We start from the raw sequence: 115,343 nt of genomic DNA, 5'->3' as shown, positions 1-115,343 counted from the left end.
GCCATCGCCTTGCAACAATTACTCCCCACTCACCTGAATACAGCCGATTTTACGCCGAAACACCCCAAAAAAGAACAGGAATGGCTGGCGAGCCGGGTGCTGGTGTATACTTTGCTACAGCAGTTTACCCCTGACGCGCTTACCCTGCAGCGCAACGAGCATGGCAAGCCCTACTTCCCGCAAGCCTCTCTGCATGTCTCCATCTCACATTCGCCGCAGCTGGCCGCAGCTATTATTTCTGATAAGTATGAGGTTGGCATAGATATTGAAATGGTAAGCCCAAAGGCGCTGCGCGTGGCAGACAAGTTCTTATCGGCGGCTGAAAAGGAACATACCGCCAACGACCAGAAACAAACCTGCCTCTACTGGAGCGCCAAAGAAACGTTGTATAAGTTGTATAGCCGTAAGCAACTCATTTTCAAAGAAAACCTGCTTATCGCCCCCACTGCTGAGCAACATGTTTTGCAGGGACAGATAAAGACCGGTTTTTTTGATAAATTGTACAGGATCCATCACGATACCATCGCGAATCACGTACTAACTTACGGCCTGGACGATACAGCGCTTTAAAACGAACAAACTATAACTGATATGAAAAACTTCGCACTATTTGCCGCAGCCTGCCTGTTAACAGCTGGCGCTTTTGTTACGGTTGGGGCTTTCGCCCAGACTGGTGGTTATCAGTTAGGTGATAGAATAGCTAACTTCTCGTTGAAGGGCAGCAAGAACGAGTCTGTTTCGTTAAACGATTTCGCGAACGCGAAAACAGTGGTACTGGTGTTTACCAATAATCAGTGCCCCTATGCCAAACTGTATGAAAACCGCCTGGTAACGCTATCGAGCAACTACGCCAGCAAGGGCGTGCAGTTCGTTTTTATTAACCCGGGCTTGGGCGATGGCTCCGAGGCCTTGCAGGATATAACCGCCAAAAACTACAGCTTCCCATACCTGGCCGACACCGGGCAGAAGATCAGTTCACAGTTTGGCGCCACCAAGACCCCGGAGGTGTTTGTGCTGCACAATACCAACGATGGCTTTGTGTTAAAGTATAAAGGCGCCATAGACGATAACCCACAGGTAGAAACCGGCGTCAAAAATTACTACCTGCGCAATGTTATTGATGAGGTATTGGCCAACAGGGCTGTTTCAGCTCAGGATAAACGCGCCACGGGCTGTTTGATTAAAAAGTACTAACCTTTAGAAACACTTCCTTAAACAAGAAGAGGCCACCTGCTAGCAGGTGGCCTCTTCTTGTTTAAGGAAGTGTTTCTTTTTAAACCGGTGGCTCTTCGTCCGTGACAAGGGCCAATAGTTTGGTAACCTCTGTTGCCTTGTCCGGGTCGTTCATCTTCTCGAAAGAGAAAGCCAGGTTGCGGAGGGCGCGCTTTACAATTTCCAGGTTAGAGCAGGGCTCGTAAAATATATCGATCGGGTTCAGGTTCAGCTGCAGGATGTAATTATCAATATCAGCTTTAGACAGGATCAACCCTTTGTTGTACACATTTATATAGAACTGCAGGCCATTCAGCTTGTAGGTTAAGATAAAAAGATTAGGCAGGTTTACGCCAAAAACGGGCATCCCGAGGCGTTGCGCCAGTGTCATGTAGATAACACACAGTGTAAGCGGGTTGCCCCGTTTGGTCTCCAGCACCAGGTGCAGCATGGAGTTAGCCGGCGAGTGAAAGTTTTTGGTGTTCGCCGAGAAACGCTTTTCTCGGAACAGCACGTTGTTGAGCGCCTTTACCTGGTCGTACGGGTGCATTTCCTCTTTCATGTGCGTCCAGGCGTCAAAGTATAGCTGATCGATGGTGCGGCTAATTTCCGCGAAACTTGCATCGGGGTACAGGTAAGAGTTTACCAGGTACATGCCCTCCAGCAGGTTTTGGGCACCGGATTCCTTCCATTCCCTTAAACGTACCGATAAACCCACAAACTGAAGCTCATGGATCAGGTCCTCTATCTTTCGCTGCAGGTCCTGGTTCAGGGTTTCCTCCCACTCTTCCTCCAGGTAAGGAATAATGCCCTCCCCCAGGCCAACGATCTGCTTCTCCACATGCGACGCCACATCTGCATCACTGTCATCCAGCAGCGAGATAAGCGCCTTTATTTCATTCTTCGTCACGATGCTCCTCTAAATAAGAATACTTAAATTAAAAACAGGTTGAAAAAACCCCTCTATTTAAACGTAAGCCTGAAGCCACAAGTAAAGCAAAACAAGTGACACACCTAGTATAGTCGGGTGAAGGCAGAAGTATAAAAAGGCAAGGGTGTCCCTGTTTTACAATAAAACCTGTGCAGCCTTAGATCAGGTTTGGATCACGCCTACGTTGTACGGCTTTTCGATGGGTGCATGGTTAGCGGCCTCGATACCCATGGATATCACCTTACGTGTTTCCAGCGGATCGATGATGCCATCTACCCATATCCTGGCTGCTGCATAATAGGGCGATAGCTCCTCGTTATACTTATCCGTGATGCGCTCCAGCAATTCCTGCTCCGCCTCCGGGGTAATTATCTCGCCCTTTGCTTTTAAAGAGGATACCTGGATCTGTAACAGGGTTTTAGCAGCCGAAGCGCCACTCATTACCGCCAGTTGCGCAGTTGGCCAGGCATAGATCAGGCGCGGGTCGTAGGCCTTGCCGCACATGGCGTAATTGCCTGCCCCGTAGCTGTTACCAATCAGTATCGTAAACTTAGGCACCACTGAGTTGGCCATGGCATTCACCATTTTGGCGCCGTCTTTTATTATTCCCCCATGCTCTGCCTTGCTGCCCACCATAAAGCCGGATACATCCTGCAGAAAAAGCAACGGAATTTTTTTCTGGTTGCAGTTCATGATAAAGCGCGCCGCCTTGTCAGCGGAGTCGGAATAGATCACGCCTCCCATCTGCATCTCGCCTTTCTTGCTCTTCACGATCTTGCGCTGGTTGGCCACAATGCCTACCGCCCAGCCGTCGATGCGGGCCAGGCCGCAGATCAGCGTCTGGCCATAATGCTCTTTGTAGGCCTCAAACTCCGAGTTGTCCACCATCCGCAGGATAATGTCCATCATATCGTAGGGCTTCACCCTGTCTGCGGGCATCAGGCCGTAGATCTCTTTTTCCTCCAGCCTGGGGGCCGCAGGCTCCACACGACTAAACCCGGCTTTGTTATAGTCGCCCAGTTTATCGAATATGTTCCTGATCTGGTCCAGGCATTCCTTATCGTCTTTGCACTTGTAATCGGTCACGCCTGATATCTCGCTGTGCGTGGTGGCACCACCCAGGGTCTCGTTGTCGATGGTTTCGCCTACGGCTGCTTTTACTAGGTAAGAGCCTGCCAGGAAAATGGAGCCGGTTCCCTCCACAATCAACGCTTCGTCGCTCATAATAGGCAGGTAGGCCCCGCCCGCCACACAGCTGCCCATGATGGCGGCAATCTGCACGATGCCCATCGAGCTCATCACCGCGTTATTGCGAAACATGCGCCCAAAGTGCTCCTTATCCGGGAAGATCTCGTCCTGCATCGGCAGGAATACGCCGGCACTGTCCACCAGGTACACGATAGGCAACTTGTTTTCGATGGCTACCTCCTGGGCGCGCAGGTTCTTTTTAGCTGTGATCGGAAACCAGGCACCGGCCTTCACGGTAGCATCGTTGGCTACCACCACGCACTGGCGGCCTTTAATGTAACCGATGCCGGTCACCACGCCGCCACTCGGGCAGCCGCCTACCTCCTGGTACATGCCGTCGCCGGCAAAAGCGGCTATCTCCAAAAACTCGGCTCCATCATCCAACAGGTAATCCACCCGCTCCCGGGCCGTCATTTTGCCTTTGGCGTGTTCCTTCTCAATTCGCTTTTCACCCCCTCCGAGGTATACTTTGTTCAGTTTGTTGTTTAACTGGAAAATCAGTTGTTTCAGTGCGTCTTCGTTCTTGTTGAATTCGATATCCATGCAGGCTTTTTTATTGAATCTGGGTAGACATATAATGCAAAATCCGCCCTTAAAAGCGGATCCTACAAATATACGGTATTTACATTATGGCTTTTGAGATTTTACACCGGCGCGACCGGTGGTTGTCTTTCGTGCTTTAAGGGTGTCAGGCACGGGCACATACACCGTATCCGGCACGGTGCGGAACTCGGCTGGGTGCTTTTTTTGGATGTCTTTCACTTCATCCAGGGTAATCACGCGCCCGGTCTCATCTACTTTATACTTGTCTTTGCGGCCAAAAACCGAGAAGCTCACGTAGCGTTTCGGGTAGGCCTGTATATCGCGCAACAGCAGGTCGAGGGCCTGTGTGGAACGGTTCATGTTTTCGTACAACTGCTCGTCGTTCATCAGCTTGCCAATTGACCCCTCGCTGGAGTTCAGCTTGGTGGCGGCGGCATCCAATTCTTTCATGGCATTGTTGGCGTTTGCCACCAGTTGGTTAAATTCCGCCTGCTTCAACGAGTCGGTGATCTCTGTCATGTTGCGCGCCAGGCTGTTGATCTGCCGCTCTGTTTGGCGCAACGACGCGGTTAAGGCCGCCATATTCGCGGTGATAGAGTTAATATTCTGCTGGTTGGCCTGCAGGATCTTGTTCAGGGCATCGGTGGTGGTCTTGGTATTGGCTAGAATGGCTTGCAGGTTGCCTTTGGCCTCGCTATCAAGTAAGCGGTTCACGCGGGCAAGGGTTGTGTCCACCTTGTCAATAACTGGCACTGTTTTAGTAGAGATGATCTCGGTGATACTGCTCTCTTTATAGGGGATCAGTTTCTCGCCACCTTCATACTTTTTAGTGCTGTTGCCAAGATAAAGCGTTATGGCTTTACTACCCAGCAGATCTGAGTTTCCGAGGGCTGCAATCGTGGAGTCGCCTACCGAAATAGTTTCCAGCACATCGATCTTCACGAGTATCTTATTTCCTTTCTCGGTCATCAGCCGCATCTTCTGTACTGAGCCCACCTGTATTCCGTTTAAAATAACCGGGTTAGAGGGGGTTAGCCCATCCACGTTATCATAAACAACATAGTATGATTTTGAGTCAGAGAAAAGGTCGGAGCCTTTCAGGAACATAAAACCGAAATACAGGATAATTACCGCTACTATTCCTAGCAGCGCGACTTTGATTTCTTTGGATATATTCACGTAGGGGTTTTGCTTAGTGCATTTAGTTCATGGCCTCCAGTTCGTACTTATACTCTTTGAAGGCACGATATATTCCTGATGCCATATACGATTGGCCGGACTTATCGTTAAGGAATTTTTCTTCGGTGGGGTTTGTGAGGAAACCGCACTCGATCAGCACACTGGGCATATAAGATTTCCAGAGCACCAGGAATCCCGCCTGTTTCACGCCACGGCTGCTGCGGCCTACCTTGTGGCGAAACTCTTTTTCCACCTTGTCGGCAAAGCGCAGGCTATTATCCAGGTAAGCACTCTGGTGCAGCGTAAACAGGATGTGGCTTTGTGGGGAGTTCGGGTCAAACCCGTTGTAGTTCTCCTGGTAGTTGTCTTCGTGCAGGATCACGGCGTTCTCCCTTTTGGCTACCCGCAGGTTGCCTTCAGAAGTGTGCAGCCCCATGGTATATGTTTCGGTGCCGTATGCGGCAGAGGGCCCGGCGTTCAGGTGAATGGAGATGAACAGGTCGGCGTTGTTTTTGTTTGCGATGCCGGCGCGGTCTATGAGCTCCACAAAGTTATCGTCCTTGCGGGTATAGATCACTTTCACATCCGGCAGGTTCTTTTCGATGAGGCTTCCTAGCTGCAGGGCCAGGTTCAGGGCCACTTTTGCCTCCTGCGAGAACTTTCCGTTACAGCCCACGTCTTTACCCCCATGGCCGGCATCAATCACTACGGTGCGCACTTTGTAATCTTTACGAAGCTCCACCTTGTTTGCTGAGCAAAGCAGGAAAACCAGGGCCAGGGATGTAACGGTAACAATATTTCTCACAACGTGCGTTAGTTAAAAGCTAAAACAATAACTTTGTACAAAATAAATAAAACTTTAGGGAAGTCTGAAGAAGTTGCGCCACATTTTAATTTTTTTACTGCTGCTGCAGTTTGCCATACTCTCTCCGCTGCTGGTATCCGGGCAGCGCGTGCCAAAGTCGCTTACCGCCGCGCAGGACACTGCCGCCCTGAAACCCGACTCCGTCCGCCTGTCGGCGCCTAAAGGCGACATCGAGGCAACTATCAAATACTCGGCCAGAGACTCCATCCTTTTCGAAGTAGATTCTAAAGTGGTGAACCTTTACGGCGATGCCAAGATCAACTATGGCACCATGTCGCTGGCGGCAGCCTATATCCAGATCAACTATAATACCAACACGCTGCTCGCCACCACCCTCCCCGACTCTACGGGCAAGGAATCCGGCACCCCGCTTTTTTCCCAAGGTAGCGAAACTTACGCTGCCAAGCGCATTGCCTACAATTATAAAACGAAAAAAGGGCGCATTTCTGAAGTAGTAACGCAGCAAGGGGAAGGATATATACACGCCGAGGTGGTAAAACGCAACCAGAACAATGAGTTTTTCGGGTTGCGCGCGCAGTACACCACCTGTAACCTGGAGCATCCGCACTTTTACATAGGGGCATCCAAAATGAAGGGCATCCCGAACGATAAAGTAATGACAGGCCCCTTTAACCTGGTTATCGGCGACATACCCACCCCGATCGGTTTCCTGTTTGGCCTTTTCCCGACGCCGCGCCAGAACAACAGGGCTTCCGGGCTTATCGTGCCGAGCTTCGGCGAGTCGAGGGCGCAGGGCTTTTACCTGAGCAACGGCGGGTATTACTTTGCCTGGAACGAATACATAGGCACACGCCTGACCGGCACCATTTATTCTTTGGGCGGCTACAGTGTAAACATGGATAATACCTACCGGAAACGCTATGCCTACAGCGGTAACCTGGGCCTGCAGTACCAGTATTTCAAAAACGACGAGGCAGATGTGGAGCGCTCCCGCAGCACCTCCGACAATATCCTGAACGCGCTTCCGCCCACGCAGCGCACGATCTGGATCAACTGGTCGCACACGCCCACGCCAAAGCCAGGGCAGGGCCGCTTTTCAGCCAGCGTGAACGGTGGTAGCAACGGCCACCAGCGCCTGAACTACAACAGTCCGTCGCAGTATTTGTCGCCTACGTTCAACTCAAACATCTCGTACCAGAAAAACATAGAGAACACGCCTTTCAGCTACACGGCCAAGCTTTCGCAGAGCCAGAACATTGGCGGGGTGTACAATTTCATACTTCCGGACCTGAACTTCTCGATGACGCCGATCAGCTTTTTTGAGATCCTGACCAACAACCTGCCAACGGGCCGCTGGTACGAGCAGTTTTCCATCGGTTACAACCTTACAGCCCAGAACAGGGTATCGAACGTCACCCGGCCCGCTGATACCAGCTTTCAGGGCGTGCCCCTTATCGGCGAGCGCACGCAGGCCGATACCATTAGCCTGGGCGACTTCAGCAGACTTTGGGAGAACGGGCAGCGCTCCGCCAACCACAACGTGCAGCTGAACCTGGGCAGCTACAAGCTGGCGCGTTACTTTAACTTTTCTCCTTCGGTTAGTTACCGCGAAACCTGGCTCGACGAGAAGTACTCCTTCCGTTTTGACCCCGACTCGCAGAAGGTGGCAGTGGACACCACTAACTTTGGCCGGGTGTACGAATATAGCGCCAATGCCTCGCTGAGCACCACTGTTTACGGTACGGTATACTTTAAGGGCAAGCGCCTGGAAGCTATCCGCCACCTGGTGCGCCCCAGCATATCGTATAATTACCGGCCTGACTTTGGCCGCGAGCGCTTTGGCTTTTACCAGCGCGTACAGACCACCTCATTCCCAGAACCCAACCAGGAGGACACCAGGCTGCTGCCGCGGCTGGCCAACGCACCTGGCATAGGCTTACAAAACCAGCTTTCTTTCAGCCTGCAGAACAACCTGGAGATGAAGGTAAAGTCGAAAAGCGACTCTACGGAAAACAAGTTTGAGAAGGTTAGGCTGATAGACAACCTGAGTTTTAATACGGCCTACAACTTTGCGGCAGACTCGCTTAAGCTCTCCCCCATCAGCATGGCCCTGAACACGAACCTGTTCAAGATATTCAACGTGACCTTGACCTCTGCCTTCGAGCCCTACAAGCGCGATTCGCTGGGCAGGCGCGTGGATGATTACGTGTTTGACTTTTCGAAGCTAAAGCTGGCCACGCTGTCAAACGCCAATTTCTCGATAAGCGCCAGCCTGAACCCCGAGGCCCGCAGAACGCAGTCCAGAACCCCATCCAACCTGCCCATCCTGCAGCCGGACCTGGACCCTTTGCTGCCCGATTATGTGGACTTCAAGATTCCGTGGACCCTAAGCTTCGACTATACCATCAGCTACTTCAGAAGATTCGGCCCTGCCTCCGCCGCCGCGAACAACATCGTGCAGTCGCTGGGGGTAAACGGCTCGCTGAACATGACCGAGAAGTGGAAGGTGACCTATTTCGCCTCCTACGACTTTGTGAACCAGAACATCGCCAACGCCCGCTTCGACATTTACCGCGACCTGCATTGCTGGGAAATGAGCATCGGCTGGATCCCATTTGGCTTTCAGCGAGGCTACAACATCACGATAAACGCGAAATCATCGCTGCTGCAGGACCTGAAGCTCACCAAAAACCGATCAGCCCGCAACAATTTTTAACGAAACAGCTACACCAAAGTGTGGCTGTTTCTGTTTAAGATTTTATAGCTTTACATCTTAACCTTTGCTACTATGTCTGTTCATAAAAGCGACGTGAAAAAAGTTACCACGCACCAGTTGCGAAACATGAAAGAGCGTGGTGAGAAAATCTCCATGCTGACGGCCTATGATTTTTCGATGGCCACCATTCTGGATGCCGCCGGCATCGATGTGATCCTGGTTGGCGACTCCGCCTCCAACGTGATGGCAGGCCATGAAACTACCCTTCCTATTACACTGGATCAGATGATCTACCACGCATCCTCGGTGGTAAGGGGCGTGAACAGGGCTTTTGTAGTAGTAGATATGCCTTTCGGCTCGTACCAGGGCAACTCCTCCGAGGCGCTGCGCTCTGCCATCCGCATCATGAAGGAGTCTGGTGGGCACGGTGTGAAGCTGGAGGGAGGAGCCGAGATAAAGGAATCGATCACCCGCATCCTGAGCGCCGGGGTACCCGTGATGGGCCACCTGGGGCTTACCCCGCAGTCCATTTACAAGTTTGGCACCTACACGGTGCGCGCCAAGGAAGAGGAAGAGGCACAAAAGCTACTCGACGACGCACAGTTGCTGCAGGACCTGGGTTGCTTTGCCATTGTGCTCGAGAAAATTCCGTCTGCGCTGGCAAAACGCGTGGCGGAGTCCTTACAGATACCGATTATCGGCATTGGCGCAGGCCCCGATGTGGATGGGCAGGTACTGGTGGTGCATGACATGCTGGGCATAAATAAAGAGTTTAAGCCGCGTTTTCTGCGCCGGTACGCTGACCTGCACACCATCATGACGGAGGCCGTGCAGCATTATGTGAAGGATGTGAAGAGCCACGACTTCCCGAACCAGAAGGAAGCATACTAGCTGCAATTCAGAAATTATAAAAAGTGAGCGGTGGGCTACGCGCTAATACTAAAATCTTAAAAGAAAGCACCTTTTGCACTTTCGTGTGGCATGCACAGGTTATAATCGGTTTATAATGATGCTGGAAGTACTATTTGAAGACAACCATGTGCTGGTGGTAAACAAGCCTGCCGGGTTGTTAGTGCATGGCGATGACACAGGCGATGAAACGCTGGCTGACCGGGCCAGGGAATACATCAGGCAAAAGTATAACAAGCCCGGCAACGTTTTTATTGGTGTGGTGCACCGCCTGGACCGGCCTGTAAGCGGGGTTGTGCTCCTGGCCAAGACATCCAAGGCCCTGAGCCGGCTTAACGAGCTTTTCAGGAGCAAGAAAACCCAGAAAACATATTGGGCAGTAGTGGCCAACAAGCCCCCCAAAGAGCAGGGCACCCTGCTGCATTGGCTCATAAAAGACAGCGCGCGCAACGTGACCAAAGCGTACAGCAAAGAAAACCCGGCCGGCTTACGGTCCGAGCTGCACTACAAACTGCTTCGTGTGGCCGCCGGCAGGCACCTGCTGGAAGTGAACCCCATTACAGGCCGCCCGCATCAGATCCGGGTACAGCTGGCCACTATGAAATGCACGATTGTCGGCGACCTGAAGTACGGTGCACCACAGCCCCTGGTTGATAAAAGTATAGCCTTGCATGCCCGGCAACTGGTGTTTGAGCACCCTACCCTAAAGACCCCCGTTACCGTGTGCGCCAACCCTCCCCAGGCAGCCGTCTGGAACCCCTTCAGAAGCCTGCTTTAGCGGAAAACCTACCATCCAAAAATGATTTTTATCATTTCCTGAACTTTTACGCCCTGTTCTCTATTTTACATAGAATTCGTGTTGTAGCTTTGCGCGTTACCTGGCATGGGTGTGGCGTGTAAACAACATTGAAGTAATTAACCATCAACATCATTCTTTTAATTTAATGGCTATCCTGATCTTTTTTGTAGCGCACTGGTACCTGTCTCTTTTTGTACAGACCTTCTACCTGCACCGCTACGCCGCCCATAAAATGTTCACCATGAACCCTTTCTGGGAGAAGGCATTCTACCTGTTAACCTATATTGCCCAAGGCTCCTCTTTCCTGTCGCCGCGGGCATACGCGGTGCTGCACCGCATGCACCACGCCTTCTCCGACACGGAGCGTGACCCACATTCCCCGCATTTTTCTAACAACGCGTTTACCATGATGTGGAAGACAAAGGAGATTTACAACAATGTGCTGAACCACCGCGTGGAGCCCGAGCGTCGCTTTGACGGGGACTACCCGGTGTGGCCGGCCATTGAGAAACTGGGCGACTCTTACTACTCCCGCATTGGCTGGGGCGTGGTGTATGTGGGCGTTTACATCGCTTTTGCAACCCAATGGTGGATGTTCCTGCTGCTGCCGATTCACTTTTTGATGGGTCCGGTACATGGCGCCATCGTGAACTGGAGCGGCCATAAGTATGGCTACCAGAACTTTAATAACAACGATAAATCACGCAATTCGCTTTTCTTCGATTTCCTGACGGGTGGGGAGCTGTTCCAGAACAACCACCACAAACTGCCTAACCGGGTGAACTTTGGGGTAAAGTGGTGGGAGGTAGACCCTACCTGGCCAGTAATCTGGACGCTGAACAAGCTTCGGGTTATCAAGCTGAAAGAGGCGAAGCTGAAAGCAAAAGCGGAGCCCAGAGCAAAAGTGGCCGCTTAACCCAGTGTAACGTCACGCAATTGAAGTCACTTTCCTGATTATCAACCAAAAAGCCCTCCCTGTAGAGGGCTTTTTGGTTGATCAGCTTTCCTGAGTGTAACAGCAAAATAATAAATCCGGAAGGCAGTAGAGATAACGATAATATTTTGGTATCTTTGCGGTTCTAAAAACTGGCGAACGGGATTCGCCGACTTAACAACTTATAACAAAATGGCAGTAAAAATCAGATTGGCCCGCAGAGGTCGCAAGAAAGCAGCTATCTATGATATCGTAGTAGCAGATGCAAGATCACCACGTGATGGTAAATTCATCGAGAAACTGGGTACTTACAACCCAAACACGAACCCGGCGTCTATCAACTTCGATCAGGACAAGGCGTTTCAGTGGATGATGAACGGTGCACAGCCAACTGACACAGTAAAGGCTATGCTTTCTTACACAGGCGTACTTTACAGAAGACACCTGCAGATTGGTGTTATCAAAGGCGCTATTTCTCAGGAAACTGCCGATTCTCGTTTAGAGGACTGGAAGAATGAGAAAGAAGCCAAGATCGAAGGCAAGCGTCAGGGTCTGGTTACAGACAAAGAAGCGAAGAAAAAGGCTGCATTCGATGCTGAAACGAAAGTTAAAGAAGCGCGTGCAGAGGCAATCCGTCAGCGTGAGGCTGATAAGGTGGCAGCGAACGCTCCTGCTGAAGAGGCAACAGAAGAAGCTCCTGAGGCAGCAGCTGAAGGTGGCGAGTCTACGGAAGAGCAAGCATAATTTAATCCTGCCATGCAAATTGATGCCTGCTTTCTGCTAGGATACATCGTCAAAACCCATGGCACCAAGGGGCAGGTAGTCGCGTTTTTCGACGTAGACTTCCCCGAGGATTATGAAGAACTGGAATCAGTTTTCCTTGAGCAAAAAGGAAGGCTGGTTCCTTTTTTTATAGCCTCCATGGAGCCCATCAAGAACAGCCGTTTCATCATCAAGTTTGAGGATATCAAAACGATGGAACAGGCCGAGGCCTTACGCGGCACCTCCTTATACTTGCCACTCGATGAGCTCCCGGAGCTGGAAGAGGATCAGTTCTACTTCCATGAGGTGATCGGGTACCAGGTAGTGGATGAGAACCATGGGAAACTAGGTACTGTTAAAGAGTTTTACGACCTGCCGCAGCAACAGCTGATGGCCATGGACTACATGAACCAGGAGATGCTGATCCCGGTAATGGATGAGATCATACTGCGCGCAGACCACGAGGCGAAAGAACTTCATATCAGTCTGCCCGAAGGACTCCTGGAAGTATACACCGAACCTGCAAACCCCGACGAAGCCGACGACACAGACGAGGATAGCGGGGAGGAAAAATAATGCGCTTCGATATTATCAGTTGCCAGCCCGATCTGCTGGAAAGCCCCTTTAACCATTCCATACTAAAGCGTGCCCAGCAAAAAGGCCTTGTAGAGGTTCACGTTCACGACCTGCGCAAATATGCCGTTAACAAGCATGGCCAGATAGATGATTATGCTTTTGGGGGTGGCGCCGGCATGGTGATGATGATAGAGCCGATTGACAAGTGTATATCCGAACTACAGGCTGACCGCTCCTATGATGCCATCGTTTACATGACACCGGACGGGCAAACGCTGAACCAGACCCTAGCCAACCAGTTTTCGCTGCTACAGAACGTGATCATACTTTGCGGCCACTACAAGGGCGTGGATGAACGCGTGCGGCAGCGTTTTGTAACGCACGAGATCAGCATAGGCGACTATGTGCTCTCTGGCGGAGAACTTGGCGCAGCAGTGCTGGCAGATGCCATCATCCGCATTATACCTGGAGTGCTGAACGACGAGTCCTCTGCACTGACAGACTCTTTCCAGGATGGGCTTCTAGCGCCGCCTGTGTACACACGTCCGGCCGATTACAAGGGCATGAAGGTTCCAGACATTCTTCTATCCGGTGATTTGCCTAAAGTCGAAATCTGGAGGTTTGAAAAAGCGGTAGAGCGCACGCGGCAGCGCAGGCCGGACCTGCTGGATGAGTAAAAGGCGTTTGGGCGAAGAGATTATTAAATAACTAACTGTCTGGGTTCTAAATAAAAGAAGCTGAACAGAAAAAACTATATTTTTTTACTGCAAAGATTCTTATGTAATAAATAATTACATATCTTTGCAGTCCGAAATTTGAAGAAGATACTTTAAGAACATAGCCATCATGAGCGAACTAATTAAATTTATTGAGCAGGAATCTACTGACAAGCGCGCCTCTTTCCCAACTTTCCAGGCGGGTGATACTATCAATATCCACGTACGAATCCGTGAGGGTAACAAAGAGCGTATTCAGCAGTTTCAGGGCGTTGTGATTCAGCGTAAGAACGTGAACACAAACGGCGAGACTTTCACTGTAAGAAAAGTATCTAACCAGATCGGCTTAGAGCGTATCTTCCCACTTCTTTCTCCAGCTCTTGAGAAAATCGAACTGGTAAGAAGAGGTAAAGTAAGGAGAGCAAGACTGTACTATCTGAGAGGTCTTCAGGGTAAAGCAGCTCGTATTAAAGAAAGACGCTAAGCATACCTGCTTACATAGATTTCCTATAATGCTAAAAGAGGAGTTGTTTCGACAGCTCCTCTTTTTTGTTTGTCCTCGGGCAAGCGCAGAAAATCACGCTGCGGCTTTGTCGACTCAGGCTAGTGCTTATCTTTGCTCTCCATCCTTAAAAGGCTATCCGTCAAATGATATGCAGTACAGAAAACGGAGAATCAGGCGTGGGACACCTGTCACCACAGGGCAAAAGCAGATTTTCGTAACGAACTCTTGTGAATGTTTCAGGGCGGCTTTTCTGGTGCTGAAAGTCTGCAGTTGTAGTAGCAAGTATAAATTTAAACCAATTCTATACCCCAAACCCATGAAACAACCGCTGTGTGCCATGCTGCTGGCCGTCTCTCTGCTGCTGGCTGGCTGTAAAACCGATTATGCCAACCTGCCTACCTATTCAGGCACAAGGCAGTTGCAGGCAGTGGTAGAAGTGCCCGCAGGCAACAACCACCAGCTCAGGTACAACCGCGAAACAAAGGAATTTGTAAAAGACAAGAATGCCGGCAAAGACCGCGTGGTCGAGTTCCTGCCCTTCCCGGCTAACTACGGATTTATCCCTTCCACTGAGTTAGAACAGAATGGACGCGGACTCAACATCATCATCCTTTCTGAAAGAGCTGAAACAGGCACCGTGATGGAAGTGATACCGCTGGGGCTGCTTCAGCTGGAAACGGACGGTAACCTGGAGCCTGTGGTTGTGGCAGTACCCGCCCGCCCGAGCGAGCGCACCCTGGAGGCGACTACAATGGCCGCCCTGACAAAGGAGTACCCAGCGGCAAAGGAGATTCTGAAACTATGGTTCTTGTATCGTAACCCCACCCGCGGCACTAAATTCGTAGCCTGGCGCGATGAGCAATTTGCCGATAAGGAAATACAGCGCTGGATGAAACTTTAGGTCCGACACCAGCCACTCGAGGTTTTTATCCAAGCAGTAAGGACAAGCTTGCGCGAGTGTTCCCCCTCCTTTATCCTGCAGTGGTTTGAGGAGGTGAACTGGCTAGGGTAAAAGGAACGCTATCGGGTAAATTTAGTGCAACTTGCGTTACTTAATTTCCATCAGCTTGGCACGTACTGCCTCCACGGCCTTTTCCATGTCCAGGACACGCTGCCGGCTGGCCTCCTGCTGCTTTTGATTATTGATCACGTCCTGCTCCAGTTGTTTCAGGTCCTGGGCGTTGCGCACCAATTCTGCCTCCAGCTCCTGCTTCCGCTTCCTGTTCTTTTCTATGGTTGCCTGTATGTCGTTGGCCTGCTTTACCACACGCTCCTGCTCTGATTTGGTAGCCCGCAATACATCCTCTGCTTCGTTGATTTGCCTGAACACATCTTCGCGGTACAACTTTCGGGCAAAGCCCCGCATGAAATTCTCCGCCGAGGCATACTCTTTCGGGGTGGCTACTTTATCAATGTAGGCCGTGCCCAGGTCTAAGCTCCACCATACGTTGCTCCCGAAGGCACTGCTGCCCACCGTAGAAAGCACCCGCATGGGCACATGTGAGATGGTATCAATCACGGCGCCCTCTACTGTATACACCCCTTTGCTTGACTTCACCTTACCGGCTTTCTGGTTCAGGTAATCCTTCCAGGACCTTTCCACCTGCTTGGGGTCAAGCTGCACGGTAAGCTGCTGCCCGCGGCGTATCACCCCGTTTACCGATTGCTCGCTCTCTTCCACTTTAACCTGCTGCGCCCTGCAAAGCCCTGCTGCCAGTACAAACAAAACGAGTAAAGTTGCTTTCATTTTCATTTCAATCGGGTTTCTGTAATGATGTGTATGTCTATTTGCCTCCTAAAATAAGTAATCGGCCTGACAAACAACGGGTACGCAGGGATTATTTTAGCTAAAAATTGGTTTGTGAATGTAGCTGAGTAACTTAACTTTGCAAACTTGTAGTAAAACAGGTTCCTGCCGGTTTCTACACCAGTTTAAACATTTGTACAAAAATGGTTGTTGACAAGGATATGAGAATCACCGTTTGCCGCAAGGAGCATTTTAATGCCGCGCACAGACTGTATAACAGCAGTTGGAGCGACGCGCAGAACGCCGAAGTTTTCGGAAAATGCAGCAACCCACACTATCACGGCCATAATTACGAGCTTGTTGTGAAACTGACCGGCACCATAGATCCCGATACAGGCTATGTGTACGACATGAAGAAGTTAAGCGATCTTGTACAGGAGGAGATCGTGTCGCGGTTCGATCACAAGAATTTAAACCTGGACACAGAGGAATTTAAACAAACCAACCCGACAGCAGAGAACATTGCTGTCGTGATCTGGAACAAACTGCGCGAAAAAATCAGCAAGGAATTTGATTTAGCAGTAACACTTTATGAAACTGAACGAAATTTTGTTGAATACCATGGATAACCCGGACCAGGAGCGCGAAGCTGAAGAAATGGATGATCATATCCTGAGTTCACTGGAAACCCCAATTCGCGCGGATGCTTTTGACCTCTCTGATAATGAAAAGATAGCGCTCATTGAGCAACACTTTGCCGGCATTATGCATACGCTGGGCCTGGATCTGACAGATGACAGCCTGAAAGGCACGCCGCATCGAGTAGCAAAAATGTACGTGAAGGAAATTTTCCACGGCCTGCACCCAGGCAATAAACCGGCTATCAGCCGTTTTGAGAATAAGTACAAGTATAACCACATGCTTGTGGAGCGGGATATTACCATCTATTCATCCTGCGAGCATCACTTCGTGCCCATCATCGGCAAAGCGCATGTGGCCTATGTGCCCAATGCGCACGTAATTGGCCTCTCTAAGCTGAACCGCATTGTGCAGTACTATGCCCGGCGTCCGCAGGTGCAGGAGCGCATGACCATGCAGATCGCCAATGAGATGAAGCAGGCCCTGCAAACAGATAACGTAGCGGTACTCATAGAGGCGGATCATTTGTGTGTGATGAGCCGCGGGGTGAACGATGTAACCAGCAGCACGATTACAGCCGAGTATGCAGGCTTGTTTCAGGAAGATCATTTCCGGAACGAGTTCCTGGCCCACATCCGCCGCAAGTAGCGCCGGCTGCAGTGCTCCATCCGCTTAAAAACATACTTGGTTAACTTGCAAACTGTTTCGGGCAACTGAACAACACCCTATCCCCGTATAGGATCAATTCTATATTACTTATGCTAAAAAAGCACCATGCCAGATAAGATTCTAATTACAGGTGGTTCAGGATTAATTGGTATGCGCCTCTCAGAAATGCTGATTGACCAGGGTTATGAAGTGGCGCACCTGAGCAGAAGTCCGGATAAAGTATCCAACTACAAAACGTTTCGATGGGATATCAAAAATGACTACATCGACGACAATGCCATTTCCTATGCTGACTACATCATTCACCTTGCTGGCGCCAGCCTGGCGGAGGAGAAGTGGACGGATGAGCGGAAAAAGGTTATTGTGCGCAGCAGGGTAGATAGCGCGAACCTGCTCTATAAGTGCCTGAACCAAACCACCCATCATGTAAAAGGCTTTATCTCGGCGTCTGGCGTTGGCATTTACGGCAATGCCGGCGATCAGCTGATGTCGGAGGAAAGTACGTACGCGGACGATTTTCTGGCGCAGGTTTGCAAAGCCTGGGAGGCAGCCGCCTGGCAGATGCGCGACCTGAATTTGCGGACAGTTATATTTAGGCAGGGTATTGTGCTCAGCAACAAGGGCGGGGCACTGCCCCAACTTGCACGGCCTGTGCGCCTGATGGCAGGAGCACCGCTTGGCTCCGGCAAACAGTACATGTCCTGGATACACATCGATGACGTGTGCCGACTGTTCACGGCCGCCATTGAGGACACCCAGTTTGAAGGTGTTTACAATGCAGTGGCGCCGCACCCGGTTACGAACGCTGAGTTCACGAAACTACTGGCAAACGCCATGCACAAGCCCCTCGTGCTCCCCAAAGTGCCTGCTTTTGCCATTAACCTGATGATGGGTGAAATGAGCGAGGTAGTCCTGACAGGCCAGCGGGTGAGCGCCAACAAAGTGTTGCAAACCGGTTTTACCTTTGAGTATAATTACCTGGAAGAGGCTTTGGAGTCTTTTTACGAGGGCGAAAAGCACTAGCGTATCCTCACTGGTTACTCTAAAAAGGCATGGGTCCTGCAGCTTACTGCAGGACCCATGCCTTTTTAGAGTATGACTCATACACCCCTACTGCAGCAGGCTATCCATGTTCAGGGTCTTTAGAATCTCATCCATGGCAGTGGAGTCAGGTAATGTGCTTTTAGGCAACACAGTGGTGCAGTTATACTTTTTACTGATCTTAACGGTAGGCCCCGGGAAGCGGCCCATGGTATAGCCCAGGTTTTTGTCCTGGTATACTTTCTCCATGTACAGGCCAAACATCGGCAGGGCGGTTTTGGAGCCTTCGCCCAGCTGGGAAGTTCTGAAATGTATACTTCGGTCTTCACCACCTACCCACACGCCGGTCACAAGGTCTTTGGTAACTCCCATAAACCAACCATCGGAGTGGTTAGAGGTTGTTCCGGTCTTGCCTCCTATCTCATTTCCTTTCCAGAGGTCATATTCCCAAAGTGCCTGCGAGGTGCCGCCTGGCTCCTCTATGCCTCCCTTCAACATGTGCATCATCAGGAAGGCCGTTTCCTCGCTCAGCACCTTTTTCTGTTTCGGGGTGAATTGTTGGATCAGGTTGCCGTTTCTATCCTCGATGCGTGTAATGAACATCGGTTTTGTATGGAAACCATGGTTGGGGAACGTGCTGTAAGCGCCTACCATTTCAAAGATGGAGACATCGCTTGGCCCCAGACCGATGGAGGGCACAGTCTGCAACGGACTGGTGATGCCCAGCCGCCGGGCGTATTTCACGACGGTTTCCCATCCAATGATCTCGGTAAGCTGGGCCGTCACGGAGTTCACAGATTTGCCCATGCCGCGGCGCAGGGTCATGGGCGCCCCGGTGTACTCCCAGTCGGCGTTTGTAGGGGACCAGCTCTTTTTCTCGCCGTTCTCCACATAATTTATGGTGATGCGCTTGTCCACGATCTTATCACAGGGCGAGTATCCGTTATCGATGGCAGCCACATACACAAAGGGCTTAAAGGTAGACCCCGGCTGGCGGCGGGCCTGCTTTACGTGGTCGTACTTAAAATACTTAAAATTAATGCCCCCTACCCATGCTTTCACGTGGCCCGTAAACGGATCCATAGACATCATGCCTCCGTGCAGGAAATGCTTGTAGTAGGCCAGGGAGTCCAGGGGGCTCATGGTCACTTTCTTTTCCAGGGCGTCATTGTCCCAGGTGAACACCATCATTTCGTGCGGCGTGTTCAGCTCCCGGTTAATAGCGGCCACATCATTGCCATACTTTTTTTTCAGGCGCTGGTAATAAGCGGTGCGCTTGATGGTCTCTTCCACAAAACCCGGAATTTCCCGGTCTTTCTCATCCACCCACGGGTTTTTACCTTGCCAATGGCTGTTGAACTGGCGCTGCAACCTGCGCATGTTCTCTTCCATGGCTGCTTCGGCGTGCGCCTGCATGCGGGAGTCGATGGTGGTATAGATCTTCAGGCCGTCGCGGTACAGGTCGTAGCCATTCTGTTTGCACCACTCCTGCAGGTATTCTGCCACTGCGCCCCTAAAATAGGTACCTGGCCCGTCATAATGGCTTTCCACACTGTAATCCAGCACCAGGGGCAAGGCAGCAAGCGAGTCTGCCTTTGCCTGCGTCAGGTAATTATACTTGGCCATCTGGCCCAGCACGGTATTGCGGCGACGTGTGGCGTTATTCGGGTTAAACCTGGGGCTATAGTAGGTGGGTGCTTTTAAAAGGCCTACCAAAACGGCCGCCTGTTCTATTTTAAGGCTATCCGGGGAGGTATTGAAAAATGTTTTGGCGGCTACTTTTACACCAAAAGAGTTCGAGCCGAAGTCTACCGTGTTCAGGTACATGGCCAGGATCTCCTTCTTTGTGTAGCGCTGCTCCAGTTTAATGGCCGTTAGCCACTCCTTTGTTTTGGAGATGAGGATGTTCAGCAGAGGGATATGCCCGAGCACTCCTTTTGAGTCGTCGGTCCTGGTTTTGTAAAGGTTCTTGGCCAACTGCTGGGTTATCGTGCTGGCGCCCCTCGCATCACCGTTCAGGCTGCCATACACCGCAGAGACAATAGCGGCAGGGTCGATGCCCGAATGCTCGTAGAAACGCACATCCTCGGTGGCAACCAGCGCATTGATCAGCTCCGGCGACATATCCTGGTAAGAGACCGGGCTCCTGTTTTCCTTGAAGTACTTGCCAATTTGCAGGCCGTCGGCGGTGTAAAGCTCCGAGGCCTGGTCAGAGCGCGGATTCTCCAGCCTGTCCAGGCTGGGTGAGGACCCAAAGAGGAACAGCACATTGTACTCTACGCTAAACAGGTAAAGCAGCACCGCCGCAAAACCCATGAAGAAGGCTTTCCAGACAAAACCGGCTATACTTTTATACAAGGGCCGCTTGGGCTTTTCTATTTTTTCTTGCTCTTTCAGCATTGTATTCAAACAGAGGCTTCCCTCTTTAAATTCCCGTTCCCGCTTCTGACAAATCAACTGCAAATATACCTTTTGTAGACAACTTCCACGGCCGAAAGGCCATAAAACTTAGTTAAGAGCAGGTGAAAATGCTTATTTTGAACGCCGTCTGTTTATATTTGCCTTGTTAGCCTACCATCTCTTTTAACACACATGCAAGATACACAGCAACAGGTTTTTAACAGATTAATCGGCTTGCCACTTACCAAGACAACGCGCAACCGGCAAGTGCAGTACTTCCATTTCGGGCAGGCGCATTACACCACCCCGGACGGTTTGGTATTGGACATCGGTGAGCTAACCCTTGCCCTAAACTGTCCGTGGGAACTGCAGCAACCCGATACAGCGCTTATCACCCATGAGCAGGTATTTGTCCGGAAACGGGAGGCCGGTTTGCCATCTCCGGTGTGGGACTGGAAAGTACCCGGCTCCAGCCTGCGCGACCAGCGCCTGAAGGAGGTAAGCCACGATAACCCGAACCTGGTGGTGGAACGCATAGAGGGGCAGGATAACTTCGGCCTGACCATATACTTTAGCGACGGCACCACACTGCGCGTGTTACCCGACCCCACCCTACCCACCGAAGAATATTGGCAGCTGTTCAGCAACACCGAAGCGGGTATTAGAACAGGGGCCGGGCCAAACGGCATACTCCGGTAAATTGGCGCCATTTTAGTTCAATAATAACCTTTGGCGCTACGGAACAGTAGTTTGTAATAAAAAAAGCAACTATTGAAACTCCGCCTACAATTATTTGAACTGGAAGACCAGAAGTGGTTTCCGCAGGTTGTTCGCGGAGGCATGCAGGATTACCTGCGCTTTATGATCAGCTCCCTGGATACCTACGAAGCCATTTTGCCGCAGCTGGAAGAACTGCTCACCAAAACAAAACAGCGGCATATCACCGATCTGTGCGCCGGTGCCGGGGGCGGCATTGCCGGGCTGCGCCAGGCCCTCAGCCAACGCATGAACACTACCGTGCACGTTACCCTCACCGATCTTTACCCGAACATCGACGCTTACGAGTACCTTAAAATCGAGTCGAAGGGGGCGATAGATTTTATACCGGAACCCGTAAACGCCCTGGATGTGCCCGGGCACGTGCACGGCGTGCGTACAGTCTTCTCTTCTTTCCACCATTTTCCGCCATCCATGGCACAGGGTATTCTGCAGGACGCGGTTAACAAGCGTGCTGCGATCGGGGTATTTGAGGGTGCCAAAAAAAGCTGGACGGAGTTACTGCTGCTTTGGCTTACCTTTCCGTTTGTCATTGTTTTTCTAACTCCTTTTATAAAACCCTTTAAGTTTAGCAGGATATTTTTCACGTATATCATCCCATTGATTCCCTTAGGGATACTTTGGGACGGCACGGTTTCCTTATTGCGTATCTATCCGCCTGAAAAGCTGGAGCGCATGATCCGAAGCCTGAACGCACCGGACTATATCTGGCAAACAGGTAGAGCTGGAAAAGGACCCGGCAAAAACGTGATCTACCTGACAGGTTACCCTGCTATAGAGCAGCCTGCCGCAGGATAGGCAGCATGCCGCGCAAACAAAACTTCCTGTACGGCTTTACAGGAGCCATACTTTAACCAGTTACATGAGAAACTACCGTAGTGCACTTACGCTCATGCGTATTCCTTTTTCGATTTACCTGATGCCGGTTTTCTGGTTTGCCCTGAGCGCCCTGGCTTATGTTGATACTTGGCGCGCGCTGGCCGTGTTCGTTTTGCTCCATCTGCTGGTGTACCCCGCCAGTAACGGCTACAACTCCTATTATGACCGCGACGAGAGCAGCATCGGAGGGTTAAAACGCCCCCCCAAGGTAACCCGGGAGCTGATGCACCTGGTGCTGGTGTTCGATATTCTGGCCGTTTTGCTCGCCACCCTGCTTGCGCCATTGTTCGGGGCTTTGGTTGCCCTTTACCTGCTTATTTCCAAGGCATATAGCTACGAAGGAATACGCCTCAAAAAATACCCCATCGTCAGTACATTTGTGGTTACCTTTTTCCAGGGGGCGTTTACGTTCGGTATGGTGCAAACAGGCGTAGGCGCCACCGTTTCAGAGGTGTTTCAGGCTCCTAATGTGTGGTTTGCGCTCGTGAGCACGCTTTTCCTGTGCGGCTCTTACCCCCTTACCCAAATTTATCAGCACCAGGAAGATAGCCGGCGCGGCGACAGAACGCTGAGCCTGCTGCTGGGCATAAAAGGCACCTACCTGTTTGCGGCCGCAAGCCTCGCGTTAGGCGCATCGCTGTTGCTTTGGCTCTACTTTGCCAACCACCAGGTGCGCAACATTTTCATTTTCCTCCTCTGTACCGCCCCCATTCTTTTTTACTTCACGGGCTGGGCCCTGCGCGCGCAGCAAGACGTAAGCGAAGTTAACTATGAGAACACGATGCGCATGAACAAAATATCATCGCTCTCCATAAGCGCCGCATTTATTCTGATGATCCTGTTCAGAATTTAGCCGATGATAGAAACCTGCACGTACTGTTGTGTATCTAGGTGAAACATAATAAAGACGATGAAACTACTCTACGTAATACTGGCAGGCCTGGCGGCTACTGCCGCCATGACGGCTTTTCTGTACCTGCTTTCCTTTTTCACCCACCGTGTTATGAAAATGATCCGGATCATGGGTACCATGGCCCTGAACCGGACGCATGCAGACGGAACCTTATCAGAGGCGGTGAGCACAAAGCTGGTGGGAACCGTACTAGTTTATCTGATGGGAATCCTGTTCGCCCTGATGTACCTGGCTATCTGGGACGCTGAGATCGGAACCATCACCGCATCCTGGGGTATGCTGCTGGGGCTGGCAAACGGAATCTTAGCCATGGTGCTGTGGTATTTCTTTTTTATGTTCCATCCCCGCCCTCCCCTCCTGAACCTTCGCACTTACCTGCTTACCCTGATAGCCGCACATATCGTTTTCGGCCTCGTTGTCACGTATGTATACTACTTGCTCGTGCAGCCTGGCTACCAGTTTTGGTGGTAAAGAAATCCGTATATAAAGGGAGAGCCTGCCGGATACATTATCCGGCAGGCTCTCCCTTTATATACGTAGACTACTATGGTCTTAGCTGTTCATCGAGATCAGGAACTCCTCGTTGCTCTTGGTGCCCTTCATTCTGTCTTTCAGGAATTCCATCGCCTCTACTGAGTTCATGTCAGACATGAACTTGCGCAGGATCCAAACGCGGTTCAGTTCGTCTCTGTCCATTAACAGGTCTTCGCGGCGTGTACCGGAAGCAGGAACGTCTATGGCTGGGTAAATACGCTTGTTGGCTAATTTACGGTCCAGCTGGAGTTCCATGTTACCTGTACCTTTAAACTCCTCGAAGATCACCTCATCCATCTTAGAGCCTGTATCGATCAGGGCGGTGGCGATAATGGTAAGCGAGCCGCCGTTCTCTACGTTACGGGCCGCACCGAAGAAACGCTTTGGCTTGTGCAGCGCGTTGGCATCCACACCACCCGATAAGATCTTACCAGATGAAGGAACCACCGTGTTATAGGCACGGGCCAAACGTGTGATAGAATCCAGCAGGATCACCACATCGTGTCCGCACTCTACCATGCGCTTCGCTTTGTCGAGCACAATGCTGGCTACCTTTACGTGGCGGTCCGCGGTTTCGTCAAAAGTAGAGGCGATCACCTCCGCTTTTACGCTGCGGGCCATGTCAGTCACCTCTTCCGGACGCTCGTCGATCAACAGGATCATCAGGTATACTTCGGGGTGGTTTTCAGAAATGGCATTGGCGATTTCCTTCAGCAACACGGTTTTACCTGTTTTAGGCTGTGCCACGATCATACCACGCTGGCCTTTTCCGATTGGGGCAAACAGGTCGAGGATACGCGTTGACATCTGGCTTGGGAGAGTGGTTAACTCCAGACGCTCTTCAGGGAACAGCGGGGTAAGGTGCTGAAAAGGAATACGGTCACGAATCTCTTCTGTGGTACGTCCGTTCACGGTGTCCACCTTTAACAGGGCAAAATACTTCTCCCCCTCTTTGGGTGGCCTGATTTGCCCTTTTACCGTGTCGCCTGTTTTAAGGCCAAACAACTTGATCTGCGACGGCGACACGTAAATATCATCCGGGCTGGCCAGGTAGTTATAGTGCGTGGAGCGGAGGAATCCATATCCATCCTGCATTAATTCCAGCACACCTTCATTTATAATTATTCCGTCAAACTCCTTAAAGTTGCTACTGCTCACTTGCTGTTGGTTATTGCGACGCGGGGCTACATCGGCACGGTTGCTTTGATCACGCTGCTCGTTGCGGCTGTCGCTGCGTTCCGGCCTGTTTTCCCTGTTGTCGTTTCGGTTATCATTTCGCTCGGGCCTTTTCTCAGTCCGATCGGCACGGTTATCATCTCTCTGCTCTCTTCTTCCTTCGTTCCGGGGTGCCTCGTTGCGATTATTTCCTTCGTTCCTGTTATCACGGCGCACGCGCTCCTGTGGCTGATTCTGAGGGCCGTGATCTTTTAGGGGTGGTGATTGAACGAGCGTTTGGTTGTTTGTCTCTCTGCGGGCAGCAGGCTCACGCGATGGCCTTCTCTCTGTTCTTTCTTTTCGTTCGGCCTGCAGCGGGGTTGATGCAGAAGCAACCTCAGCCAGTTCTTCTTCGGCCACTTCAATTGTGCTTTCAGCAGTCTCTGCTGTTTGTGCTTCGTCTGTGCGAGGGGATGCCTTGTACTTTTTGGCTATTTTATCTGGAGGGGTAATGGCTTGCTGATCCAGGATTTTGTAGATGAGGTCTTGTTTGCTAAGCTTCTTGAAATTTTTAACACCCAGATCTTCAGCAATTTCCTTGAGTTCTGAAAGAAGTCTATCTTTCAATTCTTCAATATTGTACATAAATAGTGGTTGGTAGTTAACTGTACTTGCTTGGTAACGCGGAAGCGAACGCAGCGAGAGATTTTTATTTTATAAACTAGGAAAAAGAATAGGTTGCGAAAGAGTTTGCAAGGCACAGGAAGGGCCTTTTATTAAATTGCACTGCAATGTTATTGCAATGGTTCATAATTAACAAATATTACGAAGTCTTTTATATAAAAAGTTTCAGATTTCTTTTAAAAGATTCATCAAATGCCGCTAACTACTCAAAAAAGTATATTTTTGTGTGTAAATATAATACCAGAATATGCTACAGCTTTCAGTTTTAAGAGAACAGACCCAGCAGGTGATAGCCGGCCTGAACAAGAAAAACTACAAAAATGCGGCCGAAGAAGTAGCCGCCCTGCTCGAACTTGACCAGCAGCGCCGCCAGGTGCAACACGAACACGATGAGCTGCAAGGCAAAGCGAATGCCATCTCAAAAGAGATCGGTGTACTGATGAAAAACGGCGAGCGGGACAAAGCGGAGGCCTTTAAAGCAGAAACCTCAGACCTTAAGCAAAAGACTAAATCACTGGCAGACCAACTAGCTGAGATAGAGGACGAAATACAAAAAGCTTTATACAAACTGCCAAACCTGCCGCACGAGCGTGTGCCTGCAGGTAAAACACCCGAAGACAACGAAATAGTTCTACAGCATGGCGATATTCCCACCTTGCACGAAGGGGCGCAGCCGCATTGGGAGCTGATACAGAAGTATGATATCATTGATTTTGAGCTGGGCAACAAGATCTCAGGTGCCGGTTTCCCTGTTTATAAAGGCAAGGGAGCACGCCTGCAACGCGCGCTGATCAACTTTTTCCTGGACCAGGCCATCGCCGCAGGTTACATGGAGGTGCAGCCGCCCATCCTGGTGAATGAGGCTTCGGGCTACGGCACCGGCCAGTTACCGGATAAAGACGGCCAGATGTACCATGCTACCGCCGACAACCTATACCTGATCCCGACGGCGGAAGTGCCGATTACGAACCTATACCGCGATGTAATCGTGCCCGCTGAGCAGCTCCCGATCAAAAACACCGGGCACACGCCGTGTTTCCGCCGCGAGGCAGGCTCCTGGGGTGCGGATGTGCGTGGACTGAACCGCTTGCACCAGTTCGACAAGGTAGAGATCGTACAGGTTACATTGCCTGAGAGATCTTATGAGACGCTGGAAGAAATGAGCGTTTACATTCAGGGACTGTTGCAAAAGCTGGAGCTGCCTTACCGCGTGTTACGCCTGTGTGGTGGCGACATGGGCTTTACCTCTGCCATGACCTATGACATGGAAGTATACTCTACAGCGCAGAGCCGTTGGCTAGAGGTTAGCTCTGCCTCTAACTTTGAAACCTACCAGGCTAACCGCCTGAAGCTGCGCTCTAAAACAGCGGCCGGAAAGACCCAGCTGTTGCATACTCTAAATGGCAGCGCTTTGGCACTGCCGCGTATTGTGGCTGCTATACTGGAGAACAACCAAACACCGGAGGGTATTAATATGCCAAAAGTGCTGCACCCCTACCTTGGGTTTGAGAAGATTTCATAAAATTTCTGAGAGGGTTCTCTAACTAGAACAGCCGCTGGATTTATACTTCAGCGGCTGTTTTTATTTTGTAACTGGTAAAAAATTTGAAGATAGCTGGCAAAACACTTACAGGTCTGGAAGACGCTGTGAGGTTTAATGCGCTTCTGCGCCAACATCCCTACCCGTACTGCTCCAAATACTGCTGATAGTAGTTCTTCAGTTTATACTTTTTAAGCGCTTCCCTGGCTTCCTGTATACTTTGCTCGGTTAGCGCATGGCGCTGCAGCCATTCAAGCAGGGCTTCCTGATCTGCTACATCCATACTTTCGTAAGCCTGCAAAAAAAGTGGCGTTAAGGCTAGCTTATGCTTTGGCACCTGTACAAATAGTGCGGCAACCAGCTTTTCCAATGCCTCCTCTACTTCTTTCAAAGCAAACACGTTTCCTTCCAGCGCATCTGCCATTAACAGTACTTCCTGCAGGGGCGCTCCGCTCTTGCCGTCGGTGGCTAGCATCAGGGCTTCCAAGAACTGAGCATCCGTGGGCTGCCAGGTTAGTTTTACAGGAGGCATCATGGATCTTTAAATTTCTATCGCACTAAAATCAATGGCACGCATGCATCTAAAATGGCCTTTAGGACATCTGCCATATCCTATTTTGGAACAGGGGCGGCAGCTGAGGCCGTTTACTTCCAGCACCTGGTATTTCGTCCGGAAGGGGTACATGCCGAACGCAGGAATTGTGTTGCCCCACACGCTGATGATCTCTTTCTGGAAAGCTGCGGCGATGTGCATCAAACCCGTGTCGTGGCTGATCACTTTATCCGCCTGCCGCACCAGCGAGGCCGATCCGTTTAAACTATACTTGCCGCAGGCGTTGAAGATCTGGGTTCCTGTAGATGGGTGTTGCTCAAAATAGCAAGAAATCTCATCTCCTGTTTCCGCATCTTCCTTTCCTCCTAAAAGCACAACAGGCTGCTGCAAGCGTCCGCACAGTTCTATGATACGGGCAGTCGGGAGCCGCTTGGTATAGTGCTGCGCACCAATGGCAAAGGCAATGTACCCTTTGTTAAATGGTTTAGGTAAGGTTTGCAAGCTTACTTCTTCCTGCTCCGGAATAAAGTAATCCAACCCTTCCCCGTCGTCTTTTACGCCCAGGCGCGCAGCGGCTTGCAGGTATCGGTCCACGATGTGCTGGTGCGGCAGGCGGTTGCGCTTAAAGTTTACCATGAGCCACTTCTCATAGTTCAGTTTGTTAAAGCTTCTGGCTGGTTTGCCCAGTCTGGTTTTGATGATGCGCGTGCGCAGGTTGTTATGCAGGTCTACCACATAGTCAAAGTCCTCTGCTTTTAGCCTTTGCACCAGTTCCCCCAGGCTATCGCCCAGCACATGCACTTTAGCCACATGCGGGTTGTTGGCCAGTATATTTTGGAAAGACTTTTTGGTACAGTAATGCACCTCCGCCCCCGCCACCTGCTTTTTAATGCAGCGGATAACCGGCGTGGTAAGCACAATATCGCCGATGGAGGAAAAACGGAGTATGAGTATTTTTGGCATGGCAGGTTTCTGGCAGATACGCTGTTCTATAGGCTTACTTTATACTTCCCTTCCGCTCACTGAAATACTGCGCCACCTCATCCACAGACTTTGTGTTAAACGTCATCTCTTTGGTGAGCCCTCCTTTACGACCAACCAGCACGCCATACTTCATGTCATGGTAGCCGCTGGTGTGGTGCGCATCTGGGTTTATACTCAACATGACGCCCTTTTCTAAAGCATAGTGCACCCAGCGCCAGTCCAGGTCAAGGCGCCACGGGTTGGAGTTGATCTCAATGATCACCTGGTTGGCGGCACAGGCGTCAATCACCCTCCGGTGGTTGATCGGGTAACCTTCCCGGCGCAGCAAAAGACGCCCGGTCGGGTGGCCCAGCATGGTGGTGTAAGGGTTTTCGATGGCGGTAATAAGGCGCGCGGTTGCCTTTTTCTCGTCCATGTTCAGGCTGCTGTGGATACTGGCCACAATAAAATCAAAGGTTTTCAGGATATCTTCTTCATAATCCAACGAGCCATCACCCAGAATATCGGATTCTATTCCTTTAAAAATCTTGAACGGGGCCAGTTTTTTGTTCAGCTCATCAATTTCCTTGTGCTGGCGCAGCACATCGCCCTCTCTTAAGCCACCGGCGTAAGATGCGGTTTTGGAGTGGTCTGAAATACCGAGGTACTGGTAGCCCATGTCGCGGCAGAAAGTTGCCATTTGTGCCAGCGTATGCGCCCCGTCGGAGTAACTGCTATGGTTGTGGAGGCTGCCTTTCAGGTCGGATAACTCCAGTAGTTTCGGCAACTTATCCTCCAGGGCAAGGGACAGCTCATGGGTGCCTTCCCGAAGCTCGGGTACCACGTAGGCCATTCCGGCTGCGGCATACACCGCAGCTTCAGAGTCGTACTCCTTTGCGCGCAGCAGGTCCAGCAGGGTACTCCCCTCTTTGTAAGCGAAAGCTAAATGCGCCGGGGCAGCGGAGCACAGCAGCACCTCATTCGCAAAACGCGCCGGCGAAACCAGCTTTATTTCAACTTTAACGTTGGTGAGTGTGTAGTGCCCGCGCCAGGCAAACGGGCCCGATGCGCTTTCTTCCTCTTCCAGCTCCTTAATAAGGTTCAGCTTTTGATGCGCCTCCACAGCGTTTTGGGTGGCCAGAATAAACTGGATCACTTCCACGATTTCCATCCGGCGCCGCACCTGCCCTACCAATTCCACCTGCACACCCGGGAAAACCTCGCTTATTTTTTGCAACAGTTCTTCTGCACCGGCCTCCGCTTCGGCGTAGAGTAGTTTACCGCGGTTTTGCTGCGTAAACAACAGGGCCTGCTTTATATTCTCTTGGGTTTTAGCTCCAAACCCTTTTACCTTGCTTAGTTTATCCTGCTCACAGGCTTCCAAAAGCTCTTCTACAGTTTCAGTGCCGAGCTCCTTCCAGATGGTGCGCACTTTTTTAGGACCAATACCCTTTATATGCAGCATCTCCACCACGCCCGGAGGTGTGGCAGCCAGCAGTTGGTCCAGCTCCTCATAAGACCCTGTGGTATTGATCTCTATAATTTTACCGGCGATGCCTTTTCCTACCCCCTGAATGCTTTCCAATTCCTGGCGGCTCATCCCCTGCAGGGGCAGCTCTACCTGCTCCAAAGCGCCCACGGCATTGGTGTAGGAGCGTGTTTTAAAAGGATTCTCGTCGTGCAGCTCCAGCAACTCCGCTGTCAGCTTAAACAGTTTTATGATCTTCTTATTTTCCAAAGCGCTTTGTCGTATAAGTACAAAGATAGAAAAAGGAGGCAAACCGATTGTACCCCTAATTATATTCCCACACTTCTATATAAAGAAAGAAATCCCTAACTTAGCCTTGTAACTACACCTGCACCATGAAATACGCATCAATACTTCTTCTGCTTTGCCTTGCGCTGATGGCAACCACCTGTAAACAGGACTCACTCGAAAAAGATTTGCTGGGCAAAACATGGCTGCACTCTTACGAGGAAGATAAGGACGATGTGCTTGTTTACCGCCCTAACTCCTACGATTTCCCGCCATCCAGAGGCAGAACAGGATTTGAGCTTGAAAAAGGAGGGGTTCTGAAACAGTACGACATCGCGCCTACCGATGGCTTGGAGGAGCATATCGGTCAATGGGAGAAAGTGGATAAGGACAAGGTAAAGGTCGCTATTAAAGGCAATGGTCAACCGCCCCAGCATTACACCCTAGAAATCGTTTCTCTAAAGGATGACGTGCTTAAAGTAAGAAAGAACCCATCCACATCGAACTAAGCTGCTTTTAATACGGGCATGCCAAACGTGGAGTAAAATACACTGTTTCCGACAGCGTGGCCCCTGTTGTCGCTTATGATCTCTAAGATCAGCAGCAGATCTCATGCTGGCTAAGGAGGCCTTTTATAAGGCTTGCTCTGGCAGAGAAAGCCGCGTTTTGCTTATGCCTTAGCAGCCGCTTATCCCTGCCACGAACTTAACTTTTATACTTACATTTCATCACTCATGCAGCACTGGCTCGTAAAATCAGAACCCGAAAAATATTCCTGGGCAAACCTAGTAAAAGACGGCAGAACCATGTGGGATGGCGTTCGCAATTACCAGGCACGCAACAACATGCAGCAGATGCAACCCGGCGACCTGGTGTTGTTTTACCACAGCGTTTCTGAGAAAGCGGTGGTAGGCATCGCCAAAGTAGAAAAGGCCGCCTACCCGGACCCAACCGCCGACGATGCAAAGTGGGTTGTGGTAGACCTGGTACCCTTCCGCGACTTTAAAGAGCCTGTTACCCTGGAGCATATCAAGCAGGACAAGCGGCTTGAACACATTGCCCTGCTGCGCCAGTCGCGGCTCTCGGTAATGCCGCTTAAAGCCGAGGAGTTCGACATCCTGCTTGCCCTGGGAAACTGATAGCAGCAGCTGAACCAAAGCCGGGTACAACGATTCGCGTTTAAATGGAGTAAACATTTTTAAACGCGCATGCGTGTACTTCCTGGCATTCCACCCGTATATGGCTAAAGTACGAAGCTTTTTCACGATGATCTTCGCATTGGTCGTTGTCCCGCTCCTGGCGCAGCAACCGAAGCAGCCTGTACGCCTCGAATTGCCTTTCAATATACAGGAAACGCAGGCAGAGGTAATTGTCCTGCCCGACAGCAGCCTGCTGTTGTATCACAAGATCAGTAATGTTTGGAACACCAAGGCTGAGTTTTACTTCACAAAGTATAACGATCGCTTGCAGGAAGTTTGGCAAACCAAAGCCACCCTTGACCCGGATCAGGAATTCGTGCGCTTCTATACTGCCAAACCCTTCACCTATTTTGTGTTCAGCGGAGATGATAAGGAGGCATATACTTTTGTAAAGATTAACCTCCGAACCGGGAAAGCTGAATCCATTGCGCACAAACTGGAGAATGTAGATGCGATCTATGAATTCAACGTTTTACATGGCAACTATTTTCTGATAGGCAGAAACCGTAAAGATCTTAAACCGCTGCTGCTTTACCTGAATCCATCCAGCAAAGAGCCGCAGATTCTGCCAGCGGTCTATGGCGATGAATCCTCTTTCTCCGATATGCTGGCAGATCCGGTGAACGGACGCGTCGATGTGGTCATGACCGAGTCGAACGGCAGAATATCCAGGCTACAGGTAAAAAGCTTTGATGCGGAAGGAAAACTGCTTGACAACCACTTTATACTTCAGCAACACGACAAAAGCCTTCTGAACGCCGAGATATCGCCCGGTGACAGCGCCCATAAATTGCTTCTAGGTACGTATGGGGCAAGGGATCTCCGTTATTCAAGGGGGTTTTTCACTGCCCCGCTCGCTGCCTCTGGTGGCAACGGCAATTTCTACAATGTGCTGCAACTGCAAAACTTCCTGAAATACATGCGCCCGCGCCGGGAGGAAAGGACACGCAGGAGAGAAACCAGCCGTTACAAAGCTGGCAAAGAAACCTCCTTCAGGTATCGCTTGCTGCTCCACGACTTAATCAGTACCCCGACCGGTTACGTGTTGGCCGCAGAGTCATACTATCCACAGTATCGCTCCAACTCCAGCTCCTGGAACATAGACCGCGGCAATTCGCTGATCCGCCCCCAGGATGGCTACAAACGCACGCACGCCGTTGTGATGGGCTTTGATAAGCAAGGTATTTTACTCTGGGACAATGCCTTCCCTTTAAAGGATGTGACCACTTTCGATTTAACGCATGTGCTGGAAGTGAGCTACACACCCGATGGCAGGGTGGTGATGGCCTACCCAGAAAATGACGCTATCATTTACCACATCATGCAAGGCAGCACGTTTGACGATGAAGAGCACAAACTGAAAATTAAAACCTATAGCGAAAGCGAAAAGGTGCTGCTAACCGAATCCCCTGGAATTATCTCTTGGTATGCCGCAAACTTTGCTGCCTATGGTTTCCAGCGTATCAAAACTATAGGCGCTGAACCCCGCACTGTTTTCTACATAAACAAGATCAGTTTTTAAACGCATCGTTTTAGTGCGCCCCTGTGCCACTTTTTGGCATAGGGGCGTCCCGGTAATCTGGCCAGATTTACAATTTAGCCATTCAACTACCACGCATTTAAGTTTAACTCTACTATATTTGCAACCAAGACTTTAGGCTATGCAGAAAAGACTTATTGTGAACCACCAGCTGCTCGAGATAATGGTGATGCGCCTTTGCCATCAGCTTATCGAGAACCACGGTGATTTTTCTGACTCTGTTATCTTAGGCCTGCAGCCACGGGGCATTTTTGTGGCCGACCGGATAAAAAAAACCCTAGCCGCCATACTTGGCAAGAAGGTTCCAACCGGTCACCTGGACACCACTTTCCACCGCGATGACTTCCGCCGCCGCGACTCTCCGCTTACAGCCAACGCAACCAAAATCGATTTTCTGATCGAGGGAAAAAAAGTGATCCTGGCAGATGATGTGCTTTATACTGGCCGCTCGGTCAGGGCAGCCCTGGACGCCATGATAGCGTTTGGCCGGCCAGCCGGGGTAGAGCTTTTAGTGCTGGTTGACAGGCTCTACACACGCCACCTGCCCATACAGCCTACGTATGTGGGCCGAAGTGTAAACTCACTTCAAAGCCAGCGGGTACTTGTAGAATGGCAAACCCCCGGAACCCCGGAAGATAACATCTGGCTGATTACCAAAACCGACGATTAAACATCTCAGTACATGCAAGAGCTCAGCGTCCGGCACCTTTTAGGAATCAAAGATATCACTACAGCAGATATCCAACTCATTTTTGAAACTGCGGATAACTTCAAGGATGTACTGAACAGGCCCATCAAGAAAGTACCCTCGCTGCGAGACATAACGATCGCGAACGTTTTCTTCGAGAACTCCACCAGAACAAAGCTCTCTTTTGAGCTAGCCGAAAAAAGGCTTTCAGCGGACGTGATCAATTTTAGTAGTAGCGGCAGTTCGGTGAAGAAAGGCGAAACCCTGCTCGATACTGTAAATAATATCCTGGCTATGAAAGTGGATATGATCGTCATGCGCCACTCCAGCCCGGGGGCGCCTCACTTTCTTAGCCGACACATTTCCGCCAACATTATAAACGCCGGAGATGGTACGCACGAGCATCCTACCCAAGCTTTGTTGGACACATTCTCAATTCGGGAAAAGCTTGGAGAAGTAGCCGGGAAAAAAGTGGTGATCGTCGGGGACATCCTGCATTCCAGGGTAGCCTTGTCTAATATTTTCGCACTGCAGAAACTAGGCGCCGAAGTAATGGTTTGCGGTCCCGTTACCCTGCTTCCCAAGTACATCAGAGAACTGGGGGTAAAGGTAGAGCTGGATATTAGGAAGGCACTGGCTTGGTGCGATGTGGCCAATGTGCTGCGTATTCAACTGGAAAGGCAACAAATGAAATACTTCCCATCTTTAAGGGAGTATACTTTGTACTATGGAATTGATAAGGCCATGCTGAACCAATTGAATAAAGAGATTGTACTAATGCACCCCGGGCCTATAAACCGCGGCGTTGAGTTAAGTTCGGATGCCGCCGACTCGCATCATTCGATTATTTTGAACCAGGTTGAAAACGGAGTTGCCATACGCATGGCAATATTATACCTTTTAGCCTCGAAAAAATGATTTTATTCCCAGCCCTATAAATTTCATTCCCTTTTTGGGAAAAGCTAAAATAACAAAACCTACTTCAAATGCATTAAAACACTATATAGGGTAATAATTTTTTTTGGCACAAAGGTTGACTTAGTTGTTTCGAATCAAAGAATGCAATTAAGTTTATATGAAAAAGTATTTTACCCTTTTAGCAGTAACCTTTATACTTCTTGTTTCCACAGGTGCTCAGGCAGCATTTGCAAACGGCAATATTTCTACTGAAAAGAAAAAGGCACTCGTGCTTTTGATCAAGCAGGTTGACAGGAATATTATCAATGAGCTGCAGTTAAACGAAATGCAGTACATCCAGCTTAGAACACTCAATAAAAAGTACCAGGAAGAGACTGAGCAACTTCAGGCTACCAACGAATTAACATCTGCTTCTTTCGACTCTAAAATACAGGAGTTAAATAATAAGTACTTCGCTGAGCTAAACGAAGTACTTACCACAAAGCAGATCACAACTTTTATCAACAAGCAAACTATCGCTTTAAAATAAGTATTAGCTGCTTATCAAACATCATTTAAATGCCTGCTCTCTCAACGAGAGCAGGCATTTAGTTTCTAATCCCACTCCTACTGCTATCCCCCTAGCCAATCAGCCGCGTTTAGCGGGTACTTGCCCTAAGTATTAGGCACCAAGGCTCAATGACCTTTAGCATGTCCGAAATATGCCGTGCAAAATATAAAGACAGACCCCAACCCATCTAAGACTAGCTTTCAGGCACTCAATCACTTCCATTCAGCTTGTGCATCAAATAAAGTTTTGCTCTAGGGCTTTAAGTATACTTTTCCCAATCCTTAAAATCATTCGCTAGGAGATAGTTTTAAGCATTAGAGCTAATCTAAACCTGCATAAGTCAAAGGAAGTCATGCCATGTATTTTGACCTGAGCCAAATCCGCTATGAAGTATGTTTCTGAATGTATTTATCTGCCACTTTACAGGAAAAACCAGTTTACGCAGTTTCTATAAGGTAACAACGCAAAGCGCGCCCTGGATAGGCCAGGGCGCGCTTTGCGTTGTGGTTGCAAGGTGTATTATTTCCGGTTCAGTTGCATGTCGGGCGTGTTGAGCTCGAAGCCCACGCGGCGGTTGATGCGGCGGGCCGTCTCGGTGCGGCGCTTGGAGAGGCGCTCGTTGACCTGCACCAGGGGCTGGCTCTCGCCGTAGCCGCGGGTCACCAGGCGGTCCGGGTTCTTCACCCCGCGCTGCACCAGGTACTCCTTCACGGCCTCGGCCCTGCGCTCGGAGAGCGCCTGGTTGTAGTCCTCGGAGCCGATGAAGTCGGCGTGCCCCTTGATGAGCAGCACATGGTCCGGGTACTTCTCCAGGGCCACGATCACCGAGTCGAGCAGCTGCTTGTAGGCCTCCTGCACGATGGACTTGTCGAACTCGAAGCGCACCTTCTCGTCGATGAGCTTCTTGGTGGCCGCGTCCACCTCCGGACAGCCGTTGGCCGTGCCTGGGCCCGGGGTGTTAGGGCAGGCGTCCTCGTTGTCAGCCACGCCGTCGCCGTCCGTGTCAACCGGGCAGCCGTCGGCGCCCACCTGCACGCCGGCCGGGGTGCCGGGGCACTTGTCGTCCTTGTCGGCCACGCCGTCGCCGTCTGCGTCAGGGCAGCCCTTGGTGGCCGCCGTGCCCGCCTCGTCCGGGCAGAGGTCGTTCTTGTCGGCCACGCCGTCGTTGTCGCGGTCAGGGCAGCCGTTGAGGCTGGCCACGCCCGCCTCCGTAGGGCACTCGTCCTGGTAGTCGGCCACGCCGTCGCCGTCCGTGTCAACCGGGCAGCCGTCCTTGTCCACCTGCACGCCCGTCGGCGTGTCAGGGCACTTGTCGCGGCGGTCCGGAACCCCGTCCATGTCCGTGTCAGCCGACTTGCCTAGGTTTAAACTTATCCCTGCCTTATGTTCCAGAAACCGGTCGTTATCGCCACCTGTCTTGTTTTCAAATTTATCACTGCCGGTTAACAGGTAATTAGACTCCACAAAAACATTAAACCCATCTGTAATCCTGAACCGGATACCTGCGCCACCAGCTAATACCGGTGTCACGAAATTATCATCAAACATTTGTCCAGCATCCGCTCCTTTTGCACTTACGTACATGCCTCCCCCCGCTATAGTGAGGTAGGGGCCGATAAAGGCATCTTCTTTCAGGATAGTACCATACATTTTTAAACGCACGCCAAGCATGGCGGAGGCAAGTTGATCGGTAAAATAATCAGTAGGTGGGGTCAGGTATAATTCAGGGCTGTTGTAGACCAGATGAAAACCCAGGTCAAACGATGGACTGAGAAAACGGTTGTAAGATACCCCGATCCCTTTTTCCGCCTTATCCCAAAATTGGTTTCCCAGTTCGCCTTTATAAGACATGGCCGTTCCGAATAACTGGAGGTTATTCGGCCGGTCGGATGTTTGCGCCAATAGTTCTGAACCGGTTGGCAAGGTGAGCAGCAGCACTACCAAGAGTGCGAAGAGGTGCGCAAGATGTTTTTGCATATAGCCTTAAAGTATATTTATATATGGCAATACGTACATGAACCAATCAAGTTTTTAAATTAAAGAGGCGGTAAAGTTGAGGACGGGTGCTGCATCCAGACAAATATTAAAAAGAAGCAGCTCACATAAATTTGTTTGCTTAGCCAAAACACTCTTGGTTCTGCTTTTAGAAGTTTAAATGGTATGCGAGAGGAGAACAATTTAGGCTATGCAGATTAGCTAATGCCTGGCTAATAAAAAAAGGCGCCCCGAGTTTCCCCGGGGCGCCTTTTTAACTATATGCTTCTAAGGATTACTCCATGTTCAGCTGCATGTCGGGCGTGTTGAGCTCGAAGCCCACGCGGCGGTTGATGCGGCGGGCCGTCTCGGTGCGGCGCTTGGAGAGGCGCTCGTTGACCTGCACCAGGGGCTGGCTCTCGCCGTAGCCGCGGGTCACCAGGCGGTCCGGGTTCTTCACCCCGCGCTGCACCAGGTACTCCTTCACGGCCTCGGCCCTGCGCTCGGAGAGCGCCTGGTTGTAGTCCTCGGAGCCGATGAAGTCGGCGTGCCCCTTGATGAGCAGCACATGGTCCGGGTACTTCTCCAGGGCCACGATCACCGAGTCGAGCAGCTGCTTGTAGGCCTCCTGCACGATGGACTTGTCGAACTCGAAGCGCACCTTCTCGTCGATGAGCTTCTTGGTGGCCGCGTCCACCTCCGGACAGCCGTTGGCCGTGCCTGGGCCCGGGGTGTTAGGGCAGGCGTCCTCGTTGTCAGCCACGCCGTCGCCGTCCGTGTCAACCGGGCAGCCGTCGGCGCCCACCTGCACGCCGGCCGGGGTGCCGGGGCACTTGTCGTCCTTGTCGGCCACGCCGTCGCCGTCGCTATCCGGGCAGCCCTTGGTGGCCGCCGTGCCCGCCTCGTCCGGGCAGAGGTCGTCCTTGTCGGCCACGCCGTCGTTGTCGCGGTCAGGGCAGCCGTTCAGGCTGGCCACGCCCGCCTCCGTTGGGCACTCGTCCTGGTAGTCGGCCACGCCGTCGCCGTCCGTGTCAACCGGGCAGCCGTTCTTGTCCACCTGCACGCCCGTCGGGGTGTCAGGGCACTTGTCGCGGCGGTCCGGAACCCCGTCCATGTCCGTGTCTTTGGCCTTACCTAGGTTGATGCCAATACCGCCCCTGTGCTCCAGGAAACGATCGTTGTCACCGCCTTCTACTCCGTCAACTTTGTCGTTGCCGGTTAATATATAAGTAGTTTCTCCAAACACGCTGATGGCATCGGTAATACGAAAACGTATACCAGCGCCACCTGCAGCGGCAAAAGTCACATCGCTGTTGTCAAAGGCAACAGCAGTAGCTGGGGTAGGGCCATAACGCCCATCTGTATCGACAAACATACCACCTACTTTGGCAACCAGGTAGGGGCCGATCAAGGCATCCTCTTTCAGGATAGTACCATACATCTTCAGCTTTAATCCCAACATAAGGCTAGGAACAGGGCCTTTGAATCGTTGCCATTGCTGGTAGTTACGTTCTGTCGTATTATAAGCGAAGTCTAAGCTTCCGTCGAAAGATGGGCTAAGGAAACGGTTGTAGGTGATACCCCCGCCCTTCTCGGTGCTTTCCCAAAACTGGCTTCCCAGTTCTCCTTTATAGGAGATGGCCGTTCCAAATAGCTGTATGTTATTTGGTCGATCCGATGTTTGCGCAAGCAGGGATGTACTTGCTGATAGCAAGAACATCAGCACAAACGCAGTTTTACATAGTTTTGTAATTCTTGTTCGCATAATTCTAAAGGATATATTTATATATGACAATACGTGCATGCACCAATCAAGTTCGCAAGATATATAAAAAGTTAATATTTAACCCGATCTATATTACTTTCTGACTTATGGTTGATAATTAACATGCCTTTCAAACATTAGAATAAAGTGTGCTTTGAAGACAAATCAATTGCTGTAACAGGTATTTTTAGGCAAATTTAACAAATATATTAATATTTATATGTTTACGCTCACTTAATTTTAACAGGAGTACAAAACTTACTCATCTCGTTTGTTTACCTTATCTGCAACAGCCAATTTCCTCTTTGGAATCCTCAAAACAGATTACTTTACTTTAATGCAGCTACAACATACGACCAAATTACGCATAACGTTCTGAAATTTCCTTCATGTATCCGCCTAGCGTTAGCTGATGAAAGCGAACCCTGAGAGTTATTTAGTTTACCTTTATCCGCTTCCGCCTGAAACATATGGCTTTAGCACCTGTTCTAATCTGTTCACCTTATTTTTAAAAATAATCTCTCCCTTGATTAATCTACCTACTCTAACTTACGAGAATAGCAATCCGGGGAAATTGGCCAAAAACACACTACATTATTTAGCAGCACCAACGGTTAAGTAGCAGGCCATGACTTCCGGGCTGCCTAAAGCCGGCCAAGCGCCTGTTTTGAAAAAACAATTTGTAATATTGTGCATTAATATAGCCTGCTGCCATGCTTATTGGATTCGACGCCAAACGCGCTTTCAACAACACTTCCGGATTAGGTAACTATAGCCGTTTCCTGATCTCCGCGCTGACCCACTCCTGTCCGCACCATACATACTTCTTATATACCCCGCGGCTGAACCCGCTTTTCGCTGATTTTTACTCTGCCACGCCCCATGCCCATATTGTAAGGCCACAGGGCTGGCTTAAACAGTTGCCTGCGTTTTGGCGCACATTCGGGCTTTCAGCTCAAATAAAGAAAGACCAACTCGATATATACCATGGCCTCAGCAACGAGCTGCCCCTGCATATCCGGGCAAGCGGCGCAAAAGCTGTGGTTACCATACACGATCTGATATTTATGCGCTACCCGGAGTTTTATAGCTTCATAGACCGCTCCATCTATGCCTATAAGTTCCGCAAAGCCTGCACCCTGGCACACCGCATCGTGGCCATCAGCGAGCAGACCAAACAAGATATCGTTGCTTATCTGAAGGTCGACCCGGCAAAGATAGAAGTGATCTACCAGGATTGTGATCCTATTTTTCACAGTACTGTCACTGAACCATTGAAGGCTGCTGTAAAACAAAAGTATAAACTGCCCGAAAAGTATATCCTAAGCGTGGGAACCCATGAACCTCGTAAAAACCAGTTGAACCTGCTAAAAGCATGGTACGCATCCGGAAACGATCTAGACCTGGTGCTGGTGGGCCGGCAAACGAATTATACCACAGCGCTGAAAGCATTCATTACTAAAAAAGAGATCCAGGACAGGGTCCATTTTCTGCCCTACATTCAGTTTCAGGACCTGCCAGCGATTTACCAAATGGCCCGTATCTTTGCATACCCATCCGTTTTCGAAGGCTTTGGCATCCCTATACTGGAGGCGCTTAACAGCGGCGTTCCCGTTATTACTTCTAGCGGTTCCTGCTTTAAAGAGGCAGGAGGCGACGCCGCCCTGTATGTTTCGCCAGATCAAGGGCAGGTGCCCGCCCTTCAAAGAGCCATTCAACAAGTAAGTACCGATGCCGCATTACGGGAGCGAATGATCCGGAGCGGCTACCAGCACGCACAACTTTTTAGGCCAGAGCACACCATAACCCAACTTCACAAGCTTTACCAACAGGTGTTAGCAGCATAAATATTATTTTATATATATTTGATTACCTGCCTGAAACAAAAAATAACCGCACATTAACACGCCAAAGCTGCTGCCAGTTTTCAAAATCATTTTACCTTTGTAAGCAGATCGTTTCAGGCAACAGCACGCTTCAATAATATCACTGCCCGAAAATCAGCAATTGTCAGTTTCCGTTATCCTGCTTACCCAAAATTTAAAAGCCATATACCACCCCTCCACATGAGAAACTTTACCCGCCCCTGCTTTTATCTGTCTCTCTTGCTTCTGTCGGTGCTGGCTGGCTGCGGGCCATCTGCTTACATGCCCACAGTGCCGAATGTACCGATGTTTACAAAAAAAGGAGAGCTTAGTGCTGGCGGGCATGCCACTTTAAAAGGCAACATCACCTTTAATACTGCTTATGCGGTATCCGATCATTTTGCGGTGATGCTCAATGGATCGATGCTAAACAGTGAGCGCAGAAAAAGGGATATGCGCTACAACCAACTGGAGGCCGGAGGGGGTTACTTCACCACTTTCGGGGTGGCTGATAACCGGGTTTTAGAGATCTACGGCGGTTTTGGGAATGGCAGCAGCGACCGTGTGGAGAAGAAGGAAAACAGGGAGTCGGGGGTGATGACCTACAACCGGCACGAGGCCAACTTTAACAAGTACTTTGTGCAGGTCAATTTCAGTTCGAAGCGTAAAGAGGCGCTGAAGCTACTTGGCAGGGAATTCCCCCTTAATTATGGCACAGCACTCAGAGCCAGTTACGTTAACATGTATGCCTATACTTTAAATAATGTAGCCGGGCAGGAGGAGGACAACATTTTTTTAGAGCCCATTTTTTATACCCGCCTCACCTTAAACCCCGCCGTACAGCTGCAGTATACCAGCGGCACGAACATTGGCCTCAGAAACCGGGACACGCTTACAGCCGCTTACTCCGTTTTCTCACTTGGGTTTGTGATAAACGTCGGAGGCCGCGCCACTGGCAACTGAGCCTACACTTCAGGCCGATAACTTTTAACTCATGGCACTTTCCCGTACCTTTGCAGGCTAAAATAGAACTGCATGCCTGATTACCATATACATACTTTAGCCAACGGAATAAGAATTGTTCATAAGCAAGTACCCAATACCAAAATAGCCCATAGCGGGTTTATCATGGATATTGGCAGTCGCGATGAACTCCCAAACCAACAAGGCCTGGCCCATTTTTGGGAACACATGGCTTTTAAAGGAACCCATAAACGCAAGTCGTTCCATGTGCTGAACCGCCTAGAGTCAGTGGGCGGCGAGCTGAACGCCTACACCACCAAAGAAAAGATCTGTTTTTACAGCTCGGTGCTCGACAAACACTTCGAGAAATCGTTTGAACTGCTCACCGATATCACGTTCCATTCTGTTTTCCCTGAAAAGGAGATCGAGAAAGAACGCGGGGTAATTCTGGAAGAGATGGCCATGTACCTGGATACACCCGAAGAGGCCATTGTCGATGAGTTTGATGCAGTGGTATTCGACAAGCACCCGCTCGGCGTTAACATACTGGGCACGAAAGAAAGCGTTTCCGGCTTTACACAACAGGACTTCCTGGACTTTATAGATCGGAACCTCAGCAACGACTCCCTCCTATTCTGCTCGGTAAGCAACCTGCCCTTCGATAAGGTGGTGAAGCTTGCCGAGAAGTACCTGTTGGATGTGCCGGTTGCACACAAACAGCGGGAGCGCATCCCCTTTACAAGCTATCAGCCCAAGTTGATCACCCTCGAGAAGCCGATCTCACAAGCACATTGTGTTCTGGGTTGCCCGGCCTACGCCTTGTCCGATGACCGGCGCATTCCTTTCTTTATGCTGGTCAATCTGCTAGGCGGCCCTGGCATGAACTCCAGACTAAACCTGGCCGTGCGCGAAAAGCATGGCCTGGTGTATACCATTGATGCCAACTACGCCACCTACCTCGACACAGGCTTGCTGACCATTTATTTTGGCACCGAGAAGAAACAGTTAAAACGAACCACCTCGCTGGTACTGAAGGAGCTGAAAAAACTCCGGGAGCAGCCCCTGGGCTCGTTGCAACTGCACACGGCCAAAGAACAGCTGATGGGCCAGCTAGCAATGGCCGAGGAGAGCAACATGGGCCTGATGATGATGATCGGCAAAAGCATCCTGGACCAAGGAAAGGTAGAGTCGTTGAATGAAATCTTCGAGAAGATCAAAAGCATCACTTCCGGCGACCTAACCGACATTGCCAACGATGTTTTGCAAGAGGATAAGATGAGTTTCCTGAATTATGTACCGGCCTGACACCGCCTGCCTGCTAGAATAAAGTATATGGAATTTATAGACGAGGACCTGCAACGATACGCAGAACAGCACACCTCTCCGGAGAGTGAGCTGCTGCAAAAGGTGAACCGGCAAACGCACCTCAGCGTCATGAAGCCGCGCATGCTCTCAGGCCACATGCAGGGCAGGCTGCTGGCCATGTTTTCCCACATGATTAAGCCCAGGCAGATACTGGAGGTAGGCACCTACACCGGCTACTCCGCCTTATGCCTGGCCGAAGGCCTGCAGCCGGGGGGCACGCTGCACACCATTGACAAGAACGAGGAACTGGAAGAGCGTGTAAGGGGCTATTTTGCAGAAGCCGGCCTGACAGAAAGTATAAAATTTTACCTCGGAAACGCGCTGGACATTATACCGGAGATCAAGGCGACCTTCGACCTGGTTTTTATCGATGCGGACAAGATCAACAATGCCACCTACTACGACCTTGTGATAGACCGGGTGGCAACAGGCGGTTATATTATTGCGGACAATGTGCTTTGGAGCGGGAAAGTGCTGGAGAAGTACCGGAAAAAACTGGATGAGGATACGGCCGCGCTGCTTGCCTTCAATGAAAAGGTACAGCAGGATGATCGGGTTGAGAACATCCTGCTCCCTATCCGCGACGGCTTGCTGGTAGCCCGCAAGAAATAGCTGGAACCTGGCGTAAAAAAAGGCGGCAGGCTTTTGAGCACTGCCGCTTTTTTTACGCCTTTCTGTACCCTGTCAAATAGGTTGGCCACGTGTTGGGAATTTAAGCAGCCGCCTTAAAAATTTAGCTAAAAATACTTCGTTCTTACTTTATAATGCGAGATAAAATCGCGTAATTTTGCACAGTCTATATTATTTTCTGAATATATTAATGCAGAGATAATTAGCCGCAGTTTACTCAACTGTAAGTAGAACCAACAGCAGACTAGTTTTAGCCATCATATATTACCTATTACCACAAGTATGAGAAAACAGCTACCCCTTCTCGTGTTACTGCTGCTGCCATTCCTTGCACTGGCATCATCCGTTACCGTACCCAAAAATGTATACTTCGCCGATGTGCATCTGAAAATATCCGACGAGGCGCAGCAGGAGATCCAGAAGAAAGTTGATGCCTTGCACCGGAACCAGACATACTTCCGGATGAAGGTAGAGTTGGCAGACGCCTACTTTCCAATCATCGAAAGGGTTTTTAAAGAGGAGGGGGTGCCCGATGATTTCAAGTACCTGGCCCTGCAGGAGAGCGGCTTGATAGGGGACGCTGTCTCTACTTCGAACGCAGTGGGTTACTGGCAGTTTAAAAAGGAAGCCGCCATGGACTTTAACCTGCGCATGGACCACCTGGTGGATGAGCGCCGCCATATTATTGAGGCAAGCCGTGGCGCTGCCCGCTATTTTAAACGGAGCAATACCAATTACGACAACTGGTTTACCTCCCTCCTGTCCTATTACCTGGGCTATACGGGCGTAAAAACCTATTCCAGCCCTGCTGACAAAGGTGCGAAGAAAATGGAGGTTACTGAAAAGTCGCACCCCTACGTGATTACCTTCCTGGCGCACAAAATAGCCTACGATGCTTTTGTTGGAAAAAACAAGCCTGTTATTGCCCTGCAGGAAGTACGCGCTCTGCCGGGCCAGAGCCTGGCGGACATTGCGCTTTCCACCAAAACAGACTTTGTTGAGCTGGAGCGTTACAATAAATGGCTGCTGGGCAACTCCATTCCTTCGGATAAGGACTATTATGTGATGGTGCCGGTCCGTGGAGGAGACAGTGGCCTGCTGGCCTCAAAAGGTGAGACAGCGCCGGCACTAAGTCGATCTAGCCAGCAGATGGCTGCGGCCATTATGGTAAAACGCAACGGCCTTAACGCCCTGGTAGCCCGCCAAAACGATACCAAGGACAAACTGGCCTTACAAGCGGGCATCTCAACCCGCAAATTCCTGCGCTACAACGACCTGCATAATTTTGACCCGATCGTAGCAGGAGCTTCTTATTACATAGAGAAGAAAAACACCAGCGCCGAAAAAGAACAGCACGTGGTGCAGCCCGGCGAAACAATGCAGATGATCGCGCAGCACTATGGTATCCGTTTAAATTACCTGCTTTACAAAAACCGCATGGGCCGCACAGAAACCCCAGTGCCTGGTCGTGTGCTTTGGCTACAGCAGCGCCGCCCCGCCAGCATTGCCGTCGAGATACGCGACCTGAATCAAAAACAGCATGTTGCGGCTGGTGCCCCCGCTAAAGAACCTGACGCAGTGACCTCGCGCAACCAGGCTTTAACCCAAAAAGAGGCAGAGGAGCCACAGGATAATATATTCAAGCGTTTTATCAACAGTTTCAAGCGATTCAAAAAAGAGCCTGAGCCGAATAATACAAATACCGCCGTAACGCCGGAAGCGCCTGTGCCTGTAAAACATAGGGAGCAGGAAGCAGTGGCCCAGCCAGAAACTTCGGTTGTACAACCACAGCCTGCGACCGCACAACAAGCCCATGCCGTAGAAAAGAAACCAGCACCTGTCGCACTATACCCGGTAAATCAGGATACCCTGGCCAAAGCAGCGGCCATAAAGCCAGAAGTGAAGCCTGCCGTTATTGAAACGGACTCCATGTCTGTTGAACTACTGGATTCGGAGGAGCCAGAGCCTGAGGAACAGATCTTGTTGGAAGACGCACCGGAAACCATGGCTACGCCTGCGCCTGTGGCAAAACCACAAGCCAGCCCGGGCGCAACGAAGCACCTCGTAAAACAGGGAGAAACGCTGTATGGCATCTCCAGAATGTATGCCGTAACCATCAACGACCTGACTACCTGGAACAATTTGGGCGACGAGCCGCTAAAACTGGGGCAGGAGCTGCTGATAGCCGAACCGTTAACCCTGCCTGCTTCCGAAGCTGCTACCATTTTAAAGGAGCCGGCACCGGACACCAAGCCAGGCAATGGCACCCATAGGGTTGGGGCAGGCGAAACGCTGTACCAGATCTCTAAAACTTATAACGTGCCACTCGCTGACCTGCGCGCCTGGAATAACCTGCCAGACAATAACATCCGGATTGGCCAGGAACTAGTTGTTGCAGCACCAGCCAGCGGCCAGGCGCCTGCCTCTGTGGAGCAGAAGCCAACCGCATCCACCACTGCTGCCGGAAGCGCCTACCACACAGTGGCAGGCGGGGAAAGCATGTACCAGATCTCGCGCAAGTATAGCGTTACGATCAAAGACATCATGGAGTGGAACAATAAATCTGATTTTGCCGTGAGCGTTGGGGAGAAACTTCTGATCAGGAAGAAATAAAGGAGCAAGCAAAAGGGAAGGCAAAAGTAGTTTTAGCCTTCCCTTTCTTCTGACGGTGCGGTTAGGTTGGATGCCGCCTGTAGCCCTGTGGCTATTTCTGGCACAATGCCGAGGCGTTCGTAAATGGGCTGTACCATCTGTCTGAGTTTAGGCCGGTTAACAGCAAAGGGCACCACACTGACAGCGCAAAGAAAACCACAGCCCAATAACGTATAGGCCACGCCCACATGCTCTGCCACTGCGCCGGCCAGTACACTCCCGATCGGGGCCATGCCCATAAAAGCCGTCGCGTACAGGCTCATCACGCGCCCGCGCTTGTCATCCTCTACAATGGTCTGCAGCAAGGTATTGCAAGAGGCCATGGTCACGATCATGCCAAACCCGCTGAAAAGCATGAGCAGCAGCGATACCAGGAATATTGCGGAGAGCGAGAAGGCCATGAGGGCTGTGCCAAAGAGGAGCATCGTGAAAATGATCACCTTCCCCAGCCCCTCCACCGATTTCCGCTGTGCCAGGAACATGGCCCCGACCAAGGCTCCTAAGCCAGATGCCCCCATTAAATAACCCAGCGTATTTGCCCCGCCTCCCAGTATATCGCGGGCAAAAACAGGCAGTAATACGGTAAATGGCATCCCAAAAAGGCTTATCAGGCCCACAATAACTATCAGAGCCCTGATGGGAGGGAAGCTGTAGGCGTACTGAAACCCCTCCTTTAAAGACTGCCATACTTTCCGGCCCTGCTTCACGGGCTCAAAAGGCTTTAGGGTCATCAAGAGCAGGGAGGCGATCACGGCGATATAACTCAGGGCGTTGATCAGCAGGCAGATCCCCTCGCCTACTGCCGCTATCAGCAGGCCTGCGATAGTAGGGCCTACCAGGCGGGCCATGTTAAACATAGAGGAGTTCAGGGCTATCGCGTTGCTCATATCATCCCGGCGTTCCACTAACTCCACCACAAAAGCCTGGCGTGTGGTGATATCGAAGGCATTGATAGTACCCAGCACCGCACTAAGCGCCAGCACATGCCATACCTCAATCATGCCTGTCAGCACAAGTGCAGCCAGGGTGGACGCCTGCACCATAGAGAGCGCCTGCGTAACGAGCAGCACCTTCCTCCGGTCGAACTTGTCCGCCACAACACCTGCAAAAGGCCCGAGCAGAAAAGAGGGTATCTGGCTGGAGAAAGACACGGCGCCAAGCAGGAACACAGAATCGGTGAGCCGGTACACCAGCCAGCTTAGTGCGATCTGCTGCATCCAGGTACCAATCAGGGAAATGCCCTGGCCTACAAAAAAAAGCTTGTAATTGCGCGAGCTCAACGCCCTGAACATTTCTTTTAACTTTCCGGACATCATACTTTTAAATTCAACACCTCTTGCTTCAAACAGAACTTATACATACGTTCAGGTTAAGTACAGGAGTTATAATTTATATGTAAAAACAATGGTGCTGAAAACAGTAACCACATCCAAGCAATGGCGGCAGGAGCAGGAAAATTCCCTACATCTATCCGGCACATTTTCGCCATCTTTTTTGTTAACAGGTTGGCTGATTTTGTTTGGGCAAGCCCTCATTTTTCCGTAATTTTAACATCCCGAAAAGTCTTTCCAGAAAGGGCTGTCGCTTGTACAGTAATCTTTTCTAATTCATATTTTTTTAATTCCTAATCCCCGCAAATGCCTGTTTTTTCGCATTTACACACCCATACCCAGTACTCGCTGCTCGACGGCCAGGCCAGCATCAGTGCGCTCATGAAAAAGGCGCAGGCCGATGGCATGCCCGCCGTTGCCATGACCGACCACGGCAACATGTTTGCTGCCTTCAACTTTGTGGCCGAGGCCAACAAATATAACGTGAAGCCGATTGTGGGCTGCGAGTTTTACCTGGTAAAGGACCGCCACCTGAAAACGTTTACGAAAGAAGTGAAGGACGTGCGCCATCACCAGCTGCTGCTCGCCAAAGACCAGGAGGGCTACCAGAACCTGGCCAAGCTTTGCTCTCTGTCTTACATCGAGGGTGTTTACAGCAAGTGGCCCCGCATTGACAAAGAGCTGCTTTTAAAGTATAGCAAGGGCCTGATCGCCACCAGTTGCTGTATCGGAGCCGAAGTGCCGCAGGCCATACTTTGGAAAAGCGAGGCCGAAGCCGAGGAGATTTTTAAGTGGTGGCTCGATGTGTTCGGTGAGGATTACTACATAGAGATACAGCGCCACGGCCTGCAGAACATTGATGGCACCGGCAAGAGCCAGGAAGACATCAACCAGGTACTGCTGAAATGGGCCAAAAAGTATGATGTAAAGGTTATCTGCACCAACGACTCGCATTACGTGGAACAGGAGGACTGGAACGCGCACGATATCCTGCTGTGTGTGAACACCGGCGAGGACCAGAGCACTCCCGTTGGCGATTTTACAACTAAATATTACCGTTTCTTGTCGGATGACCAGAAAGTGATTTACGATACCGTGGAGAACGTTAGGGGCAAGTATAGCAACCACGCCAACGTGCGCCAGATGCTGAACCGCATTGATGAGGCCGGCCCCAAAACACGCTTCGGGTTTCCCAACGACCAGTTCTATTTCAAGACGCAGGCTGAGATGAACCAGTTGTTCCAAGATGTGCCCGAAGCCGTGGACAACACCAACGAGATCGTGGACAAGATTACGCCGCCCAAGCTGAAGCGCGACATTTTGCTGCCCAACTTCCCGATTCCGGCTGAGCATGCCAATGCCGATGCGTTTCTGCGCCACCTGACCTATGTGGGGGCAAAAAAGCGCTATACCGACTTAACCCCTGAAATAGAAGAACGCCTGGACTACGAGCTTCGCATTGTGGAAACGATGGGCTTTGCCGGTTACTTTCTTATTGTGCAGGATTTTATAAACAAAGGGCGCGACATGGGCGTGTTTGTGGGTCCGGGTCGGGGCTCGGCGGCCGGTTCGGCTGTGGCCTACTGCGTTGGTATTACTAACATCGACCCAATCAAGTATAACCTGCTGTTTGAGCGTTTCCTGAACCCAGAGCGTGTGTCGATGCCCGATATAGACATTGATTTTGACGACGTGAACCGCCAGCGCGTGATCGATTACGTGGTAGACAAGTATGGCAAAACACAGGTGGCCCAGATCATCACCTTCGGTACCATGGCTGCTAAATCCTCCATCAAAGATGTGGCGCGCTCTACCTCCCTGCCGCTAGCCGAGGCAAACGAACTGGCCAAGATGGTGCCCGACACCCCGGGTACTACCTTAGCCAAGGCCTTTATTGAGAACCTGGACCTGGCTGCCATCCGCGAAGGCACCGACCACCGCGCCGCAGTGCTAAAGCTGGCTGAAAAGCTGGAGGGCTCGATCCGGAACACGGGTATCCATGCGGCAGGGGTTATCATCGCGCCCGACGACATCACCAATTACATCCCGGTTTCCACCTCCAAAGATTCCGACCTGCTGGTAACGCAGTTCGACGGCAAGGTGATCGAGAGCGCGGGCATGCTGAAGATGGACTTCCTGGGTCTGAAGACCCTAACCATCATCAAAGATGCCATGGAACTCATCAAGAAGAACCACGGCGTTGATATCGACATTGATAACATTCCGATAGACGACGAGAAAACATACCAGCTTTACCAGCGCGGCGACACCATCGGCACATTCCAGTTCGAGTCGGAGGGCATGCGCATGTACCTCAAAGACCTTCAGCCTACCAACATTGAAGACCTGATCGCGATGAACGCCCTTTACCGTCCGGGCCCTATGCAGTTCATCCCGAACTTCATTAACCGGAAGCATGGCCGGGAGGAAGTGGAGTATCCGCACGAGCTGCTGGAACCGATCCTGAATTACTCCTACGGCATCATGGTGTACCAGGAGCAGATCATGCAGACGGCCCAGATCCTGGCCGGTTACTCGCTGGGTGGAGCCGACTTGCTGCGACGTGCCATGGGTAAAAAGGACATGAAGAAAATGGCCGAGGAGCGTGAGAAGTTCATTGCCGGAGCCGCCGAAATCCATAAAATTCCGGCAAAGAAGGCCTCTGAGGTATTCGACGTGATGGAGAAGTTCGCCCAGTACGGCTTCAACCGCTCCCACTCCGCCGCTTATTCGGTAGTAGCTTACCAGACGGGTTACCTGAAGGCCCACTACCCGGCAGAGTACATGGCTGCGGTACTGACCAACAACATGAACGACATCAAAAAGGTGACGTTCTTTATCGAGGAAGCCCGCAAGCAGGGCGTACAGGTACTTGGCCCGGATGTGAACGAATCGTTGCTCAAGTTTAACGTAAACGAGCAGGGCAATATCCGTTTTGGACTTGGTGCGATCAAAGGAACTGGCGAATCGGCAGTAGAGGCGATCATTTCCGAGCGTGAAAACGGCCTGTACCAGGATATCTTCGACTTTGCCAAGCGCATTAACTTGCGTGCAGTGAACAAGAAGACTTTTGAAAGTATGGCTTTGGCCGGCTGCTTCGACTCCTGGGAGTTGTATCACCGTGCCCAACTGATCGAGATACCTGAAAGTGAAAGTATGGCTCTGCTGGAGAAAGCCGTGCGTTACGGCAACAGTTACCAGGCAGAACAACAGGCTGCGCAGCAATCGCTGTTTGGGGGTGGTGCGGCAGTAGCTGCCCCAATGCCCAAACTACCGGAGGTTGCTGTCTGGTCGCAGGCCGAAATGCTACGCCGCGAAAAGGAAGTGGTGGGATTCTACATGTCGGGCCACCCGCTCGATCAGTTTAAGCTGGAGATAGACTCTTACTGCACCTGCAACCTGGACAGGATTGAGGAATACAAGAACCGTGATGTGAACGTGGCCGGTATGGTAACCGATGTGGTTATCCGCACCGCCCGCAATGGCAACCCGTTTGCACTGTTTACCATCGAGGACTATGACACTACCATGCAAATGGCGCTGTTTGGGGAGGATTACATGAAATTCTCGCCTTACCTGAAGATGGGTTTATACTTGTTTATCAGGGGCAAAGTGCAGCTACGCTATAAAACCGAGGACCAATGGGAGCTGAAACCTACCAATATCCAGCTGTTAGGCGATGTGATGGATAAAATGTCGCAGGGTGTACAGCTCAACATCAACCTGCAGCACTTCACTCCTAACCTGGCCGAGGCGCTGGAAACCGCCATTGCAACCAGCCCTGGCCAGAAACGCCTGGAGATCACCTTGCACGTGCCGGAGGAGAAACTGGTACTGCCCACCTACTCCCGCAAGTATAGAATTGACCCAAAGGTGTTTTTGAGCTCCATCAGGGAGATGGGGCTGGGCGAGTGTAAATTGATCTAGATCAGGATTCTCAGGTTCTGAAAGAGTGCGCCCTTTACTAGAATAAGCTGGTGTTTAGGAAGTCGTTTCTGAAAGTAGAAAGGGGTGTGCTGCTGCGGTGGCATCACCCCTTTTTATGTTTATTGAGTAAGCCAATCAAGCCACAGCTGCATAGCTACCAGGGCGTTGCAAATGGGTTACTACATGTAATATTCATGGAACAGGCAGAGCAATCATACTTGAACGCTACAGCCGCCGCTCTTTCACCGTTTACACATGCCTATGCTATATTTTTTTCCCAAGTTTGCATCTGAAACTTTTATTCACAACATTTGTTTATACAAATGATAGGTATCTATAAGACTTAATCGACGTAAGTAAACAGTATACTTATTTAAAAGTCCGAAACACAGTAACAAGACAGCTTGTCAGGTATTCCTAAATTGGGCAGATATTTGCCAAACATGGTATTGTTACTATATTTAAAACAGAATTTAACACACCAAACAGTTAAAGTTATGGCTAACAAAGCAATAGAAATTACAGACGCAAATTTTGATGAGATTATCAATTCAGATAAACCAGTATTGGTTGACTTTTGGGCAGAATGGTGCGGACCGTGCCGTATGGTAGGACCCATTGTGGAAGAGCTTGCCGGCGAATACGAAGGTAAAGCCGTTATCGGAAAAGTTGATGTAGATGCCAACCCGCAGACCTCTGCCAAGTTCGGCATCCGTAGCATTCCAACGCTGCTGGTATTTAAGAACGGTGAGATAGTTGATAAACAGGTAGGCGCTGTGCCTAAAAATGTACTTTCGCAGAAGCTGGATGCCCAGATGGCATAACAAGGTTTCTGAAAATGTATCAAGAAGGGTTGCCTGTAGTTAGAGGCAACCCTTCTTTATTTACTGCCTTTTTTAACAATGATACTTATTTCCCCGCTTCGCTCCAGGCAGGCCATTTTGATTTGGCTAAGTTCTTCAATCCCTCCTTTTACACGCATGGCCTCCTCCAGATCGTGAATGGTAACGCTGTTTGCCTCCATGGTAGCTTTCTGCAGTTTTCCGTTCTTCACCAGCTCCTTAGGTCTGCCTTTCACAAATTTACCGAAGTTGCTGGTATGGTAGGCCATCGTGGCCAGCAACCGGTGCATAAGCACCAATACAAAGGCAGCCACTATGGTGGGGTAAAAAGGGGCATTGCCTGTTATGGCTCGGCTCAGCACCGAGCCGTATATAATGCCGAGAATGATATCGAATGCAGTGTTTTTGCCGAAAATCCGCTGGCTACCCATGCGCACGATAAGTAGCGCTGCGGCAAACACAACCACGGCCCGGATAGACATATGCCACCAACTCAATGTGTCCTCCCCTATCCCAAGCGCCGAATCAATAAACTCCTGCATAAAGCCTTCAAACGCGGTTACCGGGCGTGGGTTATCGCCCTACCCGGCATCGCCACAGTTACACAGGTTTTTGTCCAGGCCGTAGAGCATCTCAAAATTCTTCTCCACTTCCTGCATCAGGTATTGCAGCCTGGCATTGTACTCCTGCACCTTCTGCAATTTGGTCAGCTCAAGGGTTGCATTGTTTAGCGTATCCAGCGCTTCGATACTAGTGCCGAACTCCTTGTTTTTGTCCTGCATGCGAACGATGTACTGATCGAGCGCCTGGCTGGTTGCAGCGGCAGCTGTCTGCAGGTTATTCTCGATGCACAGTTGCCGCTTCATTTGCCTGAAAACCGTTTGTTCGGCCAGCTGGTTCAGCTCCGATTTCTTCCGGATAGCCTGCTTTAGTTTAAAGTTGTCGTAGCGCTTGTTATAGTCGGCAATGGCCTCGCGCACTTTCTCGCGGCAACTCTGGCACTTGCTGGAGCTTGCTTTTTCCAAAATAGCATTGCGTTGGGGCATTGTTTCGTCAGTGGCCTGCAACTCGTTCAGCTTCTGTACCTCCTTGGCGTACACTTCGCTGTACTGCAGATCCTCCAGCTTTTTTATCAGCCGGATAATGGCCTCCCCTTCCACGGATGCAGACAAGTACTCTGGTTTGGGCAACTCCACGGCATACAACTTAGCCAGGGCATTCTCGCGTTTCTCCGGGGTGTTCCAGGCCTTGGGCTCGTTCTCCAGGTCTCGGAGCGTTTGCACCAACACCTTACCGTTTTTCAGGTTGTGGTCGGCCTCCAGGTACAGGTCAGCGTTGCCAAGTATGGCCTCGTACTCCTGCTTAAATATGTTTTGGTATGTACTGTTTTTATCAAACTCCTTTTCGCGGGCATCAAAGGTGCTCCGGAGCCGCTTATACTCCTGGATAATGCCAAAGAGGTTCTTAGCGTTCACCTCCGGGCTATTGTTGCGATAGTTTAAGCGGTAAATGTTGAGGTTCTGCTTCATTTCGGCGAACACGCGCAAAAACTCCACAAAAAGCTTTTCCTGCCGGTACGTCTCATCATTTACCAGCTTCTGTTCATAAGCGTTCTGAATTTTCTGCTTTCGCTTCTCGATCAGTTCCAACGTCACTTCGTCACCGGTAAGCACATCCATTTTGTAGAGCGACTTATAATTGGCTACCACCATAAAGGGGTAATCCTTATACCCTATGAACTCCTCCAGGCTTTTGCGGTCCAGCTTGTTGGTGTTCTTCGCCAGGTAGTCAGTCAGCTTCACAGACTTTATGGTGACCGTTTTTACATCGCCGGGTACAAACACATAAATGCGCACCGAGTGCAAGCGCGTGTCGAAGTCCTGGCCCTCGTAGAGGCGAATGGTAGAACTGAACTTATACTCCCGCTTGGTGGTGCGGGCGTTCAGCAGGTTCCCGAATTCGCCTACTAAGGAGAGAACGGCTCCGGATGGGTTGGTGAGTTTAGAAAGGTTTACAAGCTGATTGGCCACCAGGCTGAAAACCTGGTCGCCGTCGTTGTTCGTAACGGCTTTTGCGCTGATGATGGCATCAATGCTATTTTGGGTAGAGGAAAGCGGCATTTTGTCAATAATGCGTACCACCTCCAAATGATCACTCACTTGCGTTTTATACTCACGCTTATCCTGGTTAATGTAAAAATTGTAAAGAGGGTATACAATGGCATCGTTGCCGAAAAGCTTCATGTTTTTCAGCTGCGCTGTGATGAAGAGATATTCCAGCGCCTGGCCATACTTCTTCTTTGGCTTACGCACCCCGCGTTCCAATTCGTTCAGCACCCGCGAAAACTTATTGCCATTGAACAGATAAATATCCGTGGAGAGGTACTGCCATTCGTCTGAAAATATAAAATCATCGTTATAGCTGTAACCCAGGCGCGTTTCGATATTACGCTGCGCAGCTACCTGCTGGCTTAAAAGTAACAGAAAGAAAAAGACAACTATCTTCCGCATAAACTACGTTATTATCAAGTGTAAGAGGGTTTGGATGCAAGCGCCTGAGCGAAACATGTAAACGCTACTGAATGATTATAAGTGCATTAAAATTGCTAATAATAACGGTAAAATCATAAATTAATTATCAACCAAAGTATAAGAAATGTTAAGGTACATTTTGTTAGGCCTTGCCCTAACACTAACAGGATCAATGGCAAAGGCAGCAGGTACAAACGGCATTTTTACTGCGGCGCACAGCCCTGACCGCGCAAAGCTCACGGAGGTGCAGAAGGTGGAGCGCCTCATCTTGTTTATCCGGAATATGCAGGGGGCCACCTTTATCCGCAACGGGGAGGAGCATTCCTGTCAGGAAGCCGCCGATCACCTGCAATCGAAGTGGCAGAAACACAAAGCCGATATCCATTCTGCTGAAGAGTTCATCGAAGCGCTGGCATCCAAATCCGGCTTGTCGGGCAAGGAATACAAGATACGTTTCCGGGATGGCGCCGAAGCCTCGACCAGAGAAATACTCATGAAAGAATTAAAGCGGCTAGAGCAGGTTTAAAACTCTGAATATTAACTTTTGACCATATGATACAGCATTTAGAAGAGTCGGTGAACGACTTAGTGGCATTCAGGATTTCTGGCCACATAGACAGCCGGGACTACGATGTCATGATTCCGCACCTAAAAGAGAAGATAAAGCAGCACGGTAAGATCCGGGTGTATGCGGAGATACAGGAGGTGCAGGATTACTCGCTGAAAGCGCTCTGGGAAGACATAAAGTTCGACCTGAAGCATGCCTACGACTTTAGCAAGGTAGCCATTGTAGGAGATCAGAAATGGCTCGACTGGCTGGCAACCTTATCAAGGCCGTTTACCTCTGCCGAGGTAAAATACTTCAACTTCAGCCAGCAGCAGCAGGCCTGGGAATGGGTTAATACATAAAAAGAAAGGGCTTACGCCACCTACAACCGTACGTATGGCGCAAGCCCTGTTAAACTACCGTTACCTTAGTCTTTGTAGATAGACACCTCTGATTTGCCATTTTTAATGTACCCACGGTACATACCGGCCGAGTTAAACGGCATCGCAAAATTGCCGTTTTTGTCCAGGGCTATCACGCCGCCTTCCCCGCCAAAATCAACCAGTTTTTTCAGCACCACCTCGTCGGCTGCTTTTTTCACAGAATAACCCTTGTACTTCATCAGGGAGGCAATGTCGTGCGCTACCACGGCACGGATAAAATACTCGCCATGCCCAGTGGCCGAAACCGCACAACTGTTGTTATCGGCGTAGGTGCCTGCCCCAATGATCGGCGCATCGCCTACACGCCCATACCGCTTGTTCGTCATGCCGCCTGTGGAGGTGGCCGCCGCCAGGTTGCCGTAAGCATCCAGGGCTACAGCGCCGACGGTCCCAAACTTTTTGCCTTCTATAAAGATATTCTCGTTGTTGCTGGTGCCGCCATCGTGGTCCAGTTCAGTCTTCTCCTTGTCTTTTATCTTTTGGAGTTGGTTAAAGCGCGTTTCGGTGTAAAAGTAAGCAGGGTCCACCAGCTCTATGCCGTTCATTTTAGCGAATTTCTCAGCTCCATCGCCGATCATCATCACATGCTCCGACTTCTCCATAACCGCACGGGCTGCTGTAATGGGGTTTTTGATGGTGGTTACGCTGGCAATTGATCCGGCATTCAGTGTTTTGCCATCCATAATGGCGGCATCCATCTCATTTTTGCCTTCGTTGGTAAACACGGCGCCTTTTCCCGCATTAAAAAGAGGGGAGTCTTCCATTACCTTTATGGTCGCCTCCACGGCATCCAGGCTGGTGCCCCCTTTCTTCAGCACAGCATAGCCGGTTTGGAGCGCCTCATTCATTTTCTCTTTATAAGCTTTTTCTTTTTCAGGGGTCATGTTCTCGCGGGTAATGGTACCGGCGCCGCCATGTATCACCAGGGTAACTTTGCTGTAATCAGGCTTGGTCTGGGCAAAGCCGGCCATACTGATCAGCATAAAAAGTAACAGAAAGTATGCGTTCTTTTTCATATTCGGTTTAATAGTCAGGTGGAGAATTCAGGTTAAAGGTGTTTGCTACTCTTAAAGTTATACTTTTTGCGTGAAGAAAAGAACTTCCGGTTTTATTTAAATTAAATTAACAGCCTTTACCTTTGCCCCATGACTTTAATTGATAAAATAGCCTGGATTGAGATACAGGAGAAAAAGCTTTTGAGCACCCGCAGCTACGGAAAAAACGCCTTTTATATACCCGGCGGCAAACGCGAACCCGGCGAAACAGACCAGCAAACGCTTATGCGCGAGATTAATGAAGAACTGAGTGTCTGGCTGCTGCCCGAAACCCTGCAGTTTGTAGGCAACTTTCAGGCCCAGGCCCACGGGCACGCCTCGGGCATAGAGGTTAAAATGCAATGTTATACCGGGCGCTACACCGGCAAGCTGGTAGCCAGCGCTGAGATAGAAGAGCTGGTTTGGCTTACCTACCAGCACCGCTCCAAGGTATCGCCGGTAGACATGCTGATCATGGATTGGCTAAAAGAGCAGAACCTGATTGACTAGCGCCAAAGCCACATTATTGGAGAATAAAATTAAGTGAAAATCCTCCGGAACCATGTTAAAAAAAAATATATAGAACTTAAAATATAGTGATTGTTTCTGCGTTAAAGAGCAGCATATGCGTAGAAACAACACAAATTTTGCAGCTTTAAAATAGCATGCCAATCATACTTTTCTCATATTTGCATCACATTGCTAACATACAATATAACTTACACTACAATTACACAAAACCCTATGAATTTTAATTTCTTAAAAGCCTCCTTGTCACTGGTACTTTGCGCTACGCTAATGGTATCTTGTGTATCGTCTAAAAAGTATGATGAGTTGAAGGCCAGCAAAGAGGCCCTGGAACGTGAGCAAGCTGCCTCGAACCAAAAGATAAACGACCTGACGGTGTCGCTAAAGGACCGGGAGCAGAAGCTTGCCGAAATGGAACGCGCCATGAACGAGCAGCAGAAGATTCTTGACAACCTCAAAAACGAGGTGAATGCTGCCTTGCAGGGCTTCAACCAGGGCGACCTGAGTGTAAAGGTGAAAGATGGCAAAGTATACGTTTCGATGTCGGATAAGCTTTTATTCGCCACAGGCAGCACCAAGGTAAACCCAGGCGGCAAAAGAGCGATCGATCAGCTGGTAGAAGTACTTAAGAAGAACCAGCAGGTTGGTGTGATGGTAGAGGGCCATACAGACGATGTAAGCATTTCTGGCGGCATGAAATACATGACCGACAACTGGGACCTGAGCGTTTTGCGCGCCACCGAGATCACACGCATGATGACTGACAAGGGCCTTTCGCCGGACAGGGTAACCCCGGCTGGCCGTTCGTTTTATATGCCTGTAGATACTGGCCGTTCAGCTGAGGCGAAGGCCAAGAACCGCCGTACTGAGATCATCCTGACACCTGATTTCACTGAGATCTACAAGATTTTGGGCATCAAATAAAACAAGCCTGATTTAACAAAAAAGCCGATGCCCTTACCAGGTATCGGCTTTTTTTATACTTGCCAGTTCTTAGTAAAGCCAGTATACTTTAAATATGTAGTGACATGCTACATGAGCGTGCCAATACTAAAACTCAGTTTATAGAACTACCCGATTGCCTGTTGCAAATCTTCCAGCAAATCTTCCATATCTTCCACACCCACACTCAGGCGGATAAGGGAATCGCTTAGCCCGGCTTGCAAGCGCTCCTCACGCGGTATGCTGGCGTGCGTCATAGTAGCCGGGTGCCCGCACAGCGACTCCACACCTCCCAACGACTCAGCCAGAGAAAATAGGTGCAGCTTTTCCAGCACGCGGGTCGCATCTGCTACGTTGCCACCTGCCAGCTCAAAGGAAACCATGCCACCGAAATCGCGCATCTGCTCTTTTGCTACGTCGTGGTTTTTGTGATCCTCAAAGCCAGGCCAGTATACTTTGGCCACCTTACTATGGTTTTTCAGGAACTCAGCTACTTTACGTCCGTTCTGGCAGTGGCGCTCCATGCGCAGGTGCAGGGTTTTAATGCCGCGAAGCACCAGAAAGCAATCCTGAGGCCCTGGTATGGCACCGCAAGCGTTCTGTATGAAGGCAAGTCTTTCATGCAATTCATCATCCTGCACAACCACAGCGCCCATCACCACATCAGAGTGACCGCCCATGTACTTGGTGAGCGAGTGCATCACGATGTCAGCGCCCAGGTCAAGGGGTGTTTGCAGGTAAGGAGTGGCAAAGGTGTTGTCGGCCACAAGCAACAGCCCGTGTTGCTTCGCAATGGCGGCGCAGCCTTTGATGTCGATGATGTTCAGGAGCGGGTTGGTGGGCGTCTCAACCCAGATCATTTTAGTGTTCTCGTTCACCAGCGCCGCTATCTTATCCAGGTCGCCCATGTTCGTGAAATGGAACTTGATGCCGTAGTTCTGGAATATCCTGGTAAAGATGCGGTAACTGCCCCCGTACAGGTCGTTGGTAGAGATCACCTCGTCGCCGGGCTTCAGCATTTTAATAATGGCATCTATTGCCGCCATTCCAGAGGCAAAGCATAAGCCGTGCTTTCCGTTTTCGAGCGCAGCCAGCGCGTTCTGCAACTGGGTGCGGGTCGGGTTATGCGTTCTGGAGTATTCGTAGCCTTTGTGGTCGCCGGGCGACTTCTGCACATAGGTCGAGGTTTGGTAAATGGGCGTCATGATGGCGCCTGTTGTTGGGTCTGGCTCCACGCCAGCATGTATTGCTTTCGTTCCGAATTTCATATGCAAAATATGTTTTTAGAATGATCGGTATGCTACAAGTTATAAATATTAAGGCAGAACCCGAGAGGCGCTGCTTTACAGTCTACGGCTTCCGCAAATAATACTTCCGAAGCCGGTTAAATCTTTTCTCCTTTGTATTTCGTCTACTCATACCTGTACCATTTGCATTGCCTTTCATGAAATCACTCTCCCTGCTGCGTAACCTTGTGCGTGAAAACGCCTCCACGTTTGTTTCCATGCTCCTACTGGTGGTGGTTCCGGTGGTGGTAAGCTCTACGCTGGCCATTGTGCTGTATAACCACCAAGGGCTGCTTTTAAACCTTTCGTGGGTCCAGATGCTGATGTACTTTGCGATTATCTCCGTTACAATGGCCCTTGCCCTTACGCCTACTACTTTTGTGGCGCTCGTAAGCGGATTTTACCTGAGTTGGGCCGGCTTTGCCGGCATTGTGGTCTCATACGGCATTGCCGCCCTCATCGGCTATAGCATCGCACAGTTGATTGACCACGGCAAAATGATGAGTTTCCTGAACCGGTTTGAGAAAGCGCGCAACCTGATGCAGGAGCTGCGAAACCAAAGCTGGAGCCTCATCTTTCTGACCAGGATCTCGCCGGTTTTGCCTTTCGCCCTGATGAACTTTGTGCTGTCGCTACTGCAAGTGAACAAGAAAAAATTCTTACTGGCCAGTATTGTAGGCATGCTTCCCCGCACACTTTTCTTCTTTTGGATAGGCACACAGGCCAACGACATCCTAAATTTGCTGCAAGACCCTGACAGCGGCTCAAGCGGGCGTTTGCTCATGATCTTGTTGATAGTCATTTCGATAGGTGGTTTATACTTCGTTTTTGATCGGGCCCTGAAAAAAGCACTGCGAAACTCGGCTGCAAAAAATGAGTAAAAGTTTTAAAAGGACTTGCGTATAATCAAAAAACGACGTTACTTTGCACTCACAATAACGGAAAAGGTCACGTAGCTCAACTGGATAGAGCATCTGACTACGAATCAGAAGGTTAGGGGTTCGACTCCCTTCGCGACCACTTGGAAATCAGCCACTTACGAGTAAAATCGCTAAGTGGCTTTTTTTATGTGCACACAATTTGCACACCGGTTTACTAATTCAGCACCTCTATTTTTGCTATTTCATCGAAATAAAAAAATTAAAATATTTCGTCTCGGCTAGTCTTCCTGATAGATTGTATTCCAAACAAATCTGACTTTTGATCATCTAATTCACTACCTGTCATCCCTAATTGGGTTAGACTGTGCGGCTGAACAGTTGAGTGAAAGCTGCATGAGATAATCAAACGACATACTCTCATACTCCCCTTCTAACTTACCTATAGTTCAATAAAAGCATCCTTAACCATCCCCTGCATCATTAACAACTCTTAATATATAAAGGTACACCAGCATACATACCGTTTAAGACACTTCAAAGCAAAAGTCCAGGGTCATTCATTTCGGCGCAAAGTTAGCCTGCCGCTCGGATACGGGACAAGGTAGTCCTGAAAAAATGGGTATCCCAGCGGGAGCCCTCCACATTTTTACAGGCTCCACCTATGCCCTTAATCCGTCCGGTAGGCAGGTAGGGCACCATAATCAATTTCTAACACTTTAAAAGAACAAGATTATGGAAAAGCTGACTAAAAAAACCGTGTTTAACAGGGTAGCAGAAATCAAGTTGACCTACCGTTCTAAAGTAAAACCATCCGAGCGTCCACAAGTAACCAGTTCTACCGACTGCGCTGAGGTTCTCCGCCAAAGCTGGGATACTGGAAAAATTGAGTTTGTAGAGCATTTCAAGGTGATGCTGCTCAACAGAGCCAATAGGGTATTGGGTATTTATGAACTTTCCACAGGAGGCGTGGCAGGCACAGTGGCTGACCCGAAGCTTATCTTCGCCGCCGCACTTAAAGCCTGCGCCAGCGCCATCATCCTCAGCCACAACCACCCCTCGGGCAACACCAAGCCAAGCGCTGCTGACCTGCAGCTGACAAAGAAGATGAAGCAGGTCGGGGAGCTGCTCGACATCACCGTGCTGGACCACATCATCCTCACCAGCGAGACGTACTACTCCATGGCAGATGAAGGGCTCTTGTAGCCCAACACTTCAACGAACACCAGGGCTAGTTATTTTCCAAAATTAGCCCAGCTGATGACTCACCTAGTCCAAAAATCTGCTTTAACTTAATATCATAATTTAGCGGCCCTTATGCTCTAAATACTGAAGTTGTATGATGGGCCTCCATTGCTGTCAGAATGTCTTTCACAGTAAGACTCTAAAGCCCGGCGCCGATGAGCAACTCTGCTTAAACACCCAATTTCAACCTTTAGTCATACTATGTCAGGTTTGTTCCTTTACATCACTTTTGATATAGAACCTTTCTATAATCTTTGTGATTTTTATGAGATCATTTTCCCTAAGTAGAGAGAGGAGACTATTGCCATCATAATAGACGTTCAATGTCTGAGGTTTATGCTTGCTCTTATTCATAGTCTCTAAGAATTCCTTGCCATCATCAAAAAAGGAGGCAGATGTGATGTAGCACCCTTTTATCGGTTTCCCGCTTTCCAGCACCTCTTTGTCCAATGCCTTTGCTGCAAATGGAAGGGTTCTTCTGAAGAACCAACGCAACGTGTTCTTGGAGTCAGTGTCTCCAACCGAAATCCTGGAGGCAGCCGAATACCCTTTCAGTTCAACAACTATAACTTCTTTAGGCACAGAAGACCTGATTATAAAGTCGTATTCGTAGTATTCCTTTGTTCCATCGGGCTTAACCATAGTCAATGTTCTTCCTTGTTCGATCTGCGCATTACCGTAAAAAGCACTGATTAGTGGGTACAGAAGGTATTCAAAAAGAACTCCCCTTATTTCCCTGAGGCTGTCCTCCTGTCCAGAGTTCCTTATGAGGTCAAGCGTGCTTTCAACCGAAGTGGCAAGCGCATCATCTTTCAATGTCAGATCATCAACCTTTATGAGGTTAAGGCTTTCGATTACAGAATAGATGTTGGTGCCGAATATAGAACCTAAATCAAAAGATATGAAACCTAGCGCCCTAGCCTTGTTCAGGGCATGTTCTGTTATATCCTTGTAAACAATAATAGGGATCACCTTCCGGGTCCCCTCACTTACAGAGTTTAAATTGATTTGCAACCGGCCTAAGAACCCATCCAAGTCCACCAGGGTGTAAGGCCTGGCGATAACAACGTCCACTACCACTAAAGTCATTTTTTCAGCGGTATCTGCTTTTGCTGCCAGCCCTGGGTTGAGACCGGTTGTCTTTGTGTATGCGTAGGCATCCCAAATGAGGTTATTCTGACGAGCCCCGATGGATGGGGTCTTTTTGTTCCTGTATATTACTTTGTAATTGTCTACAATATTACTCCTGCTGAGCCAGCGCATAATGTCAGGGAGAAACATGCAATCGGTGACCATCCTACTCCGATGGGAGTTCATCAACCTCTCTTCTGTTTCATTATCGAAAGGCTGCTTTTCGTAGAGTATGTACTTGATGCCGGTTTTATCGGACCGCTCCTTTACAATCCCTTGATGCCTGAGGTCCCGGACAATATCATCAAGGGAGTCTGCTTTTGTGGAAGAAGCTCCTATGGGGGAAGCGGTTAACTTCAGCCCTTCATAGTAGGAAATGATGCCTTCGTTCAAATCCATGGTCTCCAGAAGGCGATAGATTGGCGGGCGGTACTTTTGTGCTATCTCTTTGAGTCTCGGCAGGTTCAACTGCTCACCAGGTTGAAGGTAGACATACTGCCTTTTCCCGAAGGTAATGGGGTGGGATGAGGTCAGCAGACCGGCAGCGACTGACCTCTGTACAATCTTTCTTGCATTGTCACTGGTAATGCCGAATCTCTCTATCAATGCAGAGTTTAGGTCTCTCCCTGACACAAACTTTTTAAGGCTGATATACTTTCTTATAAAAGCCTCATATTGTTTGGGTGCCTTACTTGTGTTGAATAGTCTATTTTGTCCCACTGCCCTTATAATTTTTATTTCTGCAATAGTAAGGGGACAAAGCAAAAAAAGCTAGAGCAAATGACATCATCAATTTCAAATGGTTGATTATCAAAACCTTATATAAGTGTAAAAAATATTGTAGTGGTTAAAAGAGGGTATATTTGTTCCTTTTTTGGCTTTTCAGACGTATAAGCTGTCCGCAACTGATTAAATTTCACAGCACATCTGGCTCTTTTGGCTCCCCAGTTGCCCCCTTAAGTATGCTTTTCCTTTACTGAACGTCTTTGAGGCCTGCACAACTCTCCACGCTTCTTTTTGCACTTGACTGTTAGCAGGCCAAGACAAAACATTGCCGACACTAAATCCTAATAAGATTACTCTTTGCAGAGGGAGGAGCCTTTAAACGCTTCTACCTCTGCAAATTACTTGCACTTATTGTTCTCAATGTTTATATTAAAAATCTAAAATAATGTCTTTGTGCTTTATTGGTCATACTTCAAAGACTGGAAAAGAGTCTATGCATAGATTTTTTTAAAAACAAGAGGCTGGAGCTCCTATAAATCGCTCCGTGAAACGGGAATAGTTGTAAGAGGCTAAAACTTAAAAATAGGGTCACCTGAAAAAGTCTGTACATGAAGCATCTGAAGCAATTACTGACCCGCCTACAGACCTTTGAGCTTATGCTTATCTATAAGAAGGTGGCCGTGGGTGCTCTTGGACACAAGGAAGTGAGCAGCTACGACATCAGGCATGAGACAGCCTACGACGAGGCCGCCGTCTTCGAAAGCGAGCTTAGGCTTCTCTCCCAGATGGCTACTCTGGATTTGCTTTCCCTTAACGGCCAACAACTCCAATTGGTTCTGGAGCAAACTGCCTCCATAGAAAAACGGTTCAGAACCTTTTGGGTGAACTTCCACAGCCAATCCCTGGACTATGGGCAGGCCTACCCGGCCAATTACCTCCGCCAACTCAACCTACCCGACCTGTTTGTCGTGCGCAACCTGCAGCCTATCGAATCCAACATTAAGGTTCGGGAGGAATTGGTGGATGACCTGGCCGAATCGGTAAAGCTGCGGGAGGCCTTTCTGCGACAACTCAGGATGCGTGCTAGCGAACTACTTGCTGTTGAAGAAGAACAACCCATAACCACCCCACTCCAGACCACCACCACACCGATTAAGAGTGTACCCCATTTTGTGGAGGGAATGGCCGAGGAGTTCTACCACATCCTCAAAGGCTACTTCACCCCGGAAGACCAGCAGCAGCTCCTGCCCCTCCTGCAAGAGAACCAACCACCGGCCGCTCCCCTTGTTTTCCACGGGAACGGCAACCAGCTGGCCGACGCCTTCAAGCAGCTCTACGAGGCCAACCTCATCGTGGGCTGCCTCAAGTCAGACCTGGAGGAATGGATCTCCAGCCACTTCGCCTACGTGTTCCGCAAACAGCAGCGCACCCTGCCTCCCGGCTACCTGGCGGCCATTATCTCCTCCAACGCCAGACCCTGCCAGTCACCCATCCTCGACGTACGGAAGCAGTCCGGTGGCACGTACGCAGTGTGCCCGGTGCTGCGCACGCAAAAGAACTATAACAGTCAGTAGGAAACAGGCAGGATGCTGTCCTGCCTTCTTGCAACCCTGTAAACAAACCCGCTACCATTGCAGTGTAAACCAAACCAACCATTGCCATGGAAAACTTCACCTTCGAGCAAATGCCCCAGGCCATGCGCCTGCTGCATGAGAAAATGGACCGCCTGGAAATGCTGTTCACCGAGCAGCGTGCACCGCAGGACACCGAGACGATCTTCAACGTCACGCAGGCCGCTGCCTTTCTCCACCTGTCCGTCTCCACCCTCTACGTGAAGGTCTGCCGCCGTGAAGTTCCTTATAATAAGCAAGGCAAGCGGCTTTACTTCTATAAAAGCGAGCTGGATGAGTGGGTGCGCAAGGGACGGAAAAAGACGGTCTCCGAGATACAGGAAGAGGCGCAGCAACACATGCTGCGCGCAGGCAGAAAAGCCTGACGCGCTACCCGTCCCTACCGGAAGACTGTAATCCACCGGCACCGGGTCACTATACTGCAAAGCAGGGGAGCAATAGGTCACAGCTACAGGTACTGCCAGGATGTCGCTCCCCCTGTTCTCCGGTACATTACCCCTCCACAATTACTGCATAAGATCCTTCAGCGATTTCTTTCACAGGACCTGGCCAACTTGATTTCGAAATAAGCTAAGCCAATAGTTAAAATGAACATAGAGCAGATCAACAGCGAGCTTTCCATCACCGACTTGCTGGCAAGCCAGGGCATACAGCCTGCCCGTAAAAGGGGTGCGGACTGGTGGTACATCTCCCCGATCCGCGCCGCTGAGCGCACCCCTTCCTTTAAGGTCAACACGCGCCTGAACCGCTGGTACGACCACGGCAGCGGGGAGGGCGGAAAGGTCTTCGACCTGGCACTGCGCCTGAACCGAACCGCTTCGATCCGGGAAGTTATCCAGCTCCTTTCCCAGCAGTCCTTCCTTGCTGCGCCCACGCCTGCCCTTACCGCCTGTTCAGCGGAGAAAAACACTCCCCCAGAGCACAAACCTGACAAGGACAGCGACAGCCATCGCCTCCGGGTGCTTGCCTCCAGCCCCCTGGAAGAGAAAAGCCAGCTGGCAGCTTACCTCCGGCAGCGCGGCATCAGTTTTCGGACGGCAGCCCCTTACTGCCGGGAGGTGGACTTCTCCATAAACGCCAGGCAACATTCGGCCATCGGATTTGAAAACCGTTCGGGCGGCTATGAGCTGCGCAATGCCTGGTTCAAGGGCTCCTCCTCCCCCAAGGACATCACTTTTATTGACCGCGGCACTAAAACCGTCTGCCTGCTGGAGGGGTTCATGGATTTTTTGTCCCTCCTGGAGCTCTGGCCACACCTGAAGGAAAGCGCCAGTTTTCTGGTTCTCAACTCCCTTACCCAGCTGGGCAAGGGGCTGGAGGTGCTCGGGCGGCACAGGCAGGCGCTGCTGTTCCTGGACCACGACCCGCCCGGCCGGAAGGTGACCGAGCGACTACTCCGCTCGGAGCTGAATTGCCAGGACGTCTCCGCCCTCTACCGCGGCCACAAGGACGTGAACGCGTACCTGGTGGCGGGGCAGCGGCAGGCCAAGCGCCGCCGGTTACGGCCAGGCCACCTGTAAAGGCGCTACAGGGGAATGCTTTTAGGTGCAGGGAGCAAGTTTGTGTTTTTGTTATACAAAAACCTCTTCCGGCCCTAGGCCTCCCCATCCGCTCCCGGTGGTCGCAGCAGGAATCTTTACCCAACTTTTTAAACAGATCAGCACATGGAAACAAAGCAAATGCAGCGGCAAAACGAGGGTAAAAAGAAAGGCGGCCGCCCCGCCAAACGGGTGAAGCGGAACTGCACCGTAGTCGTGCGAATGACCGAAACCGAACGGCTGCTCGTGGCGGGCAAGGCACGGGAGGCGGGGCTAAGCCTGTCGGCCTGGTTTCGGGCAGCAGCCAAGAAGACAACGGTCGTTGCGCGACTCCGCCCCGAGGAGCTGGCCGCGCTGCGCGTGCTCTCGGGGATGGCCAACAACCTCAACCAGCTGGCCCGTCTGGCGCACCGCGAGGGGCTCCTGTCGGTGCAGGGCAGGTGCCGCCAGACGCTTGACGAGATCAACCACACGCTTCACCTGCTGGGCAGAGATGATCGGAAAAGTGATGACCGGTAGAAGCTTCGGAGGCTGCGTGCGCTACGTGGTCCAGAAGCCCGAGGCCGTGGTGCTGGCCGCGGACGGCATCCGCACGGACACCGTCTCTGCTATGGTCGCTGACTTTAACCTGCAGCGCAAGCTAAACACGGATCTGGAGAAGGCCGTGGGGCACATCGCCCTGAGCTGGAGCGTGCACGACAAGGCAAAGCTCAACGAGCAGGTGATGGTGGAGCGGGCAAAGGAGTACCTGGAGAAAATGGAGATCAGGGATACGCAGTACCTGGTGGTGCTGCACCGGGACCGGGAACACCCGCACCTGCACATCGTCTACAACCGGGTCAACTATGAGGAAGACCATTTCCGACAGGTTCCAGCACCGGCGAAATCCCACGGTGTGTCGGGAGATGACCGAGCGCCACGGCTACTATCTGGCACCAGGCAAAGGGCAGGTGAATCGCCAGCGCCTGAAAGGGGCCGACAAGGCAAAGTACTCGCTGCATGACGCGATCAAACAGGCGTTGCCACAGGCCAAAACTTGGCAGGAGCTGGAAAGCCTGCTCCAACATAAAAGCATCACCATCGACTACAAATACAAACGAGGCTCGGACCAGGTACAGGGCGTGAGCTTTCGACTAGGAGAGCTTAGCTTCAAGGGCTCCGGCATCGACAGGAGTCTTAGCTACGCGGCCATCAGCAGGCAGTTGGAGCAGAACCGGCAGCAAGCGCTGCAGCCTTCGATTGCTTCCAAACAACAAAAGGGACAATCGCTAGCAAATACTTTTCCTGGAAGTATTTCTGGAGGTAAAGACTTTACTCGCCACGTCCCTTTGGGCCCGTTGGAAATTCTGCTGGCACCCACTACTGGGCAGGCAGCGGACGCGGCTAACCCGAATGACTACTTCTTTAAGAGGAAACGCAAAAAGAAAAAAAGAATTCGCTTATGAACACAGAGGAACTGGAAGAAAGACTCGCTGACACGGAGCGCGTACTGGCCCTGCACGGAAAGCGGCTGGAAAAACTGGAGGAGCGGGAAACACCTGTTCAGCCAAAGGCGATACAGGAGGCACCTGATTACGTTGACCAGTTTGAGGAACTCAAAGCGCTCATCAAGCGGCATGATCTGGGCGTACAGGCCCTGCAGGTCTACGCCCAAATTGCCTCCTTCCGGGAAACTATCACCAAGCTGCCGAAGGTGCTACCCGTCCGGCACCACCACCACTTTGAGGACAGGTCGCGGGGCTTTGTGATCGGGGGCAGCGTGCTTTTATTGATGGCTGCTATTTCAGCAGGACTGTGCCTAAGCCTGTACCGGGAGAACAGTAGGTTGCGGGACAGCGATGTCAAGTACAGGATGATCAGGCATACATTCCCGGATGCCGGTCGTTGGGTAGATTCCGTTTATCAGCTTAACTCGGAGGAGGTTGAACGGAGGATGAGGCAATGAGAATCCAAAGATTCTGATCTGTAACTGCAGTAAGCGTTAAGTATGGTCCTGTATAAAGCATAAAAGTGGCTTAGCACGGGCCACTTTTATGCTTTATTATGCATTAACAGCTAAGAGTTCTTCTGCTGTTTCAGGATTTCGATCTTCTCCCGCTCACTTGCCAGTAAGCGCTCATAGAGCTTTTTATTCTCGTCCATAAGCTCTATGAGCTTATCAAGCGGATTGAAAGTACATTGTGAGAAACTACCAGAAGGACCACTTCCTGAATTAGAAGCATTCCCTACAGAATTATCATGTAATGTCTGTATAAAGACATGTCCATCCTCTGGTAAGTTTTTAATTGCCTCAGCAGAAACACCTAAAGCACTAGCTATTTTTTCCAAAGTCATTTCATCTACCTCTTCCTCCTGTTCTATGCGAGAAATATTCTGTTGAGTAGTGCCCAGTTCAGTAGCGAGTGTAGCCTGCTTCACTCCCAAAGCGGTTCGCATTCTTCGCACGTGGTCGCCCAAGTGGATTGGTCGTTTTCTTTCTGCTGTTTCCATACATTAATATACTAAAAAATGAGCATTATAGCAATAGCTTATCAACGTACTAAACAACCTTATGCGTGTTTAATACAACAAACGCTATGAAAGCATTTCTATTTAGTTGGATCATAAGTGCAAAGTATTGCCTGTATAAAAGCAAAGAACCTTATGAAAATGAGGTAATACATAAGTTCACATTACAATCAGTCACTTCGAAACAATGCTCGTTAGGCAAATATAAGTAAGTCCTTAAGTCTTTCATCATAAACTGTAAGACTATCTTAAAACATTAAAGGCTCTGCTACTAAGTACGATCATATATAAGCAAAACTATAATCGCCTTATTACCCTGCATTCAAACCGATAGCTGATGCAATCCTTTACTAATATTCCTGAAGTAGCATGAACAAGCTAATAATTTACCTTATATTAAATAGCAATGGGTTAAAGCTTTAGGAAGTATCCATATAAAGTTTTTAAGCTATAGGTTAGACTGTACACTAATGCCTAATTAGTCATTGCCCGAATCTACATTAATGTTTTTATCTGACTCTTTCATGTGTGTAGGCGACTGTGGTCCTATCCATTCGCCCTTCACAAGGTACAGTTCATAATAAATTATCCACTCAGTAATCCAAGGAATTGTATACTCGAAGGTATTTATTCTCTCATTCCATGGCATGTCAGGGGGATAGTGCAAGCAAAGGCTGTGATCCTTATACATATGTATTTCCTTACCCGGTTCTATCTTCGGATAAAGAATAGTAACCTTCGGTTCCTTACCCGCTACTTGCTCTACCTTCACCTTATAATAGCTTGTACAAAACTCCGGCTGCAGTAGCCCCACACAGGTCAGCACATTATTTTTAATGTCACAGGAAAGGTAAGAGTAATTCTCCTCTAACAGCCTTTTTTGGTGAGCTAGGAGAGCATACCTATTAATCCCCTTTCCATACCATCTGCTTTTACTTATCATGATGAAAACGGTGAGGTTGGTTTTTGATCCCAGCTGAGTTTGTAGACACATTTCCAAGGCTATCTGTAAAAGCTCTTCCGCTACTTAGCAATGCGGCCTTCTCCATAAGTCCTATTATTCTGTGTTGCTCAGTCTTTTGCTGAGGAGACAAAAGCCTCAGTTCACCATTATCTCCTTCTGCCAAGAAGCTAAGGCCTTTGAGGTACCTATACCAATCGAATGAGTACTGTGTATACTTAAACCCTTTTTCCGGATCTTCAAATATATACTCCTTTGTTATCTCTCCTTTGCTGTTTCTTACATAGTCGAACAGGGAGGCGTCATGCGATTGAAGTCTTGCTTTCACGTTGTCTCCAACAACCACTCCGTTTGTGTAAGCATAGGCCTGCATTTTGCTAGCTAAACTGGTATGAAGACTGTTTGTTGTTAATTCACAGCAGTCTCCCAACCCGAAACTCGCCCACATAACCTGGTCATGATCCCCAAAGTCAATACCTATTCTTGTGCTTATGTCTTCGATTCCCTCTTCCTCAAAGAGTTTCTTTAAATCATTTTTAACGAAGTAAGTAAAAAAGCTGGCCGCATTAACAGCCATTTGGACTGATTCCTCCTTGCCTATTCTCTTTCCCCCGAAGTAAACAAAAAGCCCGTCTCCCTGAAGCCGCTGTATGTGGCCTTTAAACATTGCACAGGTATGAATGGCAGCTCTTTGTATAGTATTTGTGATAATATAGATGGTATGCAAGTCATAGTTTCTATGCAGGTTTGTAGATCCTTTGATGTCAATGAAAACAGAGGTTATGTAGTGCTGCTCGGTGTTGTCTGTTCCTTTCAAATGTTTAAAATCCGGGTGCTCACTAAAAGTTGCCTCAGCTACCTTATTAATTCCCATCAACTTTCCAAGCTCTAAGAGACCGGCTTCCGGCTCTAGAATACTAGATCGGCTAAGCTTTGTAAATGGAATAGAGTTTTGTACACCTTCTGAAAACATACGTGTACCGCTTAGCCCTTTTTGAAATTTCGACTGTGAAAGGGCCGCCTTAATTGTATTTGTGTAATCCTTGTAGAATTCCATGCGCGGGTGGGACTTTAAATTTTGTTTAAAAGAATTATTGAGAATGGGAGTAATAGGAAAAATTGAACGGCTAACATGTAGCCAGCTCTAGTGAGCAGCCAAAACTTGGAGTCAAGGCCTTTCGCCAACTGGTGTGCCTGTCTTGAGAGGTCTTCCTCGAGTACAGCATCATCTGCGGCATTCAGACGCTGTTGAAAATCTTTAAATTTAAGGCATGCTACACTACCATAGAAGGTAATAGATGGCTGCTTTGCTCCTTTGCCTTTACCGAGATAAGGTAGAATGGCCAACAGAGTGAAAAATATAGACACCCAATTTATACCTACTAAAACGCATATTAATGCTGTTAGCTGACCATCTAATAGGCTCTTGTTTTGAAGCAACACATAAGCGGCTCCGAGAACACCCAATAAGAAAGTGTTTATCGCTAAATAGAATTGACCCTTATTGTTGACAGTATCATAATAGTGGTCATATCGGTCTATAATGAAGTGTAAATGCTCTATGTTCTTCGCTCTATTTTCCACTTAATTGTTATATACATGTACAAAAATTACTGTAAGCTAGAGGGAGCTTAAATCTCCCCCTAGCTCTGCTTTACTTTTCTTTCCGTACACCCTTAAAAGGAGTACCACCGGACTTCTGGTCCATGAAGCGACCGGTGTTCGCGTCTCGCTTAACCCAACGGTCATTGTGCGGGTTATAGGTCTGGGAGCGCTCTCTCACGGCTCCGTTTCTGTGGCCGTCCCCGGCCGGTTTGTTAGTTGCCATCTGTTGTATGGTTAAAATCCAGTAAATATATGGTTGATCCACGTAGCCCGACTGAACGCATGCCTTGACCTTTAGGCACATGGTGCCCGGGCGACTGCTACGGCGGCATGCGCTGGAATGTGATTTGTGTTCAGCAAGAAAAGGACAAAACGGGTCCTCTAGCGCAGCGTGCTGCCACCTAGCCACTATCGGATTCCCTGCTATTGCCGACACTTTGGACAGGGATGTCCTGTTGATGGATATGTAAGCTTCCCCCTTATTTCAGCATATGCATCTGGTTTAACTCTTTGCCTGTCTTACTGAAGGTGCAGGCAAACAACCCTCGGTGCTTTCAGGCGCACCGTAGCCTAATAAGTGAATGTAGCCGGAGAGGGTTGGCTGGCTAGGCCGAGTGAAGAATTCAGGTGGATTTGCAGGTTGTAACAAATTCGTTACTTTTGCGGTACCATTACCGAAGCGCGAACTTCACCCCAGAATCTTGGCAGATTCTGACCCGTAAAAACCAGCAGTCATATGTTTGCAGCATAGATTAGCTGGTTTTACTTTTCATAGGAACAAGAAGCATACCATCATGCTTATTATTGCTATATATTAATTTTTTATTGACAGTTACCGGCAATTTGGCAAGAAGCCCGCCGGAATAACTGCCAAATACTGAATCTTGTCATACTGTCCCCTTTATTTCGCAAGAGCCAATCAACGTGACACGAACATCCCTTCATTGGCAAAGCCCAGCGAAGTCATGAATTGACGGAAGTCGCCCCCATTCAGGTGTAGCATCTCCTTGACATCTGTAGCAGACATTTCCAGGTCCTCCAAGTGGCAGCGAACCATCTCCCTCAACAGTTGCGAGGCCTCCGTAAAGCCATGCTTTGCCAAGTCAACCGGTTCCTTCTTCCGGTAGGGCGCCAGCTGAATCATCAGCCCCCTGTGCCGGTCCTCGTTGAGCAGGCCAAGGTGCTTAGCGCGCATGGCAATAGACGCCATCGAGCAGCCCCAACGGGCCTTCAGCCCCATCAGCCCCTCTAACCGAAGGCCGATCAGCTGATCGTGTATGTCGTGGGCAGGCATCAAGAACTCACTCGCGAACCGGTTCGCCTCTATTTCACGCACCTCGCCCGGGAGACAGTCTGTGTGCATGACCAGGTGTCCCAACTCATGGGCCAGACTAAAGCGCATCCTGTCGAGGCTGTACTCACGGTTGATGTAAATAACGGGCAGGCCCCGGCTCGTGAAGAAGCTGTAACCGTCCACGTTCTCATTAGCCATCCATGTCTTGGCCACCACGATTTTGTGGTTCTCGAGCAGCGCGGTCAGGTTTCTGATCGGGCCGTTCGGCACACGCCACTTCGCTCGCAGTTTGCGCGCCAGGTCCTCTGGCGCAGTATCCGTAACCGAGTCATCCAGAAAATCCGGAACAGCAATCCCGTCCTCCGGCTCAATGGCGTCCTGCAGTTTGCTGATCCACCCCCCCAGCAGCCGGAAGTGCGACTCCAGCTGTGTCCGCGGAACGGCCTTGAGGGCCGCCTTCTTGCGGTAATGCCCCTGCACGGGGGGCAGGTAGGAGTCGATGTCCTCTTGGTAAAAGAAGCTGACGGGGTAGTCCAATGCTTCCGAGAGCAGGGCAATATCCTCCTCGTTCGGTTCGCGCAGGTTGTGCTCCCACTGCGAGACCGCTGCCTGCGTCCTATTGATAAGTGCCGCGAGCTCCTTCTGCGTGATGCCGCGCGATGACCTGGCTAATTCCAGCATTTGGTAATTGAACCGAGTCTGCATATGCTATTATCCTTTCTGTTGTTTTTTTGAGTCATTGCCGGCTGTGCCCTTTTTCTTAGGTCGGAACTTTATCACCAGGCTGTCTACCTCATCTGTAATCGGGTAAATTTCTTGCTCCAGCTCCAGGGCCAGATTATGGGTAGAGGCCTGACGCAGGACGTCGAACTCCTCCATCAGTTGGCCCCTCACAAAGAAAAGCGCGTGAAACCCCACCAACTGTGAGTTGGCCCGGTCTGAGAAGTGCTGCAGAATAACGCTCGGCAGCATTTCAAGGTCCGCGTACAACTCTCCCTGCACAATCGCTTTCTGGCGCTTTGAGTTCGCTTTAAAAGCGGCATTCGCCCTTCCTTTATAGAAGTGGAACTGGCACACTCCTTTTTTTATCAAGGTGAAGGTCATGGCCGTCTTCTTTACCTCCCAGCCCTCATCACTTCTGAACCTTTCCTCGAGCATACCCCAAATGCGGGGGAAGAGACAGGAAGAGTAAATGGCGCGGAAGTGCGGGATGTACAGGTCCGTACCCTCTGCCTCCAGTGTGATGGCAATGGCCTGTTCCACTGAGTTGACGATGGTGCGCAGTTCCTCCGGCGTAACCAAGTCACGAAAGTCAGAGAGTGTTATGGTAGGGCGTAGAGTTGTCTCCATGGGCATTCTATATATTTCGATTCAAATATATCACTAAAAATATAACAGGCAAAATCACGGGAAAAAATATTTCTGTTTTTTTGAAGGTCTCTCCCTATTCATTAGGCGCTCCTCATATTCTTAGAGCAACACCAGGAGCAGATACTATGGAAACAGTGCTACATCCAAGTGCACTACTTTGAGAGGTGTGCACCAACTAGTTTTATGTCTAATAGCCATTTTCAGAAACGCAGCCATGGGTTATATTCTGTTTGTGCACTAAGTTGGTACATGAATCCTAGTACATGTACCGTTGTGGTACATGTACTAGGATTCATGTACCAAAATTGCTAATATTGTCCCACATACGATATAGCATATGAAACTAGCGACCGACAGACCCTACAATACCCTTCCCCCCCTTCCACCGCCTCCGGAGAAAATTGAGTCCGTCGCCGTCCTAAAGCAGGAGAGCAAGGCGGCCGTCGCGCTGGCCGAGCTCAAGGGGCTGGCCAGGACGCTCCCTAACCAAGGTATCCTCATTAATGCCATTGTGCTGAAAGAGGCTCAGGCCAGCTCAGAGGTGGAAAACATCATCACGACGCACGACAGGCTCTATCAGGCAATGGCGGCGACCTCTGTGCAGCCCGACCCAGCCACGAAGGAAGTGCTGCGCTACCGAGAGGCGTTGCTTTACGGATTCAATGAGATAAAGGAGCGCGGGTTCATGAACACCAACAGCATTTGCCGCATACAGGCCATCCTCGAGGAGAATGAGGCGGGGCTTCGGCACCTGCCGGGAACGGCACTTAAAAACGATATGACTGGAGAGACGATCTACACACCACCAGACGATAGAAACGTGATTCAGGACCTGATGCAGAACCTGGAGCGCTACCTCAACGAGGAGCCGGGGGAAGTCTCCGCACTCATACGGATGGCGGTGCAGCACTATCAGTTTGAGAGTATCCATCCTTTCTATGACGGGAACGGAAGGACGGGTAGGATCATCAACGTGCTTTACCTAATCCTACAGAAGCTGCTCGATATTCCCATACTTTTCTTGAGCGGCTACATCATCGCCAACAAGGGCACCTATTACCGTTTGCTGCAAGAAGTAAGGACGGAGGCCAATTGGGAGGAGTGGGTACTGTTCATGCTCAAGGCCACTGAGAGTACAGCCAGGCAGACCATTGTACAGATAAACCAGATACATCAACTGTTTGATCAGGTACAGGAGAAGGTAAAGCAGGAGGCAAAGAAGATCTACTCCAAGGACTTAGTGGAGCAGCTCTTTGTACACCCGTACACGAAAACTGAATACATCACAAGCGGACTAGGTGTGGAGCGCAAGGCAGCCTCCAGGTACCTCAAGTCGCTAGAGGCGATCGGAGTGCTGTCGCTCAAACAAGTAGGAAAGGAGAAGATATATATCAACCACGAGCTCTACAAACTTTTACGCGGGAAGTAGGAAATTGGCTTTCAGCTACTCGAGTATATTTTTGAATTGCTTCAGTGTGTCGGAAATAATGTCTAGGCACCTGCCTACATGGCTTTATCGGCTTAAGAGCTCCATAAAAATGGGACCCTAGGGTAAACTTCAACTGACCGAGCTAGTGCTTTGGTGAATTCAAGTGCCGGAGTATCACGTACTGCCTGTTGAGCCGGTATGACAATTAAGATTTGAAGTAGGCAAGCCTAGCTACTGCCTACCGAAACCTACTTTCACGCACATACATCTCAGCAATATGCGACAAGATCAGGAACTTAGTGAACGAGAACTTTCCGATCGGACATGGCCTTCTTGAAGCTAGTTTACCTCTCATACCAGCACATCAGCAAAAAGCGGGTCATGTAACACAGCATCTTTCGATCTGATTCGAGAAATGGATGCACCTGGACTTGAAATGAGACGCCCCTAGTTTAAGAATAAACCTGAAAAGAAACTTTTCAACAAGGCAAAAATGGCATGGCTCTGTTCAGGGTTTAATGCTAAAGTGACTGCAACGTTGATGATAAGGCCAACGAAGTGATTTTTCCAGTCTTTCTTAGTAAAGGACTCTGCTTTTAGTGCTGCCTCTTTGAAAGCGGCCTGCAGTTCTTGAACAGCTTGCAATGGCAAATTTAGGGCAATAACCTGTCTCTCCAACTTTTTAAGCTGGCCCTTTAAAAGAGCCAGCTCCTCATGATCAAACTTCACATCAGGGGCGGCCTGGGTGAAGTAAAAAATACGGGCATTTGTTTCCAGCTCTCCCCACAAGTCCGGCTCCCCCTCCTCTTGCTTCAGCCAAAGCAGCCATTTGTTGAAAAGGTGAATTATTGTTTCCCACTTATCAATATTCGCATGATGGATTTCCTTCTCTGGCCGAATGATGATTCCAGAGTAATTAGGAGTAGAATAAGTGTTAAGTCGAGGTGCTTCTCTTCTCCCGTTAGCAGACCCCTCGATAACCATGCTTGGGGCTATCTTAAAATAAAATCCAGTTGCAAGGTGTTTGATTTTTAGGTAGCTGTTGTCTTCCATGCTAAAGAAATGCACATTCAGGCCCTGTTGCTGAATTTCGGTATATAGCGAATTCTTTTGGCTTTTGGTAAACATCGGTACAGGTAGTAAGTGGTTTTATATTTCAGGTTATCATTTGACTATTTCCTCTTTCTCCACAACAGCGACCACTTCAATAGCGAAGTGTATGCCATCCAAATCCGCTGGATTGTGAAGCCCGAGGTAAGCTTTCCTGCCGCTGCTGTACACCGGCACTACAGCAGACTTCAAGCTGGTCCGCGACCAGTCTCTTACTGGGGTAAAGCTCCTTTTCTGCATGAACGCCTTCACCTGGGCCTCGTCCTCAAACATGTACACGTTGCAGATGTCCCCTCCAGGCGGCGCCGTGAATAGGTCCGCCGCGAGTTTCAGCATACCTGTCTGGTCAATCAAGAGCGTCAGCTCAGAGGCGAGTTTAAACTTCTCCTGAGCCGCCTGCAGCTCGGCTTCATTGCGGTAGGCGGTAAATTCATAATACCACTCCACCGTGTTCTCCGGAAGGATCACAGGAATGTAAGTTCTGCTGTTGCCCGAGTTATAGTAGCTCACCAGGTATCCTACCTGCGGCTTGAGCACCGTCACAGTCCTATAGGTCTTCTTGGTGATGATCTCCTTGCCGTCGGCACCCCAACGCCGCACTTTGCCCACCGGATTGCCGTTTTGGTAGATCGCCTCCTCTACCTTCTGCCCCTGCTCGTTGTAGGTAATACAGGTGCCCTGCCGCACGTCTGGCTTCTCGCTAATTAGCTTTCCGTCCCACTGCAGCACATTTGTCTTGGCATAATAGTCGCGTACCAATCCGCTTGGCACTCCATTTTGATAGGTAATCTTTCGGATGAAAGCAGCATCTTGTACCTGCTTCACTTCTTCTTTATCGCGGTCCAGGTAAAGCGTCCAGGCGCCCTGCCTAATACCGTTCTGGGTGCAGTTGGGCACCGGCAGACGCAGCGTGTGCTGCCTTTTACCTTCCGGCACGTCCACTTTGACAAAGCCCATTTTCTGCAGGCCCTTGCTCAGAGTAACAGGGCTGTCTGTTGCCGAGTTGGCAATGGAGAAAGCCTCTGTCGGCTGAATGTGCAGGGCGTACTGCCCTTGGAAGAGCTGGTCGCAGCCGGCTAGCCGGCCAAAGTAGTAGAACTGCCCGCCTGCGATGCCTTCCGGTAGTAGGGTGGTAGAGTCATGGGGCGCGATGTTGATCCAGCCCTGCGTGTGCCAGCCTTTAAAGAGTCCCTTCTCGTGGTAGTAGCCGATGGCAAGCGATACGGCCTGGTCGGAAGGGTTAACGACCTTCAGCTGTGCAGCGGCAGGCCTGATTGTAAGTAAGCTGAAGGCAAGAAAGGTAAGTAAAAGTTTATGCATCTTTTTAGATTTGTTCCCGGCGGCTGTTAGAGCTGACGCCACTTAGGTTAATGATTAGATAGAAAGTGTATGAATAACTAAAGCATGCGCAGCTGTGGGGGTTGCCCTTGACGCAGGTCATGCGGGCCGTGGTGTGGTCGTCATTTGTTTTCAATGGTCTGAGTGGCATTAGGCACGCCTAATACTATAATTTTAGATTTAATATATATAATACTACTAATGTTTATTTCAACGCATGGCTTCCGCCCCTTGTTGTTTGTCATCCTATTGCAAAAAGGGTCGGCACATTAGTTGCACCGGCCCTTTTTGTTCGTTCTTTTTAAAGTAGTCGCTAGTTAGGCTATAAAGCTAATGCTTAGTTTATCCGACATTTATCCGACATCTATGGCTTTTATCCGACATTCCGGCCTTTGTAGACATAGACAGTCGCTTTTTTCTCTCCTTCTTTGCTAAGCAGGCCTTTCTCCACCAGCTCTGTTAAATCCCGCAAGGCCGTTCGATCTGTTATGCTAAATTTTTCTTTGTACTTACTGTTCTGGATCCTCCTATCATTCTTCCAAAGCAGCAGCGCCTCTACCTGCCGCTCATTCAATCCGATGCTCTTAAGCTGCTCTTCTGAATAAATATCTTTAAAAAGCGTGACAGAGACACCACCGCCGATGGTCGTTATACCAGGCTCCGGAAGTCAGCTACACCGACAACACGGCCATCGTCGTCCTTGCCAATGATGATCCTACCGCCCTTTGCGTTGGCAAACCCGCAGATCCACTTAAGATACTCGTCGCGCCAACTGGCTTTCCATTCTACGTTTTGACTTTCAGACATGAATGTATAATCAATGTTGAGCATCAAAAATAAGGTATCTGCGCGTCAATTTAAAAACGGGTGCAGCGATCCTAATAATATAGGAAACCCAATCAAATTGAAAGCATCAGTTGACGGCTCCAGTGCTTGCTCACACTTAAATACATTACCCAATGCACAATACTCCATATTGAGATTCTAATCCGTTGCTCATCAAGCTTAGTAACTTTCGCTGTAGCCTTTAAGCTACCTGCCGAGCTTCTTTAATAGCTTTGATGATTCTTTTGGTGCGTTTCTCTGCCCGCTGGTTATTCAAGGATAATATCGCCCAGATTGCGGCCGGAAACCACCCGAGTATGGTACACTGCAAGATCAGGCAAATGATCCCTGAGAAGATCTTTCCATTGATCATCAGGGACAAGAACGGCAATAAAATGGCTAAAAGGTACCCCATGTGTATCTATTATGTTGACGATTGTGATAGTTAGTATCTTTATTTTATCTCCTTGCTGATGCCTGTATAATATTACAATCGCTTTTCGCAGCCAATATAATAATTTCATACTTTTAAAACATACAAACCAAGATGGTATAGTACTGGAACCCGATCGGTTAAGCAATTATCAAGCTTGAGCTAAATAAGCCAATGATAAAAAATTAAATTAAATATAAACAGTATGCCTTTCATCTTTGACGCAATACTTAATACATAACAGTTAAAGATTGTGTCTATCATTCCTAAATAAAAATATAAAACAGTATATTCGAGAACTTTCACAACCTTAATTAGAGTAAATTTGGGCATATAAATTTCTCTAATAAGGTTCCCGATACACATAAAGCATCTCAGTCTATAGAAGCAGGTAAATTTAAAATGGAGCTAGGAACAGTTACTCAAATTAGGGCATCGAGGGATCGCATCAGGGAGAAGATCAAAGCATTTGATAGTAGCCGGTTTACAACTCAAACGTTTGGGCCTGAAAATGAATACACCTCAAAGGGACTAATAGGTGGTATAGACTCTTTACTTACAGATATATCTACTTTAACAAAGTGGCAAAATAAGTTCGTAAAACTATCTACCCACACAGAAAGAAATAACATTCTACAGTATCTAACTTACATCGATACTTATTTTGACACACCTAGCAATTACATTTCTCATTTTGAAGCTTTAAAAGTATTAGTCAGGAGCTATAACGTGAGAACCATCTCCGAGCGGCAAGTAGAGTTTGAGAAGGAGATTGAGAATGTTTTGAAACTTAAGCTCCAGTTACAAGCGGAGATGGCTGAAATGGAGAAAATTAAAGACTCAATAGGAGCTAACAATTCAGCAATTTCTGAATCATTCGATTCTAGCAAGGAGAAACTTTTAGAGATAGAGGCAGAGTTAGCTTCAATTACGGATAGAAAAGATGAGCTTGCTACTATCACAGAAACTCTTTCCGAAACAAAAGATGAGATTCTACAAGTAAAAGTCGACGCCGAGAATACCTTATCCGAAATCAAAGCTTCAATGACAGAGAGTAAATCCAATGAAAAGCTTATCACATCGTTCGCAAATAAGGTTCAGGAGAGGGATAAAAGGCTGAGTGAGCTAGAGCAGAACACAATAGAAAATAACACAAAGTTAGAAGAATACGAAAAGGAAAGAGCTGCTATTTTAGAACAAGCCAAAGTGTTAGTAAAATCAGCGAAGGAAGCGCTGAACTATAAAACAGCAGAAGGAATAAGTGCATCTTTCCATGAACATTATCTATTAGCCAAAAACCGTTGGATTATTGCTGGATGGATAATCGGAGCTATACTTTGCTTACTTGGCGCATTGGGAATAGGCATTTGGATACTTAAGTCAAATACGATGAATCTAGGTTTGATAATCGGGCGCATATCGCTTTTGCCATTGCCAATAATTGGAGCAGTTTTTTGTGCTAACCAATACACAAAGCAAAAAAATATTATAGAGGATTACGCCTATAAGATGGTGTTATCAAAATCAATAGTTGGGTTTTCAGAGCAGCTTAAGAAGAATGCAACTGGGGATAATACTGAATATGTTCATTACATAAAAACTGCTCTAGAGGAGATACATAAGGATCCTCTAAGGAGACGTGAAGTAACAAGAGATGAAAAAGGGAATAACCATAACCTTAGGGAGTTAGTGGATGTGGCAGAGAGAATAGTAAAAATTTCAAAAGCAGAGTAATACCTGACTATCACAAATTCCCTGAATCACTACCAACAAACTTAATGTAGCGGTAGCAGGTGGTTCTAGAGATTCCCAAGGTACGGACGATCTTTTCTACTAACTTTGCCGGTGTCAACCAGGATACGGTCGGACTTGGCTTTCTCCAGTGCCGCCTTGGTGAGCTCGCGCTCAAACTCAGCCAGCGAGGCAAGACGTGTAAGGTGGATCAGCAAATGGCTGTGTTGATGCCCTTCTGCAGGCTCTCGAAATCTCCTTTACTAAGACTCAGCTACCAAGTCGATCAGGTCCAGCAGCAAGCGGCCCAGCCGGTTGAGCTTCAATACCACCACAGTGTCACCTGTCCTAAGCTGGGCGATCAACTTCTCTAATTCCGGCCGTTCCTTGCTCTTATCAGATTTCTATCCCTTGAATATTTGCTCGCATCCGTAGTGGGTGAATGCGTCAAGCTACAACTCTGGTTTTTGGGTCTGGGTCGAGGTCCGGGCATATCCTATCTATATATTTTGTCTCAGTAACTCGTCTCAAATACAATAAACTCTGCCTCGTCCTGAAAAGAAGTTTAGAAGTATGATTGCAGATTCCAAGAATCTAAAGAATGACATATTTGTTAGTACACAGTTCAATGAATAAATCTAACAGCTGCTCTCAGCCAAAGACCTGGTTCTACTCAAAGGTTTATTCCTAGTAAACTTAATCCTAGCTTCAAACAACATATGGCCAGTATGGTGATGTGCTATACAAAGTGTAGCAGCACCCAAAGCGCTATCCGTTGACCAGTAAATTATTTTGATGCAATTTGCCTTTTACCTCGTCAAACTCCCCGTTTTCAAACTCAACAAGCAATTTCATGAGCCTCTTCTTCTCATTTTCAGCCTCTGCTCCCATTGCTTTCATCAACTCCCCAATGCGAACTGCTGCCGCGTAGAGTTGTTTCTCATTTGTAATCGCTATTAACTTCATGATATAAACGAAATGTTAACAAATGTTTAAGCAATCGTTCAGTACAAAGTAACAAAATTCTTACGAACTAAGCAGATATTACAACATTATATTAGCTCTAGCTTCCTCCCTCCTCCTTCCATTAGGCTGACCTTCGAAGTATCTTCCATGTGCTTCCAATGCGACCACTACTTCTCAAAATGTTCACTCTGATCAAGTACCACTTGAAAGACAATCTGAGTTAGAGGCGTGGAGCAGGTAGGTTATCTGAGTGAACTGCACTCATTGCCTTTTATTCAAGGAAGGAGGAGCTGATGGCCGTTTCTAATGTAGAGGTAATAAACAAAGCGAATAGCTATAGAAAGCACTCCTGCTTAAGCCATTTATAAAGTATGAGTTGATAATAAAACCCCCTGTTACGTCTTTACAGATTTGGAAAAAACCACCAGCTTGACCGGAATACCTCAGTCAACACCAGTTAGAAATGGCACGCGTACTTGCCGGCACTTATGCAGGACAAGAACAAGATTTTCAAAAGCCTTGCCTTTGCAGCAGGCAAATATGCTGATGCTCTTCATTAAATTTAAAGATCTTGTAAACCCTCTTCCCCTTTACAATCAAGTCAGACAAGTTCAGGAATTGATGAGTAGCAGGACCGACTTGGTTAAGGAGTGCTATTGTTCCCAAAATCATAGAGCCAGCTAGCTAACATCAAAGCTGCAGTTAATGAAGGACGTCCATCATAAACGGCATTCAACCTAACAGCAAACAAACATTACGATTATATAACGTTACATAGCAGGCTTTTTATAAACGCTCCCCTACTTTCGCAGCATAGTTTTCCACACATGCGTATTAGTAGCTTCAATACCCCACGTTCATTCCGTACAAAAATCCTCTTTAGTTTTCTGTCGTTAATCAGCATTCCACTAGTGTGGGTTGCTTTTACTTTTCCTGAGTGATAAGCAAAAGCAATTCCAGTACTTCTCCAACAGCTTTTCCGCCGCTCAGCACCAGTACTAGGAAAATAACCAGCACCTTCAGTACGTTCTGCTGAGAGGCTACCACGAACCCTCATTTTGGATAATTTTATATCCAAGCCCTTTACCATAGAGGAACTTACTAAGGTCATTCTGGAAGCTGCTGCAAAACTAGGGGTGGAAAACAACGCCTCAGGCGCTTATTGATAACTGGACTGTTAGCTCTTTGTGACCTATGAAAAACTAATGGAAGACTACACGAATAGACGCTAGCTGCCAATCCAATTATACTAATAGCACTTAGGCTGTGACGCAAGCTTTACCCTCTTCACATTAAGAAAAGGTAAACAAGCAACAACTAGTTTAATGGTATGTTAAAGCCCGCTTTTCTTTAAGGCAACATTGAAAGCATAGCTTTGCATTGAACAACTAATGAGCAATTAAACGATGTTGGATTACGTCAAAACAATTCTACTGAAAGTGAGCTTCGACAAAACGCTGTTTGAGAAAGAGCTAAAGAAAGGACTGAAAGCACTTGAAGAACATGAGATGGTGCTGCTGAGGCAATGGTGCTATGAAAAGTTCTCCAACATTTACCAGCCGATCCTTCTCAACACCTTCCCTAGCATCGATGCTGCCTAGCTAAAATCAAGTTTAACAGAAATAAACTTAAAATGCACTTTATGCTTATTTCATCATCAACGACAACAGGTAACGTCTCTTACCAGTTACTGATCTCAGCAAAGAGATAATGTAACTCAAATAAGTTAACTATATAGTAATGTGTACTTAAATAATAGGTAATAGTGCCACTCTACCTTTGCTGCATACCTCCTTTAAAACAACACGAGTACATGAAATTTCAAAACAACACCATCACTAAAAAAGCACTCCTTCTAGGGCTTGCGGGACTTACGTTAGCCTCTTGCGACAAAAACGATGACCTTGACGGAGAAACCATCGGTTCTGTAGTACGGGACCTGAAAACTTATTCTGTTACGCCATCTTTTCTGGCGCTTACGCCTGAGTTCAAAAACGCAAAAGTATTCCCGCTTCTATCTTCTGAAGACAAACTAACTGAATCACCAAACTTCGTTTATGGCTCTATGGCCGATGGTTTGGGTTTAATGAGAAACAACAACGGTACTTTCACGCTTATCAACAACATTGAGGCAGACTACTCTATCGCACGCATTATACTGGATAAAAACCTGAAGCCTGTAAAAGGTGAGTATATCCTGAACGCGATTGCTACCGCCAACACAGCGCAATGCTCAGGCACTCTTGTTACGCCGGAAGAGCACGGCTTTGGTCCGGTATACCTGTCCGGTGGCGAGTGGGGAGGCTCTTCTAAAGGAGTTTTTTCAACTAATCCGCTGAAGGATGCCGCTAGTGCTGAAGAGCCTAAAATGCTTACTGCCATGGGACAGTGGTCTACAGAGAACGCCGTAGCCATCGGCAAAGATGCCTATCCGGGCAAGACAGTAGTATTCATCGGCGATGACCACTCTGACAATACTGTTCCTTCCGGACAGTTAGGTATGTATGTGGGCAACAGAGGCGATCTGGAAGGTGGCAAACTGTACGGTCTGAAAGTTACCTCGTCTGGCATCAACTACGAGGTGGACATGAAAGAAGGCGTTGCCTATAACGTGGAGTTCGTGGAGCTGACGGAGAAGAACATCGACCTGCTGGATGCTGAGGCGAAGGCCAAAGGTGTAATGGGCTTCTCAAGGCTTGAGGACATTGACTGGAGAAGAGGTTCGGCCAAAAACAACCGCGAAATATACTTTTCCGTGACAGGCAGAAAAAAGGATGCTTTGATAGGCAAAGGTTCCGTGTACGGCAGAGTGTATAAGGTACAGCTAAACGATACAGACCCTACAAAAGGCGGTAAAATTACCTGCGTGCTGGATGGCGACATCCCAAACGGAAAAGCGAAGCCTTTCCATAGCCCGGACAACATTGTAGTGACAGAAAACTACGCCTACATTCAGGAAGACCCAAATGGCTACTACGACAATGCTGATAAAACGCACTTTGCCCGCCTGTACCAGTACAACCTGAATACTGGCGAACTGAAGATAGTACTGGAGTGCGATCAGAAGAGCGCTGCCGCCAAAGGTTACGGCACCGCAGACAATGATTGGGAGATTACAGGTATGATCGATATTTCTGACATCATCAGAGTACCGGGCACTTTCCTGGTAATCACTCAGAACCACGGTTGGGTAAAAGCGGACGGTACTCCATTCACGGATCCGAAGGCTAACCCGGATGTGGCAAACAGCGCAAAAGAAGGAAGCCAGTTATACCTGCTACAAGGCCTGGAAAGGTAAAATTACGTTAAATGTTTAGTAGATTCAGATTGAACAAAGAGGCTTATTTTATGATAAGCCTCTTTGCTTTGTTTATTTCCTGCAGTATTGTATTAGACTCTTGCAGCCAACGCAACAGAGCCGCTGATACAACGGTAGCCTTTCAGGAAATGGAAGAGCTCTATGTAAGCGATCTTTCAGCATGTATCAGCGCTCTGGACAAGCTCAAAAACAGTGCCTCCCGTAACAACAATGATGTCATAAGGCCGATGCGCGAGCACTACCAGAAGGCTAGAATGTACTTTAAGTATGCGGAGCCGGTGCTTTCGTTTATTGACACGGAAAATTTCCGTTTCCTTAATCAGCCGAACATTTTAAAAGTAGAGGAAGAAGACCAAACAGACATAAAAGAGAAAGAACCTTCAGGTTTCCAGGTGCTGGAGGAGCTGGTTTACGCCGATAGCGTTGACAGGACAGAAGTAGCAAAGCATGCTGCGCTGATGTCGAACAGGTTAAAGCTGATACGCAGCAATACACAGCTACAGAGTTACCAGGCATACCACTTTCTGTGGATACTACGAAACGGGATTGCCCGCGTGGCACTTACCGGCATCACAGGGTTTGACTCCCCGGTGCTGGAGGCATCGCTGCAGGAAAGCGCCTTTGCCTATAAAAGACTGAAAAGGTACCTGAGCTATTTTAAACACGAGTTTAAGGATGAGGCACTTTACCAGGCATGGAACCAGCAACTGGATCAAAGTATGGAAAGCTTGAAGGGTGACTTTGCTTCTTTTGATCGATACAGCTTTATTAAGAAACACACCCACCCACAGCTGGAGCTTTGGGTAAAGACGCAGCAAGACTGGGAAGTGGAGTTTCCGTTTACCCTTGCCTTTAACCACGGGGCCACGTCTTTATTTTCGGATAGCACCTTTAATCTAAAGCACTTCGACGATCTTAAATCAGGTGACTTAGCTACTGAAAAGGTGCTGCTGGGAAAACAGCTGTTTAACGATCCTTCTCTTTCTATCTCCGGCACTATGAGCTGTGGAAGCTGCCATCAGGAAAACCTTGCCTTCACAGACGGCATGGCAAAATCGGTGGGCCAAACACGTAACAGCCCCACCATGAGCTATGCAGGTTTGCAGCGGGGTTTCTTTTACGACAAGCGCTCCGGTAGCCTGGAAGGACAGATTGTGGCCGTGGTGAACAATGAAACCGAATTCCACACAAGTCTGGAGGCTATGAGCAAAGTAGTGAAGCAAAAACCGACTTATCAGCAGCAGTTTGAAGCACTATATGAGCAGGGCGCTACAGAGGCGAATATTCGCAATGCGATTGCCAGCTATATTAAAAGTCTCTCGCCGTTCAACTCAAAGTTCGACCGTAACATCAGCGGAAAAGAGCAGAGCCTGACAGAAAGGGAAATCAGGGGCTTTAACTTGTTCATGGGAAAAGCAAAATGCGCTACCTGCCACTTTGCACCTGTTTTCAACGGTACAGTACCTCCTGAGTTTACCGAAACAGAGATGGAGCTTTTAGGTGTTCCTGCAGCCAAGGATACTGTAAATGCGAAGATTGATCCGGACCTGGGCAGGTATAATTTATTCGGAACAGAATCGCGCAAGCACTTCTTTAAAACACCTACGCTACGTAGTGTGACCCTTACGGCACCTTACATGCACAATGGCGTTTATACTACGCTGGAAGAGGTGATGGATTTCTACAACCGTGGCGGAGGCGCAGGCATAGGGATACAACTCGAGCACCAGACATTACCACCGGATGCCCTTTCGCTTACGAAACAGGAGATCAAAGACATTATCGCTTTCTTGAATACTCTAACCGATCAAAACAGTAAACCAAAACAACTTACTTCAGCAAAGTAAACTGTTTACATTCTTATGATAGCTAATAATAGTGCCGTAGCGTCGCTATAATTTCAATTAAATTTTTGATGAATATATTTGAAAGCAGCAAGGCCGGTTTTAGTTTAGATCAGAGCGGCCTTGCTGTTATGGATAGAACATTATTTGACGATGGACATGCAAGCACAATTATTATAAATAAATATAAAGTGAGCAACCTGTACAGAAGTTCTTGGGGAACTCGCCGTTGCATAGCAATACCTTCAAAATGGCATCTTTTAGTGTAGCAAACAGGTTCTGCCTTTTGGTGTCCGTGCTCTCCATGGGCGTGCTTTTCTTTTCCACAGCTTTGGGATTGAAGTGAAAGAAAATATCTCAGGGGAATTAACTCTAGGCCTTGAAAGTATTCTGATCGGGTCCCCGATAAATCGGAACCATCCTGAAATCACCTTAATGTCCTCCTGCAGTATAAGAACTCTCAACTTTCCATCCTAAATACCATGTGAAGTTAAAAGCTTCAATTAAAAGCCGGTCTTGCAAGATATACATTATTAATAAGCAGAAACGTTGGCAAGAGAAATCAATAATTAGTATGGGAATTTTTGCCAACATTTTGAGATAAGAAGTGTACAAAAGCTTTTTAGCTCCTGTTGTACAAGCCCTACGGTAGTATTTATAAAAAACAGGGATAAGGGCTACCTATCAGGTTCCCATTCAAATCTTGATCAATATAGAAAAGAGTTCACCCTCATACAGACTGCCTACCAGCTCGGTCTTCAGTATTTTGAAGAAAAGCCTCGGCTACAGCGTTATCTCAAGTTAAGCACCGCCGAATAGGCTACTTTCACGTTTCTTATCAGGTTCTCATGTTCATCTCGGATAAATTCCTCCGGCTGGAGTATGCTCCCCTACATGGACAAAAAGATACTTCCCCCGCTTGCAGCCACTCCTCTAAAGCCGCCAAATCCCTGTGGAAATTGTTCGATAATTCCATTCCTCGGGCTACAGAGTAAACAGCCGCTCCACATCAAACTGAGCGGCTGTTTTGGTTCGATAATTTATACCATTCGATTGAAAAAGGCTCCAGTAAAAACATCCCGTTCCACTTAAAAGCGGCCAACCTGTACTGTAGAGTAGGAGTTATGAGACAGACACACCACAGCTGCTTCCGCTCCGATAGGCTTTGCAAGCACCTCCTCTTTATACCAAACCAGTTTACCGAAAGGATCTCCACTAACACATTCTGGTTTCTGAAATTTCCCTGTTGGTAGCTTACAAATATGCCTACTCCTGATGGCGTTTCTAAATAAGTACCCGATGCAAGGGTATTGAAGTTGAAAAACTTAGAAATGGCGCTAATTCTTAAATGGGCAACAGTTGGAAGTCGATGGTTTCGCGGTTGCCGATGCTCGTCTCCTGGGTAAGGTAGCCCACAAAGCTAACCACCAGTACCGCCGCTTCATCGTTTACAGGAATGCTGTAGTTGCCGCTCAGGTCAGAAATGGTACCGTTGGCGGTACCTTTCACGGCAATGCTGGTGCCGGGCAGCCCCTGCCCTTTCTCATCTGTTACTTTTCCCTTAACTGCGCGCGTTTGCGCAAAAGCGTTAAAGCAGCACAGCAAGGCAAGGCCCCAGATCATGCTGTACCTGCAAATTGTAAAGATTCTCATCCTCATAGTTTTTTGGTTGATTTTGCCTGCAAAACTATGTTTGGTGGATTACGCAAATATTAATGGTGTACTATGTTTTTATTAATCCTCATGCCTTATACGGCAGGATAAATTCACAAAAACTACACATGAAAAGTATTTCATATAAAAGCTAAAACGATAATAGCACCTCTCGATGCCTAAGCCACTCAATCAATCTTAACCAAAACATAACTTCCTCATAACCTGCAGCTAACAATACATGCGTAATTTAGTAGCGTAGTTAGGACAACCTATAGCCAGGGGGTGTATAACCTAAATCACACGAAAATGAAAAAGGCAAAAACACTTGCAGGCTTTATCACAAGCAAGCTACTAGACATTCTCCTGTACAGGCTGCACTCCTTCTACTCGCCCTTTAAATTTAACAGAGACTAAAATTATACTCACCCACGCCTAGTGTATGGCAAGAAAAAGAAAAGTAGAGGTTGTTGTCATATCTGACGTGCACCTCGGAACCTACGGATGCCACGCAAAAGAACTGTTGGCTTACCTTAAAAGTATGAAGCCTGACACCATCATCCTGAACGGTGATATCATTGATATCTGGCAGTTCAGCAAAAGCTATTGGCCTGCTTCGCACATGCGGGTAGTTAAACACCTGATGGGGCTCATTGCCAAAGGCACCAACGTATACTACATCACCGGCAATCACGATGAGATGCTTCGTAAGTTCGTCGGTTTTAAGCTTGGTTCTTTCCAGATCGTGAACAAACTGGTGCTGGAGCTGGATGGTAAGCGCGCTTGGATGTTTCATGGCGATGTGTTTGACGTGACCATGCAGCACTCCAAGTGGCTGGCGAAACTGGGCGCCCATGGCTATGACTTGCTTATCCTGCTCAACCGCATGGTCAACTTCTTCTGCCTGAAACTCAACAGGGAGAAAGTATACTTATCGCGCAACATCAAGAACCGGGTGAAGAGCGCCGTCAAGTTCATCAACAACTTCGAGAAAACGGCCTCCGACATCGCCATCTCCAACGGGTACGACTATGTGGTTTGCGGCCATATTCACCAACCTGAGCTGCGCGAGATCACCAACAACGAGGGCTGCGTTACCTACCTCAACTCAGGCGACTGGATCGAGAACCTAACGGCCCTGGAGTATGACAAAGGAGCGTGGAGCCTGTACAAGTTCCGGGAGAACCTGGATGCCGTGGTCATGGACAAGGATGATGAGTTGGTTCCAACCAATATACAACTGTTCCAAAGCCTGATGGTAGAATTTAACCTGAAATCAGCTTGAGAATCCTATATGCCATTCAGGGCACGGGTAACGGTCACCTTACCCGTGCCCTGGACATTGTACCGGCTCTGCAAAAACATGGTGAGGTAGACATCGTGGTGAGCGGCAGCCAGGTAGACCTCAGCTTGCCTTACCCGGTAAAGTACAGGCTGAAAGGACTTGGTTTTGTTTTTGGGAAGAGCGGAGGCGTAGACTTTTACAGGACATTTGTAAAAGCTAACTCCAGGGCTTTTTATAAAGAAACATGCCAGCTACCCGTAAATGAGTATGATCTGGTGATCTCAGACTTTGAGCCTGTAACAGCCTGGGCCTGCATGCGGGCAAAAAAACACTGCGTGGGGCTGAGCAACCAGGTGGCGGTTCTGAACCCAAACGTGCCAAAGCCAAAAGTAACAGACCACATGGGTAAATTCATTCTGAAAAACTATGCCCCTACCACCGCGCAGTATGGCTTCCACTTTGCCAGGTTCGACGACACCATCTTTACCCCTATCATACGGAAACAAGTGCGGGAGCTGGAGGTAAGCAACCGGGGACACTACACGGTATATTTACCCGCACACGACGACCATAAAATTATAAACAAGCTCTCATGCTTTAAGCATGTGGAGTGGAAGGTCTTCTCAAAACACAACAAGCAGCCTTTCCAGCATGAAAACATCTCAGTAAAACCAATACAAAACGACGCTTTCCTGCAAAGTATGGCCTCTTCGGCAGGGGTGCTTTGCGCAGCAGGGTTCGGAACGCCATCAGAAGTTTTATACTTGCAAAAGAAGTTGCTGGTAGTGCCCATGAAAAACCAGTATGAACAGGTTTGCAACGCCGCCACCTTAAAGCACATGGGGGTAGCAACAATTAAAAGCCTCAAGCAAAAACACCTGCCCAAGATAAAGGAGTGGCTGGACCATGGCGAGCAGATTCAGGTGCATTACCCTGACGAGACGGATGCCATTGTAGCACGTATAATGCAGGAAAATACATAGTATAATTTCAGCTTTAGGGTGCAGCAGGAGCCGCTTCTGCTGCTTATTTTATGACAGAAAACAGCACAGCACAGGTACAGGATCAGCCTGTATGGAGCAGATTAGATTTCGGAGATAACTTTGACTGGGGAGTTGCCACAGCGGCATACCAGATAGAGGGCGCACACGACATAGCAGACAAAGGCGCCTCTATCTGGGATGTTTTCACGAATAAAAAAGGAAAGGTAAAACAGAATCACCACGGCCAAATTGCCTGCGACTTCTTTAACCGCTACCCTGACGACCTGATGCTGATGCGGGAATTGGCTATTCCGAACTTCCGCTTCTCGCTTTCATGGTCCCGCCTTATCCCAAATGGCACGGGTAAAATCAGCCAGCATGGAATAGACTACTATAACCGCCTGATAGACCATTGCCTGGAATTGGGCATTACCCCCTGGGTAACCCTGTACCATTGGGACCTACCGCAGGAGCTAGAGAAAAGAGGCGGTTGGCCAAACCGCGACATCGTCAGCTGGTTTAGTGAATACGCTGCGCTATGTGCCAACTCCTTCGGCGATCGGGTTAACCATTGGATGGTGCTGAACGAGCCCATGGTATTTACCGGAGCCGGTTATTTTTTAGGTGTTCACGCGCCAGGTCGCAGGGGGTTTGGCTCGTTTATACCTGCCGTGCACCACACCGCGCTTTGCCAGGCCGAGGGTGGCCGCATTTTAAAAAGTCTACTCCCACATGCAGAAGTGGGCACCACCATTTCCTGCTCTCACGTAGAGCCCTTGCAGCAATGCGATAAGGATATTAAAGCAGCGCATCGGGTAGATGCGCTGCTCAACAGGCTTTTCCTGGAGCCTGCCCTTGGCCTCGGGTATCCGCTGGACGACCTGAAATTTATGCGGCGCATTGAAAAATACATCAAGCCCGACGATGAAGCGCTACTCCCATTCGATTTTGATTTCATAGGCATACAGAACTATACTCGTGAAGTAGTAAAATACTCTTTCTGGACACCCTTTCTGCAGGCCAACCTGGTGCCAGCCAAAAAGCGGAATGTACCTTACACGCTTATGAACTGGGAAGTATACCCGGAAGGCATTTACCATTTGCTGCACAAATTTAGCCGGTACAAGAACATCAGAAAGCTGATCATAACAGAGAACGGTGCGGCCTTCCCGGATGAGCTAAAGGATGGGCAGGTAAATGACCAGGAGCGTTTAAACTACCTGCAGCGTTACCTGCAGCAGGTGCTGCGTGCCAAGCAGGAAGGCGCGAACGTACAGGGTTATTTCGTGTGGTCTTTCCTCGACAATTTTGAATGGGCAGAGGGCTACGATCCCCGCTTTGGCTTGGTACACGTGGACTATGAGACGCAGCAGCGTACTATTAAAGAATCCGGGCTGTGGTATCGGGACTTTTTAATGTGCAGGAGCAAATAATGAATGACCTCTATTTGAGCCTGACGTACCCACACAGTAAAAATTATTCCTCTAAATAAACACCAAAAGATAGCGCAAGAGCAGCTAAAACACTGTGGAAATGGTTCGATAATTCATCCTTTGGTCTACCTCAGCTAAAAAAGCCGCTTCACTATGTGAAGCGGCTTTTTTAGTTCGATAATTTCTCCTTTTCGGGAGGATTCCTGCTTTGTGTAGAAAGCAAAGCAATGTATGGCCGGTGCAATCATATTCTGCTACCTTTGAATAGAGCCTTAGCAATCTATCATAACTCTATAGTAAAATAGTATACCTGAAAGTACAACCCTCCAGTTGCTCTTTTAAAGCCTGTAAATTGTTCCGCCCTTTCTTGGTTCTGCTCAGTGTTAACCTCATTTGAAAAACGTTATTATCCCTACTCCACCTTTGTACTCCAAGATAGACATTCACAAAGCATGCTAAGATGTAATAGAGGTTATTGAAGAGAGGTCAGTAAGTGGGACCTCCCCCTTTAACCTTTTGCAAAATCTTTCTTTACTTAAGTTAAAACTGCTTAAGCCAAACTCGTTAGAACGATTTTAACTTATGCTCCTAGCTACTTGTCGTCAATCAGCTTAATGGCATTGCGTAGGCTGTCACGCAGGGCTTTTGCAAGGTTTTGGTTTCCGTCAGGGTCCTTGGAGTGGATCTCTATCCTGCCGTCCCCGTTTCCGTCCATGGCGGTAGTTAAGTCCACGCCTGACGCGGCATCCACCAGGGAACCTATTTTATAGTCTATGATCAGTGCCCGGTCCTGCCCGTCAACAACAAAGTCCTGATTCGCATCCGTGAAGTCCACATCAAACTCTTCGTCCATATCATGCCAGAACTCGAAAGGAACACCGTCTATGGTGCCAGTCATCAATACAGCTCTATCCAGCATGATGCCACTGGTGCCTTTGTGGGTTTTAAAACCAATTTCTTCATAAACGGCGTTAGGCAATTCTACCGTTGCCGCTAACGCGCTCAAAGAGCCACTTGGGCCGAGCAGGTCGAACTCAAAAGGCCCTTTTAGCTTTACATCCTTGATAGCAACCTCAGTGGTAGATCTGGGATCGGTCTTGTCAAATTCGAATTCAACTTCCTTCATGTTAATGCGGAAATCGGTGATCACAATACGGCCCTGCTGGCTTTCCGTCGCCGTAAGGGGGGACGCAGTTGCCTGAACTGCGACATCGGCACTCGCGCGGTTCACCTCCTCCGTTTCGCAGGATGTGAAAAAGCTTAGCCCTGCAAGCAAGAGGGCTGATGTCTTAAAGGGAAACTGATATTTCATATGATTGGCTGGTTTAAGTTGAAATAAAATGCTGTAAGATGCCAGCGTTAGGGCGTTACTCAAAAGTGAACATGGATGCAGTACACTAACAGGTTTAGAGTGATTAAAAGGAAGAGCACCCAGTCAGAGTGCTCTTCCTTTTTTGGACCGGATGTGGCAGGCTGCATTCCGGAGTTGGCTGCTCATCGCAGGTTAAACTCTTAAATTCTCTGCTCTAGTCTTCCATCTCTACGTCTGTCGCCAGGTCCAAGCCATCGGCCACCACTTCAAAGATGTCTGTGTTCTGAGTCGAGCTGATAACAATAACTCCTTCTGCGTTCTTAACTGCGCCTGCCAACTGTGCAGAAGAAACACCTGCGAACCAGGCTGTAGGGTCAAAAGTAACCTGGGCTACCATGCTCTGCCCTTCTGCAAAGGTGATTACACCTTCTCTCTCCACTTCAAATGTCTCACCTGAATTGAACTCAAACCGGATTGGATGGGCCTCTCCCTGTGCATCGATGAACGTGCCGTTCAACACAATAGCTGGTTTAGTACCTTGATCCTGAAGCTCCATCTCTATTTCAAACTCCTCGTAGGTGCCAGCGGGGATGGTTATGGTGCTAATATCAGGGGAAGTGGCCCCGGTGGCGAAATCAATGGTTACATCCTGCTCCAACTCGAATTCTACCTCCAGAGAGTCAACATCGCTCTCCACCTCAAACTGGATCTCTTTCAAAGTAATGGTGCCGGAGGTAAAGGACAAGCTGTTTGGAGCAGAAAGCCTGGCTCCCATTGCTGCGGCCTCTTTGACAGTGTTAAAGCTTAGCCCTACCTGGGGTTGTGGCGCAGCAGTTTCTTTCTCACCGCAGGCAAACATGCCAAGCGCTAAAGAACCAATAAGTAATAAGGATGAGGTTTTCATAAAGTTATGATTTAGGTTGTTTTGTGGGGAAGACACTGGCAGGCTGCTAAACGTTGGAATAGCGGCAGAAAAAAATAGTAATTCGTTTTTTAAAAATAAGTCAACAAACTGCGACTTTCTATTAAATATTTAATGCACAGGAAGTTATAAGCTGCAGCGGCATGAAAAAAAATACTTCTAAATATTAAAGCTTCTTGAGCTTTAACTTTTCAAGAAATGCTTACTTTTGTACGTTTCTAATGCAGTGCTTTAGAAATTGTTTTGTCAAAAGATGCTATAATCTCTTTTAATTTGCTAAATACGAGCAATTGACTAACATTACTGTTTTTCAGAAATCAATTATTAGCAAATTGGCATATTTAGCATATAGGATAATATCATTAAAAATAAAATGCTTTTTGAGGAAGAAGAATGGTATTATTACTTTTTTTCTTCTTGCTGGTTCGCGAATTCCAACTTTTGGTGGGCTTTTTCTATCTAAGGCTTACTTAAGTCCGCATTCTATTTTATAGTACCCAGCGTTTTTGCTATGTCTGAGAGAGAACTAATCGAGAAATGTATTGCCAAGGAGCGTCGGGCGCAGGAAATGCTGTACAGGCAGCATGCAGATAAAATGTATAATGTCTGCCTTATTTATACCAAAGATGAGGACGAAGCCTGCGATGTGCTGCAGGAAGGTTTCATTAAGGTTTTCCGAAGCCTTGCCTCGTATGAATTTACCGGCTCCTTTGAAGGCTGGGTCCGGAAAATAATGGTTAATACGGCGCTTGCCTATTATCAAAAGAAAAAGCGGGAAAAAGAGCATCTTGATATTTACCAGACCTATATCGATCCTTTGGTGGATAGTATTCTAGACAGGCTCCATGCTGATGAGCTGATTGCCTTAGTTAACCAGCTACCATCAAAGGCAGGCATGGTTTTGAAACTTTTCGCCATTGAAGGTTATGACCACAAGGAAATAGCGGAGCTGATGGGCACATCAGAAGGAACTTCAAGGTCGCAGCTCAACAGAGCAAGGTTCCTGCTAAAAGAATCTATTGCGAGACAGGAAGGTAAGGTAATCGCTTTATCAAAGAATGTAAATGAAACTAAAACAGCAGAAGCTTAAACAAGTCATAAGAAAAATTAAAAATAATTATAATTATCTTCCAACGTTTACGACCTGCCGTGCATCTTAATATTAATAGCACTTATTCTAACAAGGTAGTGGAAAGACTTTATAGTAAAGGAGTTTTTAAAATGAAAAGAGTATCGTTCATCGTGCTTTTTCTGTCCTGTTTTTTTCTTTCATGTGAGAAAGAAGATGAGTTCAAAATACCCGTTGATGTAAGCTTTCAAGTAGATATGCAGCGGGAGCAGACCTCTGGCAGCAGCATTCGCTTTACAGAAGGCCATGTTATTTTATCTTCTTTTGAGTTTAAAGGAGACAGGGAGCAGGCAGAGAGCGTTCACTTCGAAAAGGAATACAAGCAGGGACTTTATACCCTTTTTTCTCCCAATCAAAATATTGGGGAACTGAAGTTCCAAGTTCCGCAGGGAAACTATAACCGAATAACCATAGGTTTTGAAACCTTTGAGAATGATGATTCTGATGATAATCAGGGAGGGAGCGGTCTTTTAGTGAAGGGTATGTACCGCTCGAGTGGAGGAGCTGAACTTCCTTTAATACTTGAGCTACAATCATCGGAAGATTTTGAAGTTGTAGCCAAAAGCTTGTTTGATGGAAATCAGATTATCCTAAAGCGGGAAACACCTACCGCTGCCACCATCAGATTAAACCCTTTCTATTGGTTTCAGGCTGTTCCCTCTTCTTATCTGGAAAACGCGGAAGTGGTTCAAAGAAATGGGGTAGCAACAATTCTTATAAGTGAAGAAGTAAACGAAGACATCTACGAAATTGTGGTAAGCCGTTTTAACAAAGGTGCGGAAGTAGTATTTGCCTATTAAGTGGTGCTAACCCTAAAGATCAAATGGCTTAGGTGATGAAAGAGATGAACGACAAGCTGAACGGGAAGATAAAAAACAGCTTTGGGCAGATGAACAAGAAGGCTCCAGACCTTCTGTGGAATGGTCTGTCCGCTTCTCTTGATGAAAATTCTCCTGTTGATGCTGCGCCTGAACCAGCAGACCCTTATTTATATAAGAAAATAAGGGAGAGTTATTCTTCACAGCACCGTATAGCGCCTTCTCATGTCTGGCAGTCCATCAACAAGCAACTGAACATCGATCTGGTCTGGACAAGGGTCAGCAAAGAGCTTGATGGGTCTGGAGCCATAAGCAGGCATAGATGGCAGTGGACAGCAGTAGCTGCCATGTTCCTGTTTATGGTTGGGCTTGCAGGTGCCTATTTTTTAAGTTTGGAAGACCCTTTAATTTTATCAGGCAGTAACTCAGGAGCCCCCATCCAATTAACAGAAACTCTTGCAGATGGAAACCTGCCCAACGGTTCCGATGTAGACAAGAACAATGAAAATACATTAGACATTACTGAAAAGCAGCGTTTGCCCCAGTTAGGAAATGGTAGCGAAAGTATGTCTGAGCATCAGGAAAACCAGCAGCAGGAAGAGATCTCCTTCCATGAAGACAAGGATGCTTCGAAAGTCTCTTCCAAATCAGCTTTCGGAGTGCCTGAGAATATTATTGTACATAAAGCATCAACACTTCCTTCAACAGATAATAGTTTGGCTTCCCTGGGCAGTATATCAAAAAGTATTCCTTCGGATTTCCTGGAAACAAGGACGGTGGTACCTGACCCGCTGAACAAGGGAATTTATGCAGCCTTCGACTCCTTGGGTTTCAGGCCTATGGCTGAGGTTCAAAACAATGCTGCTGAAGAGTACGAGAAAAAGAAAGTATTATTGAGCAGGTTTAACCTAGGCTTAGCTTTATCTTATCACAATAGCTGGTTACTAAATAATGAAACCCAAAGGAGCTTCGATAGGGGAAGCCTTATCTCAACCAGCCCGACGTTCAAGGAAAGTATAGGTCTTACACTTGGATACCATTTTAGCAGCAAAAGTATGATTTCCACGGAGGTTCACCTGGCAAAGAGTGGGCAAGAATACAAGACTTTTGGGGATGGCAGCTATATCAGAAAAGGACTCGAACTAACCTACTATAAAGCGTATGTACAGTATCAGTACAACTTGCTTCAAAACAGGAAATCCCTGCTCTCTGACATCACCATAAAAGCTGGTTTATTCGGTGGGTTTCTGTACGACAAGCAAGGTGAGCTGCGAGAAACTCAAAGCAGGTACAGTCAATATGACTATGGTGTACGCGGGGCTTTGGGCCAGGAGAAAAGGATCGGAGGCCTGACTGTTGGCTATGGCATGAGTGTAGAGAGAGGGCTAAGAAATATCTTCTTGGGCAGTGAAAATATGCCTGCTAGGTTTAACGAGACTTACACCCTGAACATAGGCCCTTACCTGAATCTTAGGTATAATCCTTAAGAAGGCGTTATTCTTATATCTTCACACACTAATCTACAGCTATGAAATCCCTTTGGTCATGGTTTAATTTTCTTATCATTTGTTTGACACAGGGACTCAAAAGAGATATGACTATTGCACAAACCTTTGTTGGGATTAAAAAGGCTCCCATAGTCTGCTAAACATTTGTCCTGTTTAGGATTGTATGAGTCATAATTGCGTAAAATGCTAGGCTAATAAGTAGGAGCAACAATCTATTTTGCTGAAAGCTTTTCGTAAGTTCTATCTCCTTCCTGAGACCTGCAGAATTCTGTGATGGCAGTTAAGTCATAATGTTTGATTTTTGACTTCCTTGGCCTACCTTAGTAGAAAAGCCGCTTCATATCAAATGGAGCGGCTTTTTATATTCGATAATTTATCCTTTTCGGTTAAGTAAGTCCCTTAATTCTGCCGATGGCTGCTATTAGCCAACCTTCTTTTAAGAGACATTAACAGCCATAGTGTTGGCCTGTCTATTCATTATAGAGTCTTTCTTCTTTACTTTCTTCTTTTTGTTCCACCACACCAGAAAACCAGTAATAGGCAAGCTGGCGCAAACAAGGCTGATAAAGAAGGCAAGGATCTTGCCCGGCATCCCCCACACAATGCCTACATGAATGTCATAGTTGAGCATGACTAACTGGTCGGCAAGGCTAGCCTCCGAAAACTTATCGCCCTGCACGCGGTAAAGCTCCAGGGTGTGCTGGTCGTAATAATACTCGTTTCGATTATACCAGGAGCCAAAGTCCTGATAGGCTGTAAGCTCGATCGCATCTTCTTCGTCTTCCAGTATGGGCGTCATATACCAGCCCTGCGCATCCGGCTCCAGCGCCAGCGTTTTATACCAGGCTTTATCCAGCATCGAAACAGTATCACCAGCAAACATGCCTGCCTTAGAGATATCAGAGTGCGGATGGTGGTGTCCAGGTTTAGACTCGCCGCCTGATGTGATGTAGTACAGGCCATTCCCAAACCACTCGAAGCTCCAGACCAAGCCTGTAACCGCCAGCACAAAAGCCAGGATCAAACTATAAAAACCTACCACATTATGGAGGTCGTAGTTTACTCGCTTAAAGCTGCCGTTCCACTTTATTTTAAAGCTCTTGTCGATGTTCGTTTTGTTCCAGTTTTTAGGCCACCACATCACCAGCCCGGTTACAAGCAGTACTACAAATATAAGCGTAGCTATACCTACTATAGGACGACCAATTTCATAAGGCAGCCAAAGGGCGCGGTGTCCATCTATGATAAAATGGAAGAAATCGAAATGCCCCTCCCCGTGGGTCTGCTTCTGTAAGAACTCGCCTGTATAGGGATTGATAAAGATGGCGGTAAAGTCAGGCTCTCCGTTTCCAGCACCCATATAGCCTACTGCGGCCGCCCCTTCCTTATTGCTATAGGTGAGGCCGGTCGGTTTTTGGCCTGGCATATACACCTGGGCAGTATCCAGCAGCTGGCTGGGTGGCACAAAGGGTTTGTCCTGGGCCTCTACAAAGCGCCAGGGCTCCATCGCATCTTTTATGTCTTGCTGAAAAACATAGATACAGCCCGTGATGCTGACCATGAACACCACAACACCCGAAGTAAGCCCCAAGCAAAGGTGTAACCAGTCATTCAATCGTCTGAATGCACTTTTGCTGCTATGCTTTTTGCCTTTCATTTTATTTTAAGCGGAGCTTATAAAGAGAAAATACTTGCTCCATTTTGCTACAATGGAGCAAGTATAAGAGTTGTTTATCTACTAAAGCTTTGAAACGCCTGCTACAAAGTTGGCTTGCACTTCAGCACCTTTCGTGGCTGTGTGGCTCTCAGTATCAATTCTGTACATGTAGATAGCGTTGCCTTCCGGGATGCTCATATACACATACTTTCCGTCCTGCAATGCAGCCAGCCTGCGGCCATTACCGGCATGCTCAGGCAATCCGCTGATGTATGTAACTGTCTTGCTGTTCAGGTCGATGATAGCAGACTTCAAGGGGCCGTCAGACCATGCTGCCTGCTGGCTTCTATCAACAGTATTGATCTCTGCAAAAGCTTTGCCGTTGCCCAGGTACTTCAGGTGTGATATGGTTTTACCGCCCGTAGCAGCAGCCACGTCAAAGATATAGTTCTGGTCAAATGCAGTTTCACTGTTCTTAATGCGCAGGATGCCGGCCGGTTTTGTTGTCTGGCTATAGCCGTTGGCCGGGTTAGAGTGCGACAGCGCATACACATTGCCCTGCTCGTCTTTGATCAGACCTGATTTTGTGTTAAAGCCACCGATAGGGCCGGTACGGGTGTCTTCGATCACTTTCTGGAATGCTAAACCAGGATAAGAGTACACGGCAATCTGTGCCTTATCAGTATACGGGGTAGCATAGGTAGTCGGATCGCTGATGTAGTAACTCAGGAACAGGTTATTCCCGCTGATGCTCATGCCAGCGTAAGACGGAGCTGAAAGATTGGTAAGATCAGCAACCGGGTGCTGCACCGTACTGTTTACCGTCACGGTGTTGGCGTTGATCTTGTGGAACTTCACCACGTCTGAAGAAGAAGACAGTTCCACGGCAACCAGGGTGTTGTCATCGGCCTTGATGATATCAGATAGGCTGTTGGTGAAGGACGTGTTGCCTATTTGCTTTAGCTCCCCGGCCTCATTCTTCGAAATGCCCACCACACTCACGTCTCCCAGACCACCGATGCTGTAGATGGTGTTGTCTACCTGCGTAAAGTCAAAATAGCCCGGCTGCTCTATCCCCTGGCCTTTGGCAGAGAGGGTTCCGCTCATGACATCACCGAACGGAACAGTATAGTAGGTAAAGCTGTTGTCACTCCCTTGCACGGCAAGCGACACAACAAAGGCATCATCTTCAACAGGGTTTGGATTATCGTCGTTGCTGCTGTCGCATGAAGTGAACAACAAGGCTGAGCAAAGGCTTAAGACTGGCAAAGCCAGCTTTCTTGCATTTGTAATTGAAAACATAGGTTATACTAAAGTTTAAAATATTTATTAAAGAAAGTATCTAAGTTTTAAGTAAAAAGCGCGCCCGGGCTTCTGCAGGTAATACTTATCGTAAAGCAGCGCGTCTGTCAGGTTTCGGCATTCAAGCGCGATGTTATACTTGCCCTGCTGAAAGCTACCGGCCAGCTCCAGGTTATGCGAAGACTGCCTTGGGATAACTTTTTTGGAGTCGCGGGAGCCAAGCTCTGCCCAGCTCAGGAAGTACTGCTCCACAAAGTTGAAGTGGTAGTTGATGTTCCAGACAGACTCGCGGGCCAGCACATTTTTAAAAATTAGACCGGCATTCGCGTTACCGAACATGTAGGGTATGTTAGGCAGGCGGTAGCCCTTCTGGTAATTCCGCTGGTAGCCGGTGTTGGTGTAGGATTCGTTATAAACAACATCAGCCTGATCTGTAATATCCTGGAAAGTGAAGCTACCACCTAAGCGGAGAGCCTCTCTCCAGAGGTATTTCATGCTTCCCTCTACACCCAGCGTACTGGTTTCGCTCAGGTTATCAAAGTAGGTTTCCGGGCTGGCTACCCTTACTACCTGGTAAATAAGGTCTTTTGCCTCGCGGTAGATAAAGCTACTCTCCAGGTTAAACTGATGGTCTTGGCCGAGCTTAAACCCATAGGCTGCCCCGGCGTTAAAGTTGTCGCTTTGCTCCGGTCCTAGGTCAGGGTTCGGCTTTACAAACAGGCCATCACCGAAAATCTCGGTAGCCCAGGGCATACGATAGGTATGCTCGTAAGAAGCTTTAACCTGCAGCTCGGGAAGTATAAAGTATGAAGAGGCCAATCCATAGCCGAAGTTTTGCTTACTGGCCTCCAAGGCTTCTACGCGCTGTGTCTCAAGGGCGAAGTCATACATTTTGCTTGTCCGGGCATGCAAAAAGTACGCTTTGCTGAAAAGCGTGGCACTCCATTTCTCACTCGGGTCAAACTTATAGGCTAGCCCCAGCACTTGCTTGTTCAATGATTTCGGGAACTGGTTCTCGATCTTATCCGGGTTTTCTGTGTCGAAAGCTTCGCGACGGAAATAGGATAAGGCATAATTAAAAGCCAGCGAATGCTTCGGAGTGAATGTATAGCCGGCATTAAACTGGCTGTTGAAGTCCTCGTCGTTCAGGGTAGTAAAGGTTCGGGACAACTCTCCGTTATTAGAACCCGGGGTATAGGTAGCTTCTCCCAGCCAGTTATAAGTAACCCCACGCAAGGTGTCGATCACCTCGCTTTTGGTTATGTTGTAAGCCGTGTAAAGGCTGGTATTTAGCCCGACTATAAACAAGTTGTCTTTGCTATACCTCAGGGTAGGTACAACAGACTGGCTGTTACGGGTAATACCGCCATACACGCTGCTCATGGTAGCCCCTGTCTGCACCTGCTTGTCGTTGCCCGACGCGATAACGCCGAAGAGAAGGTTGTCAGCATATTTCTTGTTAACCCAGCCTGTCTCCAGTTTCACGGTACCAGATCGGTAGCGGTCGTGGAAACGCTCCACATCTGCTGTGTCTGCCACATTATTTCCTTCTCTGATCGGCACCCATACCTTATAGTTATTGTCGGAGTAGTTGTAGTTAACGTTTCCTCTGAAAGTATAGCCGCTGTTAGGATTGGTGTAAGCCCCGTTTAGCGACAGGCGATGTGTATTGAAAGAGCCGATAGCATAAGAGGCGTCCAGGAAGTTAGCCTTTCTGTTGGTGATGATGTTAACCGCCCCGCCCAGGGCATCCGTACCCAACCACACCGGTACAACGCCTTTGTATACTTCTATTCTGTCGATGGTATTAACAGGAAGATCACTCATCTGAAGCGAGGAGCCAAAGTTGTCCATCGGAATGCCATCCAGAAAGAACTTTACCTGATCTCCTGAAAAGCCGTTCAGGGTAAAGCTTAAGTTAGAGCCCAGACCACCCTCCTCCATCACCCTTACCCCTGACACACGGTTCAGCACCTCTTTGGCATCGGAGGTGCTGTTCTGCAGTTCTCGGGTAGAAATGGCGGTAACAGCATAGGGTTGCTCGTTTACCTGTCGGGTAGCAGATTTGCCTACAATCTCCACCCCCTTCACTTCGAAGGTCTTTCCGCGAAGGCTGCTGTTTACTTCAAGGTTTTGTGACGGCTTTAGCACGATAGCTCTTTCCTGCGCCTCAAACCCTAAAAAGCTTATGAGTAATGTATAACTCCCAGGGGAAATGCCTGTAAGCTCAAATTGACCACTGGTATCTGTGGTGGTGCCGACACTGGCATCTTTCAGCACCACGCTTACCCCCGCCAGTGCCTCTCCTGAGGAGGAGCTTACCTTCCCGAATACACTTGCTTTATCCAGTTGCTGGCCCCAGGCAATGTTGGTGAGGCAAACCAACACCAAAACACCTATAACCGCCCTGATGATTTTGATATATCGCTGCAAAGCCTGCTGTTATTTAGAATCGTTGTAAACTAGGGCAAAGCTATAACAGAATCTGTAGCAGGCAAAATTATTTAGATTAATTCTAAACAAATTTGGCAGACGAACTTTTTCCCTTTCGACAAATCCTTGCGTATTCCGAGGCTCCCTGAAGTGTATCCAAATCCCCCGAGCAAAAAATAGGGCCAGCCATACTGGCCAAGCCCTATTAATCAACTAACCTAGCTTCTTTTTACAGCTCCACTACCATAGACACATTAAAAGCGGCTCCCTTGCCTTTGGTGTACAGTGTTGGACCTGTAAACCACTGCGAGCGCGCAGGGAAATAGTCCTCGTTGAACAGGTTCTCCACCCCCACGTTGAAGGTCGTGTTCTTGCTCATTTTATAGCTGGCTGACAGGTTCACCAGTTGGTAAGGCTCCACAGGGCCCTGATAGAAGTTGTAGGTGCCTTTCTCATTCAGCTCAAACCTTTCTCTTGCGCCGATGCCTGTATATTGCAGGTTAAACCCGAGCTTGTTGTCTAGCAGCGCGTAACGCAGGTACGCCGTGTACTTTGGAGGAGCGATGCGCTCGCCGCCCAGGTATACATCCTCTGCATCATCAAAGCTGTCGTTCTGGTTCACGTCCATCTTTCCTTCCACATAAGAGTAAGTGGCTCCCAGGCTCAGGTTTGAAAGCAAAGCAACATCGGCTGTTGCCTCAAAGCCGTGGATCTTCTCCGGCGTGCGCATCACCACGAACACGCCGTCCTTGTACTGTCCGCTGGCCCCAAGCTCAGAGGTACTGATAAAGCCAACTCCTTCCAACCTTACCTTGCTGAACTTGCTCACAAATCCCACCTCATAGTTGTTGATCACGATGGCCTCTGTGCTGATCTTGCTGATATCGTCCACCCTGGCTGAGCGCAACATCACCCCAATGTCCGCCACCGAAAAGCCCTGTGAGAAACTGGCGTAGGGGGTGAACAGCTCATACTTGTTGTATCTCAAACCGGCGTTGAAAAGATAGGCGTTGTAGCCCAACTCTCCGCCTTTCACCGCAAAACCCGGGTTGTCGATCTCCCCTGTCTTCGGGTTCACTGTCCTGAGGGTGGTATAGTCCTCCACCTGTATGTTTACCTTTTCGGCTCTGAAGCCGCCCTTGAAGATCAGGTCCTCAGCGATGGTCGTCTTCAGCTGCACGAAAGGCGCTACGTTCAGCATGTTCATCTCCGGCACCCATGTCCTGCCGTCCACAAGTGGCTGTGAGGTTATGTCATTCAATACGTCGAGGCCATAAGTAACATCGCCTTCCACAGCAGCACTGATCTTATAAGGGGTGGTCAGGAGGCCTCTGGCACCTTTCTTCACAGAGGAGATCATAGACTGCCCCCCGAATTCAAAGTTAGGAGACCAGAAAAACACGTTGTCCACCGATTGGAAGTAGGCATCTGCCTCGTAACGGCTGTTCAGGAAAGCCTGCTCCCCGGAGAAGCGCAGGTGCAGGTTGTGGTTAGACCGCACGCCCTGCGGCACACCCAGTGTCTCACCCAGAACAGCTCTGGACTTTTGTCTGTTTTGGTAGTTGCCGTACTGCGGCACATAATTCGTCTTCTGCTCGCTGCTGTAGTAGTTGTAAGTCAGCTGCACGCGGTTGAACGGCGTAAAGTCGTAGCCTAGCTTCAGGAACCCGTTATAGGAGTCTGTCTCCCCCAATCCGTAATCAGGCGGAAGCACATCTCCTTCGGCGTCTTTCCACTCGCCTGTCTGCTCATAGGCACCGCTCAGCACATAGTCGAACTTGCCTGTCTTGCCGTAGAACATCTGGCTTACACGGGCTCCGATGCTGTTGTCTGCGTCCACCAGTGAGCCTGCCGTGCCCAGCGAAGTGCGGGAGCTAAAAGGCTTCTGCTGTTGAGGGGTTCTGGTGATGTAGTTGATAAGCCCGCCTGCCGCACCGTTTCCGTAGATGGCCGTGGCCCCTTTGATTACCTCCACCTGCTCAATGGCATCCGGGTCAAGGGCGCGCATATCCACGGCGCCATTGCGTAGCGGGGTTGACTGCGGCACGCCGTCGATCATGATCAGCATGGCACGGCCGCGAAGTGCCTGCCCCCAATTACTGCTGGTGCCTGTGCTTGGGGCAAGGCCCGGCACTTTGTTGCTCAGGATATCTATGACGTTGGTGCTTACCATCATGTCCTGCTCTATCGCTTGCCTGGGGAGCACAGTGATGGAAGAAGGTACCTGATCGATGGTCTCTGGGGTGCGGCTAGCGGAGATGACCACCTCGCTCAGTCCCTGCTGGCTTGGCGACAGGCTCGCCTGCACCTCTGCTGTCTCTCCTGCCCCTACCTGAACTGCCAAGGTTCTGCGCTCATAGCCGATGGCGGAAATGATGAGTTTGTACTGCCCGGCCTTCACTCCCTCCAGAAAAAAAACACCCCGCTCGTTCGTTGTGGTGCCTGTGTTGGTGCCTTGCAGGAAAACACTGCTGAAGGATACGGGCTTATTCTCTGTATCGAGAACTGTTCCTCTTATGCTGCCTGTTTGGGCAAACACGCTGACTGACAGCAGTAAGCAGGCAATCAGCAGTGGTAGACTTTTTTTCATGTTTATTATTTAGAATGATTATAAATAGTTCCTGCAGCAAAAGTAGGTGGGAAAATTAAAAAGACAAACCTTATTTAGATTAATTTTAAATAATCTTTGACATCAGGTGATTTCCGCATAGTTTTGCTTTGAATTTTTTATAGCAGTGCTGAAATGATTGGGGAACTATAGTTACTGTATCTGCAATAGCATCAAACCAAAGTATTTTGAAGAAGCGGGTTAAAAGAACATTTTCCATCCATCACTGGCTGGGTCTGGTGGCAGGAATTTTCCTGCTGCTCTCAAGTATCACGGGAGCGGCGCTGGTCTTCCATCATGAAATTGACCATGCACAGTTTATTGGCTACTCCACTTTGAAGGCACCTGTTAAGGAGCTTAAAGTGGATAACTCCGTTAAGCGAATCCTGCAGTCTTACCCTGGCAGTGACATTCGGGTTCCGGAGCTTCCAAAAAGACCAGATCAAGCCCTGAAATATGAAATTCGGCAAGGCGGCACCCGCCAGTGGATATTCGTGCATCCTGAGACGGGCGAACAATTGGCAACCGTAGCGCGTGCAGACAAGCGCCTGGTGCATATACTTCTGGACCTGCACTACAATCTGCTCTCGGGCACGCCGGGGAAAATAGTAGTACTGCTGGGCGGATTATCGTTGATCGTGCTATCCATCACCGGCTTTCTGCTGTACCGCAGGTCTGTTTTGAAAGTGCTTTCCTTCCGGCAGCGCATTTCCTTTAAAAGCAAACGCTCCTTTTTCTCCAGTCTGCACCGGGTAATTGGTGTCTGGAGCTTGCTATTTAACTTGTTCATCAGCGTCACCGGTACCTGGATCGCCTACACCATTGTAAAGGGTGCTCTTGCCCCAGTAAGCGCCAGCCCCGTAGAAAGCAATACTTCTAGCATGGTGTCGGTGGATGCTGTGCTTGAGCAGGTTAAAAAAGATTACCCTGAGTTTCAGACCAACTATCTCCGGTTTGCGGGCAGCACTCTCTCGGTACTCGGGAGGGTAAGATCAGACCCGGCTTATTATGGGAAAACATTTAGTAACCTACAGGTGGATTTATACTCGGGGCAAGTGCAGGGAGTGAACTTTGTGAAAGACAAGCCTTGGCATGAGCGAGTGCTCCTGATATTTAAGCCACTGCACTTTGGCGACTATGCCGGTCTCGCTGTAAAGCTTATTTACTGTTTCTTCGGCATGATGCCCGGTGTGCTGGCTGTCTCAGGTTTCATTGTGTGGAAACTAAAGTATAGTAAAGCAGATAAAATAGCACTCCAACACAAGCGTCCTAAGAACAACTTCCAAGCTGTTAAGCCTGCAGCTAAATAAAATTGTTCTTGATTGATTTTAAATTCAATGTTTCATAGCAAATCATCGAAAGAGCTTAAAGGAACTTGCTGATAGCTCATAACAGGTGTTATGATAAATAGGCAGAATATATTATAATTAATTCTACAATAGTCTTACCAATTATTAGCCTTACCAAAAGCTAGAAATAAAACACAAATGGAAACTGATCTAAAACTAACCTCAAAGTATATGATTTATATTAGAACAGATCTCTAGTTAACAACATAATAATCTTATTCCTCCGATACTTCAAAAGTATGGTCATTATTGGAGGAACAATTACTTATCTGTCGCCTTGAATGCTGTTAGCCGAGCTGCGAACTGCTTCTTCACACTATCCTCAAAACTATCTAAGTAGCTTTCTGTCGTCTTCAGGTTAGAGTGCCCCAAAGATTCAGATATTAGTTCTATTGGCGCACCTGCTCGCTTTAGCACAGTAGAAAACGAATGACGGGCCGTGTACGTACTTACGTTCTTTTCAATACCAACCGCGGCGGCAACCCGCTTTATGTATTTGTTTATTGTCTTGGTGGCATGCTGAATCCTTGCCCGCTCCCTTTCCGCTGATAATTCTGGTTCAAGCAAAGGAAACACGTAGTCATTACTGTAGGTTGGCTTGTTACCCCACCTCCCAATTATCTCATCAATCTCTGGCGTTCGCATGGCCGTGATGGCCTTAATATTGTGGCGGCTGGTCCGCTCCGTTTTGGCCCTGATAAAGGTTATTTTCTCCTGGTCGAGCTGCTTGTATTTCAGCCGGGCTATATCCTTCACGTTTATCCCATTGCACAGGTAGGAGAAGATCCACAGGTCCCGCGCACGCCCTTCATTTTCGGTAACAGGCTTATAGGAGAATATTTTTTCGATGTCTGCCAGCGTCAGGGCCTTCTTCACATTGCGACCTGAGGGTATCTGGTATTTTCTCTTACCAAACGGGTACAGGTCGGTGTTCACCTCCCCTGCCGCTATGGCGTTGTTGTAGATGGCCCGAAGAGCCCGCAGGTAGATGCCGATGGTGGTGATAGAACTGCCGTTCTGAAGCATCCACTTTTCATACCCCGACAGGAAATCAGCAGTAATTGAGGCATAAGCCAAGGGCTTCCGTTGCTTTAATATGTTTTCCTTTTTCTCGATTGCTTTAGCTCTAGACAAGCCCTTATTTCTGGATAAAGGCTCCTTCTGCAAGTAAGCCACCAGTGAGAGGCTCGCGCTCTCATAGCTACTGGCCGTCCCTACCCTGCCTTCCTCAACCAGCCTTTTGACTTGCTGCTCGAAGGCTGCAAAGACGTCGTTCTTGACGGCAGCGTTCAGATACTTCTTCTCGAAATGCTCAAAGGTGAAGACTTCTAGGTCACGGATAATACCGATGGCCTTCTGCTCTATTGCCTGAAAAGCTATTTGAAGCTCCTTAAATTTCCCTTTCGGCTTTTCCGCCTGGACTTTTGAAAACTCTGCCTCGCTCAAAGAGTAGCCCGTATTATAGTATTTGCGTTGCCTTTGGTGGGTAAGCCTTAGCCTTACCGGAAAGGAGCCATCTTTTAATGCCCTTCGGGTATCCAGCATGATGGAAGTAAATACAGGTATCATGTGTGTGCAAATAATTTTATGTACACACAATTTGCACACAAACCATCAAAAAGTCAACTAATACAGCTAACCATGTAAAAACAAAAACCCACTTAATTTGCTTAAAAGGCAGCTTTTACTAATATATAAAACCAGCAATAAAGGTTGTCGTCATGACTACGAATCAGAAGGTTAGGGGTTCGACTCCCTTCGCGACCACCAAAAAGCCTCTTACAGCAATGTGAGAGGCTTTTTTATTTTTGTGGGTGCGGTTTAGCAACAACTAAACGAGTAAACAACATAGTCTTACTCCTAACCACCAAAGCACCCCTACACTCTGCCCCACTTCAATTCTCCATAACCCTAAATCATACTTACAGGTACAACAAAGTCACTAAACCAATTCCCGTAACTTTACCACCGCACATGAGCACCACCAGGAAAATTGTCTTTTACTTTGCTATTATAGCCGGAACGCTGCTGATACTTATCACGCAACTGTCCCTTTTGTATAACGTGAAGTTCTGGTATCTGAAGATGCTTGATTTCCCGAGGGTGCAGGTGCTTTTTGGGCTGCTGGCTTGCCTGATCCTCTTTGCTGTGGTGAACAAAACCTGGAAGCTGCCTTCCTGGCTTCTTTTGGCAGGGTTGTTATCCTCGCTGGTGCTGCAGGCCACTTTTGTGCTGCCGTATACCCCCTTCGTTGACAAAGCAGTGCCTACGGCACAGAAAGGACCTAAAGCGACAGATGAAAGTTTTAGTTTGGTACTGGCTAACGTTTGGATGAAGAACGACAATACCGATGCTTTTCTTAAGATCGTGCTTGACGCAGACCCGGATATACTACTGGCCATGGAAACAAACAGTTGGTGGGTAGAACGCCTGGCCCCATTGCGAAAAAAGTATCCCTATCAAATAGAATACCCCTTGGATAACACCTATGGCATGGTTCTGTACTCCCGCCTGCCGCTGCGCAACACCGAACTAATGTTTCTGCACCACCCGGATGTGCCTTCCATTATAGCGGATGTACAGCTTCCCAACGGCCAGACCTTCCGGCTATTTGCCGTACACCCTGTGCCGCCAATGCCCAGCCAGTATCCTACTAATGTAGGTGAAGAAGAGGTAGCCCTGTTGAAAGTAGGGGAAATGGTGACGCAAGAGCAGCTGCCTACCCTGGTGGCCGGCGACTTTAACGACGTGGCCTGGTCAAACACGTCGCGCCTCTTTGGTACTACCAGCCAGTTGTCAGACATCCGGATTGGCAGGGGGCTGTACAATACCTTTGATGCCACTTCCTATGTGATGCGCTGGCCCCTGGACCATGTGTATGTATCCGATGCGTTTTCTGTGATTGATATCAAAAAATTACCGAAGTATGGATCAGATCATTTTGCCTTACGGGTAGATCTGGCTTTTAACGAGGCCAATTAGCTATGCAGTTTAGATTGTGCTCATAGCGCACGCATACTAGGCAACCTGGCTTTCGGGTAAGGAAAACTTATACTTGTAATTCTCCAGAAAGGCCATATCCTGGTCTTGCACGCCGTATTTTTCATGGTCTTCAAACAGCTCATCCCAAGAGCGAAAAAGTTTCCAGGTTTCGGTGTTGTGATAGGCGGTTATTTCTTGTGTGGTCATCAGCCGACTGTAGAACGGCTCCAGCAGGATGTCCTCTTCCCGTACCGGCACTTCAATGGTATGGTTACGGCTATTCAAAACGGTTATGAGCTCGGCTTGTCTGCCGCCGTGAAGTGGCAGGTAGTAATAACGAACAAGAACTTTGCTGTATTTCGGGTGAAACATGGGTATCGCTTTAATTTACAATGAAAATGACTCAAGCCAAAATTCTTCCAAAATCAAAGCAGAGGCATTATTTCTCTTAGGGGGTGCAGATCACTGAACAGCTATAAAATGTGCCAGCTGACAGCTGCCAAAGATGAAATATGCTCTCATTTTCGATTACCGTTCTTCACTTTCCATCTTATACTTTGTTCATTATGAAGGAGTTGCACCCTGCAATAGTTTCCAGAAACATTTCTACTTAATATTTGTTAAATGGTATTTAACGTTAAACAAAACTGTCCTTTTTGCAATACCCAAACTCTGGCTGAATTTTATTGACCAGAAAGTGTTAAATTTGTATCATTATTTTTTACCTATAAATTGATTCGTATGGGAATGTATCCTGAATATATGGTTGCCCCAATCCGTGAGGACCTTACCTCAACAGGGTTTGAGCAGTTAATGACAGCCGAAGAAGTAGACCAGGCCATCAAATCTGAAGGCACTGTGCTGCTGGCTGTAAATTCTGTGTGTGGATGTGCCGCCTCCAAGGCGCGACCTGCTCTTAAAATGGCCGTTTCTGCTTCGGACAAGAAGCCTGCTAAGCTTGTAACGGTATTTGCCGGCATGGAGCAGGATGCCGTGAACAAGGCACGGGAACACATGTTGCCTTACCCTCCCTCCTCTCCTTCTATTGCTTTATTTAAGAATGGCGAGTTGGTTCACATGATTGAGCGTTACCACATAGAAGGCAATGATCTTCACCGGATTGTCGATAATTTACAAGGAGCTTTTGAAGAGTACTGCTAAACCTAGCGCTTCAACCTAAAACAGCGGAGGCCGGTAATGTTACCGGCCTCCGCTGTTTTAGGATAAAATTTCACTTGCTTCACCCCACCTATAAAGCATCTGTATCAGCTCACTGTTTTTGCTTTCCGGCTATTTCAGGTCGAAACCAATGTCGCGGCGGTAGTTACGGCCCTGCCAGGTAATGGTTTCGGCGGCGGCGTTTGCCTTGTCAAGTGCCTCCTGCATGGTGTCTGCCAAAGCCGTTACCGCCAGCACACGCCCCCCGTTGCTGAGCAGTTTATCATTTAACAGCTTGGTGCCCGCATGAAACACCAGCACATCGGCGGGCACATTTTCAATGCCGTAAATCTCCTTGCCCTTTTCAAACCCTTCGGGATAACCACCCGAAACCAGGAAGACAGTTGCAGCTGTACGCGGGTCTATTTCCAGCTTGTATTCGCCAAGCTTATGGTCGTGCAGCGCCCTGAACATTTCAAAGATATCTGACTTGATGCGTGGCAGGATCGCTTCCGTTTCCGGATCTCCCAGCCGTACATTGTATTCAATCACGTGCGGCTCGCCCTGTACGCTCATCAAACCGATAAACAGAAATCCGCTATAGTCCAGGTTCTCTGCCTGCATACCGTGCAAGGTGGGCACTATGATACGCTCCTTTACCTTTTGCATGAACTGCTCATCCACGAATGGCACCGGCGATACGGCACCCATGCCCCCTGTGTTCAGCCCGGTATCCCCTTCGCCAATACGCTTATAATCCTTTGCTTCCGGCAGCAACACATACTCTCTGCCATCTGTCAGGATAAACACCGACACCTCAATGCCCTGCAGAAACTCCTCGATCACCACCTTGCTACTGGCTTTTCCGAAACGCTTGTTACGCAGCATATCCTCCAGGGCATCAATGGCTTCGTCAAAATTCTGCGCGATAATCACTCCCTTGCCGGCTGCCAGGCCATCCGCCTTCAATACCGCCGGATAAGCGTGGTTTTTCAGGTACTCCACTGCATCGCGGTAGGTATCTTCGGTAAAAGTTTGGTAACGGGCCGTAGGGATGTCATACTTCTGGAGAAAGGATTTAGAGAAATCTTTGCTGCCTTCTAACATGGCGCCTGCCTTTTTAGGGCCTACCACCAAAATATGCTTTAGGTACTCAGATTCCTGAAAGAAATCATGGATGCCCTCTACCAACGCGTTTTCCTGCCCTACCACCACCATCATGATGTTGAAGTCTGCTGCAAACTTTGCCACTTCTTCATAATTATGGATATCGATGCCGGCGTTGGTATGGAACTCCGAAGTACCCGCATTACCGGGAGCCACAAAGATCTTCTCACAAAATTCGCTCTGGCTAAGTTTCCAGGCAATGGCATGCTCCCGGGCGCCAGACCCTATGATCAGTACATTCATTCTGCTAGATGCTAATTGGTCAATTGGATAACAATTGTAGATAACGCTGAATAAGGGTCTTTCCCGCTTACGCTATCGGTTGTAGCCCTCGTATACTTCAAACTTAAAAAAAATTGTTGGAAGCTTCAGTTGAACACCGTCTAACCTATGCTTCCAACAATTAAATTTTTCAGTTCCACACGCTAATTGGCGTATTCTGACAGGAATTTGATACGCACTAACCTCAAATCTTCTTCCGAGTAATCATCGGCGCCCAATTCTTTAAGCGCTTCGCTGATGTTGTCGGTACTGGCATTCATAAAGTAATCATAAATTTCCTCCTGCCGCTCCTGGTCCAGAATGTTGTTGATGTAATAATTCAGGTTCAGTTTGGTACCGGAGTAGCAGATGTGCTCAATTTCCTCGATCACCTCTTGCATTGTGAGGCCCTTTGAGGAAGCGATTTCCTCCAGCTCTACTTTTTTATCGATCTGCTGTATGATGTATATCTTGATCTTCGACTTGTTTACCGTGGTTTTCACCACCACATCTGCAGCCGTCACGATATCGTTCTCCTCTACATACTTCGTGATTAGGTCCAGGAAGGGCTTTCCGAATTTCTGCACCTTACCCATGCCTACGCCCGCAATATAGGCCAGATCTTCTTTGGTGGTGGGGTAAACGGTGGCCATTTCTTTCAACGACGGGTCCTGGAAGAGCACATAAGGGGGCAGTCCCTTTTCCTTCGCCGTCTTTTTGCGCAGCCCCTTCAACAGGTCGAACAGCACCTCGTCGTGCCCCGCAGATGCCTGGTTTTCCTCTTTCTGCTCGTCCTCTTTTACCTCCTGCTCGTAGTTGTGATCCTTTGTCAGCTGGATAGGATGGGGGTTGGCTATAAAGTCGCGCCCTTTTTGTGTCAGTTTTACCACCCCAAAGTTCTCTATGTCCTTCTCCAGGTACTCCGAGAGCAACACCTGGCGCAGCAAAGAGCTCCAGAACTGGGCATCGTGCGCTTTGCCGGCCCCAAACACATCTAACTTGTCCTGGTCGTAGCTGGTAACATATTGGTTACGCAGGCCTGTAAGTACGGCGGTTATGTGTTCTATTCCGAAACGGCTTCCGGTCAGCTCTACGGCTTTCAAAGCTAGCTGTACATTTTGCTCGGCTTCAAATTTCTCTTTTGGGTGCAGGCAATTATCACAAAAGCCACAGTCTTTCTCGTAGGCCTCGCCGAAATAGTGGAGCAGCTGTTTCCGGCGGCACACTGCCGAATCTGCGTAGGAGGCCATTTCCTGCAACAGGAGCTTGGAGTTATCCCTTTCCGTAACAGGCTTATCCTTGTTAAACTTTTCCAGCTTCACGATGTCGTCGTAGCTGTAATACATGATGCAGTTGCCCTCCATGCCGTCGCGCCCTGCGCGGCCGGTTTCCTGGTAGTAGCCTTCTATGGATTTTGGCGTGTCGTAATGAATCACAAAACGCACGTCGGGCTTGTCGATGCCCATGCCAAAGGCAATGGTGGCCACAATCACATCGGCATCCTCATTCAGGAACGCATCCTGGTTCGCCATCCGGATATGAGAGTCCAGGCCTGCATGGTAAGGCAAGGCTTTTATGTCGTTAACTTTCAGCAGTTCCGCTATCTCCTCTACCTTTTTGCGGCTTAGGCAATACACAATGCCGCTCTTCCCTTTGTGCTTCTTCACGTACTGGATCAGCTGCTTCTTGGTATTGGCCTTCGGGCGTATCTCATAGTATAAATTGGTCCTGTTAAAAGATGACTTGAACACCGAAGCCTCGTCCATCTGGAGGTTACGCTGAATATCGAGCTGCACTTTAGGCGTAGCCGTAGCGGTAAGGGCGATAATGGGCAGGTTACCGATCTGGTCGATGATGCCGCGTATGCGCCGATA

General features: G+C 48.7%; 103 protein-coding genes and 1 tRNA gene (2 of these 104 cut by a window edge). 60 read left to right on the top strand and 44 right to left on the bottom strand.

All coding sequences use genetic code 11. The features are described from left to right. Both AC4BAN_RS08355 and AC4BAN_RS08350 read left to right on the top strand, forming a co-directional pair. Window positions 1-570: the 3' portion of a 4'-phosphopantetheinyl transferase family protein gene (locus tag AC4BAN_RS08355; RefSeq protein WP_490563937.1), read on the top strand. Its footprint begins 69 nt before the window's first position; only the last 570 of its 639 coding nucleotides appear in the window; its start codon lies off the left edge, out of view; its stop codon occupies window positions 568-570. Window positions 571-591: 21 nt separating this feature from the next. Continuing rightward, complete coding sequence (locus AC4BAN_RS08350; protein WP_490563936.1) at window positions 592-1,194, top strand: redoxin domain-containing protein; 603 nt, start codon at window positions 592-594, stop codon at window positions 1,192-1,194. A gap of 79 nt (window positions 1,195-1,273) precedes the next feature. On the opposite strand, the gene AC4BAN_RS08345 is transcribed toward AC4BAN_RS08350, so the two are convergent. The 4 genes from AC4BAN_RS08345 to AC4BAN_RS08330 all read right to left on the bottom strand — a co-directional run bounded on the left by AC4BAN_RS08345 (window position 1,274) and on the right by AC4BAN_RS08330 (window position 5,918). After that, the gene (locus tag AC4BAN_RS08345; protein WP_490563935.1) at window positions 1,274-2,122 is read right to left on the bottom strand and encodes a transglutaminase-like domain-containing protein; all 849 of its coding nucleotides are present in this window, start codon (window positions 2,120-2,122) and stop codon (window positions 1,274-1,276) included. A 183-nt stretch (window positions 2,123-2,305) separates the two neighbouring features. Continuing rightward, complete coding sequence (locus AC4BAN_RS08340) at window positions 2,306-3,934, bottom strand: acyl-CoA carboxylase subunit beta (RefSeq protein WP_490563934.1); 1,629 nt, start codon at window positions 3,932-3,934, stop codon at window positions 2,306-2,308. 84 nt (window positions 3,935-4,018) lie between these two features. Continuing rightward, a complete protein-coding gene (locus AC4BAN_RS08335) occupies window positions 4,019-5,113 on the bottom strand; it encodes an MlaD family protein (RefSeq protein ID WP_490563933.1) in 1,095 nt (364 codons plus the stop codon). Window positions 5,114-5,135: 22 nt separating this feature from the next. Continuing rightward, window positions 5,136-5,918, bottom strand: coding sequence for an N-acetylmuramoyl-L-alanine amidase family protein (locus AC4BAN_RS08330; protein ID WP_490563932.1), 783 nt, complete (start codon window positions 5,916-5,918; stop codon window positions 5,136-5,138). Between the two features lie 73 nt (window positions 5,919-5,991). Here AC4BAN_RS08330 and AC4BAN_RS08325 point away from each other — a divergent pair, with 73 nt between their 5' ends. The 9 genes from AC4BAN_RS08325 to AC4BAN_RS08285 all read left to right on the top strand — a co-directional run bounded on the left by AC4BAN_RS08325 (window position 5,992) and on the right by AC4BAN_RS08285 (window position 14,757). Next, the gene (locus tag AC4BAN_RS08325) at window positions 5,992-8,655 is read left to right on the top strand and encodes a putative LPS assembly protein LptD (RefSeq protein ID WP_490563931.1); all 2,664 of its coding nucleotides are present in this window, start codon (window positions 5,992-5,994) and stop codon (window positions 8,653-8,655) included. 72 nt (window positions 8,656-8,727) lie between these two features. Then, window positions 8,728-9,546: a 3-methyl-2-oxobutanoate hydroxymethyltransferase gene (gene panB, locus AC4BAN_RS08320; protein WP_490563930.1), complete on the top strand. Its 819-nt coding sequence runs from the start codon at window positions 8,728-8,730 to the stop codon at window positions 9,544-9,546. Between the two features lie 115 nt (window positions 9,547-9,661). After that, a complete protein-coding gene (locus AC4BAN_RS08315) occupies window positions 9,662-10,342 on the top strand; it encodes an RluA family pseudouridine synthase (protein ID WP_490563929.1) in 681 nt (226 codons plus the stop codon). A gap of 166 nt (window positions 10,343-10,508) precedes the next feature. Then, window positions 10,509-11,279, top strand: coding sequence for an acyl-CoA desaturase (locus AC4BAN_RS08310; RefSeq protein ID WP_490563928.1), 771 nt, complete (start codon window positions 10,509-10,511; stop codon window positions 11,277-11,279). A gap of 210 nt (window positions 11,280-11,489) precedes the next feature. Next, on the top strand, window positions 11,490-12,041 hold the full coding sequence (locus tag AC4BAN_RS08305; protein WP_490563927.1) for a 30S ribosomal protein S16: 552 nt from the start codon (window positions 11,490-11,492) through the stop codon (window positions 12,039-12,041). 12 nt (window positions 12,042-12,053) lie between these two features. Further along, window positions 12,054-12,635: a ribosome maturation factor RimM gene (gene rimM / locus AC4BAN_RS08300; RefSeq protein ID WP_490563926.1), complete on the top strand. Its 582-nt coding sequence runs from the start codon at window positions 12,054-12,056 to the stop codon at window positions 12,633-12,635. After that, the gene (gene trmD, locus AC4BAN_RS08295) at window positions 12,635-13,312 is read left to right on the top strand and encodes a tRNA (guanosine(37)-N1)-methyltransferase TrmD (protein ID WP_490563925.1); all 678 of its coding nucleotides are present in this window, start codon (window positions 12,635-12,637) and stop codon (window positions 13,310-13,312) included. The genes rimM and trmD overlap by 1 nt, the downstream gene beginning before the upstream one ends. Before the next feature lie 169 nt (window positions 13,313-13,481). Continuing rightward, the gene (rplS, locus tag AC4BAN_RS08290; RefSeq protein ID WP_490563924.1) at window positions 13,482-13,835 is read left to right on the top strand and encodes a 50S ribosomal protein L19; all 354 of its coding nucleotides are present in this window, start codon (window positions 13,482-13,484) and stop codon (window positions 13,833-13,835) included. A gap of 337 nt (window positions 13,836-14,172) precedes the next feature. Further along, window positions 14,173-14,757: an inorganic diphosphatase gene (locus AC4BAN_RS08285; protein ID WP_490563923.1), complete on the top strand. Its 585-nt coding sequence runs from the start codon at window positions 14,173-14,175 to the stop codon at window positions 14,755-14,757. Between the two features lie 147 nt (window positions 14,758-14,904). Here AC4BAN_RS08285 and AC4BAN_RS08280 read toward each other — a convergent pair whose 3' ends face one another. Further along, window positions 14,905-15,603, bottom strand: a complete 699-nt coding sequence (locus AC4BAN_RS08280) for a DNA repair ATPase (RefSeq protein ID WP_490563922.1) — start codon at window positions 15,601-15,603, stop codon at window positions 14,905-14,907. Between the two features lie 221 nt (window positions 15,604-15,824). Here AC4BAN_RS08280 and AC4BAN_RS08275 point away from each other — a divergent pair, with 221 nt between their 5' ends. From AC4BAN_RS08275 to AC4BAN_RS08265, 3 genes are all read left to right on the top strand, one after another. Further along, on the top strand, window positions 15,825-16,232 hold the full coding sequence (locus AC4BAN_RS08275) for a 6-pyruvoyl trahydropterin synthase family protein (RefSeq protein ID WP_490564023.1): 408 nt from the start codon (window positions 15,825-15,827) through the stop codon (window positions 16,230-16,232). Next, window positions 16,195-16,890, top strand: coding sequence for a GTP cyclohydrolase I FolE (folE, locus tag AC4BAN_RS08270; RefSeq protein ID WP_490563921.1), 696 nt, complete (start codon window positions 16,195-16,197; stop codon window positions 16,888-16,890). The genes AC4BAN_RS08275 and folE overlap by 38 nt, the downstream gene beginning before the upstream one ends. A 126-nt stretch (window positions 16,891-17,016) precedes the next feature. Continuing rightward, window positions 17,017-17,934 (top strand): TIGR01777 family oxidoreductase, encoded by a 918-nt coding sequence (locus tag AC4BAN_RS08265; protein ID WP_490563920.1) that lies wholly within the window; start codon window positions 17,017-17,019, stop codon window positions 17,932-17,934. 87 nt (window positions 17,935-18,021) lie between these two features. Here AC4BAN_RS08265 and AC4BAN_RS08260 read toward each other — a convergent pair whose 3' ends face one another. After that, complete coding sequence (locus tag AC4BAN_RS08260) at window positions 18,022-20,352, bottom strand: penicillin-binding protein 1A (RefSeq protein WP_490563919.1); 2,331 nt, start codon at window positions 20,350-20,352, stop codon at window positions 18,022-18,024. Between the two features lie 192 nt (window positions 20,353-20,544). Between AC4BAN_RS08260 and AC4BAN_RS08255 the strand changes: the two genes are divergently transcribed. The 4 genes from AC4BAN_RS08255 to AC4BAN_RS08240 all read left to right on the top strand — a co-directional run bounded on the left by AC4BAN_RS08255 (window position 20,545) and on the right by AC4BAN_RS08240 (window position 23,392). Next, a complete protein-coding gene (locus tag AC4BAN_RS08255) occupies window positions 20,545-21,051 on the top strand; it encodes a hypothetical protein (protein ID WP_490563918.1) in 507 nt (168 codons plus the stop codon). Between the two features lie 72 nt (window positions 21,052-21,123). Beyond that, a complete protein-coding gene (locus tag AC4BAN_RS08250) occupies window positions 21,124-21,927 on the top strand; it encodes a class I SAM-dependent methyltransferase (protein WP_490563917.1) in 804 nt (267 codons plus the stop codon). A 64-nt stretch (window positions 21,928-21,991) separates the two neighbouring features. Beyond that, entirely contained in the window at window positions 21,992-22,861 is an 870-nt protein-coding gene (locus AC4BAN_RS08245) for a UbiA family prenyltransferase (protein WP_490563916.1), read from the top strand. Window positions 22,862-22,918: 57 nt separating this feature from the next. Further along, the gene (locus AC4BAN_RS08240; RefSeq protein WP_490563915.1) at window positions 22,919-23,392 is read left to right on the top strand and encodes a hypothetical protein; all 474 of its coding nucleotides are present in this window, start codon (window positions 22,919-22,921) and stop codon (window positions 23,390-23,392) included. Between the two features lie 81 nt (window positions 23,393-23,473). On the opposite strand, the gene rho is transcribed toward AC4BAN_RS08240, so the two are convergent. Continuing rightward, a complete protein-coding gene (gene rho, locus AC4BAN_RS08235) occupies window positions 23,474-25,255 on the bottom strand; it encodes a transcription termination factor Rho (RefSeq protein WP_490563914.1) in 1,782 nt (593 codons plus the stop codon). A 286-nt stretch (window positions 25,256-25,541) separates the two neighbouring features. On the opposite strand from rho, the gene serS reads away from it, so the two are divergent. Continuing rightward, entirely contained in the window at window positions 25,542-26,816 is a 1,275-nt protein-coding gene (gene serS, locus AC4BAN_RS08230; protein ID WP_490563913.1) for a serine--tRNA ligase, read from the top strand. A gap of 157 nt (window positions 26,817-26,973) precedes the next feature. Here serS and AC4BAN_RS08225 read toward each other — a convergent pair whose 3' ends face one another. The 3 genes from AC4BAN_RS08225 to AC4BAN_RS08215 are packed head-to-tail and all read right to left on the bottom strand — an operon-like array spanning window position 26,974 to window position 30,088. Further along, window positions 26,974-27,369, bottom strand: coding sequence for a hypothetical protein (locus AC4BAN_RS08225; protein ID WP_490563912.1), 396 nt, complete (start codon window positions 27,367-27,369; stop codon window positions 26,974-26,976). A gap of 6 nt (window positions 27,370-27,375) precedes the next feature. Further along, on the bottom strand, window positions 27,376-28,350 hold the full coding sequence (locus AC4BAN_RS08220; RefSeq protein ID WP_490563911.1) for a glycosyltransferase family 9 protein: 975 nt from the start codon (window positions 28,348-28,350) through the stop codon (window positions 27,376-27,378). A 34-nt stretch (window positions 28,351-28,384) separates the two neighbouring features. Then, a complete protein-coding gene (locus tag AC4BAN_RS08215; RefSeq protein ID WP_490563910.1) occupies window positions 28,385-30,088 on the bottom strand; it encodes a helix-hairpin-helix domain-containing protein in 1,704 nt (567 codons plus the stop codon). A gap of 125 nt (window positions 30,089-30,213) precedes the next feature. On the opposite strand from AC4BAN_RS08215, the gene AC4BAN_RS08210 reads away from it, so the two are divergent. From AC4BAN_RS08210 to AC4BAN_RS08185, 6 genes are all read left to right on the top strand, one after another. Then, complete coding sequence (locus AC4BAN_RS08210) at window positions 30,214-30,615, top strand: hypothetical protein (protein ID WP_490563909.1); 402 nt, start codon at window positions 30,214-30,216, stop codon at window positions 30,613-30,615. A gap of 225 nt (window positions 30,616-30,840) precedes the next feature. Next, on the top strand, window positions 30,841-31,245 hold the full coding sequence (locus AC4BAN_RS08205; RefSeq protein WP_490563908.1) for an EVE domain-containing protein: 405 nt from the start codon (window positions 30,841-30,843) through the stop codon (window positions 31,243-31,245). A 100-nt stretch (window positions 31,246-31,345) separates the two neighbouring features. Continuing rightward, window positions 31,346-32,827, top strand: coding sequence for a recombinase family protein (locus AC4BAN_RS08200; protein ID WP_490563907.1), 1,482 nt, complete (start codon window positions 31,346-31,348; stop codon window positions 32,825-32,827). A 139-nt stretch (window positions 32,828-32,966) separates the two neighbouring features. Beyond that, window positions 32,967-33,515, top strand: coding sequence for a bifunctional pyr operon transcriptional regulator/uracil phosphoribosyltransferase PyrR (gene pyrR / locus AC4BAN_RS08195; protein WP_490563906.1), 549 nt, complete (start codon window positions 32,967-32,969; stop codon window positions 33,513-33,515). A gap of 12 nt (window positions 33,516-33,527) precedes the next feature. Continuing rightward, the gene (locus AC4BAN_RS08190; protein ID WP_490563905.1) at window positions 33,528-34,451 is read left to right on the top strand and encodes an aspartate carbamoyltransferase catalytic subunit; all 924 of its coding nucleotides are present in this window, start codon (window positions 33,528-33,530) and stop codon (window positions 34,449-34,451) included. A gap of 157 nt (window positions 34,452-34,608) precedes the next feature. Next, entirely contained in the window at window positions 34,609-34,980 is a 372-nt protein-coding gene (locus tag AC4BAN_RS08185) for a hypothetical protein (protein WP_490563904.1), read from the top strand. 540 nt (window positions 34,981-35,520) lie between these two features. Here AC4BAN_RS08185 and AC4BAN_RS08180 read toward each other — a convergent pair. Next, window positions 35,521-36,978, bottom strand: a complete 1,458-nt coding sequence (locus AC4BAN_RS08180) for an OmpA family protein (protein WP_490563903.1) — start codon at window positions 36,976-36,978, stop codon at window positions 35,521-35,523. Window positions 36,979-37,270: 292 nt separating this feature from the next. Continuing rightward, a complete protein-coding gene (locus tag AC4BAN_RS08175; protein WP_490563902.1) occupies window positions 37,271-38,695 on the bottom strand; it encodes an OmpA family protein in 1,425 nt (474 codons plus the stop codon). 758 nt (window positions 38,696-39,453) lie between these two features. On the opposite strand from AC4BAN_RS08175, the gene AC4BAN_RS08170 reads away from it, so the two are divergent. The 5 genes from AC4BAN_RS08170 (at window position 39,454) to AC4BAN_RS08150 (ending at window position 46,176) form a co-directional block, all read left to right on the top strand. Further along, window positions 39,454-40,587: a glycosyltransferase family 4 protein gene (locus AC4BAN_RS08170; protein WP_490563901.1), complete on the top strand. Its 1,134-nt coding sequence runs from the start codon at window positions 39,454-39,456 to the stop codon at window positions 40,585-40,587. Window positions 40,588-40,806: 219 nt separating this feature from the next. Then, window positions 40,807-41,568 carry a hypothetical protein gene (locus AC4BAN_RS08165; RefSeq protein WP_490563900.1) on the top strand — a complete coding sequence of 254 codons (762 nt, stop codon included), beginning with the start codon at window positions 40,807-40,809 and terminating at the stop codon, window positions 41,566-41,568. 72 nt (window positions 41,569-41,640) lie between these two features. Continuing rightward, on the top strand, window positions 41,641-42,873 hold the full coding sequence (locus AC4BAN_RS08160) for a M16 family metallopeptidase (RefSeq protein WP_490563899.1): 1,233 nt from the start codon (window positions 41,641-41,643) through the stop codon (window positions 42,871-42,873). Between the two features lie 27 nt (window positions 42,874-42,900). Beyond that, window positions 42,901-43,545, top strand: coding sequence for an O-methyltransferase (locus AC4BAN_RS08155; RefSeq protein WP_490563898.1), 645 nt, complete (start codon window positions 42,901-42,903; stop codon window positions 43,543-43,545). Between the two features lie 300 nt (window positions 43,546-43,845). After that, the gene (locus AC4BAN_RS08150) at window positions 43,846-46,176 is read left to right on the top strand and encodes a LysM peptidoglycan-binding domain-containing protein (RefSeq protein ID WP_490563897.1); all 2,331 of its coding nucleotides are present in this window, start codon (window positions 43,846-43,848) and stop codon (window positions 46,174-46,176) included. Window positions 46,177-46,208: 32 nt separating this feature from the next. Here the strand turns inward: AC4BAN_RS08150 and AC4BAN_RS08145 are convergent, their stop codons facing one another. Continuing rightward, entirely contained in the window at window positions 46,209-47,531 is a 1,323-nt protein-coding gene (locus AC4BAN_RS08145; protein WP_490563896.1) for an MFS transporter, read from the bottom strand. Between the two features lie 321 nt (window positions 47,532-47,852). Between AC4BAN_RS08145 and dnaE the strand changes: the two genes are divergently transcribed. Beyond that, on the top strand, window positions 47,853-51,473 hold the full coding sequence (dnaE, locus tag AC4BAN_RS08140; RefSeq protein WP_490563895.1) for a DNA polymerase III subunit alpha: 3,621 nt from the start codon (window positions 47,853-47,855) through the stop codon (window positions 51,471-51,473). A 497-nt stretch (window positions 51,474-51,970) separates the two neighbouring features. Further along, window positions 51,971-52,297 (top strand): thioredoxin, encoded by a 327-nt coding sequence (trxA, locus tag AC4BAN_RS08135; protein ID WP_439881482.1) that lies wholly within the window; start codon window positions 51,971-51,973, stop codon window positions 52,295-52,297. A 56-nt stretch (window positions 52,298-52,353) separates the two neighbouring features. Here trxA and AC4BAN_RS08130 read toward each other — a convergent pair whose 3' ends face one another. After that, window positions 52,354-52,857: a DUF421 domain-containing protein gene (locus AC4BAN_RS08130; RefSeq protein ID WP_490563894.1), complete on the bottom strand. Its 504-nt coding sequence runs from the start codon at window positions 52,855-52,857 to the stop codon at window positions 52,354-52,356. 39 nt (window positions 52,858-52,896) lie between these two features. Further along, window positions 52,897-54,825: a hypothetical protein gene (locus AC4BAN_RS08125; RefSeq protein ID WP_490563893.1), complete on the bottom strand. Its 1,929-nt coding sequence runs from the start codon at window positions 54,823-54,825 to the stop codon at window positions 52,897-52,899. A gap of 193 nt (window positions 54,826-55,018) precedes the next feature. Between AC4BAN_RS08125 and AC4BAN_RS08120 the strand changes: the two genes are divergently transcribed. Next, window positions 55,019-55,372: a DUF5329 family protein gene (locus tag AC4BAN_RS08120; protein ID WP_490563892.1), complete on the top strand. Its 354-nt coding sequence runs from the start codon at window positions 55,019-55,021 to the stop codon at window positions 55,370-55,372. Window positions 55,373-55,398: 26 nt separating this feature from the next. Next, on the top strand, window positions 55,399-55,755 hold the full coding sequence (locus tag AC4BAN_RS08115; RefSeq protein WP_490563891.1) for a SpoIIAA family protein: 357 nt from the start codon (window positions 55,399-55,401) through the stop codon (window positions 55,753-55,755). A gap of 65 nt (window positions 55,756-55,820) precedes the next feature. On the opposite strand, the gene AC4BAN_RS08110 is transcribed toward AC4BAN_RS08115, so the two are convergent. After that, window positions 55,821-56,852, bottom strand: coding sequence for an isoaspartyl peptidase/L-asparaginase family protein (locus AC4BAN_RS08110; protein WP_490563890.1), 1,032 nt, complete (start codon window positions 56,850-56,852; stop codon window positions 55,821-55,823). A 129-nt stretch (window positions 56,853-56,981) separates the two neighbouring features. Between AC4BAN_RS08110 and AC4BAN_RS08105 the strand changes: the two genes are divergently transcribed. Both AC4BAN_RS08105 and AC4BAN_RS08100 read left to right on the top strand, forming a co-directional pair. Next, window positions 56,982-57,380 (top strand): NUDIX hydrolase, encoded by a 399-nt coding sequence (locus AC4BAN_RS08105; RefSeq protein ID WP_490563889.1) that lies wholly within the window; start codon window positions 56,982-56,984, stop codon window positions 57,378-57,380. Between the two features lie 234 nt (window positions 57,381-57,614). Next, window positions 57,615-58,322, top strand: coding sequence for an OmpA family protein (locus AC4BAN_RS08100; RefSeq protein ID WP_490563888.1), 708 nt, complete (start codon window positions 57,615-57,617; stop codon window positions 58,320-58,322). A 146-nt stretch (window positions 58,323-58,468) separates the two neighbouring features. On the opposite strand, the gene AC4BAN_RS08095 is transcribed toward AC4BAN_RS08100, so the two are convergent. Further along, window positions 58,469-59,608 (bottom strand): cystathionine gamma-synthase, encoded by a 1,140-nt coding sequence (locus AC4BAN_RS08095; RefSeq protein ID WP_490563887.1) that lies wholly within the window; start codon window positions 59,606-59,608, stop codon window positions 58,469-58,471. 176 nt (window positions 59,609-59,784) lie between these two features. Between AC4BAN_RS08095 and AC4BAN_RS08090 the strand changes: the two genes are divergently transcribed. From AC4BAN_RS08090 to AC4BAN_RS08080, 3 genes are all read left to right on the top strand, one after another. Then, complete coding sequence (locus AC4BAN_RS08090) at window positions 59,785-60,507, top strand: TVP38/TMEM64 family protein (RefSeq protein WP_490563886.1); 723 nt, start codon at window positions 59,785-59,787, stop codon at window positions 60,505-60,507. A 65-nt stretch (window positions 60,508-60,572) separates the two neighbouring features. Further along, window positions 60,573-60,646, top strand: a tRNA-Arg gene (locus AC4BAN_RS08085). Between the two features lie 593 nt (window positions 60,647-61,239). Further along, a complete protein-coding gene (locus AC4BAN_RS08080) occupies window positions 61,240-61,710 on the top strand; it encodes a JAB domain-containing protein (protein WP_490563885.1) in 471 nt (156 codons plus the stop codon). A gap of 243 nt (window positions 61,711-61,953) precedes the next feature. Here the strand turns inward: AC4BAN_RS08080 and AC4BAN_RS08075 are convergent, their stop codons facing one another. Further along, window positions 61,954-63,486, bottom strand: a complete 1,533-nt coding sequence (locus AC4BAN_RS08075; RefSeq protein WP_490563884.1) for a hypothetical protein — start codon at window positions 63,484-63,486, stop codon at window positions 61,954-61,956. A gap of 728 nt (window positions 63,487-64,214) precedes the next feature. On the opposite strand from AC4BAN_RS08075, the gene AC4BAN_RS08070 reads away from it, so the two are divergent. The 7 genes from AC4BAN_RS08070 to AC4BAN_RS08040 all read left to right on the top strand — a co-directional run bounded on the left by AC4BAN_RS08070 (window position 64,215) and on the right by AC4BAN_RS08040 (window position 68,720). After that, window positions 64,215-65,180, top strand: a complete 966-nt coding sequence (locus tag AC4BAN_RS08070; RefSeq protein ID WP_490563883.1) for a hypothetical protein — start codon at window positions 64,215-64,217, stop codon at window positions 65,178-65,180. An 86-nt stretch (window positions 65,181-65,266) separates the two neighbouring features. Continuing rightward, window positions 65,267-65,602, top strand: coding sequence for a helix-turn-helix domain-containing protein (locus AC4BAN_RS08065; RefSeq protein ID WP_490563882.1), 336 nt, complete (start codon window positions 65,267-65,269; stop codon window positions 65,600-65,602). Window positions 65,603-65,824: 222 nt separating this feature from the next. Then, window positions 65,825-66,757, top strand: coding sequence for a DUF8464 domain-containing protein (locus tag AC4BAN_RS08060; RefSeq protein ID WP_490563881.1), 933 nt, complete (start codon window positions 65,825-65,827; stop codon window positions 66,755-66,757). Between the two features lie 144 nt (window positions 66,758-66,901). After that, complete coding sequence (locus AC4BAN_RS08055) at window positions 66,902-67,294, top strand: plasmid mobilization protein (protein WP_490563880.1); 393 nt, start codon at window positions 66,902-66,904, stop codon at window positions 67,292-67,294. Next, window positions 67,230-67,778: a relaxase/mobilization nuclease domain-containing protein gene (locus tag AC4BAN_RS08050; protein WP_490563879.1), complete on the top strand. Its 549-nt coding sequence runs from the start codon at window positions 67,230-67,232 to the stop codon at window positions 67,776-67,778. The genes AC4BAN_RS08055 and AC4BAN_RS08050 overlap by 65 nt, the downstream gene beginning before the upstream one ends. Beyond that, window positions 67,726-68,220 (top strand): hypothetical protein, encoded by a 495-nt coding sequence (locus tag AC4BAN_RS08045; protein WP_490563878.1) that lies wholly within the window; start codon window positions 67,726-67,728, stop codon window positions 68,218-68,220. The genes AC4BAN_RS08050 and AC4BAN_RS08045 overlap by 53 nt, the downstream gene beginning before the upstream one ends. Next, window positions 68,217-68,720, top strand: a complete 504-nt coding sequence (locus AC4BAN_RS08040) for a hypothetical protein (protein WP_490563877.1) — start codon at window positions 68,217-68,219, stop codon at window positions 68,718-68,720. The genes AC4BAN_RS08045 and AC4BAN_RS08040 overlap by 4 nt, the downstream gene beginning before the upstream one ends. Window positions 68,721-68,830: 110 nt before the next feature. Here AC4BAN_RS08040 and AC4BAN_RS08035 read toward each other — a convergent pair whose 3' ends face one another. From AC4BAN_RS08035 to AC4BAN_RS08005, 7 genes are all read right to left on the bottom strand, one after another. Continuing rightward, window positions 68,831-69,265 (bottom strand): helix-turn-helix domain-containing protein, encoded by a 435-nt coding sequence (locus AC4BAN_RS08035; protein WP_490563876.1) that lies wholly within the window; start codon window positions 69,263-69,265, stop codon window positions 68,831-68,833. A 496-nt stretch (window positions 69,266-69,761) separates the two neighbouring features. Continuing rightward, window positions 69,762-70,226 (bottom strand): type II CBASS E2 protein, encoded by a 465-nt coding sequence (locus AC4BAN_RS08030; protein WP_490563875.1) that lies wholly within the window; start codon window positions 70,224-70,226, stop codon window positions 69,762-69,764. Continuing rightward, complete coding sequence (locus tag AC4BAN_RS08025) at window positions 70,216-71,301, bottom strand: hypothetical protein (protein ID WP_490563874.1); 1,086 nt, start codon at window positions 71,299-71,301, stop codon at window positions 70,216-70,218. The genes AC4BAN_RS08030 and AC4BAN_RS08025 overlap by 11 nt, the downstream gene beginning before the upstream one ends. Window positions 71,302-71,315: 14 nt before the next feature. Continuing rightward, window positions 71,316-71,828 carry a Pycsar system effector family protein gene (locus AC4BAN_RS08020; RefSeq protein WP_490563873.1) on the bottom strand — a complete coding sequence of 171 codons (513 nt, stop codon included), beginning with the start codon at window positions 71,826-71,828 and terminating at the stop codon, window positions 71,316-71,318. Window positions 71,829-71,898: 70 nt separating this feature from the next. Next, window positions 71,899-72,072: a hypothetical protein gene (locus AC4BAN_RS08015; protein WP_490563872.1), complete on the bottom strand. Its 174-nt coding sequence runs from the start codon at window positions 72,070-72,072 to the stop codon at window positions 71,899-71,901. A gap of 696 nt (window positions 72,073-72,768) precedes the next feature. After that, window positions 72,769-73,848: an XRE family transcriptional regulator gene (locus AC4BAN_RS08010; RefSeq protein ID WP_490563871.1), complete on the bottom strand. Its 1,080-nt coding sequence runs from the start codon at window positions 73,846-73,848 to the stop codon at window positions 72,769-72,771. A gap of 6 nt (window positions 73,849-73,854) precedes the next feature. Beyond that, a complete protein-coding gene (locus AC4BAN_RS08005; protein ID WP_490563870.1) occupies window positions 73,855-74,493 on the bottom strand; it encodes a hypothetical protein in 639 nt (212 codons plus the stop codon). A gap of 358 nt (window positions 74,494-74,851) precedes the next feature. On the opposite strand from AC4BAN_RS08005, the gene AC4BAN_RS08000 reads away from it, so the two are divergent. Then, window positions 74,852-75,943, top strand: a complete 1,092-nt coding sequence (locus AC4BAN_RS08000) for a Fic family protein (protein WP_490563869.1) — start codon at window positions 74,852-74,854, stop codon at window positions 75,941-75,943. A 447-nt stretch (window positions 75,944-76,390) separates the two neighbouring features. Here AC4BAN_RS08000 and AC4BAN_RS07995 read toward each other — a convergent pair whose 3' ends face one another. The 5 genes from AC4BAN_RS07995 to AC4BAN_RS07975 all read right to left on the bottom strand — a co-directional run bounded on the left by AC4BAN_RS07995 (window position 76,391) and on the right by AC4BAN_RS07975 (window position 79,589). Beyond that, window positions 76,391-77,071 (bottom strand): hypothetical protein, encoded by a 681-nt coding sequence (locus AC4BAN_RS07995; protein WP_490563868.1) that lies wholly within the window; start codon window positions 77,069-77,071, stop codon window positions 76,391-76,393. Between the two features lie 36 nt (window positions 77,072-77,107). Further along, the gene (locus tag AC4BAN_RS07990; RefSeq protein WP_490563867.1) at window positions 77,108-78,373 is read right to left on the bottom strand and encodes a DUF1036 domain-containing protein; all 1,266 of its coding nucleotides are present in this window, start codon (window positions 78,371-78,373) and stop codon (window positions 77,108-77,110) included. A gap of 391 nt (window positions 78,374-78,764) precedes the next feature. Then, window positions 78,765-78,965: a hypothetical protein gene (locus tag AC4BAN_RS07985; protein WP_490563866.1), complete on the bottom strand. Its 201-nt coding sequence runs from the start codon at window positions 78,963-78,965 to the stop codon at window positions 78,765-78,767. 74 nt (window positions 78,966-79,039) lie between these two features. Then, window positions 79,040-79,198: an AlbA family DNA-binding domain-containing protein gene (locus tag AC4BAN_RS07980; RefSeq protein WP_490563865.1), complete on the bottom strand. Its 159-nt coding sequence runs from the start codon at window positions 79,196-79,198 to the stop codon at window positions 79,040-79,042. 220 nt (window positions 79,199-79,418) lie between these two features. Continuing rightward, entirely contained in the window at window positions 79,419-79,589 is a 171-nt protein-coding gene (locus AC4BAN_RS07975) for a hypothetical protein (RefSeq protein ID WP_490564022.1), read from the bottom strand. Window positions 79,590-80,051: 462 nt separating this feature from the next. On the opposite strand from AC4BAN_RS07975, the gene AC4BAN_RS07970 reads away from it, so the two are divergent. After that, the gene (locus AC4BAN_RS07970) at window positions 80,052-81,383 is read left to right on the top strand and encodes a hypothetical protein (RefSeq protein ID WP_490563864.1); all 1,332 of its coding nucleotides are present in this window, start codon (window positions 80,052-80,054) and stop codon (window positions 81,381-81,383) included. Window positions 81,384-81,448: 65 nt separating this feature from the next. On the opposite strand, the gene AC4BAN_RS07965 is transcribed toward AC4BAN_RS07970, so the two are convergent. The 3 genes from AC4BAN_RS07965 to AC4BAN_RS07955 all read right to left on the bottom strand — a co-directional run bounded on the left by AC4BAN_RS07965 (window position 81,449) and on the right by AC4BAN_RS07955 (window position 82,346). Then, window positions 81,449-81,598, bottom strand: a complete 150-nt coding sequence (locus tag AC4BAN_RS07965; protein ID WP_490563863.1) for a hypothetical protein — start codon at window positions 81,596-81,598, stop codon at window positions 81,449-81,451. A gap of 45 nt (window positions 81,599-81,643) precedes the next feature. Further along, on the bottom strand, window positions 81,644-81,745 hold the full coding sequence (locus tag AC4BAN_RS07960) for a recombinase family protein (RefSeq protein ID WP_490563862.1): 102 nt from the start codon (window positions 81,743-81,745) through the stop codon (window positions 81,644-81,646). A gap of 403 nt (window positions 81,746-82,148) precedes the next feature. Further along, window positions 82,149-82,346 (bottom strand): hypothetical protein, encoded by a 198-nt coding sequence (locus AC4BAN_RS07955; RefSeq protein WP_490563861.1) that lies wholly within the window; start codon window positions 82,344-82,346, stop codon window positions 82,149-82,151. Between the two features lie 1,406 nt (window positions 82,347-83,752). Between AC4BAN_RS07955 and AC4BAN_RS07950 the strand changes: the two genes are divergently transcribed. The 3 genes from AC4BAN_RS07950 (at window position 83,753) to AC4BAN_RS07940 (ending at window position 87,512) form a co-directional block, all read left to right on the top strand. Beyond that, the gene (locus AC4BAN_RS07950) at window positions 83,753-83,947 is read left to right on the top strand and encodes a hypothetical protein (protein ID WP_187068026.1); all 195 of its coding nucleotides are present in this window, start codon (window positions 83,753-83,755) and stop codon (window positions 83,945-83,947) included. 212 nt (window positions 83,948-84,159) lie between these two features. Beyond that, entirely contained in the window at window positions 84,160-85,644 is a 1,485-nt protein-coding gene (locus AC4BAN_RS07945; protein ID WP_490563860.1) for an alkaline phosphatase PhoX, read from the top strand. Between the two features lie 149 nt (window positions 85,645-85,793). Next, window positions 85,794-87,512 (top strand): cytochrome-c peroxidase, encoded by a 1,719-nt coding sequence (locus AC4BAN_RS07940; RefSeq protein ID WP_490563859.1) that lies wholly within the window; start codon window positions 85,794-85,796, stop codon window positions 87,510-87,512. Between the two features lie 1,341 nt (window positions 87,513-88,853). On the opposite strand, the gene AC4BAN_RS07935 is transcribed toward AC4BAN_RS07940, so the two are convergent. Next, on the bottom strand, window positions 88,854-89,162 hold the full coding sequence (locus tag AC4BAN_RS07935; RefSeq protein ID WP_490563858.1) for a carboxypeptidase-like regulatory domain-containing protein: 309 nt from the start codon (window positions 89,160-89,162) through the stop codon (window positions 88,854-88,856). 442 nt (window positions 89,163-89,604) lie between these two features. Here AC4BAN_RS07935 and AC4BAN_RS07930 point away from each other — a divergent pair, with 442 nt between their 5' ends. From AC4BAN_RS07930 to AC4BAN_RS07920, 3 genes are read left to right on the top strand one after another with little or no spacing between them, the layout of a single operon-like run. Next, entirely contained in the window at window positions 89,605-90,447 is an 843-nt protein-coding gene (locus AC4BAN_RS07930; RefSeq protein WP_490563857.1) for a UDP-2,3-diacylglucosamine diphosphatase, read from the top strand. Continuing rightward, window positions 90,444-91,430, top strand: coding sequence for a glycosyltransferase family protein (locus AC4BAN_RS07925; protein WP_490563856.1), 987 nt, complete (start codon window positions 90,444-90,446; stop codon window positions 91,428-91,430). The genes AC4BAN_RS07930 and AC4BAN_RS07925 overlap by 4 nt, the downstream gene beginning before the upstream one ends. A gap of 50 nt (window positions 91,431-91,480) precedes the next feature. Continuing rightward, window positions 91,481-92,863, top strand: coding sequence for a GH1 family beta-glucosidase (locus AC4BAN_RS07920; protein WP_490563855.1), 1,383 nt, complete (start codon window positions 91,481-91,483; stop codon window positions 92,861-92,863). 592 nt (window positions 92,864-93,455) lie between these two features. Here AC4BAN_RS07920 and AC4BAN_RS07915 read toward each other — a convergent pair. Next, entirely contained in the window at window positions 93,456-94,175 is a 720-nt protein-coding gene (locus AC4BAN_RS07915; protein WP_490563854.1) for a hypothetical protein, read from the bottom strand. A gap of 214 nt (window positions 94,176-94,389) precedes the next feature. Beyond that, the gene (locus AC4BAN_RS07910; RefSeq protein WP_490563853.1) at window positions 94,390-95,079 is read right to left on the bottom strand and encodes a hypothetical protein; all 690 of its coding nucleotides are present in this window, start codon (window positions 95,077-95,079) and stop codon (window positions 94,390-94,392) included. A gap of 529 nt (window positions 95,080-95,608) precedes the next feature. Here AC4BAN_RS07910 and AC4BAN_RS07905 point away from each other — a divergent pair. From AC4BAN_RS07905 to AC4BAN_RS07895, 3 genes are all read left to right on the top strand, one after another. Next, a complete protein-coding gene (locus tag AC4BAN_RS07905) occupies window positions 95,609-96,187 on the top strand; it encodes an RNA polymerase sigma factor (protein ID WP_490563852.1) in 579 nt (192 codons plus the stop codon). Window positions 96,188-96,318: 131 nt separating this feature from the next. Further along, window positions 96,319-97,026: a hypothetical protein gene (locus tag AC4BAN_RS07900; protein ID WP_187068016.1), complete on the top strand. Its 708-nt coding sequence runs from the start codon at window positions 96,319-96,321 to the stop codon at window positions 97,024-97,026. A gap of 44 nt (window positions 97,027-97,070) precedes the next feature. Beyond that, the gene (locus AC4BAN_RS07895; protein WP_490563851.1) at window positions 97,071-98,531 is read left to right on the top strand and encodes a hypothetical protein; all 1,461 of its coding nucleotides are present in this window, start codon (window positions 97,071-97,073) and stop codon (window positions 98,529-98,531) included. A gap of 457 nt (window positions 98,532-98,988) precedes the next feature. On the opposite strand, the gene AC4BAN_RS07890 is transcribed toward AC4BAN_RS07895, so the two are convergent. From AC4BAN_RS07890 to AC4BAN_RS07875, 4 genes are all read right to left on the bottom strand, one after another. Continuing rightward, window positions 98,989-100,167: a PepSY-associated TM helix domain-containing protein gene (locus tag AC4BAN_RS07890; RefSeq protein WP_490563850.1), complete on the bottom strand. Its 1,179-nt coding sequence runs from the start codon at window positions 100,165-100,167 to the stop codon at window positions 98,989-98,991. Window positions 100,168-100,290: 123 nt separating this feature from the next. Continuing rightward, complete coding sequence (locus AC4BAN_RS07885; protein WP_490563849.1) at window positions 100,291-101,511, bottom strand: DUF4374 domain-containing protein; 1,221 nt, start codon at window positions 101,509-101,511, stop codon at window positions 100,291-100,293. Window positions 101,512-101,538: 27 nt separating this feature from the next. Continuing rightward, window positions 101,539-103,944 (bottom strand): TonB-dependent receptor, encoded by a 2,406-nt coding sequence (locus AC4BAN_RS07880; RefSeq protein WP_490563848.1) that lies wholly within the window; start codon window positions 103,942-103,944, stop codon window positions 101,539-101,541. A gap of 229 nt (window positions 103,945-104,173) precedes the next feature. Further along, window positions 104,174-106,534, bottom strand: a complete 2,361-nt coding sequence (locus AC4BAN_RS07875; protein ID WP_490563847.1) for a TonB-dependent receptor — start codon at window positions 106,532-106,534, stop codon at window positions 104,174-104,176. Between the two features lie 206 nt (window positions 106,535-106,740). Between AC4BAN_RS07875 and AC4BAN_RS07870 the strand changes: the two genes are divergently transcribed. Then, window positions 106,741-107,862, top strand: a complete 1,122-nt coding sequence (locus tag AC4BAN_RS07870; protein WP_490563846.1) for a PepSY-associated TM helix domain-containing protein — start codon at window positions 106,741-106,743, stop codon at window positions 107,860-107,862. A gap of 300 nt (window positions 107,863-108,162) precedes the next feature. Here the strand turns inward: AC4BAN_RS07870 and AC4BAN_RS07865 are convergent, their stop codons facing one another. Then, window positions 108,163-109,470 carry a tyrosine-type recombinase/integrase gene (locus tag AC4BAN_RS07865; RefSeq protein ID WP_490563845.1) on the bottom strand — a complete coding sequence of 436 codons (1,308 nt, stop codon included), beginning with the start codon at window positions 109,468-109,470 and terminating at the stop codon, window positions 108,163-108,165. 405 nt (window positions 109,471-109,875) lie between these two features. Here AC4BAN_RS07865 and AC4BAN_RS07860 point away from each other — a divergent pair, with 405 nt between their 5' ends. Further along, window positions 109,876-110,883, top strand: coding sequence for an endonuclease/exonuclease/phosphatase family protein (locus AC4BAN_RS07860; protein ID WP_490563844.1), 1,008 nt, complete (start codon window positions 109,876-109,878; stop codon window positions 110,881-110,883). A 36-nt stretch (window positions 110,884-110,919) separates the two neighbouring features. On the opposite strand, the gene AC4BAN_RS07855 is transcribed toward AC4BAN_RS07860, so the two are convergent. After that, complete coding sequence (locus AC4BAN_RS07855; protein ID WP_490563843.1) at window positions 110,920-111,255, bottom strand: hypothetical protein; 336 nt, start codon at window positions 111,253-111,255, stop codon at window positions 110,920-110,922. Between the two features lie 375 nt (window positions 111,256-111,630). Between AC4BAN_RS07855 and AC4BAN_RS07850 the strand changes: the two genes are divergently transcribed. After that, complete coding sequence (locus AC4BAN_RS07850; RefSeq protein ID WP_490564021.1) at window positions 111,631-112,044, top strand: BrxA/BrxB family bacilliredoxin; 414 nt, start codon at window positions 111,631-111,633, stop codon at window positions 112,042-112,044. A 129-nt stretch (window positions 112,045-112,173) separates the two neighbouring features. Here AC4BAN_RS07850 and purD read toward each other — a convergent pair whose 3' ends face one another. Both purD and recQ read right to left on the bottom strand, forming a co-directional pair. Then, window positions 112,174-113,451: a phosphoribosylamine--glycine ligase gene (gene purD, locus AC4BAN_RS07845; RefSeq protein ID WP_490563842.1), complete on the bottom strand. Its 1,278-nt coding sequence runs from the start codon at window positions 113,449-113,451 to the stop codon at window positions 112,174-112,176. A gap of 182 nt (window positions 113,452-113,633) precedes the next feature. Continuing rightward, window positions 113,634-115,343: the 3' portion of a DNA helicase RecQ gene (gene recQ / locus AC4BAN_RS07840; protein WP_490563841.1), read on the bottom strand. 471 nt of this gene lie beyond the right edge of the window; 1,710 of the gene's 2,181 nt are visible here — the last part of the coding sequence; its start codon lies off the right edge, out of view; the stop codon is at window positions 113,634-113,636.

It is taken from the genome of Pontibacter sp. GD13 (assembly GCF_058216355.1).
This window is presented reverse-complemented; position numbering and strand designations above follow the sequence as displayed.

Excerpts from the sequence above, each read along its gene's own strand:
- AC4BAN_RS08350 (WP_490563936.1), top strand. The coding sequence starts at position 592 with ATGAAAAACTTCGCACTATTTGCCGCAGCCTGCCTGTTAACAGCTGGC.
- AC4BAN_RS08340 (WP_490563934.1), bottom strand. The coding sequence starts at position 3,934 with ATGGATATCGAATTCAACAAGAACGAAGACGCACTGAAACAACTGATT.
- panB (WP_490563930.1), top strand. The coding sequence starts at position 8,728 with ATGTCTGTTCATAAAAGCGACGTGAAAAAAGTTACCACGCACCAGTTG.
- AC4BAN_RS08315 (WP_490563929.1), top strand. The coding sequence starts at position 9,662 with ATGATGCTGGAAGTACTATTTGAAGACAACCATGTGCTGGTGGTAAAC.
- AC4BAN_RS08310 (WP_490563928.1), top strand. The coding sequence starts at position 10,509 with ATGGCTATCCTGATCTTTTTTGTAGCGCACTGGTACCTGTCTCTTTTT.
- AC4BAN_RS08305 (WP_490563927.1), top strand. The coding sequence starts at position 11,490 with ATGGCAGTAAAAATCAGATTGGCCCGCAGAGGTCGCAAGAAAGCAGCT.
- rimM (WP_490563926.1), top strand. The coding sequence starts at position 12,054 with ATGCAAATTGATGCCTGCTTTCTGCTAGGATACATCGTCAAAACCCAT.
- trmD (WP_490563925.1), top strand. The coding sequence starts at position 12,635 with ATGCGCTTCGATATTATCAGTTGCCAGCCCGATCTGCTGGAAAGCCCC.
- rplS (WP_490563924.1), top strand. The coding sequence starts at position 13,482 with ATGAGCGAACTAATTAAATTTATTGAGCAGGAATCTACTGACAAGCGC.
- AC4BAN_RS08285 (WP_490563923.1), top strand. The coding sequence starts at position 14,173 with ATGAAACAACCGCTGTGTGCCATGCTGCTGGCCGTCTCTCTGCTGCTG.
- AC4BAN_RS08280 (WP_490563922.1), bottom strand. The coding sequence starts at position 15,603 with ATGAAAGCAACTTTACTCGTTTTGTTTGTACTGGCAGCAGGGCTTTGC.
- AC4BAN_RS08275 (WP_490564023.1), top strand. The coding sequence starts at position 15,825 with ATGAGAATCACCGTTTGCCGCAAGGAGCATTTTAATGCCGCGCACAGA.
- folE (WP_490563921.1), top strand. The coding sequence starts at position 16,195 with ATGAAACTGAACGAAATTTTGTTGAATACCATGGATAACCCGGACCAG.
- AC4BAN_RS08265 (WP_490563920.1), top strand. The coding sequence starts at position 17,017 with ATGCCAGATAAGATTCTAATTACAGGTGGTTCAGGATTAATTGGTATG.
- AC4BAN_RS08260 (WP_490563919.1), bottom strand. The coding sequence starts at position 20,352 with ATGCTGAAAGAGCAAGAAAAAATAGAAAAGCCCAAGCGGCCCTTGTAT.
- AC4BAN_RS08255 (WP_490563918.1), top strand. The coding sequence starts at position 20,545 with ATGCAAGATACACAGCAACAGGTTTTTAACAGATTAATCGGCTTGCCA.
- AC4BAN_RS08245 (WP_490563916.1), top strand. The coding sequence starts at position 21,992 with ATGAGAAACTACCGTAGTGCACTTACGCTCATGCGTATTCCTTTTTCG.
- AC4BAN_RS08240 (WP_490563915.1), top strand. The coding sequence starts at position 22,919 with ATGAAACTACTCTACGTAATACTGGCAGGCCTGGCGGCTACTGCCGCC.
- rho (WP_490563914.1), bottom strand. The coding sequence starts at position 25,255 with ATGTACAATATTGAAGAATTGAAAGATAGACTTCTTTCAGAACTCAAG.
- serS (WP_490563913.1), top strand. The coding sequence starts at position 25,542 with ATGCTACAGCTTTCAGTTTTAAGAGAACAGACCCAGCAGGTGATAGCC.
- AC4BAN_RS08225 (WP_490563912.1), bottom strand. The coding sequence starts at position 27,369 with ATGATGCCTCCTGTAAAACTAACCTGGCAGCCCACGGATGCTCAGTTC.
- AC4BAN_RS08220 (WP_490563911.1), bottom strand. The coding sequence starts at position 28,350 with ATGCCAAAAATACTCATACTCCGTTTTTCCTCCATCGGCGATATTGTG.
- AC4BAN_RS08210 (WP_490563909.1), top strand. The coding sequence starts at position 30,214 with ATGAAATACGCATCAATACTTCTTCTGCTTTGCCTTGCGCTGATGGCA.
- AC4BAN_RS08205 (WP_490563908.1), top strand. The coding sequence starts at position 30,841 with ATGCAGCACTGGCTCGTAAAATCAGAACCCGAAAAATATTCCTGGGCA.
- AC4BAN_RS08200 (WP_490563907.1), top strand. The coding sequence starts at position 31,346 with ATGGCTAAAGTACGAAGCTTTTTCACGATGATCTTCGCATTGGTCGTT.
- pyrR (WP_490563906.1), top strand. The coding sequence starts at position 32,967 with ATGCAGAAAAGACTTATTGTGAACCACCAGCTGCTCGAGATAATGGTG.
- AC4BAN_RS08190 (WP_490563905.1), top strand. The coding sequence starts at position 33,528 with ATGCAAGAGCTCAGCGTCCGGCACCTTTTAGGAATCAAAGATATCACT.
- AC4BAN_RS08185 (WP_490563904.1), top strand. The coding sequence starts at position 34,609 with ATGAAAAAGTATTTTACCCTTTTAGCAGTAACCTTTATACTTCTTGTT.
- AC4BAN_RS08180 (WP_490563903.1), bottom strand. The coding sequence starts at position 36,978 with ATGCAAAAACATCTTGCGCACCTCTTCGCACTCTTGGTAGTGCTGCTG.
- AC4BAN_RS08175 (WP_490563902.1), bottom strand. The coding sequence starts at position 38,695 with ATGTTCTTGCTATCAGCAAGTACATCCCTGCTTGCGCAAACATCGGAT.
- AC4BAN_RS08170 (WP_490563901.1), top strand. The coding sequence starts at position 39,454 with ATGCTTATTGGATTCGACGCCAAACGCGCTTTCAACAACACTTCCGGA.
- AC4BAN_RS08165 (WP_490563900.1), top strand. The coding sequence starts at position 40,807 with ATGAGAAACTTTACCCGCCCCTGCTTTTATCTGTCTCTCTTGCTTCTG.
- AC4BAN_RS08160 (WP_490563899.1), top strand. The coding sequence starts at position 41,641 with ATGCCTGATTACCATATACATACTTTAGCCAACGGAATAAGAATTGTT.
- AC4BAN_RS08155 (WP_490563898.1), top strand. The coding sequence starts at position 42,901 with ATGGAATTTATAGACGAGGACCTGCAACGATACGCAGAACAGCACACC.
- AC4BAN_RS08150 (WP_490563897.1), top strand. The coding sequence starts at position 43,846 with ATGAGAAAACAGCTACCCCTTCTCGTGTTACTGCTGCTGCCATTCCTT.
- AC4BAN_RS08145 (WP_490563896.1), bottom strand. The coding sequence starts at position 47,531 with ATGATGTCCGGAAAGTTAAAAGAAATGTTCAGGGCGTTGAGCTCGCGC.
- dnaE (WP_490563895.1), top strand. The coding sequence starts at position 47,853 with ATGCCTGTTTTTTCGCATTTACACACCCATACCCAGTACTCGCTGCTC.
- trxA (WP_439881482.1), top strand. The coding sequence starts at position 51,971 with ATGGCTAACAAAGCAATAGAAATTACAGACGCAAATTTTGATGAGATT.
- AC4BAN_RS08130 (WP_490563894.1), bottom strand. The coding sequence starts at position 52,857 with ATGCAGGAGTTTATTGATTCGGCGCTTGGGATAGGGGAGGACACATTG.
- AC4BAN_RS08125 (WP_490563893.1), bottom strand. The coding sequence starts at position 54,825 with ATGCGGAAGATAGTTGTCTTTTTCTTTCTGTTACTTTTAAGCCAGCAG.
- AC4BAN_RS08120 (WP_490563892.1), top strand. The coding sequence starts at position 55,019 with ATGGCAAAGGCAGCAGGTACAAACGGCATTTTTACTGCGGCGCACAGC.
- AC4BAN_RS08115 (WP_490563891.1), top strand. The coding sequence starts at position 55,399 with ATGATACAGCATTTAGAAGAGTCGGTGAACGACTTAGTGGCATTCAGG.
- AC4BAN_RS08110 (WP_490563890.1), bottom strand. The coding sequence starts at position 56,852 with ATGAAAAAGAACGCATACTTTCTGTTACTTTTTATGCTGATCAGTATG.
- AC4BAN_RS08105 (WP_490563889.1), top strand. The coding sequence starts at position 56,982 with ATGACTTTAATTGATAAAATAGCCTGGATTGAGATACAGGAGAAAAAG.
- AC4BAN_RS08100 (WP_490563888.1), top strand. The coding sequence starts at position 57,615 with ATGAATTTTAATTTCTTAAAAGCCTCCTTGTCACTGGTACTTTGCGCT.
- AC4BAN_RS08095 (WP_490563887.1), bottom strand. The coding sequence starts at position 59,608 with ATGAAATTCGGAACGAAAGCAATACATGCTGGCGTGGAGCCAGACCCA.
- AC4BAN_RS08090 (WP_490563886.1), top strand. The coding sequence starts at position 59,785 with ATGAAATCACTCTCCCTGCTGCGTAACCTTGTGCGTGAAAACGCCTCC.
- AC4BAN_RS08080 (WP_490563885.1), top strand. The coding sequence starts at position 61,240 with ATGGAAAAGCTGACTAAAAAAACCGTGTTTAACAGGGTAGCAGAAATC.
- AC4BAN_RS08070 (WP_490563883.1), top strand. The coding sequence starts at position 64,215 with ATGAAGCATCTGAAGCAATTACTGACCCGCCTACAGACCTTTGAGCTT.
- AC4BAN_RS08065 (WP_490563882.1), top strand. The coding sequence starts at position 65,267 with ATGGAAAACTTCACCTTCGAGCAAATGCCCCAGGCCATGCGCCTGCTG.
- AC4BAN_RS08060 (WP_490563881.1), top strand. The coding sequence starts at position 65,825 with ATGAACATAGAGCAGATCAACAGCGAGCTTTCCATCACCGACTTGCTG.
- AC4BAN_RS08055 (WP_490563880.1), top strand. The coding sequence starts at position 66,902 with ATGGAAACAAAGCAAATGCAGCGGCAAAACGAGGGTAAAAAGAAAGGC.
- AC4BAN_RS08040 (WP_490563877.1), top strand. The coding sequence starts at position 68,217 with ATGAACACAGAGGAACTGGAAGAAAGACTCGCTGACACGGAGCGCGTA.
- AC4BAN_RS08035 (WP_490563876.1), bottom strand. The coding sequence starts at position 69,265 with ATGGAAACAGCAGAAAGAAAACGACCAATCCACTTGGGCGACCACGTG.
- AC4BAN_RS08030 (WP_490563875.1), bottom strand. The coding sequence starts at position 70,226 with ATGATAAGTAAAAGCAGATGGTATGGAAAGGGGATTAATAGGTATGCT.
- AC4BAN_RS08025 (WP_490563874.1), bottom strand. The coding sequence starts at position 71,301 with ATGGAATTCTACAAGGATTACACAAATACAATTAAGGCGGCCCTTTCA.
- AC4BAN_RS08015 (WP_490563872.1), bottom strand. The coding sequence starts at position 72,072 with ATGGCAACTAACAAACCGGCCGGGGACGGCCACAGAAACGGAGCCGTG.
- AC4BAN_RS08010 (WP_490563871.1), bottom strand. The coding sequence starts at position 73,848 with ATGCAGACTCGGTTCAATTACCAAATGCTGGAATTAGCCAGGTCATCG.
- AC4BAN_RS08005 (WP_490563870.1), bottom strand. The coding sequence starts at position 74,493 with ATGGAGACAACTCTACGCCCTACCATAACACTCTCTGACTTTCGTGAC.
- AC4BAN_RS08000 (WP_490563869.1), top strand. The coding sequence starts at position 74,852 with ATGAAACTAGCGACCGACAGACCCTACAATACCCTTCCCCCCCTTCCA.
- AC4BAN_RS07995 (WP_490563868.1), bottom strand. The coding sequence starts at position 77,071 with ATGTTTACCAAAAGCCAAAAGAATTCGCTATATACCGAAATTCAGCAA.
- AC4BAN_RS07990 (WP_490563867.1), bottom strand. The coding sequence starts at position 78,373 with ATGCATAAACTTTTACTTACCTTTCTTGCCTTCAGCTTACTTACAATC.
- AC4BAN_RS07980 (WP_490563865.1), bottom strand. The coding sequence starts at position 79,198 with ATGTCTGAAAGTCAAAACGTAGAATGGAAAGCCAGTTGGCGCGACGAG.
- AC4BAN_RS07975 (WP_490564022.1), bottom strand. The coding sequence starts at position 79,589 with ATGATCAATGGAAAGATCTTCTCAGGGATCATTTGCCTGATCTTGCAG.
- AC4BAN_RS07970 (WP_490563864.1), top strand. The coding sequence starts at position 80,052 with ATGGAGCTAGGAACAGTTACTCAAATTAGGGCATCGAGGGATCGCATC.
- AC4BAN_RS07955 (WP_490563861.1), bottom strand. The coding sequence starts at position 82,346 with ATGAAGTTAATAGCGATTACAAATGAGAAACAACTCTACGCGGCAGCA.
- AC4BAN_RS07950 (WP_187068026.1), top strand. The coding sequence starts at position 83,753 with ATGTTGGATTACGTCAAAACAATTCTACTGAAAGTGAGCTTCGACAAA.
- AC4BAN_RS07945 (WP_490563860.1), top strand. The coding sequence starts at position 84,160 with ATGAAATTTCAAAACAACACCATCACTAAAAAAGCACTCCTTCTAGGG.
- AC4BAN_RS07940 (WP_490563859.1), top strand. The coding sequence starts at position 85,794 with ATGGAAGAGCTCTATGTAAGCGATCTTTCAGCATGTATCAGCGCTCTG.
- AC4BAN_RS07935 (WP_490563858.1), bottom strand. The coding sequence starts at position 89,162 with ATGAGAATCTTTACAATTTGCAGGTACAGCATGATCTGGGGCCTTGCC.
- AC4BAN_RS07930 (WP_490563857.1), top strand. The coding sequence starts at position 89,605 with ATGGCAAGAAAAAGAAAAGTAGAGGTTGTTGTCATATCTGACGTGCAC.
- AC4BAN_RS07920 (WP_490563855.1), top strand. The coding sequence starts at position 91,481 with ATGACAGAAAACAGCACAGCACAGGTACAGGATCAGCCTGTATGGAGC.
- AC4BAN_RS07915 (WP_490563854.1), bottom strand. The coding sequence starts at position 94,175 with ATGAAATATCAGTTTCCCTTTAAGACATCAGCCCTCTTGCTTGCAGGG.
- AC4BAN_RS07910 (WP_490563853.1), bottom strand. The coding sequence starts at position 95,079 with ATGAAAACCTCATCCTTATTACTTATTGGTTCTTTAGCGCTTGGCATG.
- AC4BAN_RS07905 (WP_490563852.1), top strand. The coding sequence starts at position 95,609 with ATGTCTGAGAGAGAACTAATCGAGAAATGTATTGCCAAGGAGCGTCGG.
- AC4BAN_RS07900 (WP_187068016.1), top strand. The coding sequence starts at position 96,319 with ATGAAAAGAGTATCGTTCATCGTGCTTTTTCTGTCCTGTTTTTTTCTT.
- AC4BAN_RS07895 (WP_490563851.1), top strand. The coding sequence starts at position 97,071 with ATGAACGACAAGCTGAACGGGAAGATAAAAAACAGCTTTGGGCAGATG.
- AC4BAN_RS07885 (WP_490563849.1), bottom strand. The coding sequence starts at position 101,511 with ATGTTTTCAATTACAAATGCAAGAAAGCTGGCTTTGCCAGTCTTAAGC.
- AC4BAN_RS07875 (WP_490563847.1), bottom strand. The coding sequence starts at position 106,534 with ATGAAAAAAAGTCTACCACTGCTGATTGCCTGCTTACTGCTGTCAGTC.
- AC4BAN_RS07865 (WP_490563845.1), bottom strand. The coding sequence starts at position 109,470 with ATGATACCTGTATTTACTTCCATCATGCTGGATACCCGAAGGGCATTA.
- AC4BAN_RS07860 (WP_490563844.1), top strand. The coding sequence starts at position 109,876 with ATGAGCACCACCAGGAAAATTGTCTTTTACTTTGCTATTATAGCCGGA.
- AC4BAN_RS07855 (WP_490563843.1), bottom strand. The coding sequence starts at position 111,255 with ATGTTTCACCCGAAATACAGCAAAGTTCTTGTTCGTTATTACTACCTG.
- AC4BAN_RS07850 (WP_490564021.1), top strand. The coding sequence starts at position 111,631 with ATGTATCCTGAATATATGGTTGCCCCAATCCGTGAGGACCTTACCTCA.
- purD (WP_490563842.1), bottom strand. The coding sequence starts at position 113,451 with ATGAATGTACTGATCATAGGGTCTGGCGCCCGGGAGCATGCCATTGCC.